At 40.0% G+C, this 114,018-nt stretch carries 90 protein-coding genes, 1 tRNA gene, 2 pseudogenes and 1 riboswitch (1 of these 94 cut by a window edge); of the genes and pseudogenes, 45 read left to right on the forward strand and 48 right to left on the reverse strand.

Annotation, left to right across the window (positions count from 1 at the left end; translation table 11 throughout):
* The 4 genes from thrC to xerD all read right to left on the reverse strand — a co-directional run.
* A protein-coding gene (gene thrC / locus AC1M9H_RS07390) for a threonine synthase (protein WP_092767330.1) crosses the window boundary here: on the reverse strand, positions 1 to 1,039 show its 5' portion. It extends 101 nt beyond the left edge of the window; the window shows 1,039 of its 1,140 coding nt (coding positions 1-1,039); the start codon lies at positions 1,037 to 1,039; its stop codon lies off the left edge, out of view.
* Positions 1,040 to 1,099: 60 nt separating this feature from the next.
* Positions 1,100 to 2,404, reverse strand: a complete 1,305-nt coding sequence (locus AC1M9H_RS07395; RefSeq protein WP_481596100.1) for a homoserine dehydrogenase — start codon at positions 2,402 to 2,404, stop codon at positions 1,100 to 1,102.
* A 124-nt stretch (positions 2,405 to 2,528) separates the two neighbouring features.
* On the reverse strand, positions 2,529 to 3,344 hold the full coding sequence (locus AC1M9H_RS07400; RefSeq protein ID WP_481613090.1) for a DsbC family protein: 816 nt from the start codon (positions 3,342 to 3,344) through the stop codon (positions 2,529 to 2,531).
* Positions 3,345 to 3,453: 109 nt separating this feature from the next.
* Positions 3,454 to 4,371, reverse strand: a complete 918-nt coding sequence (xerD, locus tag AC1M9H_RS07405; protein ID WP_481591489.1) for a site-specific tyrosine recombinase XerD — start codon at positions 4,369 to 4,371, stop codon at positions 3,454 to 3,456.
* 170 nt (positions 4,372 to 4,541) lie between these two features.
* Here xerD and AC1M9H_RS07410 point away from each other — a divergent pair, with 170 nt between their 5' ends.
* From AC1M9H_RS07410 to ftsW, 5 genes are all read left to right on the forward strand, one after another.
* The gene (locus AC1M9H_RS07410; protein WP_481613122.1) at positions 4,542 to 4,793 is read left to right on the forward strand and encodes a FeoA family protein; all 252 of its coding nucleotides are present in this window, start codon (positions 4,542 to 4,544) and stop codon (positions 4,791 to 4,793) included.
* Entirely contained in the window at positions 4,790 to 6,646 is a 1,857-nt protein-coding gene (gene feoB / locus AC1M9H_RS07415; RefSeq protein WP_481613091.1) for a ferrous iron transporter B, read from the forward strand. Before AC1M9H_RS07410 ends, feoB begins: the two co-directional genes overlap by 4 nt.
* 24 nt (positions 6,647 to 6,670) lie before the next feature.
* Positions 6,671 to 6,919 carry a DUF6587 family protein gene (locus tag AC1M9H_RS07420; RefSeq protein ID WP_035263913.1) on the forward strand — a complete coding sequence of 83 codons (249 nt, stop codon included), beginning with the start codon at positions 6,671 to 6,673 and terminating at the stop codon, positions 6,917 to 6,919.
* A 150-nt stretch (positions 6,920 to 7,069) separates the two neighbouring features.
* Entirely contained in the window at positions 7,070 to 8,425 is a 1,356-nt protein-coding gene (murD, locus tag AC1M9H_RS07425) for a UDP-N-acetylmuramoyl-L-alanine--D-glutamate ligase (protein ID WP_481596104.1), read from the forward strand.
* A gap of 10 nt (positions 8,426 to 8,435) precedes the next feature.
* Positions 8,436 to 9,632, forward strand: coding sequence for a putative lipid II flippase FtsW (gene ftsW / locus AC1M9H_RS07430; RefSeq protein WP_035263915.1), 1,197 nt, complete (start codon positions 8,436 to 8,438; stop codon positions 9,630 to 9,632).
* 16 nt (positions 9,633 to 9,648) lie between these two features.
* Here ftsW and AC1M9H_RS07435 read toward each other — a convergent pair whose 3' ends face one another.
* The 7 genes from AC1M9H_RS07435 to AC1M9H_RS07465 form a co-directional block, all read right to left on the reverse strand.
* On the reverse strand, positions 9,649 to 9,903 hold the full coding sequence (locus AC1M9H_RS07435; RefSeq protein WP_481589171.1) for a zinc-ribbon domain-containing protein: 255 nt from the start codon (positions 9,901 to 9,903) through the stop codon (positions 9,649 to 9,651).
* Between the two features lie 79 nt (positions 9,904 to 9,982).
* Positions 9,983 to 10,846 carry a tRNA glutamyl-Q(34) synthetase GluQRS gene (gene gluQRS, locus AC1M9H_RS07440; protein ID WP_481594777.1) on the reverse strand — a complete coding sequence of 288 codons (864 nt, stop codon included), beginning with the start codon at positions 10,844 to 10,846 and terminating at the stop codon, positions 9,983 to 9,985.
* A 59-nt stretch (positions 10,847 to 10,905) separates the two neighbouring features.
* A complete protein-coding gene (gene dksA / locus AC1M9H_RS07445) occupies positions 10,906 to 11,427 on the reverse strand; it encodes an RNA polymerase-binding protein DksA (protein ID WP_035263919.1) in 522 nt (173 codons plus the stop codon).
* Between the two features lie 206 nt (positions 11,428 to 11,633).
* The gene (gene cpdA / locus AC1M9H_RS07450; RefSeq protein ID WP_481591485.1) at positions 11,634 to 12,440 is read right to left on the reverse strand and encodes a 3',5'-cyclic-AMP phosphodiesterase; all 807 of its coding nucleotides are present in this window, start codon (positions 12,438 to 12,440) and stop codon (positions 11,634 to 11,636) included.
* 3 nt (positions 12,441 to 12,443) lie between these two features.
* Positions 12,444 to 13,070: an NUDIX domain-containing protein gene (locus AC1M9H_RS07455; protein WP_481591484.1), complete on the reverse strand. Its 627-nt coding sequence runs from the start codon at positions 13,068 to 13,070 to the stop codon at positions 12,444 to 12,446.
* 73 nt (positions 13,071 to 13,143) lie between these two features.
* Entirely contained in the window at positions 13,144 to 15,039 is a 1,896-nt protein-coding gene (gene thiC / locus AC1M9H_RS07460) for a phosphomethylpyrimidine synthase ThiC (protein ID WP_481613092.1), read from the reverse strand.
* 87 nt (positions 15,040 to 15,126) lie between these two features.
* A riboswitch (TPP riboswitch) is annotated at positions 15,127 to 15,246 on the reverse strand.
* Positions 15,247 to 15,286: 40 nt separating this feature from the next.
* The gene (locus AC1M9H_RS07465) at positions 15,287 to 16,339 is read right to left on the reverse strand and encodes a hypothetical protein (protein ID WP_481591482.1); all 1,053 of its coding nucleotides are present in this window, start codon (positions 16,337 to 16,339) and stop codon (positions 15,287 to 15,289) included.
* A 279-nt stretch (positions 16,340 to 16,618) separates the two neighbouring features.
* Between AC1M9H_RS07465 and abuO the strand changes: the two genes are divergently transcribed.
* The gene (gene abuO / locus AC1M9H_RS07470; RefSeq protein ID WP_481590435.1) at positions 16,619 to 17,959 is read left to right on the forward strand and encodes a multidrug efflux outer membrane protein AbuO; all 1,341 of its coding nucleotides are present in this window, start codon (positions 16,619 to 16,621) and stop codon (positions 17,957 to 17,959) included.
* Positions 17,960 to 18,055: 96 nt separating this feature from the next.
* On the forward strand, positions 18,056 to 18,781 hold the full coding sequence (gene phoU / locus AC1M9H_RS07475; RefSeq protein ID WP_035263928.1) for a phosphate signaling complex protein PhoU: 726 nt from the start codon (positions 18,056 to 18,058) through the stop codon (positions 18,779 to 18,781).
* A 398-nt stretch (positions 18,782 to 19,179) separates the two neighbouring features.
* Here phoU and AC1M9H_RS07480 read toward each other — a convergent pair whose 3' ends face one another.
* The 3 genes from AC1M9H_RS07480 to ompR form a co-directional block, all read right to left on the reverse strand.
* Positions 19,180 to 20,697 (reverse strand): acetyl-CoA hydrolase/transferase family protein, encoded by a 1,518-nt coding sequence (locus AC1M9H_RS07480; protein WP_092767310.1) that lies wholly within the window; start codon positions 20,695 to 20,697, stop codon positions 19,180 to 19,182.
* Between the two features lie 208 nt (positions 20,698 to 20,905).
* Entirely contained in the window at positions 20,906 to 22,366 is a 1,461-nt protein-coding gene (locus AC1M9H_RS07485) for an ATP-binding protein (protein WP_092767308.1), read from the reverse strand.
* Positions 22,367 to 22,473: 107 nt separating this feature from the next.
* Positions 22,474 to 23,238, reverse strand: coding sequence for an osmolarity response regulator transcription factor OmpR (ompR, locus tag AC1M9H_RS07490; RefSeq protein ID WP_035263934.1), 765 nt, complete (start codon positions 23,236 to 23,238; stop codon positions 22,474 to 22,476).
* 482 nt (positions 23,239 to 23,720) lie between these two features.
* Here ompR and AC1M9H_RS07495 point away from each other — a divergent pair, with 482 nt between their 5' ends.
* Together AC1M9H_RS07495 and AC1M9H_RS07500 are read left to right on the forward strand one after the other, a co-directional pair.
* The gene (locus tag AC1M9H_RS07495) at positions 23,721 to 26,087 is read left to right on the forward strand and encodes a Tex family protein (RefSeq protein WP_481590433.1); all 2,367 of its coding nucleotides are present in this window, start codon (positions 23,721 to 23,723) and stop codon (positions 26,085 to 26,087) included.
* A gap of 195 nt (positions 26,088 to 26,282) precedes the next feature.
* Positions 26,283 to 28,478, forward strand: a complete 2,196-nt coding sequence (locus AC1M9H_RS07500) for a bifunctional SulP family inorganic anion transporter/carbonic anhydrase (RefSeq protein ID WP_481607868.1) — start codon at positions 26,283 to 26,285, stop codon at positions 28,476 to 28,478.
* A 58-nt stretch (positions 28,479 to 28,536) separates the two neighbouring features.
* Here AC1M9H_RS07500 and AC1M9H_RS07505 read toward each other — a convergent pair whose 3' ends face one another.
* The 4 genes from AC1M9H_RS07505 to AC1M9H_RS07520 all read right to left on the reverse strand — a co-directional run bounded on the left by AC1M9H_RS07505 (position 28,537) and on the right by AC1M9H_RS07520 (position 31,791).
* Positions 28,537 to 28,854, reverse strand: a complete 318-nt coding sequence (locus tag AC1M9H_RS07505; RefSeq protein ID WP_481613093.1) for a hypothetical protein — start codon at positions 28,852 to 28,854, stop codon at positions 28,537 to 28,539.
* A gap of 113 nt (positions 28,855 to 28,967) precedes the next feature.
* The gene (locus AC1M9H_RS07510) at positions 28,968 to 29,267 is read right to left on the reverse strand and encodes a hypothetical protein (protein ID WP_481613094.1); all 300 of its coding nucleotides are present in this window, start codon (positions 29,265 to 29,267) and stop codon (positions 28,968 to 28,970) included.
* A 116-nt stretch (positions 29,268 to 29,383) separates the two neighbouring features.
* Positions 29,384 to 30,271, reverse strand: a complete 888-nt coding sequence (locus AC1M9H_RS07515) for an SDR family NAD(P)-dependent oxidoreductase (protein ID WP_481613095.1) — start codon at positions 30,269 to 30,271, stop codon at positions 29,384 to 29,386.
* Positions 30,272 to 30,513: 242 nt separating this feature from the next.
* Positions 30,514 to 31,791, reverse strand: coding sequence for an O-acetylhomoserine aminocarboxypropyltransferase/cysteine synthase family protein (locus AC1M9H_RS07520; protein WP_481613096.1), 1,278 nt, complete (start codon positions 31,789 to 31,791; stop codon positions 30,514 to 30,516).
* Between the two features lie 298 nt (positions 31,792 to 32,089).
* On the opposite strand from AC1M9H_RS07520, the gene ettA reads away from it, so the two are divergent.
* On the forward strand, positions 32,090 to 33,751 hold the full coding sequence (gene ettA / locus AC1M9H_RS07525) for an energy-dependent translational throttle protein EttA (protein ID WP_035263944.1): 1,662 nt from the start codon (positions 32,090 to 32,092) through the stop codon (positions 33,749 to 33,751).
* 51 nt (positions 33,752 to 33,802) lie between these two features.
* Here ettA and AC1M9H_RS07530 read toward each other — a convergent pair whose 3' ends face one another.
* From AC1M9H_RS07530 to AC1M9H_RS07550, 5 genes are all read right to left on the reverse strand, one after another.
* On the reverse strand, positions 33,803 to 34,003 hold the full coding sequence (locus tag AC1M9H_RS07530) for a hypothetical protein (protein ID WP_481613097.1): 201 nt from the start codon (positions 34,001 to 34,003) through the stop codon (positions 33,803 to 33,805).
* 263 nt (positions 34,004 to 34,266) lie between these two features.
* Positions 34,267 to 34,608 (reverse strand): zinc-ribbon domain-containing protein, encoded by a 342-nt coding sequence (locus AC1M9H_RS07535; RefSeq protein WP_035263946.1) that lies wholly within the window; start codon positions 34,606 to 34,608, stop codon positions 34,267 to 34,269.
* 105 nt (positions 34,609 to 34,713) lie between these two features.
* A tRNA-Glu gene (locus tag AC1M9H_RS07540) sits at positions 34,714 to 34,789 on the reverse strand.
* A 114-nt stretch (positions 34,790 to 34,903) separates the two neighbouring features.
* On the reverse strand, positions 34,904 to 36,412 hold the full coding sequence (gene gltX / locus AC1M9H_RS07545) for a glutamate--tRNA ligase (protein WP_481613098.1): 1,509 nt from the start codon (positions 36,410 to 36,412) through the stop codon (positions 34,904 to 34,906).
* Positions 36,413 to 36,539: 127 nt separating this feature from the next.
* On the reverse strand, positions 36,540 to 36,854 hold the full coding sequence (locus tag AC1M9H_RS07550) for a hypothetical protein (RefSeq protein WP_092767291.1): 315 nt from the start codon (positions 36,852 to 36,854) through the stop codon (positions 36,540 to 36,542).
* Positions 36,855 to 37,259: 405 nt separating this feature from the next.
* On the opposite strand from AC1M9H_RS07550, the gene AC1M9H_RS07555 reads away from it, so the two are divergent.
* The 9 genes from AC1M9H_RS07555 to AC1M9H_RS07595 all read left to right on the forward strand — a co-directional run bounded on the left by AC1M9H_RS07555 (position 37,260) and on the right by AC1M9H_RS07595 (position 47,695).
* The gene (locus tag AC1M9H_RS07555) at positions 37,260 to 38,234 is read left to right on the forward strand and encodes a sulfate ABC transporter substrate-binding protein (RefSeq protein ID WP_481608954.1); all 975 of its coding nucleotides are present in this window, start codon (positions 37,260 to 37,262) and stop codon (positions 38,232 to 38,234) included.
* Positions 38,235 to 38,473: 239 nt separating this feature from the next.
* A complete protein-coding gene (locus AC1M9H_RS07560; protein ID WP_481589159.1) occupies positions 38,474 to 39,490 on the forward strand; it encodes a sulfate ABC transporter substrate-binding protein in 1,017 nt (338 codons plus the stop codon).
* Between the two features lie 184 nt (positions 39,491 to 39,674).
* Entirely contained in the window at positions 39,675 to 40,598 is a 924-nt protein-coding gene (gene rsmH, locus AC1M9H_RS07565) for a 16S rRNA (cytosine(1402)-N(4))-methyltransferase RsmH (protein WP_092767287.1), read from the forward strand.
* Positions 40,598 to 40,942: a cell division protein FtsL gene (gene ftsL / locus AC1M9H_RS07570; protein ID WP_481608940.1), complete on the forward strand. Its 345-nt coding sequence runs from the start codon at positions 40,598 to 40,600 to the stop codon at positions 40,940 to 40,942. Before rsmH ends, ftsL begins: the two co-directional genes overlap by 1 nt.
* A 9-nt stretch (positions 40,943 to 40,951) precedes the next feature.
* Entirely contained in the window at positions 40,952 to 42,781 is a 1,830-nt protein-coding gene (gene ftsI / locus AC1M9H_RS07575) for a penicillin-binding protein PBP3 (RefSeq protein ID WP_481613099.1), read from the forward strand.
* A gap of 7 nt (positions 42,782 to 42,788) precedes the next feature.
* On the forward strand, positions 42,789 to 44,285 hold the full coding sequence (locus AC1M9H_RS07580) for a UDP-N-acetylmuramoyl-L-alanyl-D-glutamate--2,6-diaminopimelate ligase (RefSeq protein WP_481613100.1): 1,497 nt from the start codon (positions 42,789 to 42,791) through the stop codon (positions 44,283 to 44,285).
* A 9-nt stretch (positions 44,286 to 44,294) separates the two neighbouring features.
* A complete protein-coding gene (locus tag AC1M9H_RS07585) occupies positions 44,295 to 45,698 on the forward strand; it encodes a UDP-N-acetylmuramoyl-tripeptide--D-alanyl-D-alanine ligase (RefSeq protein WP_481613101.1) in 1,404 nt (467 codons plus the stop codon).
* Positions 45,699 to 46,817, forward strand: coding sequence for a phospho-N-acetylmuramoyl-pentapeptide-transferase (gene mraY, locus AC1M9H_RS07590; protein WP_092767279.1), 1,119 nt, complete (start codon positions 45,699 to 45,701; stop codon positions 46,815 to 46,817).
* Between the two features lie 71 nt (positions 46,818 to 46,888).
* Entirely contained in the window at positions 46,889 to 47,695 is an 807-nt protein-coding gene (locus tag AC1M9H_RS07595; RefSeq protein ID WP_481613123.1) for a putative RNA methyltransferase, read from the forward strand.
* 32 nt (positions 47,696 to 47,727) lie between these two features.
* Here AC1M9H_RS07595 and ponA read toward each other — a convergent pair whose 3' ends face one another.
* Positions 47,728 to 50,253 (reverse strand): penicillin-binding protein PBP1a, encoded by a 2,526-nt coding sequence (gene ponA, locus AC1M9H_RS07600; protein ID WP_481613102.1) that lies wholly within the window; start codon positions 50,251 to 50,253, stop codon positions 47,728 to 47,730.
* A gap of 168 nt (positions 50,254 to 50,421) precedes the next feature.
* Between ponA and AC1M9H_RS07605 the strand changes: the two genes are divergently transcribed.
* From AC1M9H_RS07605 to AC1M9H_RS07660, 12 genes and pseudogenes are all read left to right on the forward strand, one after another.
* Positions 50,422 to 51,480, forward strand: a complete 1,059-nt coding sequence (locus AC1M9H_RS07605; protein ID WP_035263966.1) for a pilus assembly protein PilM — start codon at positions 50,422 to 50,424, stop codon at positions 51,478 to 51,480.
* On the forward strand, positions 51,480 to 52,106 hold the full coding sequence (locus tag AC1M9H_RS07610) for a PilN domain-containing protein (protein WP_035263969.1): 627 nt from the start codon (positions 51,480 to 51,482) through the stop codon (positions 52,104 to 52,106). Before AC1M9H_RS07605 ends, AC1M9H_RS07610 begins: the two co-directional genes overlap by 1 nt.
* Positions 52,103 to 52,831, forward strand: a complete 729-nt coding sequence (locus AC1M9H_RS07615) for a type IV pilus inner membrane component PilO (protein ID WP_481613103.1) — start codon at positions 52,103 to 52,105, stop codon at positions 52,829 to 52,831. The genes AC1M9H_RS07610 and AC1M9H_RS07615 overlap by 4 nt, the downstream gene beginning before the upstream one ends.
* Positions 52,831 to 53,358, forward strand: coding sequence for a pilus assembly protein PilP (locus AC1M9H_RS07620; protein ID WP_481589152.1), 528 nt, complete (start codon positions 52,831 to 52,833; stop codon positions 53,356 to 53,358). Before AC1M9H_RS07615 ends, AC1M9H_RS07620 begins: the two co-directional genes overlap by 1 nt.
* Before the next feature lie 196 nt (positions 53,359 to 53,554).
* Positions 53,555 to 53,776 (forward strand): annotated as a pseudogene (locus tag AC1M9H_RS07625) (AMIN domain-containing protein); the annotation flags it as partial.
* Positions 53,777 to 54,136: 360 nt separating this feature from the next.
* Positions 54,137 to 55,867 (forward strand): annotated as a pseudogene (locus AC1M9H_RS07630) (type IV pilus secretin PilQ); the annotation flags it as partial.
* Between the two features lie 36 nt (positions 55,868 to 55,903).
* Positions 55,904 to 56,446: a shikimate kinase AroK gene (gene aroK / locus AC1M9H_RS07635; RefSeq protein ID WP_035263975.1), complete on the forward strand. Its 543-nt coding sequence runs from the start codon at positions 55,904 to 55,906 to the stop codon at positions 56,444 to 56,446.
* 25 nt (positions 56,447 to 56,471) lie between these two features.
* Complete coding sequence (gene aroB / locus AC1M9H_RS07640) at positions 56,472 to 57,551, forward strand: 3-dehydroquinate synthase (RefSeq protein WP_481597470.1); 1,080 nt, start codon at positions 56,472 to 56,474, stop codon at positions 57,549 to 57,551.
* Positions 57,552 to 57,565: 14 nt separating this feature from the next.
* Positions 57,566 to 58,411, forward strand: a complete 846-nt coding sequence (locus AC1M9H_RS07645; protein WP_481613104.1) for a hypothetical protein — start codon at positions 57,566 to 57,568, stop codon at positions 58,409 to 58,411.
* Positions 58,412 to 58,825: 414 nt separating this feature from the next.
* Positions 58,826 to 63,301, forward strand: coding sequence for a glutamate synthase large subunit (gene gltB / locus AC1M9H_RS07650; protein WP_171076729.1), 4,476 nt, complete (start codon positions 58,826 to 58,828; stop codon positions 63,299 to 63,301).
* Positions 63,302 to 63,373: 72 nt separating this feature from the next.
* Complete coding sequence (locus tag AC1M9H_RS07655; RefSeq protein WP_035263992.1) at positions 63,374 to 64,795, forward strand: FAD-dependent oxidoreductase; 1,422 nt, start codon at positions 63,374 to 63,376, stop codon at positions 64,793 to 64,795.
* A 281-nt stretch (positions 64,796 to 65,076) separates the two neighbouring features.
* Positions 65,077 to 65,967, forward strand: a complete 891-nt coding sequence (locus tag AC1M9H_RS07660; RefSeq protein WP_481589148.1) for a metal-dependent hydrolase — start codon at positions 65,077 to 65,079, stop codon at positions 65,965 to 65,967.
* Between the two features lie 33 nt (positions 65,968 to 66,000).
* Here AC1M9H_RS07660 and AC1M9H_RS07665 read toward each other — a convergent pair whose 3' ends face one another.
* From AC1M9H_RS07665 to AC1M9H_RS07730, 14 genes are all read right to left on the reverse strand, one after another.
* Positions 66,001 to 66,393, reverse strand: coding sequence for a Na+/H+ antiporter subunit G (locus AC1M9H_RS07665; RefSeq protein WP_481596121.1), 393 nt, complete (start codon positions 66,391 to 66,393; stop codon positions 66,001 to 66,003).
* A 9-nt stretch (positions 66,394 to 66,402) separates the two neighbouring features.
* Entirely contained in the window at positions 66,403 to 66,678 is a 276-nt protein-coding gene (locus AC1M9H_RS07670) for a monovalent cation/H+ antiporter subunit F (RefSeq protein WP_481596122.1), read from the reverse strand.
* Positions 66,675 to 67,199, reverse strand: coding sequence for a Na+/H+ antiporter subunit E (locus tag AC1M9H_RS07675; RefSeq protein ID WP_481613105.1), 525 nt, complete (start codon positions 67,197 to 67,199; stop codon positions 66,675 to 66,677). The genes AC1M9H_RS07670 and AC1M9H_RS07675 overlap by 4 nt, the downstream gene beginning before the upstream one ends.
* On the reverse strand, positions 67,200 to 69,011 hold the full coding sequence (locus AC1M9H_RS07680) for a monovalent cation/H+ antiporter subunit D (protein WP_481613106.1): 1,812 nt from the start codon (positions 69,009 to 69,011) through the stop codon (positions 67,200 to 67,202).
* A complete protein-coding gene (locus AC1M9H_RS07685) occupies positions 69,011 to 69,376 on the reverse strand; it encodes a Na+/H+ antiporter subunit C (RefSeq protein ID WP_092767259.1) in 366 nt (121 codons plus the stop codon). The genes AC1M9H_RS07680 and AC1M9H_RS07685 overlap by 1 nt, the downstream gene beginning before the upstream one ends.
* A gap of 3 nt (positions 69,377 to 69,379) precedes the next feature.
* On the reverse strand, positions 69,380 to 72,217 hold the full coding sequence (locus tag AC1M9H_RS07690) for a monovalent cation/H+ antiporter subunit A (RefSeq protein ID WP_481613107.1): 2,838 nt from the start codon (positions 72,215 to 72,217) through the stop codon (positions 69,380 to 69,382).
* Positions 72,218 to 72,531: 314 nt separating this feature from the next.
* On the reverse strand, positions 72,532 to 73,899 hold the full coding sequence (locus AC1M9H_RS07695; RefSeq protein ID WP_481613108.1) for an AAA family ATPase: 1,368 nt from the start codon (positions 73,897 to 73,899) through the stop codon (positions 72,532 to 72,534).
* Positions 73,900 to 73,926: 27 nt separating this feature from the next.
* A complete protein-coding gene (locus AC1M9H_RS07700) occupies positions 73,927 to 75,420 on the reverse strand; it encodes a UvrD-helicase domain-containing protein (protein WP_481596127.1) in 1,494 nt (497 codons plus the stop codon).
* A 164-nt stretch (positions 75,421 to 75,584) separates the two neighbouring features.
* Positions 75,585 to 76,367 carry a bifunctional phosphoribosyl-AMP cyclohydrolase/phosphoribosyl-ATP diphosphatase HisIE gene (hisIE, locus tag AC1M9H_RS07705; protein ID WP_092767251.1) on the reverse strand — a complete coding sequence of 261 codons (783 nt, stop codon included), beginning with the start codon at positions 76,365 to 76,367 and terminating at the stop codon, positions 75,585 to 75,587.
* Between the two features lie 91 nt (positions 76,368 to 76,458).
* Positions 76,459 to 77,544, reverse strand: coding sequence for a patatin-like phospholipase domain-containing protein (locus tag AC1M9H_RS07710; RefSeq protein ID WP_481613109.1), 1,086 nt, complete (start codon positions 77,542 to 77,544; stop codon positions 76,459 to 76,461).
* A gap of 58 nt (positions 77,545 to 77,602) precedes the next feature.
* Positions 77,603 to 79,222: an ABC1 kinase family protein gene (locus AC1M9H_RS07715; protein WP_481597476.1), complete on the reverse strand. Its 1,620-nt coding sequence runs from the start codon at positions 79,220 to 79,222 to the stop codon at positions 77,603 to 77,605.
* A 19-nt stretch (positions 79,223 to 79,241) separates the two neighbouring features.
* Entirely contained in the window at positions 79,242 to 79,898 is a 657-nt protein-coding gene (locus AC1M9H_RS07720; RefSeq protein WP_481613110.1) for a ubiquinone biosynthesis accessory factor UbiJ, read from the reverse strand.
* A 19-nt stretch (positions 79,899 to 79,917) separates the two neighbouring features.
* Positions 79,918 to 80,862: a bifunctional demethylmenaquinone methyltransferase/2-methoxy-6-polyprenyl-1,4-benzoquinol methylase UbiE gene (ubiE, locus tag AC1M9H_RS07725; protein WP_481613111.1), complete on the reverse strand. Its 945-nt coding sequence runs from the start codon at positions 80,860 to 80,862 to the stop codon at positions 79,918 to 79,920.
* 224 nt (positions 80,863 to 81,086) lie between these two features.
* Positions 81,087 to 81,797 (reverse strand): DUF8198 family protein, encoded by a 711-nt coding sequence (locus tag AC1M9H_RS07730; RefSeq protein WP_481597479.1) that lies wholly within the window; start codon positions 81,795 to 81,797, stop codon positions 81,087 to 81,089.
* Between the two features lie 195 nt (positions 81,798 to 81,992).
* Between AC1M9H_RS07730 and pap the strand changes: the two genes are divergently transcribed.
* Positions 81,993 to 83,447, forward strand: coding sequence for a polyphosphate:AMP phosphotransferase (gene pap, locus AC1M9H_RS07735; protein ID WP_481613112.1), 1,455 nt, complete (start codon positions 81,993 to 81,995; stop codon positions 83,445 to 83,447).
* Positions 83,448 to 83,512: 65 nt separating this feature from the next.
* Here the strand turns inward: pap and AC1M9H_RS07740 are convergent, their stop codons facing one another.
* Complete coding sequence (locus tag AC1M9H_RS07740; protein WP_092767239.1) at positions 83,513 to 84,025, reverse strand: hypothetical protein; 513 nt, start codon at positions 84,023 to 84,025, stop codon at positions 83,513 to 83,515.
* A gap of 187 nt (positions 84,026 to 84,212) precedes the next feature.
* On the opposite strand from AC1M9H_RS07740, the gene AC1M9H_RS07745 reads away from it, so the two are divergent.
* The 5 genes from AC1M9H_RS07745 to AC1M9H_RS07765 all read left to right on the forward strand — a co-directional run bounded on the left by AC1M9H_RS07745 (position 84,213) and on the right by AC1M9H_RS07765 (position 95,852).
* Positions 84,213 to 87,881 (forward strand): exodeoxyribonuclease V subunit gamma, encoded by a 3,669-nt coding sequence (locus AC1M9H_RS07745; protein ID WP_481613113.1) that lies wholly within the window; start codon positions 84,213 to 84,215, stop codon positions 87,879 to 87,881.
* Positions 87,878 to 91,597: a UvrD-helicase domain-containing protein gene (locus AC1M9H_RS07750; protein ID WP_481613114.1), complete on the forward strand. Its 3,720-nt coding sequence runs from the start codon at positions 87,878 to 87,880 to the stop codon at positions 91,595 to 91,597. Before AC1M9H_RS07745 ends, AC1M9H_RS07750 begins: the two co-directional genes overlap by 4 nt.
* An 87-nt stretch (positions 91,598 to 91,684) precedes the next feature.
* The gene (gene recD / locus AC1M9H_RS07755) at positions 91,685 to 93,454 is read left to right on the forward strand and encodes an exodeoxyribonuclease V subunit alpha (RefSeq protein WP_481613115.1); all 1,770 of its coding nucleotides are present in this window, start codon (positions 91,685 to 91,687) and stop codon (positions 93,452 to 93,454) included.
* A gap of 606 nt (positions 93,455 to 94,060) precedes the next feature.
* Positions 94,061 to 94,348, forward strand: a complete 288-nt coding sequence (locus AC1M9H_RS07760) for a hypothetical protein (protein WP_035264045.1) — start codon at positions 94,061 to 94,063, stop codon at positions 94,346 to 94,348.
* Positions 94,349 to 94,391: 43 nt separating this feature from the next.
* On the forward strand, positions 94,392 to 95,852 hold the full coding sequence (locus AC1M9H_RS07765) for a S8 family peptidase (RefSeq protein ID WP_481613116.1): 1,461 nt from the start codon (positions 94,392 to 94,394) through the stop codon (positions 95,850 to 95,852).
* 64 nt (positions 95,853 to 95,916) lie between these two features.
* Here AC1M9H_RS07765 and AC1M9H_RS07770 read toward each other — a convergent pair whose 3' ends face one another.
* Positions 95,917 to 97,212 (reverse strand): serine hydrolase domain-containing protein, encoded by a 1,296-nt coding sequence (locus AC1M9H_RS07770; RefSeq protein WP_092767411.1) that lies wholly within the window; start codon positions 97,210 to 97,212, stop codon positions 95,917 to 95,919.
* Between the two features lie 249 nt (positions 97,213 to 97,461).
* Between AC1M9H_RS07770 and rpsO the strand changes: the two genes are divergently transcribed.
* The 3 genes from rpsO to AC1M9H_RS07785 all read left to right on the forward strand — a co-directional run bounded on the left by rpsO (position 97,462) and on the right by AC1M9H_RS07785 (position 101,400).
* Positions 97,462 to 97,731: a 30S ribosomal protein S15 gene (gene rpsO / locus AC1M9H_RS07775; protein ID WP_035264047.1), complete on the forward strand. Its 270-nt coding sequence runs from the start codon at positions 97,462 to 97,464 to the stop codon at positions 97,729 to 97,731.
* 242 nt (positions 97,732 to 97,973) lie between these two features.
* Positions 97,974 to 100,061, forward strand: coding sequence for a polyribonucleotide nucleotidyltransferase (gene pnp, locus AC1M9H_RS07780; RefSeq protein WP_481589200.1), 2,088 nt, complete (start codon positions 97,974 to 97,976; stop codon positions 100,059 to 100,061).
* Between the two features lie 106 nt (positions 100,062 to 100,167).
* Positions 100,168 to 101,400, forward strand: coding sequence for a magnesium transporter CorA family protein (locus AC1M9H_RS07785; protein ID WP_481613117.1), 1,233 nt, complete (start codon positions 100,168 to 100,170; stop codon positions 101,398 to 101,400).
* An 82-nt stretch (positions 101,401 to 101,482) separates the two neighbouring features.
* Here the strand turns inward: AC1M9H_RS07785 and AC1M9H_RS07790 are convergent, their stop codons facing one another.
* The 6 genes from AC1M9H_RS07790 to AC1M9H_RS07815 form a co-directional block, all read right to left on the reverse strand.
* Positions 101,483 to 101,746 carry an HP1242/YdcH family protein gene (locus tag AC1M9H_RS07790; protein WP_481586754.1) on the reverse strand — a complete coding sequence of 88 codons (264 nt, stop codon included), beginning with the start codon at positions 101,744 to 101,746 and terminating at the stop codon, positions 101,483 to 101,485.
* A 76-nt stretch (positions 101,747 to 101,822) separates the two neighbouring features.
* A complete protein-coding gene (locus AC1M9H_RS07795) occupies positions 101,823 to 102,149 on the reverse strand; it encodes a chaperone modulator CbpM (protein ID WP_035264056.1) in 327 nt (108 codons plus the stop codon).
* The gene (locus AC1M9H_RS07800; RefSeq protein WP_481593266.1) at positions 102,146 to 103,069 is read right to left on the reverse strand and encodes a DnaJ C-terminal domain-containing protein; all 924 of its coding nucleotides are present in this window, start codon (positions 103,067 to 103,069) and stop codon (positions 102,146 to 102,148) included. Before AC1M9H_RS07800 ends, AC1M9H_RS07795 begins: the two co-directional genes overlap by 4 nt.
* 154 nt (positions 103,070 to 103,223) lie before the next feature.
* Positions 103,224 to 104,099 carry an Hsp33 family molecular chaperone HslO gene (gene hslO / locus AC1M9H_RS07805; RefSeq protein WP_092767221.1) on the reverse strand — a complete coding sequence of 292 codons (876 nt, stop codon included), beginning with the start codon at positions 104,097 to 104,099 and terminating at the stop codon, positions 103,224 to 103,226.
* A 50-nt stretch (positions 104,100 to 104,149) separates the two neighbouring features.
* Positions 104,150 to 106,030 carry a monovalent cation:proton antiporter-2 (CPA2) family protein gene (locus tag AC1M9H_RS07810; protein ID WP_481613118.1) on the reverse strand — a complete coding sequence of 627 codons (1,881 nt, stop codon included), beginning with the start codon at positions 106,028 to 106,030 and terminating at the stop codon, positions 104,150 to 104,152.
* A gap of 110 nt (positions 106,031 to 106,140) precedes the next feature.
* Complete coding sequence (locus tag AC1M9H_RS07815; RefSeq protein WP_481613119.1) at positions 106,141 to 108,363, reverse strand: primosomal protein N'; 2,223 nt, start codon at positions 108,361 to 108,363, stop codon at positions 106,141 to 106,143.
* A 152-nt stretch (positions 108,364 to 108,515) separates the two neighbouring features.
* Here AC1M9H_RS07815 and gspF point away from each other — a divergent pair, with 152 nt between their 5' ends.
* From gspF to AC1M9H_RS07830, 3 genes are all read left to right on the forward strand, one after another.
* A complete protein-coding gene (gspF, locus tag AC1M9H_RS07820) occupies positions 108,516 to 109,721 on the forward strand; it encodes a type II secretion system inner membrane protein GspF (RefSeq protein ID WP_035264068.1) in 1,206 nt (401 codons plus the stop codon).
* Positions 109,722 to 109,779: 58 nt separating this feature from the next.
* Positions 109,780 to 110,205, forward strand: a complete 426-nt coding sequence (gspG, locus tag AC1M9H_RS07825) for a type II secretion system major pseudopilin GspG (protein ID WP_481613120.1) — start codon at positions 109,780 to 109,782, stop codon at positions 110,203 to 110,205.
* Between the two features lie 281 nt (positions 110,206 to 110,486).
* Positions 110,487 to 110,819, forward strand: a complete 333-nt coding sequence (locus AC1M9H_RS07830) for a hypothetical protein (protein WP_481613124.1) — start codon at positions 110,487 to 110,489, stop codon at positions 110,817 to 110,819.
* A gap of 63 nt (positions 110,820 to 110,882) precedes the next feature.
* Here the strand turns inward: AC1M9H_RS07830 and lnt are convergent, their stop codons facing one another.
* Together lnt and AC1M9H_RS07840 are read right to left on the reverse strand one after the other, a co-directional pair.
* On the reverse strand, positions 110,883 to 112,442 hold the full coding sequence (gene lnt, locus AC1M9H_RS07835; protein ID WP_481613121.1) for an apolipoprotein N-acyltransferase: 1,560 nt from the start codon (positions 112,440 to 112,442) through the stop codon (positions 110,883 to 110,885).
* On the reverse strand, positions 112,439 to 113,278 hold the full coding sequence (locus AC1M9H_RS07840) for an HlyC/CorC family transporter (protein ID WP_092767211.1): 840 nt from the start codon (positions 113,276 to 113,278) through the stop codon (positions 112,439 to 112,441). The genes lnt and AC1M9H_RS07840 overlap by 4 nt, the downstream gene beginning before the upstream one ends.
* Before the next feature lie 200 nt (positions 113,279 to 113,478).
* Between AC1M9H_RS07840 and tusA the strand changes: the two genes are divergently transcribed.
* Together tusA and AC1M9H_RS07850 are read left to right on the forward strand one after the other, a co-directional pair.
* Complete coding sequence (gene tusA, locus AC1M9H_RS07845) at positions 113,479 to 113,736, forward strand: sulfurtransferase TusA (RefSeq protein WP_035264077.1); 258 nt, start codon at positions 113,479 to 113,481, stop codon at positions 113,734 to 113,736.
* 107 nt (positions 113,737 to 113,843) lie between these two features.
* Positions 113,844 to 114,018: hypothetical protein (locus AC1M9H_RS07850; protein ID WP_481613125.1), on the forward strand; the 175-nt coding region annotated here is incomplete at its 3' end.

Genomic DNA, 114,018 nt, shown 5'->3' on the forward strand with positions numbered 1-114,018 from the left:
TAAGACCATTACCTGTTACAGTACAAACAATGACTGAACCTTCAGCAATTTTGCCCGCTTTAATATCGCGGATTGCACCACCAATCGAAGCTGCAGAAGCAGGCTCAACAAATACACCTTCATACATAGAAAGCAAACGTTGAGCTTCTAAGATTTCAGCATCTGTTAATTCATCAAACCAACCTTGAGAGTCACGTACTACCGCTTTCGCATGGTTCCAGCTTTGTGGGTTACCAATACGGATTGCTGTTGCAACAGTTTCAGGGTTTTGAACAGGTGCACCACGTAAGAATGGTGCTGCACCAGAAGCTTGATAGCCAACCATCGTCGGTAAACCTTCAGGTTTAGGACCTGTGAATTGATCAGTTTCAGCATCATAAATTACTTGCTCAAATTGATCCGCAGGTTGGTTTGCAACAGCTTCTGTATAACCCATCCAGTGTGCAGTGATGTTACCTGCGTTCCCTACTGGTAAGCAGTGATAGTCAGGTGCACGACCTAATTCATCAACGATTTCGTATGCAATCGTTTTTTGGCCTTGCAAACGGTAAGGGTTGATTGAGTTTACGATAGTTACAGGGGCTTGGTCAGCAACTTCTTTAACAAGGCGCATACCGTCATCGAAGTTACCACGAATTTGCATTGTGATCGCACCATACATCATTGCTTGAGCCATTTTACCCATTGCAATTTTGCCTTCTGGAATTAAAACGAATGCTTTAATACCAGCGCGAGCAGCATAAGCGGCAGCGGCAGCAGAGGTATTACCTGTAGATGCACAGATAATCGCTTTAGAGCCTTCTTCAACCGCTTTAGTGACTGCCATGGTCATACCACGGTCTTTAAATGAACCAGTCGGGTTTAAGCCTTCGTACTTCACATAAATTTCAACATTTTTGCCAATTAAACGTGGAATATTCGCAAGCTTAATCAGTGGTGTATTACCTTCGCCTAGGGAGATTGCACGAGTAGTTGCAGACACTGGTAAACGGTCGCGATAACGGTCAACTAAACCAGTGTAACGATTGGCATTAGACATGATGATGTTCCAATTGTGTGTAGAGCTGGAGAGGGCAGCAGTACCCTCTACCCGAGATGATTAATTATCAAGCGATTCTAAACGAATTCGTACAATTTCGCCATGGATGACGGGTAATGCTTGAATTTGTGAAAGCGCTTCATCCATTTTTGATTCAACAATAGGATCTGTCAGAATCACGATAGGAATAAGGTCTTTTAAGCGAGGTTGCTGCATAATGGCATCAATACTGATTCCTGCACGACTCAAGATCGTAGTAACTTCAGCAAGTACACCTGTTTGATCTTCAGCATTAATGCGGATGTAGTAACCCGTTGTCATTTCTTCACGACTTAGAATTGGTAAGTCTGTGAGTGCTTCAAATGCTAATTGTGGAATAGTTCCTGCACCGTCTTCAGTATAAGAAATGTCACGAACGATATCGACAACGTCAGCGACTACGGCAGAAGCAGTTGGACCAGCACCAGCACCAGCACCATAATATAGAGTTGGGCCGACTGCGTTCGCTTGTACGAGAACAGCATTTTTAACGCCGTTTACATTTGCGATCAACTGATCATCTGGAATGAGCGTTGGGTGAACACGTAGTTCAATGCCTTTTTCTGTACGACGTGCAATACCTAAATGCTTAATACGGAAGCCAAGATCTTCAGCATACTTCACATCTTGAGCAGTAACTTTACCAATTCCTTCAGTAAAAACTTTATCAAATTGAAGTGGAATACCAAATGCACAAGATGCAAGAATGGTTAACTTGTGAGCAGCATCAATCCCTTCTACATCAAAGGTTGGATCTGCTTCAGCATAGCCAAGTTCTTGCGCTTCTTTCAAAACGTCCGCAAAAGCACGTCCTTTTTCACGCATTTCACTTAGGATAAAGTTGCCTGTACCATTAATGATGCCTGCAAGCCAATCGATTTTATTGGCAGCTAAGCCTTCACGAATTACTTTGATAATTGGAATACCGCCGGCAACAGCTGCTTCATAGGCGATCTGCACAGCATTGTCTTCAGCAAGTTTAAATAATTCGTTACCATGTTCAGCTAAAAGCGCCTTATTGGCAGTGACAACTTGTTTGCCATGAACAATTGCTTCTTTGATGACTTCATAAGCAGGGTGAATACCACCCATGACTTCAACAACAACATCAACATCAGGTTGACGAACGATATCAAGAAGGTCGGCACTTTGTTTAACTGAGTCTGGAAGATTTAAATCTGGGCGAGGGCGACGAGTACCCACATAAGTAATTTGAATTTCACGACCGGTGCGACGTCTAATTTCAGCAGCGTTTTCTTGTAATAGTTTAAGGGCACCACCACCTACGGTTCCTAGACCGAGTATTGCCAGACGAACTGGTTTCACGTCACACTCCAAAAAATATGTAAAATTTTATTGAACCTAGATCATAGCTAAAAAAAGAGGCAGACTCTAGGGTCAATCGAGTTAAATATTGATGTATAAAAAGCAGTAATTTATCTCATAAATATTAGTTATTTAAGCTACGTAGTATTTCATCTACTGTCATGTATCCACCAAGATAAACACCTTCTGAACTGTAAATTGCAGGCGTTCCATTTACACCCATTTTTAAGCCCATTTGGTATTGATCTTTAACAGGATTTTCACAGTTGGCATTGTCCAATTGTTGACCTGCAATAGCTTGATCAAATGCGGTTCTACGATCTTTACTACACCAGACACTTTCCATTGCTGGGAAATATTGTTCTCCACGTGGCCACGCGATATAACGAACTTCAATTCCTTTAGAATTGATTTCATCCATATGTTCATGCAATTTATGGCAGTAAGGGCAGCTGATATCTGTAAAAACGTAAACGATATGTTTGGTTTTAGATTTAGCTGGATAAATAATGAGATCTTCAGCTTTTAACTGGCTTAGTAACCCTTTACTCAATGCCGACTGGAAGGATTGTCCAATATCTTCAACTTTTTTATTACCTAAACGTAGTAAATCACCTTGGAAAATATATTGACCATCTGCAGTAGTGTATACCGCAGTCATACCCTCTAAATTGACCCAGTAAAGATTTGGTACTTCGGTTGGTTTAATGTCTATAACTTTGGCATTGATATTTGCGGTTTTAAAATTTTTCTCTAACTTTTGAATCAAGCGTTGTTGCGCATTTCGCTCAGTTAAATTTGATGCTTGGCCGGTTGCTGGAGCAGTTGCCGTTAAAGTACCATCTGATTTTTGTGTGTCTTCAGACTTGGAGCATGCATACATAAAAAGCGTCGTTGCAAGGGTAGAAACGAATAAAATTTTCGAACGGGTAAATAACATAAACAACCCTTTTAAAGTTTTCAGCATTATTTTTACTGCGCTAAGCATAACAAAAAATATTCTCAAATCCTAAATTATAGCTCAGTGCTACAAAATTCAGATCGATGACTTAGCCACGGGGATGATGCTGAGCATGAAGTTGTTGCATGCGAATTTGTGCAACATGCGTATAAATTTGGGTTGTCGATAAATCACTATGCCCTAAGAGCATTTGTACCACTCGGAGATCTGCACCATGATTGAGCAGGTGAGTTGCAAAAGCATGTCTTAATGTATGGGGGGATAGCTCTGTAGGTATACCTGCTTGGAGGGCATAACGTTTGATGGCATACCAAAAGTTTTGACGGCTCATAATCCCGCCATGTTGGGTCAGGAATAAGTAATCTGTAGCACTTTTATGGAGTTGGGGGCGAGCTTCTGCTAAGTATTTTTCAATCCATTCCACAGCAATTTGCCCCAAAGGAACTAAACGCTCTTTATTTCCTTTGCCCAAAATTCGCAAAAAACCCTGATTGAGATTGATGTGATCTATTCTTAAATTAATCAGTTCGCTCACGCGTAAACCACAAGCATACAGGACTTCAAACATCGTGCGATCACGCAAGCCTAACGCTGTGTTTGTATCTGGTGCTTGAATGAGTGATTCAACATCTTGCTCAGATAAATCTTTAGGTAACGCTCGTCCTAACTTGGGTGTTTTGTGCGCTGCTATAGGATTATCTGTTCTTAAATTTTGCTCTCTTAAAAATTTATAAAAAGACCGAAGTGCCGATAAAGTGCGAGCAATTGATCGAGGACTTTTCCCTTGTTTGGTGAGCTCAATCAGTACATCTGAAATATCATCATGTGACCATAAGGTCATGGGGCTGGTTAACAGAGTACTGCATTGGACTAAATCTGTGAGATAAGCATTTCGGGTGTGCGGACTAACAGACTGAGCGATTAAATAATCCCGAAATCCGTATAAGAACGAAAGTTGTTCTGGAATTTGAATGGGGGTAGGAATTCGAGGTTTCTTATTAATCATATGGATATTCGATTGAGAAATTCGATTGATTTAATTGAGATTATCTAATGTAGTGTAATTTTCTATGCATGTCGATGTGTTATAAGAAGATGCGAATCATTCTTGATGAGAGTGCGGTAATAATTCTCATTTGTATGTATACTGTTCAAAATTTTTTAGGGTTAGGTACGGTGCGTTTATCTGATTTGAAAGTCAAACAATCTGCCATCATTAAGCAAGTGCATCGCACTGTAGATGGTACTTCTACAGATATGGTGGCAAGTCGTTTAGAAACGCTAGGATTTGTTGCCGGAACTAAAGTACAAGTCGTTACGAAAGGACTGTTTGGTGGCGAACCAATTCTCATTCAAGTGGGTTTTACTCGCTTTGCCTTAAGAAAAAATGAAGCAGAAAAAATTGAAATAGAAGGAGTGTCGGCATGAGCGATGCGTTGCGTGTTGCCCTTGTTGGTAATCCTAACTGTGGTAAAACTTCATTATTCAATCATTTGACTGGAACACGCCAAAAAGTAGGTAACTATGCAGGTGTAACCGTTGAGCGAAAAATTGGTCATTTCACGCTAAACTCGGGTAAAGCGGTTCGTGTTTTAGACTTGCCAGGAACGTATAGTTTAGACGCAACTAGTCCAGATGAAGAAATCACCCGTGATGTTGTTTATGGGAAAATTGCGGAAGAAGGTCGTCAAGATGCATTTTTATGCGTTGTAGATGCAACCAATCTTAAGTTGCACCTTGGTTTAGTTTTGGAGTTGATCCAATTGGGTCGTCCAATGCTACTCGTGCTTAACATGATGGATGAAGCTCGTCGTCGTGGAATGCAAATCAATACCCAGAAGCTTTCTGAGCGCTTAGGCATTCCAGTTGTAGAAACAGTTGCTGTACGTCGCTCAGGTATTGAAAACCTGATGAATGCGCTAGATCATGGCAAATATGCTGTTCCTCAAACTGAGCTGACAGGTTTGAAAGGATCTGATCACGACAAAGTTGAAGCGATTGTCAAAGATGCCGTTCAATTTGTTGAATTTGATGATAAACGTTCAGTTTTTCTCGATAAAATCTTTCTGCACCCTGTATTTGGTCTATTCAGTTTAGCGGTGATGATGTTCGTCATTTTCCAAGCAGTTTTTGCTTGGGCGGCACCCTTCATGGATGGTATTGAGACGTTCTTTGGCTGGTTGGGTGAAGTTGTTGGCGAGAATATTGCCCATCCATTACTCAATAGTTTAGTGGTTGATGGAATTATCGCGGGTGCTGGTGGTGTAGTTGTCTTTTTGCCTCAGATTCTCATCTTATTCTTTTTTATCTTGGTGCTTGAAGAATCAGGTTATTTACCCCGAGCGGCATTCTTACTTGATAAGTTGATGTATAAAGCAGGTCTTTCGGGACGTGCATTTATTCCATTACTGTCAAGTTTTGCCTGTGCAATTCCTGGAATCATGGCATCACGGACTATTAGTGATCCAAGAGACCGTTTGACCACGATCTTTGTTGCACCATTGATGACTTGTTCAGCTCGTTTACCCGTCTATGCGTTGTTGATTGCGGCTTTTGTTCCTTCTCAAATGGTTTGGGGACTATTTAACCTTCAAGGTTTAGTGCTGTTCGGTCTATATATGGCAGGGATTGTGAGTGCACTGATCGTATCGTTTGTGTTGAAGTTTTTCCAAAAAGATAAATCTCAACATATGCTATTGATGGAACTTCCAAGCTATCGTTTTCCAGATTTGAAAAATGTGTGGATTGGTTTGCTTGATCGAGCAAAAATCTTTTTAAAGCGAGTCGGTGGAATCATCTTTGCGCTTTCTATTTTATTATGGTTCTTGTGCACATTCCCACAACCACCTGAGGGTGCAACATTACCTGCGATTGATTATTCATTTGCGGGGATGTTAGGTCATTTGATGCAACCAATCTTTGCGCCATTAGGCTTTAATTGGCAGATTTGTATTGCCTTAATTCCAGCCATGGCTGCGCGTGAAGTTGTCGTTGCTGCTTTAGGCACGGTGTATGCTTTGTCTGCTGTTGATGAGGATGCGATGTCGGAAGGCTTGGCATCACTGATTAGTAGTGGTGGGGATTTGGGCTGGTCTTTAGCAACAGGATTATCACTTTTGGTCTGGTTCATTTATGCACCACATTGTTTGGCGACATTAGCGACAGTGAGACGCGAAACAGGTTCTTGGAAGACAGTTGGCTTTATGACCGTCTATTTATTTGGTTTAGCGTACTTTATGTCGTTCTTGACCTATCAAGTCGCGACCAGCGTGTTAGCTTAAATCTGAAGAGTTGAGGAGACTGAGATGATTGAAATTCTAATTATTACGGCATTGGTCCTTTGGAGTGCATTGGTCGTATTCAAAAAGGTTTTTCCACAGACGTCAAATTCAGTCTTTATGAAACTGTCAGATGCTACGGAAAGAAAAGGGTGGAAGGCACTATCAAAGTGGCTTAAACCCAAAATGACTGCTGGATGTGGCGGAAATTGCGCTTGTCCTGTTTCAGACAAGGAAACACCCAAGTTAAACCCTCAAGCTGTGAAATGGAAGTAGTTTACTTCAATAAAAAAACCGCCTAAATTGGCGGTTTTTTTACGCATGGACACAAAATAATGTCAAGATTATGAAATCAAAAAAAGCATTCAAAGCAGCAAAGTGCTAACATTTCGGCAGTTTCTAATTAGACTAAAATATGGGGCAGAAATGTTAATACAGCGTGGTGGATTAAAAGTTGTCGCAGGACTCGGAATTTCGGGTGTTGCTGCGGTAAATTTTCTACATGAAAAAGGCTATCACGTTGCAGTAACAGATTCGAGGACCTCTCCACCTGGACATGATCAAATTCCACCTGAAGTCCAAACTAGCTTTGGGAAATTTGACGAAGAAATGTTGTTGTCTGCTGAGGAAATTATTATCAGTCCAGGGCTTGATCTTAAACTGCCAGTGATTCAAACAGCACTTGCACAAGGCATTCCTGTTGTCAGTGAAATTCAAATTTTACGACGTGCGACTGAAAAGCCTATTGTTGCAATAACAGGTTCTAATGCAAAAAGTACAGTGACCACCTTGATCGGCTTAATGGCGAAATATGCAGGCAAAAAAGTCGCTGTAGGGGGGAATTTAGGACGTCCAGCCTTAGATTTAACCAAAGATGATCCAGAGCTATATATCTTAGAACTATCCAGTTTCCAATTAGAAACTACATCGAACTTAAATGCTGAAGTTGCTGTCGTCTTAAATATGAGCGAAGACCATCTCGATCGTCATGGCGATATGATGGGATATCACACTGCCAAACATCGTATTTTTCAAGGTGTCAAGAAAGTGGTCTTCAATCGGGATGACTCTTTGACACGTCCTTTAGTACCTGATGCAACGCCAATGCAGAGTTTTGGGCTCAATGCACCAGATATGAATCAGTATGGTGTACTCAGAGATACTGATGGCACGATGTGGTTAGCAAGGGGGCGTGAACGTTTATTGAAAAGTTCTGAGATGTATATTCAAGGGACACACAATGTCGCAAATGCACTTGCGTGTTTAGCTTTAGGTGAAGCGATAGGTCTACCATTAGAGGTCATGCTGGAAACTTTGAAAACCTTCAAGGGGTTGGAACATCGCTGCGAATTTGTCAAAGAAGTGCAAGGTGTTCGTTATTATAACGACTCAAAAGGTACAAATATTGGGGCAACCTTAGCAGCATTAGACGGCTTAGGTGCGGCGATCGCAGTACAGAAAGCTAAAGTTGCCATCATTTTAGGTGGTCAAGGTAAAGGGCAAGATTTTACTGCTTTAAGAAAATCATTAACGGAATTTGCAAAACTCGCGGTACTCATTGGTGAAGATGCGCCAGTGATTGAACAAGCAATTCAAGGCACAACCACAATTCTTCACGCTACATCATTAGAAGAAGCAGTAAAATTATGCCAAGCAAATACACAGCAACATGATGTGGTATTGCTTTCGCCGGCATGTGCAAGTTTTGATATGTTTACTGGCTATCCACAACGCGGACATCAATTTGTTGCTTGTGTGAATGCGCTGCACGAAGAACAATAAGGACGAAGATATGGCTGAGTCAGCTCAGACAACGATTGATAAAGTGAATAAAATTTACCAACGTTGGTTACCACGTATTCCAAGTGAAATTACATCAAGGAATGTTCTAATTTTTTGTGTGATTGCACTGCTCTGTATTGGAACGGTGATGGTTGGTTCAGCTTCTATGCCTTACGCAGAAAGATTGCATGAAAATCCATTCCACTATGTCATCCGCCATGCCATATCCATCGTGGTTGCGTTTGTCGCAGCAATTTTGGTTTATCGTGTTTCGTTAAATACCTGGTTTAATAACACATTTCCGTTATGGATGATGACTATGGCATTGCTTGTCGCGGTGTTATTAGTCGGTTCGGAAGTGAACGGTTCGACGCGTTGGATTCGAATCGCAGGATTTACCTTCCAGCCTACTGAAGCTGCGAAAGTGATGATGGCTATTTTTACTGCAGATTATGTTGTCCGTCGGGCAGAAGAAGTGCGGAATAATGTGAAAGGGCTGGCACGATTAGCAACAGTAATGCTATGTACAGTTGGTTTGATTATTGCTGAACCTGACTTAGGTGCAACGGTAGTGGTTGCCTTAACGATGTTAGGGGTGTTCTTTCTTGCAGGTGCGCCACTAATCCAGTTTGGTATTGCATTGGGTGCCATTATCATGGCATTTGTAGTGCTGGTTGTGTTCGAGCCTTATCGTTTCGAGCGTTTAATGTCTTTTACCAATCCATGGGCAGATCCTTTAGGTTCTGGTTATCAGCTTTCAAATGCGCTTATGGCCTTTGGGCGTGGTGAATGGTTAGGGGTAGGCTTAGGCCATAGTATTCAAAAAATGTCTTATCTCCCTGAGGCGCATACGGACTTTATGTTGGCTATTTTGGCAGAAGAGTTCGGTTTCATGGGCATTACGGTTGTTCTCGCACTGTCATTTCTTATGGTGGGTGCGTGTATTCGAATTGGGCATCGTGCCATTCAACATCAATTCTTGAGAGCGGGTTATTTGGCTTACGGGATTAGCATTATTTTTGTTCTGCAAATTATGGTAAATGCTGGCATGAATATGGGGCTGCTCCCAACAAAAGGTTTAACTTTACCATTTATTAGTTATGGTGGTTCATCTCTGATTATGTGTGCTGTCATGGTCAGTTTAATGCTGAAAATTGAAGCAACAACCCAAGAAAAGAATCAGGCTAAGGAAGTATCTAGCTTTTAAAATACACGATTGTATCTTAAGCATTCAAATCTGATGATGGTGGAGTACTATTTTGCTGCAACACCATTGTTGGCATATGTGTGCCACAGTTTAAACAGGTGACTTGACCAGATTTGGGTTTTGATAGTGGAATCAATGGAATAAAAAATAAAGAAAAATAATTGCGTTGTTGTTTAATTTCATAATTGCTATGTGTACGACAGACTGGGCATAGAAATTGCCCCTTTTCCGTTTTGATGGTTTTAGGTCCTACCCCAAAAATAAAAAACATAATGAACTCCTGATTAATCTATTTAAATGGAATTCAAAAACATTTTCAGCTGAATAACAAGCATGATTCTGTATGGACACTATTCAAAAACACCTTGTATGGTGGTGCCAACTGGAATTTTCTTACGATCCCATTGTTGAATTGCCTGTAGAAGCATGCGATTTGGTTGATCTAGATCAACTGGATCTTGTCCTAATGCATGAATAGCTTTGTTCAAGAGTTGGGGGGCTTGGGTGAGATCAAGTGCTACAGCTAAATTTTGCTTAGAAAGCTTTGTACCATCTTTATTCATTGCTAGGGGCAAATGCATATACTGAAGTTCAGGGTAGCCCAATAATCGCCCTAACCAAATTTGTCGTTCAGTGTTATCCAGCAAATCAGCACCACGCACAACATGAGTCATTCCTTGTAGATAATCATCCACAACCACGGCGAGCTGATAATTAATAATACCGTCGCGACGTTTAAGAACAAAATCTCCTAATTCATTGGTCAAATTAGAGCAATGCTGACCTTGTAAAAGATCCTCAAAACAAATCAACTCGTCTGATGTTTTAACCCGTATGGCTTGTTGATCGTGTGGTAGTTTTAAATCGCGGCAAGTACCGCTATAGATATGATTAGAGCCTAAGATTTTGCGTGTACATTGGCAGGCATAGGTGAGGTCACGTTGCTGAAGATCATTTAAGACAGATTCATAGATGTTTAAACGGTCTTTTTGAAAGATAATTTCGTCATCAAACTCGAAACCGAAAGCTTCAATACATGACAAGATATGTTCTTCACTACCAGGATATATGCGAGGGATGTCTGTATCTTCAATTCGTACAACCCATTTGCCTGCATGAGATCTTGCTTCACAATAGCTTGCAACAGCTGTAATGAGTGATCCAAAATGAAGAGGGCCGGTTGGCGATGGCGCAAACCGACCCACATAAGCCATCCTGTTGTCCCCCTCCTTTATCAAAGGAGGGGTTAGGGAAGGATTATTAAATAACATGATTAACCGTTATTTTGTTTCTCTTTAATTTCAGCTAAAGTTTTGCAATCAATGCAAAGCGTCGCTGTTGGACGAGCCTCTAAACGACGTAAGCCAATTTCGATCCCACAGGTTTCACAGAAACCATAGTCATCATTTTTGATTGCTTCGATAGATTGTTCAATTTTGCGAATTAACTTGCGTTCACGGTCACGAGTACGAAGCTCAATCGCAAACTCTTCTTCTTGCGTTGCACGGTCATTTACATCAGGCAATGCAGTATTTTCATCTTGCATTGTATTTAATGTTCGATCCACTTCTGACATTAACTCGTCTTTCCATGCCAATAAAATTTGACGGAAATGCTCAAGTTGACCTTCAGACATGTATTCTTCATTTTTTTTCGGCTGATAAGGCTCGATGCCAAATAGACTCGCTGTAGTACCGCCTTCGGAAGTCTTTGGCTTGGTCTTACGCACGCGTTTTACTTTTTCAGCAACTACGTTGTTTTCTTCCAAGACTTGATTTTGGTTGTCATTCGCCATAAAGGGCATTCCTCATCATATGCGTGTTTGCGTACGCAAAAAATATGGTGATATGCAAGTGTTTTTATCGCTTCCGATAGATTGTTGCTATCGGGGGCGTCATCATATAGATTTTTTATCAAAGATGAAAGCTATGAATATCTGTTTTGGACTGTTCAGATTCCATTCGGACAGATAACTTAATCCAAAACACTTTAAAAGAAAAGCTAATAACCTGAAATTTCTTTATTAATATTTTGCGCAAAATTTTGTAGGCGATGAACACGTGTTTCAAAGCTACCATCAGCTTTCAATAGCAGGCTGCGATAGCCTGGTGCAAGGTCATCAAAGGCAAAATCTTCAGTCTTTGGTTTAAACTGAACAGAGGTGGAAGGCGTTGATAAAAATTGAATATTTTTCCAGACATTCAACGAATCTTGGTGCACATGTCCAAAGATCACTGCTTGAATCTGTTGATACTCTGCCATGATCTGTGTCAATTGATCTGAATTTTTTAAGATGTGTCGATCAATCCACTTGGAATTCATTTCAAGTGGGTGATGATGACACGCCAAAATGACTGGGTGCTGCTGTGTTTCCTGAAGAATCATTGATAAATGATTCAATTGTTCTGCTTTAATCCAACCATCTACTTTGTGGGGCACAGCACTATTTAATAGGACGATTTTCCACGTTTCGAAAGTTAACACGGCCGGTATAGGATCAGGCGCTGCAAAAGGAAAATATTCGGCATCATCATGATTCCCTGGAATTTGATAAAACGGAATATTCAAATTTTTCATGAAGCTCAAATATCGCTGATAAGTTGCCTCATGTGGTACCTGTGCCAAGTCACCTGTATGAATAATCGCATCAATGTCTTGATAGCGATTTAAAATATCATTGATCACTGCATGAAAACTTTGTTCAGGATTTATCTGAACAAACGGCGTGTCAGGATGATCCATGAGATGAGTATCGGTAATTTGGATAATGAGCTGATCATTTTTATTCTGTTTGATTAAAGGCGTCATAAATTACCTCAGCGCTATAGAGGTAGTGGCAATGTGCTGTTTGAGCCATTGCAGAGCCATGATGACAGGTGCATTACACAATCGTTTGGATGCCAATAATGGTTCAAGATCTGAATAAGCTAAGATATGCAGTTGGATATTCTCACCTTCATCTGGCATACCATGAATACCGCCTAGCTCAGGAAGATCTGCTTCTGCAACATACAAATGAAAAACTTCATCGCACGCACCAGCAGAAGGGTAGAAGGTAAATAAATGTTCCAGATTACGAATTTCACAACCAGATTCTTCTAAACTCTCACGCTGAATGCATGTTTCAGGTGATTCATCGCCATCTAATACGCCTGCAATGATTTCTAGTTGCCATGGGGAGATAGGATCATCGATTGCACCAATTCGGAATTGTTCAATCAGTGCAAAGCGCTTGAGTGCATCATTGTAGATGAGTACACCAGCAGCTTCTTTTCGATGCACTAATTCACGATGAATTGTTGGGGTATAAGTATTCTCACCAAATAAACGATGTGTGATGCTCACTTTCTCTATACGAATGAATCCTTGATAAAGGGATTCGCGAGAATGGACCTTAAAATCTTTATTATTGTAAGTAGCTTTTTCAAGAATTTTCATTCGTATACGTTAGGACAAAAATTTATTTCATCCTAACTGAGATTGCATTAAAGAAAAACAGATTTTTTAATTTTTACAGCTTCTGATACAACTTTTGTCCTTGCTTATGATACTCATTTTTCATGGCGTTGAGACCTGATTCAATCTCTTGATTTAACTTGAGATCTAGGTTGTCAGACTGCTGATTTTGAGCGTATTCACGCACATTTTGGGTAATCTTCATTGAGCAAAATTTAGGTCCACACATCGAACAGAAATGCGCTGATTTATGTGCCTCTTTCGGCATGGTTTCATCATGCATACTACGTGCCGTATCAGGATCTAAACTTAAATTAAATTGATCTTCCCAACGAAACTCAAAACGTGCTTTTGAAAGCGCATTATCACGGACTTGAGCACCTGGGTGTCCTTTGGCGAGGTCTGCAGCATGTGCTGCAATTTTATAGGTGATAATGCCATCTTTGACGTCCTTTTTATTGGGTAGACCTAAATGCTCTTTAGGTGTTACGTAACAAAGCATCGCTGTTCCATACCAACCGATCATGGCTGCACCAATTGCTGAAGTAATATGATCATAACCAGGTGCAATATCTGTTGTTAATGGTCCTAATGTATAAAAAGGTGCTTCTTTGCAAACCTCAAGTTGTAAATCCATATTTTCTTTAATCATATGCATAGGAACATGACCAGGACCTTCAATCATGACTTGCACATCGTGTTCCCAAGCTCGATGGGTTAATTCTCCTAATGTACGCAGTTCGGAAAATTGGGCTTCGTCATTGGCATCTTGAATGCACCCAGGGCGTAAACCATCACCTAAGCTGAATGAGACATCATAGGCTTTCATGATCTCGCAGATTTCATCAAAATGGGTGTATAAGAAATTTTCTTTATGATGTGCAAGACACCACTGTGCCATGATTGAACCGCCGCGTGAAACGATGCCCGTTAAGCGATTGGCTGTGAGAGGAACATAGCGTAATAAAACACCAGCATGAATCGTGAAGTAATCAACCCCTTGCTCAGCTTGTTCGATTAAAGTGTCTTTAAAAATTTCCCATGTAAGATCTTCTGCTATTCCATCCACCTTTTCTAATGCTTGATAAATCGGAACAGTTCCAATAGGTACAGGGGAGTTTCGAATAATCCACTCGCGTGTTTCGTGAATATTTTTACCCGTAGATAAATCCATGATGGTGTCAGCACCCCAACGTGTTGCCCATGTCATTTTTGCCACTTCTTCATCAATGGATGAACCCAGTGCTGAGTTGCCAATATTGGCATTGATTTTCACTAGGAAATTTCGTCCGATAATCATCGGTTCGAGTTCAGGATGATTGATATTGGCAGGAATAATGGCACGACCTGCAGCGACTTCTTGGCGTACAAATTCGGGTGTAATTTCTAATAAATTTTTTGCACCAAAGTTTTGACCAACATGTTGGCGAGTATCCACACCTTCGCGCTGTTTTTGGTTTTCTCGAATCGCAATGTATTCCATTTCAGGCGTGATAATACCCTGCTTAGCATAATGCATTTGCGTAACGTTATGTCCTGGTTTAGCTCGACGAGGTTTCTGGATATATGCGAAACGAATGCCAGCTGTACGAATATCTTGAAGACGTTCTCGCCCAAATTTTGAGCTTAATGTCGCGAGTTGTTCTGTATCTGCGCGCTCTTCAAGCCATGTATCTCTGAGGTTTGGTAGGCCTCGATTTAAATCAATTTGAATCTCAGGGTCGGTATAAACACCTGAAGTGTCATACACCAAAATGGCAGGATTATACTCACCGCCTAAGCCCGTTGGTGTATCGGAGAGTGCAATTTCACGCATGGGTACGCGAATATCTGGACGAGAACCCTGAACATAGACTTTTTTTGACGCTGGTAAAATGCGGGTGAGATCTTGAGCATCTTGCTCATGTTGAGCAGAGAGATCTGTATTTGAAAGATTCGTTAATTGGTTCATTGCAATGATCCTTATGAATGACATCAACGAATCAAGCACGACCAAAAACGGTGGCGGAATTATCCTGAATGAATAACCTAGAACAAAGTTTTTAGATGGCTTGATTCCTACGCAGGTATTAACCTGATCAGGTTCAACGGTACTCACCATCAAAACAATGTTTTAGGTGATCTCAGCGAGTTATTACTCGCGCTCCGTCAAGCGATGCCAAAATATTAACATATAAAGTCCGATTAAAGTCATCAGACTATGATGCATAACAAATTGCGTCTTTAAAGCAATTACGACGATTTTCAAGATCAACAGTTTTTAAGTTTAAATAGTGACTTAGCTGTATAAGAACTTGCGGATTTTGATCAGTCTGATTTGAAGTTAATTTACTTTTTTGTTGTGAATCCAGTTCGATAAATTTTAAGAAAAGTCTCGCTTGATCTGCTAAACGACTATTTTTCATATTTGCGAGTTGTTCGATTTCAGCTAAAGCATCGGGTGCAATTTCAACACGTCCTTCAAAATCATGAGAAACAGGATCATGGTTGAGACCTTTAAATAATAGATTTGAATAAAAATGATAAAGGTACTCTGCATCTAAACGGAAACTGCTTTGAGGATATTTTTTTAGATAATTTTCCCAATACTGGGCACGTCTAGAAATCTCTTTTGCTTCAAGATGAAAATGAGGATCTTCAAATTGTGCTTGCTGATTTTGTTCAGCAAGTTCTTGCATAAATGCTTGTTCTGCCTCAGGGAAATAGGGGGCAAATACTCGTGCTAAATAATATGGGTTTCTTTGATAGGTTGCTTGGTGGTTAATATCGACGAGATCAATATACGCTTGACCTTTATGCCGAAGTAAATATTGATCTCGTGGATGTAATTTTTCAATTTGTGATTGTTGAATCGTCGGAAATTGCGACTGGTCATGAGCATATAAATCAAAAGCTTTTTGCTGATCAGCTGATCGATCTATACTTAAGAAATTTCTATACATGATGTCTGCCAAACCGATCAATTCTTTCTGTTCCTGAAAGGGCATTAAGGGAAGACAAAGTCGAATATCTTGATTGATTTGCTCAATGGCGAATGTAGTCCGTTGAGCAGTTATCCCGAGCATTTCTTTTTTGAGTTTTTGACAAATAAGGTTGAGATCAGGTGTGGTGTTCTGGTTTTGGGTTGGGTTTGGAGATTCAGTAGGTATTTCTTCGGAAATCGGTTTTTGACACGCAGTTAAGCCAAGACTTACGACCATAAGAGTCAATAATTGACGAATAGGCTTAAACGTGTGCAAAAATGACTTCATTGAGATATCAAAATACAGTTAAAGTGTGAAATGAGGCGCAAATAGATTTTCACTTATTTTAAAACCGTACAGTGAAATTTATTGTAGTTGCTTCGCAATCAAGCGTTAAAATAATGTATGAAAAACATACATCAATGTGCATAATTCAAAATAATTCTCCGGATTAAATGAAAAAATAATAAAATTGATACGTAAAAAGCTCGATTAAAGATTATATTTGCAACATCCTATTCTAATTACTTGTTATTCAAATGCTTAAGGTGCTGTGAAGTCATTATCATGAAAAAAACTCTACTTGCAGTCAGTTTAATTGCACTTAGCCCGATGAGCTTTGCATTGAACCTCGTTGAAGCCTATGAGCGAGCAAAGCAAACCGATCCAAATTGGCAAGCCAACGTGTTGCAGTATGAGGCTGATCAGTTAAATATAGGTTTAGCAAAAGGTAATTTGCTGCCGACAGTAACCGTTTCAGGAAATGTGACGCGTAAAAACCAAGATGTAAATCGTTCAAGTACAGAATCGAATCCTTTTTTTAATAGTTCTGACCTGTTGGCATCGACATCGACCACTCGTCAAATTGCGATTACTGCACGACAACCCATTTTCAGAATGGATGCTTGGCAGGGATATAAACAGGTAAAAACCTCAGTTCAACTGAGTGAAGTCACTTTAAAACAGCAACAGCAACAACATATATTAAATGTCTCTGAAGCTTATTTTAATGTACTACGTCAACAGGCTTTAACGCTCACTAACGCTCAAGAAGAAAAAGCATTATTCGAGCAGCTCAATATGATGAATGCCAAACTCAAAGAAGGTTTAGTTGCTGAAAGCGATGTGAGCGAAGCGAATGCACAATATCAAAATGCGCGAGCAAATCGAATTGCGACAGGTGTTCAATTAATCTTGGCACAAGAGCAACTTGCTCAGTTGATTGGACCTTACCAAGAAAAGCTCGCTGTTTTAAGTGATGATTTCGAGTATCAAAAGCCTGTACCGAATATCATGAGTGAATGGACTAAATTAGCTCAAGAACAGAATCTTGAAATTCTACAAGCGCGTTTGCAACGTCAATATGCCAATGATCAGCGACGTGTAGAGCAAGCGGCGCTTTATCCTCAAGTCGAAGCCGTAGCCACTTATGGATATAGTGAACAGTCACCACAAACAGCTATATCGAGTGATGGACAGTTCGATCAGGTGGGTGTAGAAATGAACTGGAATGCCTATACCGGTGGGCGAACTAAAATTAATATTGATAAAGCGACAAAAAATGTTGAAAAGTCGGAACGCCAATTAGAAGCTGCGATACGTAAAGCAACCACAGATGCTAAAAAATCTTACCTACAAATTGATATGGATAGTGCTACATTGCAAGCGCGCAAAGCTGCCATGGATTCTTCAGCATTAGTCGCGAAAGCATCCCAAGCTCAGTATGATGAAGGGCTTAAAAGTATGGTTGATGTGTTGCTTGCGCAAAGAAATGCTTTTGCAACGCGATTAGATTTTGTGAATGCTCAATATGATTATGTGTTGAATGTGTTGAGGTTGAAGGCTTCTGTGGGTCAATTGAATGAAAATGAGCTTCGTCAAATGAATGCATGGTTAGTTGAAAAATAGAATAAATTGATTGTTTTGTCATCAAATATTCACAATTGATATGCTTTAATATGGCAAAAATTTCAATCCATTCACGCTGTGTGGAGTAATAAGACTTTGAGCTCTAATAATCCTGTACTTAGCCACCATATTTCTTCTCAATTTAACGAAGATTTGCAAGATGTCCATACCAAATTTATGGCGATGGGTGGTTTGGTTGAGCAACAAGTTGCTAATGCCATTCATGCTCTTTTAGACACCAATGTGAATTTAGCTGTAGATGTCCAATTTCAGGATAATACGGTAAATCGCTATGAGCGTGAAATTGATGAAGGTTTGACTTTGATTTTAGTGCGTCGCCATCCTGCTGCAAGTGATCTGCGTATGGTGATTGCAATGAGCAAGGCCAATACCGATTTAGAACGTATTGGTGATGAAGCAGCTAAAATTGCACGTATAGCCCAAAATCTATGTGAAGAAGGTGAATCACCTCGTGGTTATATGGAAACACGTCATATCGGTAATCAAGTACGAGTAATGATTCATGATGCGTTGGATGCATTTGCACGCGTTGATGCAGAACAAGCACTGAAAGTATTGTTGGCTGATGCAGATATCGATCGAGAATATCAATCTGCTACACGTACATTAATGACCTACATGATTGAGGATCCTCGTCATATTTCTCGCGTTCTGAATGTCATGTGGGTGCTGCGATCTCTAGAGCGTATTGGTGACCATGCGCGTAATATTTCTGAACAAGTGATTTATATGGCTAAAGGCTACGATGTTCGTCACACTAGTGTGGAAGAGATTGAGGAAAAAGTTCAAGGTAATCATTAAAATAGAATTCGTTTCAAACACAAAAACCTCGAATATCGAGGTTTTTTTATGCGGACACTAAACTTGAGTTCTGTAAAACATATAGACAAAAAAATTCCTAGATTTTGGGGGAAATCTAGGAAGGAAAACTGATGAAACAGTACGCTGTTATTATTATTTGTTCACTCATAATCTTGCTATGAAATAATAATATTCAAATTATGTGTAAAGTTCAGCTACAAAAGCGTGATTTTGTGTAATTTAATATTAATAAAATGTAAACTGGTTCACATTTAAGTGTCTTATTCAATCCTGCCTATTTTATTGGTTTATGTCAATTATCATGATGATTTAAAAGTATTTTAGAATCGTTGAAATAAAAAAAGCCCTGAATATCAGGGCTTTTTTCAAATTCATACTTATGCAGATTTTGCTTCAGCAGGTGCAGATAACATATGACCTGTTTCTTCAAAATTAGAATGCCAAGAGAGCGCTTCTGTAAGTAGGTGAGGGGTTTGTCCACCTTTAGCACATGCACGATCGAAATAGTCGTTTAATGCATCTTTATACAATGGGTGAACACAGTTATCGATGATTGCACGTGCACGTTCACGCGGTGCAAGACCACGTAAATCAGCAAGACCTTGTTCAGTAACAAGAACGTCTACGTCATGACCTGTGTGATCTACGTGAGATGCCATCGGCACTACAGATGAAATGTCACCGCCTTTAGCGATTGATTTAGTCACGAAGATTGCGATATGCGCATTACGTGCGAAGTCACCTGAACCACCAATACCATTCATCATTTTTGAACCACATACGTGCGTAGAGTTCACATTGCCGTAGATGTCAAATTCAAGCGCAGTATTGATCCCGATAATCCCTAAACGGCGTACCAATTCTGGGTGGTTTGAAATTTCTTGAGGGCGTAATACAAGTTTGTCTTTGTATTGCTCAAGATTATTGAATACTTTTTCACCATAACGTGCAGAAAGTGTAATTGATGAGCCAGAAGCGAATTTCATTTTACCAGCATCAATTAATTCAAAAGTACAGTCTTGAAGTACTTCTGAGTACATGATGAGATCTTCAAAATTCGATTCTTTAAGACCCGTTAATACCGCATTGGCAATTGAACCAATACCTGCTTGTAATGGACCTAAATTTTTAGGAAGACGTTCTTCAGCGACTTCTTTTTCAAAGAATTCGATTAAGTGGTTTGCAATTGCTTGGGTCTCATCATCTGGTGCAGTCACTGTTGATGGAGAATCATGGAATTCGCTGTTAAATACGATGCCAACAATTTTAGCAGGATCGATATTAATTGCGTGTGTACCAATACGCTCATCGACTTGAGTGAGTGGAATCGGCTGACGTGTCGGACGATAAGATGGGATATAAATATCGTGCAAGCCTTCGAATGCTGGGCTTAAATTTGTGTTAATTTCAACAATTACTTTTTCTGCAAAGATTGCAAAGCTTGCTGAGTTACCTACTGAAGTCGTTGGAATGATGCCACCATCTTCAGTAATTGCTACAGCTTCGATTACAGCAATATCAGGCTTTTTCAATTGTTTATTACGCATTTGTTCAACAGTTTCTGACAAATGCTGATCAATAAACATTACTTCGCCTTTATTGATCGCCTTACGCAAAGTATTATCGACTTGGAAAGGTAGACGACGAGCCAATACGCCAGCTTCAGTTAACTGTTTATCTAAGTCATTACCCAAAGACGCACCAGTGATTAAAGTGATCTTTAAAGGGTTTGTATGAGCGCGTTTTACCAATGCCAATGGAACTGCTTTAGCTTCACCAGCACGCGTGAAACCACTCATACCTACGGTCATGCCATCTTCAATAAACGTTGAAGCTTGTTCAGCTGAAATGACTTTTTCATGAAGTGACTCTAAACGAATGCGATCTAAAGACATGGTTTACTCTTCTCTTGATATTCTGGATCTGGCACCGATTGTACCGATCAAGCGAGCCATTTTGCATACCTGTTAGGCTAAGGTCTAATTTTTTCAAAAAATGCGGATATAAAGATATATTATGGTTTGTAAGATATTGTTTTTTATTTTTAATTTTCATTGTGGTGAATAATTAAACCAATTCAACCGTTCAACTATTCACCATTCATCAAAATCGTTCGGTGATGGTTTGCCTGATTTTATCTAAGGTGCTATTGGTTGAAATATCAGCAACTTGAGGTGTTGAAAGGGGCAGTAGAATGATAGCTTCAAGACCTCCTTCAGGACGATTATGAATTTTTAATTCACCTTCATGAATATCGACAATTCGTTTTACAATGGCTAAACCAAGACCACTCCCTTGGATGGTACGTGCTTCATTGCCACGTACAAAAGGTTGCATAAGGTCTGCAATTTGATCTTCTGGGATTCCATCACCGTGATCAGCAACACAAATTTTTAGATGATCTCCCTCGACTTTCGCACTTAGCTCAATGGGTTCAGCACCATAACGCTTAGAATTATTAATTAAGTTACCAATTAAGCGCTTGAGGGAAAGCGAACGAGCAGTAATCAGTGGGAGTTCTTCTGGTTCAAAGCGAATATCCAGGGGTTTAAACTGAATAACCAATTCTTGCAAAAGGGTATTGATATTGGTTTCTTTTAGGTCTTCATCTGAACCATCACGCATGTAAGAAATAAACTGATTAAGAATGGCATCCATATCATCCACATCAAAGATTAAGCCTTCTTTCAAGAAGTCATCATCTGACATCATTTCAGCACTCAGTCGAATTCGAGTGAGCGGGGTTCTTAAATCATGTGAAATACCAGCCAACATAATTTGACGATCACGTTCAGTGAGCTCCAATGTATAAATCATATGATTAAAGGCTTGGTTGACTTGGCGGATTTCCAAAGGTCCGTGGTTCGTCTCAAGATAGGGGGCTTTTCCAGTTTTACTGTAGCTATTTGCTGCATTTTGCAGTCGGCGTAGTGGGCGATTGAGCTGTCTCACTAAAGTTAAGATAATCATGGCTGAAATCAGCGGTACGCCAAGAAACCATGCCAAAATCAATTCGGGGCTATAATTTGCATAAGTTTTTAACGGTTCTTGAACCCAATTCCCGTTCATTTCTGGGGTTTGAATCCAAATACGTGGGCTAGGTTTAAATTGGAAATAGACGGTGACCTCAGGCACGTCGAGCTCTTTGGCCAAACGTTTTTCAACTTGGTTCGTAAAGAATTCAGCAATGACTTTATCGCGCTGGTTGGGGAACGCAGCAGGGTCTGTAACGTATTCAATTCCAACACGCTGTTTTAACCATGTGTCAACATCAAGTTCAGTGTCACCATGAAAAATTCGAAGGTCGGGGTTGTTGATAATTTCGAGTTCAACCGCAAGGTAGCGTGCATGCTGTTGAATCTCTGGTAAATAGAGGGTTTTCCAAAAAAACCAAAGTGACATAAACAGACTAAAGAACACCACAAAAACAACCAAAACTGTTGTTCGCATTGCAGCGGAGCGCGGCTTGATTTTGTCAAGAAAGCGTTCCCATTTCGTTCGTTTTCGCTCTGAATACGCAACAAATTCATTAAATTTTTGTGGGTCAATAGGATCAAGTTTCACGGTCTAACCTGAGAGTTTGGGCTGAAAAAGAATAAGTGCATGTAATTGTTTAATACATAAAATAAAGACCCCGACATCATTGATGGCGGAGTCCATTGTTTAAAAAATTATTCTGCACCATCTGGTACGAATACGTATCCCACACCCCACACCGTTTGAATATAGCGTGCACGAGCCGGATTTTCCTCGATTAAACGACGTAAACGAGAAACTTGAACATCAATAGAGCGTTCCATTGCTCCCCATTCACGACCACGTGCCAAATTCATTAATTTATCACGTGTCAACGGTTCACGAGGATGTTGCACCAATGCTTTGAGTACTGCGAATTCACCAGTAGTTAAGGTCACCACTTGACCCTCACGAGTCAATGTTCGAGTCGATAGATCGAGTGACCAAGGACCAAATGAAACCACTTCAACATTCTGGCTTGGTGCCCCAGGAACCTCACGCACTTGTCGACGTAGTACAGCTCGGATACGAGCTAACAATTCATTTGGGTTGAATGGTTTTGGTAGATAGTCATCAGCACCTGCTTCAAGCCCTGCAATACGATCAGAGTCGCTACCACGTGCAGTGAGCATAATAATAGGCGTGTCAATGTTAGACTGCCTTAAACGACGACAAATGCTCAAACCATCTTCTACAGGAAGCATAAAATCTAAAACGATGAGCGAGAAAAGTTCACGTTGTAATAACCGATCCATTTGCGTGGCATCATGTGCGGTTTTAACCACAAAACCTTTATCTTCTAAAAACCGTTGTAAAAGGGTACGAAGACGCACATCATCGTCGACGACCAGAATGCGTTCAACTCTGTCAGTGTCATTGTGTACTACATCAGTATTTTCAGCAGGTACAACTAAACTCATGATGCACTCCCTTAAAAGTTGTATTTATAAATAGTCATTTGTCTCAGTATAATGCCTAAGTTCTTGTTAAGACTATGTATCAAATTGCTCAAAATTACAATTTTAAGTGTGTTCTGAAACCAAATCACAACATGTATTGACCTGTTTTTAAGCAAATAATTTAAAATAAAATCGCTATTCAATATGAAGCTAATTTGAAGTGCTATTGAAAGCAAAAAATTGACATCAAAATCAGAAAAATAAAGTGATTATAAAGAGTTAAATGTTTTAGTTCATTGTCAAAGTGATGACACAATGAGGCATTACACTCAAATAATTGATCAGAGACTTCACCAGAAGCTTTTTCTTTGGGAGATAAAACTAGAAAAATTGAGACTTTTATTTAAAATTTCATTGCAAATATTCAAAACAATTGTGGATTTTATAGTCTCGGTCTTTATAATCACTAACTTTTAGTCCTTATCCTTGTGGAATTTAACACGATGACTGACTTAGTTCAGCAGTTGGCAAGTGAACTTGCCGTACGTCCAAACCAAGTAGAAGCTGCCATTAAGCTGATTGATGAAGGTTCTAGTGTTCCATTTATTGCACGTTACCGTAAAGAAGTAACTCAAGGCTTAGACGATACGCAGTTACGTCAACTGGATACCCGATTAACTTACCTTCGTGATTTATTTGAACGCCGTGAAAAGGTCATTGAATCACTGAAAGAACAAAATAAACTCACGGATGATTTGTTAGCTCGCGTCAATGCCGTTGAAACAAAAAATGCATTAGAAGAAATTTACGCACCGTATCGTCCAAAACGTACGAGTAAATCATTTAAAGCAAAAGAGGCTGGTTTAGGCCCAATCGCTGAAAAAATCTATAATGAAAATGTTGAACCTGCAGAAGCTTTAGCAGGATTTAATCATGAAGATTATCCTGATTTAGAGAGTCAATTAGACGCTGTTCAGCATATTCTCATTGATGACTGGGCACAAAATATTGCACTCACGACAGAGCTTAAAGCGATGTTTGCAAAAACAGCAGTGTTAAAAAGCTTAGTTGCTAGTGAAGAGAAAAAAGAAGTTGGTAAAAAATTCCGTGACTACTTCGATTTTTCTGAAAACTTAAACAAAGTTCCATCACATCGCTTATTGGCAATGTTACGTGGACGTCAAGAGAATGTACTCGGTCTAAAAGTTGATGGTGAAAATGATGCTCCTTTGGCGCGCATTGAAACTGAATACAATCTTGATCAAGTTCAACCTCAAGCCCGTCAAGATTTTCTGAAGCAAACTGCAAAATTATTCTGGCTCGGCAAAGTCCGGCCTACAATTGAGCATTCACTTCTGACAGAAAAGCGTTTGGCTGCTGAAGCAGAAGCAATGCAAGTATTTGCAGAAAATTTACGTCATTTACTTTTATCTGCACCAGCAGGTTCACGTACTACTTTAGGTGTGGATCCTGGTATCCGTACAGGTGTGAAATTGGCTGTCGTGAATGCATCTGGAGATGTACTGGCACACAGCACGATTTATCCATTCGCACCTAAAGAAGATAAAGAAGGCTCAATCAATGAATTGGCACGTTTATGTCGTGAATTCAATGTTGAGCTAATTGCTATTGGTAACGGTACCGCGAGTCGTGAAACAGAAGCTGTTGTTGTGGAAATGATGGCTGCTCATGCTGATCTTAAATTAACGCGCGTGTCTGTATCTGAAGCAGGTGCTTCAGTATATTCAGCATCTGAATTGGCTTCACAAGAATTACCAGATTTAGACGTATCGATTCGTGGTGCAGTATCTATTGCGCGTCGTTTACAAGATCCATTGGCTGAACTTGTGAAGATTGATCCTAAATCAATTGGTGTAGGTCAATATCAACATGATGTGAATCAAACAGGCTTGGCAAAAACGCTTGAAGCTGTAGTGGAAGACTGTGTGAACTCAGTTGGTGTAGATGTGAATACAGCATCTTCAGCGATTTTGGGTTACATCGCAGGATTAAACAAATCTATAGCACAGCAAATTGTAGACTACCGTAAAGAGAATGGTCGTTTTGATAATCGTCAAGATTTGAAAAAAGTACCACGCTTAGGTGAGCGTACTTTTGAGCAAGCTGCAGGTTTCTTACGTATTCAAGACGGTTCAGAGCCATTGGATGCTTCAGCAGTTCATCCTGAGTCTTATGGTTTAGTCAACAAGATTGTTGAAGCGAAAGCGACCACTGTAAAAGATATTATTGGCAATACTGAAATCATTCGTCAGGTTAAACCTGAAGAGTTTGTTGATGACAAATTTGGTTTACCAACGATCCAAGATGTTTTGGCGGAGCTTGAAAAACCAGGTCGTGATCCACGTCCAGAGTTCCGTACAGCGAAGTTTCGTGATGACATTACTGAGGTTTCACAACTGACTGAAGGCTTAGAGCTTGAAGGTGTAGTGACCAATGTAACGAACTTTGGTGCATTTGTTGATGTTGGTGTTCATCAAGATGGTTTAGTTCATATTTCAGAACTAGCGAATGAATTTATTTCTGATCCACATAAGTTTGTGAAACCAGGGCAAATTGTTCAAGTGCGTGTGTTACAAGTTGATGTGGAACGTAATCGTGTTAATTTATCGATGCGCCCTGCAGGATCTGAAGCACCTGCGAAGGCACCGCGCCAGCCACGTCGTGAAACTCATGGCCAGCAAGAGCAACGTGGTGAGCGTAAACCACACGCGAAGCGTCCTCAGCAAGCACGTCCACAGGGTGATCGCCCACAACATGCGAAAAAACCTCAGCAGCAGAAACCACAAGAACAGAAGATTGGTGGTTTAGGTGCATTATTATTACAAGCAGGGGTTAAAGGTTCGAAGTAATCTTTAATCAGGTAAAAAACCTCCCATATGGGAGGTTTTTTTATGCTTATGTTTTTAAATAAATGAAGAACATCAAGGTGATTTATTTTAAATGTAAACTTTAAGATGGTATAAAACAACAAGAAAAACTTAATAATCAATTCACTTCAAAATTATTTTTAACTTTATAAGTCATATAATTAAGAGAAATTAAACATGAGTATATCTCAAAATAACGAGCTGAAACCTCGATTTTATAATCGTGATTTGCTCTCAGGTCTGGTTGTTTTCCTTGTTGCACTTCCGCTTTGTTTGGGCATAGCTCATGCATCAGGTGCACCACTCATTTCAGGCATTATTGCTGGCGTGATTGGTGGAATCGTTGTTGGTTTTTTTAGTGGCTCACATATCAGTGTATCTGGTCCCGCTGCAGGCTTAGTGGCGATTGTATTGACCCAAATTGAATTACTACAAGGTAATTATCAAGCCTTTTTGTTCACATTGTTTTTAGCTGGAATTTTACAAATATTATTTGGTATTTTTAGGTTAGGTGTTTTCTCAAATTTCGTACCCACCAATGTGATTTTGGGATTGCTTGCCGCGATTGGTCTGTTACTGATTATCAGTCAATTACCTAAATTGATTGGTTTGGATGTCAAAGGCTTTGTTTTGATTGATCAATGGTCAATTCAATCTGTACTGAGTCATATTGATATTGGCTCAGGATTAATTGGTCTAAGTTGTATTGCGTTAATCCTACTGTGGGATAGTAGTAAATTAAAAAAACTGCCACTGCCTTCAGCCTTGATTGCGGTGATATTTGCTGGACTTCTTAACTTTATCATGTTGAAAATCGGCTCTCCATATGCAGTAAACCCTCAACAATTGATTAATCTTCCGAATATCTTTTCTGGTTCAGAAACGATTTTCCAGTTTCCAGATTTTTCGTATTGGAATAATAGTTTAATTTATACGGGTGCAATTACATTAGCGGTGGTAGCTTCTCTTGAAACACTATTGAATTTAGAAGCTGCCGATAAGATGGATCCACAAAAGCGCTCATCACCACCGAATCGTGAATTATTTGCACAGGGTGTTGGAAACTCTATGTCAGGATTGATCGGTGGTATGCCGATTACCTCAGTCATTGTTCGTAGTTCAGTGAATGCAACCAGTGGAGCTAAAACCAAATTTTCTGCAATCTTTCATGGTTTTTTACTGATTGTTGCAGTGGTGGCGCTCACCCCATTAATCAATGCGATACCGCTATCTTCATTGGCAGCAATCTTAATCTTGACTGGATTTAAATTGGCAACACCAAGCCTATTTAAACGGATTTATGCGCAAGGTTGGAAACAATTTTTACCTTTTATTGTCACGGTAGTTGCAATCATTGCAACTGATTTACTGAAAGGCATCATGATTGGTCTAGTGATCAGTTTATTGATTATCTTACAGAGTCATTTACACCGTGGTGTACGTGTGATCCATGAAAAACACTTGCATGGTTCACTTACCCGTATTGAATTAGCACCGAATTTAAGTTTTTTAAATCGTGCCGCACTCGTCACCGCTTTAGAAAAAGTTAAACCGCATGAAAATGTGCTAATCGATGCATCCAATACCTATTATATTGATCCAGATATCTATCAAATTATTAAGGACTTTCAAAGTGAAGTGGCGGTAAAGCAGGGGATAAAAGTTAATTTACAAGGTTTTAAAGCACATTATCCTGAAATAAAAGAGGACGAGCTCGATCTTGATGTGAGTACGCAAGAACTCCAAAAACAGCTCAGTCCTGATCAAGTTTTACAGATGCTAAAAGACGGGAACTTGCGTTTTATTAATCATCAGCGTTTACACCATAATATTGCTCGCCAAATTCAAGTTACGTCAAATGCAGGGCAACATCCTATTGCTGCAGTGTTGGGTTGTATGGATTCTAGAGCACCGACAGAGCGCATTTTTGATGTAGGAATCGGTGATTTATTCAGTTTGCGTATTGCTGGAAATATTGCTGGTCAAAAAGTCGTGGGCTCTTTAGAGTTTGCATGTAAAACCAAAGGTTCAAAACTGATCGTGGTATTGGGGCATACGGACTGTGGTGCGGTAGGATCTGCTTGTCATTTATTTGAGCAAAAAGTGGATTTGAGTCAACTAAAAGATACACCGAACGTTCAGCATTTTTTGAAGCCGATTATGCAGGCGGCGGAAACAGTCAAAAATGATATGAGTAATTATCAACTTACAACCAATTTTATTGATGCTGTAACTGTGCTAAATGTGCGAAATAATATTAATTATATTATTAAAAATAGTGACACGCTAAGAGACATGATTGAGCGTAAAGAGATTGGGATTGTTGGCGCAATCTATGATGTGAAATCTGGTCAAGTCAACTTTTTATCTTAAATGATCTCATTTCATCAGTAAGTGATATTAAAAACCTCCCAAATGGGAGGTTTTTAATTTATCCATTAATCATGGGGACAATCCAGCTGGTTAAGATCAGTAAAATCCCGAGATGACCTAATTTTCGTGAAATTTTTACGAATTTTGGAACTGATAGTTCGATCTTTTGTGCATAGTCTTGTAGGTTGGTAGCTTTAGTTTGGCGGCTATGCCACAAGAATACGGCAAGATCGATACAGATGAGAATAGTGCCCACATCAGCAACAACGTCTAAAACTTTAAATTCTTGAGTATAAAAACCGAGACTAACTTGATAAATGAGGAATATCGCAAATGCGATGGCTGCACATTGCAGCACTAAAGCTAAACCACGCATAAGTACAAAGCATAAAATCAATAAGATGCAAGGTTTATAACATAACTCTACCGCCTAACGAATGATCTCAAAATTTTTTTTACGCCTATATTTGAACTCAATCATGATTAGCACTAAATAAGATTCGGCAAGATCAAGCTGAATGCGATAGTGCCTAAACCTATTTTTGACAAATGGTATGCATAAGACTTTGGTGCTTTGGCATCATTCATCTGCTGTTGATCCAATTCAGTTTTATTTTGAGCATCGGCTGGTTTTATGTTGAATCCCAGCTCAAGCAAAATTAAAAATAAACCTAGTTGTAATAAGGTGTCGAATGAGTAATGTTGCTGAATAATCATGCTCATGATTTGAGTAAAAATCAAAACAGCAACTGCTAGAAAAAATAATCTAAAAAAATAAATTTGAGCCATGACAAACTCCTATTTTATGCTTTGATCATGGCGTTTAATTCTTAAAGAATAATTAAAATCACACAGTGAAAATGTAACAAGATCATTTCACAAAGTATTTAAATTAACTTGTTCTATCACCAATGTTCACCAGGAAATAGTCGTGCATATGCACGCTGTACAATGTTTAATTTCTCTTGGCGACCGACAGAAGCAGTAGAGCTTGGAAATAAATTAAATCCAATCGACATCAATTTATTATTAATATCAGGTGCAATCGCATAAGTAATTGATGCAAGTTTTCCAAGACCAGTCGCTACCTTTTTTGGACGGTTCACAATAGCACCAGCGATTAAATCTGCAGCTTGATTCGGTGAAAGTGCTGGCACGTATTTATATATTTTAGTTGGAGCGATCATCGGCGTTCTGACCAAAGGCATGTAGACCGAGGTGATAGCGATATTATGCGCATGTACTTCAGCTGATAGGCAACGGCTAAATGCATCCAATGCAGCTTTTGAAGCGACATATGCAGAGAAGCGTGTAGCATTGGCTAATACACCAATTGAACTAATATTAATAATATGTCCACGTTCACGGTCTATCATATGTGGAAGGACATTTAAAATGAGGCGAACAGCACCAAAATAGTTGAGTTGCATCGTGCGTTCAAAATCATGAAAACGGTCGATGGACTCATGGACTGCACGGCGAATCGAACGACCTGCGTTATTAATTAGAATATCAATATGTGTGATGCTATTGAAGATTTGTTGCGTTACAGCATCGATTGAACTCATATCATTCAAATCACAAGGAAAAATGTCAGCTTTTCCCCCTTTTTGCTCAATCTCATATTTTACTTGTTGTAAAGTTTCCTCAGTTCGTGCCACCAATAATACATGCGCACCTGCCGCAGCCAATTGATGTGCAACAGTTAAACCGATACCACTGGACGCGCCTGTAATCAGAATATTTTTTCCATGGACACGTTTTTTAAAACGCTGTTCTAATTTTTTATTCACTTCATTCTCCCTGTAAATGCAATGAATTGTGCAACACGTATTTTCTAACGTGTCATACAAATCAGCATAGTGGAAAAATGAAAATAAACCATGGCATAAGTTTATGAATTTATTGTAAAATTTAGAGTAAATGCTCTAATTTTTTGTTGTGGTAATAGGAGTAAAAAAAACTGAAAAAGATGATATGGTAAATGAGGATAAAGCCCCAGTCATGAGGCTTTATTTCTAATGTATTACCAAGATTAAACTTGAGCGAGCGCTTGTTCTAGGTCGGCAATTAAATCGTCCGCATGTTCGATTCCAATGGATAAGCGAACCATATCCGTAGAAACGCCAGCAGCTTTTAACTCTTCTTCATTCAGTTGGCGATGCGTTGTAGTTGCTGGGTGACATGCTAAGCTTTTTGCATCACCGATATTCACCAATCGTGTGAATAATTGTAGGGCATCTATAAAGCGAGTTCCGCCTGCTAAGCCATCCTGTACACCAAATGAAAGAATTGCTGAAGGTTTGCCCTTAACGTATTTCTGAGCTAAAGCATGTTGCGGGTGATCAGGTAGTCCTGCGTAATTTACCCATTTTACTTTTGGATGAGCTTGTAAATATTGAGCAACTTTTAAAGCATTTTCAGTATGACGTTCCATACGTAAACTTAATGTTTCTAAACCTTGCAGGATTAAGAAAACATTTTGTGGGCTAATCGCTGCACCTGTGTTGCGTAATGGCACGACACGAGCACGTGCAATATAAGCTGCTTCACCAAGCGCTTCGACATAGTTCACGCCGTGATAGCTTGGATCGGGCGTATTTAACGCTTTAAAACGATCTGGATATTTACCCCAAGGGAATTTACCGCTGTCAACAATGATACCGCCGATCGAATTACCATGTCCGCCGATGTACTTGGTTAGAGAGTGAACAACAATATCTGCACCAAATTCAAAAGATTTTTGAAGCACTGGTGTAGCAACTGTATTGTCCACAATTACAGGAATGCCAAGTTCATGTGCAAGCTTAGAAATCGCTTCTAAATCAATAATATTGCCGAGTGGATTACCAATAGACTCAACGAAGACTAATTTAGTTTTTTCATCAACAAGTGCTCGCAAACTTTCTGGATTTTGATAATCGAAGAAGCGCACTTCGATCCCTTGTTTTGGTAGCGTATGTGCAAATAAATTATATGTACCACCATAAAGTGTAGATACAGAAGCGATATTGTCCCCAGCTTCAGCAATGGTTTGAATGGCATAGGTAATGGCTGCCATACCTGATGCAAGTGCTAATGCGCCGATCCCACCTTCGAGTGCTGCAATACGTTGTTCAAGCACAGCATTCGTTGGGTTCATAATCCGTGTATAAATATTCCCAGAGACCTTTAAATCGAATAGGTCTGCGCCATGTTGCGTATTATCAAATGAGTAAGACGTCGTTTGATAAATGGGTACCGCAACTGCTTTAGTCGTTGGTTCAGGTGAGTATCCAGCATGGATGGCGAGGGTTTCGTCCTTATATGTCATTTTGAGATCTTCTTGTGGTTTAAAAATTGTTCAATGAGAATATAGCACCCTAATCATATTATAAAATTTATAAAATATTGAAAAAGTTATCTAAAATTCTCATATGTTGCTCATTTAAAAGCCATATTCTTGTGCACTTTGAATGGTAAGTTTGATGAAAAAATAAACTTGTAACATTCCTTGCAAGTTCGGGCGTATGGCTTATGTTTTTATCGTATTCATCGTATAATGCTCCCTAATTATTTGTCCGCGATTTGTGTTTACAGCGGATTTTGTTTTTTTTATAGAGGAGTCCTACGTGGCCCAATATATTTACACGATGAACCGTGTGTCTAAGATGGTTCCGCCTAAGCGCGAAATCCTTAAAGACATCTCTTTATCATTTTTCCCGGGCGCTAAAATTGGTGTTCTTGGTTTAAACGGTGCAGGTAAATCTACCTTGCTTCGTATTATGGCTGGCGTAGATAAAGATTTCTCTGGTGAAGCTCGTGCACAACCAGGTATCAAGATCGGCTACCTTGAGCAAGAGCCGCCATTAGATGAAACAAAAGACGTTCGTGGCAACGTTGAAGATGGCGTTCGTGAAGCACTTGATGCATTAGCTCGTCTTGATGAAGTTTTCGCTGAATATGCAGCTGAAGATGCCGACTTTGATGCACTTGCAAAAGAGCAAGAAAAGCTTGAAGCAATTATTCAAACTTGGGATGCGCATAACTTAAATAACCAGCTTGAACAAGCAGCGGCAGCGTTAAACTTGCCAGCTTGGGATGCTGATGTCACTAAATTGTCAGGTGGTGAGCGCCGTCGTGTGGCACTTTGCCGTTTGCTCTTGTCTAAACCAGACATGTTGCTTCTTGACGAACCGACGAACCATTTGGATGCATCATCTGTTTCATGGTTGGAACGTTTCTTAAAAGATTTCCCTGGTACAATCGTTGCGATTACGCATGACCGTTATTTCTTGGATAACGTTGCAGAGTGGATTCTTGAGCTTGACCGTGGTATGGGTATCCCTTATCAAGGTAATTATTCTTCTTGGTTAGAGCAGAAAAATGCCCGCTTAGAGCAAGAACAGAAGCAAGAAGAATCTTTTGCTAAAGCATTGAAAAAAGAACTTGAATGGGTTCGTTCTAATGCAAAAGGTCAGCAAAAGAAAAATAAAGCACGTATGGAACGCTTTGAAGAGCTTAACTCTCGTGAATTCCAACAACGTAACGAAACGTCTGAAATCTACATTCCACCTGGTCCACGTCTAGGGAACAAGGTTGTGGAAGTTGAAGGTATCAGCAAATCGTTTGGTGATCGTACACTTTACAAAGATTTATCTTTTGTTGTTCCACCTTGTGCGATCGTGGGTATCGTGGGTGAGAACGGTGCGGGTAAAACCACACTATTCCGTATGATGACAGGTGAATTACAACCTGATACAGGTACGGTAACGCTAGGTGAGTCAGTTAAAGTGGCTTACGTGGGGCAGATTCGTGACACCTTAGATAACAATAAAACGGTTTGGGAAGAAGTTTCTGGCGGTTTAGATATCTTACGTATTGGTGAATATGAAATCGCATCACGTGCATATATTGGTCGTTTTAACTTTAAAGGCCAAGATCAGCAGAAGCGTGTAGGTCAATTGTCAGGTGGTGAGCGTAACCGTTTACAACTTGCGAAAATTCTACAAATGGGCGCAAACGTTATCCTTCTCGATGAACCATCGAACGACTTGGATATCGAAACTTTACGTGCGCTTGAGGATGCAATTTTAGTATTCCCAGGTACTGTAATGGTCATCTCGCATGACCGTTGGTTCCTAGACCGTATTGCAACGCACATCTTGTCATTCGAAGGTGAAACTCCAGAATTCTTCACAGGAAACTATGCTGAGTTCGAAGAATACCGTCGTAAACGCGATGGCGATGATCTAGTGGCTAAGCGCCAAAAATATCGCAAAATTGGTGGTTAATTCCATCTAATAAAAAAACCAGCCTTCAGGCTGGTTTTTTATGAATTAATTTTATGAAAATGCTAAAAGACTATAAGCTTGAAGTAGAGTTCTTTTTGCATTTTCATTTCCAGCATTCGCTGATTGGTTTAGCCATTTTTCAGCAATTTGAGAATTTCGATCCAAACCTAGTTCACCATTTAAGTAACTCAGACCTAATTGATATTGTGCTTCAGCATTCCCACGTAATGCATCACGTAGGTATAACCACATTTGATTTCGAGGGTCTAAGGATGTGGATGGCTCGAGATTGGATAAATTAGCCGTTCGAGTGCATTTTAGATCAAAGAATAGTGATTGAAATAGTTTTATTATCATTATGGTTCTCCTTGCTTATCCATGCAAAAATGAGATCTATTTCATTAAATTATGCTCTTTTGAAGGTTTTGTCTATTACTCATATATAAAATTTAAATTTATTTAATTCTAAGTCCTTAAAGCCCAAATGAGCTTTTAGGACTGATGAAAATAAACAATTAATTTTCCCATTCGTGATTACATTCACGGCATTTCCATTTCTTTTGAGATTGCATGAAGGCTTGCATCGAAATTTTGAAATCTGGTAAATCTTTCCAGAACATCACACCTGCAATCACTGCAATTAAAAATACGATCACAGTTGCAATTTGAAGTGTCTCGCCAGCACCATTGCTAAAAATCATCAGTACAACGCTAATAATGACCAATAATAGGAGTAAAAATAGAGTGGGTACGAGGATAATTAAGCTTTTAGGAACATTTGGTCGTACAGCAGGTGCATTGGCACTTGCTAAAGGAAGAATTTTACGACTTTGACATTTAGGGCATTGGTACTGCATGAGTGCTCCGTATTTCTTTTGCTTAATTCTATAACATCGAAACTAAAATCAAAAATGTATAGATGAAAAAAAACCACTGATCGAGGTCAGTGGTTTTTTAGAATTTGGCGTCCCTACGGGGATTCGAACCCCGGTTACCGCCGTGAAAGGGCGATGTCCTAGGCCTCTAGACGATAGGGACTTATGAGGCAACACAGTCAATGCTATAAAAGCAATCTAGGTATCAAGCTAAGTGCTCAATCTGTGTGAGCGCTATATTAGGGATATAACACTCATGCGTCAATAAAAAAATTAATTAAGCTTCATCAACTGCGTCATTTTTCGGCAATTTTAAGCTTTCATTCAATTTTTCCCACACTTTAAGCTCTTTTTTACTTGGACCGCCAACGATTTCGAGTGCATGACGCAAGCGAGCAAAAGTCAAGTCAGGACCAATGGTCACCATGGTTTGCATCACTGGTGTTGAAGCAGTAGAACCCGCAATGGCAATAAAGAACGCAGGCATAAAGTCACGTAATTTAATTTCCATTTCTGCAGCTAAATCCATTAGCGTTTGGCTAACAGTGTCATTATTCCAAGTAAATAAGCTTTCTAAGCGCCAAATTGCAAATTGTAGGCTTTGACGAACTTGCTCTTCAGATAACTTTTTACTTTCGAATTGTGCTTTAGACAGTGTAGGGAAGTGATTAAAATAATGTGCTGACCAATTCACAGCTTCAGACAATAGGTTAATACGTGGTTGGATTGCAGCCGCAATTTCTTCTAACTTGGCACGATCTGCCTTCCACGCCAATAAAGTGTCTAAAAGCTCAGCAGGGCTAAGTGCTTTGATCCATTGACCGTTTAACCAATTGAGTTTTTCTACATCGAAAATTGGACCCCCAAGCGATACACGTTGGATGTCAAAATTCTTGATCATCTCAGCCAAATTGAACTTTTCGCGTTCATCTGGCATTGACCAACCCATACGACCCAAATAGTTTAATAATGCTTCTGGTAATACACCGATATCTTTGTAGTAATTGATTGAAGTTGGGTTTTTACGTTTAGATAGTTTTGACTTATCAGGGTTACGTAAAAGTGGCATGTGGCAAAGCACTGGCATTTCCCAACCAAAATATTGATAAAGCAATTGGTGTTTAGGAGCAGATGGAATCCATTCTTCACCACGAATCACGTGAGTGATTTCCATTAAATGGTCATCAACAACGTTTGCTAAGTGGTAAGTTGGTAGGCCATCGGTTTTCAGCAGAATTTGCATGTCGACTTGTGCCCATGGGATTTCTACTTCACCACGCAGTAAGTCATTAAATTTACAAATCCCTTCTTCAGGTACTTTCATGCGAATAACATGCGGTTCGCCAGCCGCTAAACGTCTTTCAACTTCTTCTGGTGTATGTTTTAGACCACGACCATCATAACGAGGAGATTCACCACGTGCTTGTTGTTCTGCACGCATTTGATCTAATTCTTCAGCAGTGGCAAAACAATAGAATGCATGACCTTTTGCAACCAGTTCTAACGCATATTTTTTATAAATATCCATACGTTCAGATTGACGATATGGCGCATGAGGGCCACCCACATCTGGACCTTCTGACCAATTTAAACCTAACCAGCGCAATGAATCGAGAATCATTTTTTCTGATTCAGGTGTTGAACGGAGTTGGTCTGTATCTTCAATACGTAAGATAAATTCACCGCCATGCTGTTGAGCAAAGCATAGGTTAAATAATGCGATATAAGCAGTACCTACATGGGGGAAACCTGTAGGAGATGGTGCAATACGAGTACGAACTGTCATAGCCAGAAAAAGTTATCAAATAAAAATTGGTTTTATTATAGCAAAAAGCCCAGTGGCTTAATGATTAATTCATTAAATCGGACTGGGCTAAATTTGGCTCAATTGGGGAGATTGAGAAAAATGGTGCTTAAGATGTGTGCTGAGGAAATAAACTTTGTAAAAAACGCGAAAACTGTTGGTGTTGCGATGCTAGGAAGTTTTGCGTTGGAGCATTCTTAATAGAGGTGATCACTTTAATCTGATCCATCTCTGAAGAAGGTTTGTTCTCAGCACGTTCACGTTTTTGTTGAGTCAATGCGCGTTCGATAGGTGTTAAAGACTTTTCAGCAACACTAGAGTTTTGTAGTGATTTGGCAGGGTTTTGTAACGCTGCTGCATGTGTCTGGCTCATACCAAAAACACATAAAGTTAAGCTTAACGCTTGTAAATAGCACAAATTCATTTCAATTTTCCCCTATTTTGAATTTATTGTAAGAGTAATTAGGTTTACATTTTAAACATAAAATTCACAAAAGTACAAATGCATCACACTTTCTTACAATTTGTTATTCAACAATCCTTAAGTTACTCAACCTGTAGCTGAAATAAATTTTGCCTCTTTTTATCAATAAAATATGGAGATTTGGTGAAGATATGATGTTATGCGGTAAATTTTAAAGAGAGTATAAGTGATAAAAATGCAATTCATATGAAGAAAATGTATATAAAATTTAGATATTTACAATGATTTAATTCGTCTATTGAATACATTGTGACTGAAGTAAATAAAAAATATAGTGCAATTCATAAATGTAATAAAAAAGAGATTTTAATGAATAAGCACTTTTTCAATAAATTATTGGGCACAATGAGTATTGGGGCATTGTTGTTCAGTATGACTGCACAGGCGAATACATCATTTTTAAATGTTTCTTATGATCCAACTCGCGAATTTTATCAAGAATATAACCAAAGTTTCGGTGAGTTTTGGAAAAAACGTACTGGTCAAGACGTGCAATTTAAGCAATCTCATGGTGGATCTGGGAAACAAGCACGTGCTGTAGCAACAGGATTACAAGCAGATGTTGTGACCTTGGCACTTGCAAATGATATTGAAGAAATTGTAAAAGCAGGTTATATCAATAAAAATTGGCAAAAAGAATTTCCCAATAATTCAGCACCCTATACATCTACCATTGTTTTTTTAGTAAAAAAGGGCAATCCAAAAAATATCAAAGACTGGAATGATTTAGTCAAACCAGGTGTTGAGATCATTACCCCGAACCCAAAAACAGGTGGTGCGCCACGATGGATTTATTTATCTGCATGGGGCTATGCACTTAAACAGCCTGCCGGAAATGATGCCAAAGCTCGTGAGTTAGTCAAACGATTATACAAAAATGTCAAAGTGTTAGATTCAGGAGCCCGTGGATCACTCACGACTTTTGCTGAACGTGGAATTGGTGATGTTTTACTGTCTTGGGAAAATGAAGCGCTCTTAGCGACGCAAGGTTTGGGGCAAGATAAATTTGAAATTATTTATCCATCCATTTCAATTCTAGCTGAGCCTTCTGTTGCCATCGTAGATAAAACCGTAGATAGAAATGGGAATCGTAATCTCGCAAAAGGATATCTTAACTATCTGTATTCACCTTTGGGGCAGGAATTAGCTGCTAAACATAATTTTCGAGCACGTAATGAAAAAATCGCAGCTAAATACAGTACTAAATTTCCAAAGGTACAATTATTTACCATCGATAAAGTATTTGGTGGTTGGGCGAAAGCGCAGCAAACGCACTTTGTAAATGGCGCTATTTATGACCAAATTTCAGCAGAAAAATAATCTATTTTTAGAACTTATGTGAATGGATAGCGATATGCTATCCATTTTTAATTATAAGAAATCCATAAAATACTATATATTTGAATATAGACTGTATTTAAGATGATTTATGAATTAATTCATAATCTTGAAAGAAAAATGGTAGCAATATAACGTAAATCACATGTCTAAATTAAATTGATGAATATGATTTTATTTCATATATTTAGATTAATTATGTATATCTAGATTTTTTGACTATGAAAACTCAATTTAAAGCCTTGCTTACAGCGGGCTTACTCGCAACAGGTTTATCGTTCAGCGTATCTTCTCAAGCAGCACAACGTGATTTCCTGAATGTATCTTATGATGCGACTCGTGAATTTTATGATGAGTTTAATCAGTCATTTGGTCAATATTGGCAGTCAAGAACTGGAGTGAAAGTCAACTTTAAACAATCTCATGGTGGCTCAGGTAAACAAGCACGCTCTGTGGTTGATGGCTTGAAAGGCGACGTTGTCACTTTGGCTTTGGCAAATGATATTGAAGAGATCGTGAAATCGGGTCAAATCAATAAAGGATGGCAAAAAGAGTTCCCTTATAACTCTGCACCTTATACATCAACCATTGTTTTTATGGTGCGTAAAGGTAACCCTAAAAAAATTCAGGATTGGCAAGATCTTGTTAAGCCGGGTGTAGAAATCATCACACCAAACCCTAAAACAGGTGGACTACCACGCTGGGTATATTTATCAGCTTGGGGTTATGCACTCAAACAACCAGGTGGTAATGAAGCGAAAGCAAAAGACTTTGTTGGCAAGATGTACCATAACGTCAAAGTGATGGACTCTGCGGCGCGCGCTTCTATGACGACATTTGCTGAGCGTAAAATTGGCGATGTGTTGCTCACTTGGGAAAATGAAGCACTGGTCACTCAAAAAGCCTTGGGCAAAGATCAGTTTGATATTGTTTATCCATCTATTTCTATTTTGACAGAGCCTTCTGTTGCCATCGTTGATCGTACTGTAGATAAAAATGGCAATAAATGGTTGGCAACTGGCTATATCAACTATTTATATTCACCATTAGGTCAGGAGATGGCTGCTAAGCATTTCTATCGTCCGCGTAATGCTGAAGTGTTAGCAAAATACTCAAAACAATTTCCTAAGTTAAAAACATTCACCATTGATGAGGTTTTCGGTGGTTGGGCAAAAGCACAACAAGCACATTTTGTGAATGGTGCGATTTTTGATCAGATTTATAACAGTCGTCGTTAATATACTGAAGTAATTGAAAATTAATAAAAAAGCCTCCAAGTGAGGCTTTTTTATTTGAACATTCCAGTGAATGAAACGGTTTTGCCTATAGAAAGTAAAATTTACCTACAAAAAGTCGTTTGGAGCTTTATTAAAACAAGGTAATAATGTGCAGTTAAATTTTTAGATGTTCTGAAACGTTATTATGTCGCATATTTCTGTATTACTTCATGAAACTGTAGATGCCCTATTGGGTGGGCGTAATACAGGGATTTATGTAGATGGCACCTTTGGTCGAGGAGGTCATACTCGACTTCTCTTGTCCAAATTAGATGAACATTCTCGTGTCTATGCCTTTGATAAAGATCCGCAGGCTTTGGCTGTGGCTGCTCAGTTAGAACAAGAAGATCCAAGATTTACCATTATTCATGCAAGTTTTGCAGATATTAAAACAGCCTTAAATCAACGTGGTGTTGAAACTGTGGATGGTGTTATGGCAGATTTGGGTGTTTCATCGCCACAACTTGATCAGGCCGAACGTGGTTTCAGCTTTATGAAAGACGGTCCATTGGATATGCGAATGGACAACTCTCAAGGCCTAACTGCAGCGCAATGGTTGGTTGAAGTTGATGAAGAGCATTTAGCGAATATTATTTTTCAATATGGTGAAGAAAGATATAGCCGCCGCATTGCGAAAGCGATTAAAGCAGCAGGTTATATTGAGAGTACAAGTCAATTGGCTGAAATTGTAAAAGTTGCCCATCCGAAATGGGAAAAGAATAAGCATGCTGCGACACGTACATTCCAAGCAATTCGAATTGAAATCAATAAAGAATTAGAAGATGTGCATGCTTTTTTACCTGAAGCACTGGATATGCTTCATAATGGAGGTCGATTAGCGGTCATCAGTTTCCATTCCTTAGAAGATCGAATTATTAAACAATTTATTCAAAAAGAGTCGACTTTAGCTGAGGATGATGGTTGGGGCTTACCTCAGAAACCTAAAGAAACTCGTCGTTTGAAAAAAATTGATCGCGTACGTGCGAGTGAAGAAGAAGTGAAACAAAATCCGCGTTCTAGAAGTGCTTGGTTGCGAGTTGCAGAGCGAATAAATTTTAAAGGCGAATAATGAAAAAGGAAAAAGACGTAGAACAACAGGAACCTGTAGCAACGCCCTTGGTGCGAAAAAAAATACTGATCTATAGCATTTTAACCGCTATGGTCATGGTGAGCGCATTTATGGTGGTCTATCAGGTCTATTCTTATCGTCAAGATTTTCGTGAATTTAATACGCATATGCGTGAGCTTGAAGACATTAATGCTGAATGGGGTCGTCTACTTATTGAGCAACAGACATTTGGAGCGACTGCACAGATTGGGACACGTGCAGTGACACAATTACGTATGTATTCACCACCAACATCACAGACTGTGGTGGTTTCACTTCCTGCTGAAACCGCGAAAAATCAATAGGCACGCTGAATGGTTGATAAAAGCAAAACAAAACAAACACGTAAAAAACAGCAGCCAATTACACAGAAAAGAACCGTTGCTGTAGATATGTGGCGTTTCTATTTAATGTGGGGCTTAGTCCTGACATTTTTTGTGGTATTGGTTGCACGTGCCTTTTATGTTCAAATTGTGAATAAAGACTTTTTGCAAAATAAAGCTAACGCAAAAATTTTACGTACTGAAAAATTAAGTGCGATGCGAGGGGTTATTAGCGACCGTAATGGCGTTCCCTTGGCAATTAGTACACCAATTATGAAGGTGGTGATTGATCCTCAACATTATTTTGAAACTAAAGCAACTTTTGATGAAATTACTGAAGAGTTAAAAAAGAATCCAACCAGTCGAAAATTAAAAAATCAGTTACCACAGGAAAACCTGAATTTAGATGAGCTAGCAGATGCAGTTGGGCTGGATCGAGCTGACCTCAAAAAGCGTGTTCAAGATCGAGCTCGTTCACGTTATTTAGTATTGAAAAAAGAAGTACCACCTGCTCAAGCGGCTCTGTTAGCACAACGCAATTTTGCTGGCGTATATTCTGAAAAATCATATAAACGTTATTACCCACAACCACAACCCAACTCTCAAATCATTGGTTTAACCAATACCGAGGGAACAGGGATTGAAGGTTTGGAGATGCAGCTGAATAAGCGGCTTGCAGGGGTCAATGGCGAACAGAAAATTGTACGTGATAAGCATGGTAACCGTGTTCAAGTTCCAGAAGTTATTAAAGAAGTTGAAGCTGGGGAAAATATTACACTGAGTATTGACTCTCGACTGCAATACATTATGTATCGAGAGCTTACCGCGGTGGGTGTGGCAAATAATGCACGTTCTGCTACAGCAATTGCGGTCGATGTCAAAACCGGTGAAATTCTAGCGATGACCAGTTGGCCGTCGTATAACCCGAATGATAAAAAAAGTTTATCCAATAAAGATGCAATGCGAAATCGCGGTGCAGTTGACTCGTTTGAACCAGGTTCGACGATGAAACCATTAACGGTGGCGATGGCGCTTGAAAGTGGTAAGTACACTGCAAACTCAGTCGTTAATACCACGCCAGGGTCGATGCGTGTCGGTAATCATACAATTCGTGATACGCATAATTATGGAGCGCTTACTTTAGGTGGCATTATTCAAAAATCCTCCAACGTAGGTGTAGCGAAAATTGCCTTATCTTTGCCTTATCCGACTTTACCAACGTTCTATAAGCGTCTTGGTTTTGGACAGCGTTCGGCTGTTAAATTCCCTGGTGAAAGCCCAGGTCTGATCTTACCGTCAAGTAAATGGAATATTTCAGAAGTTGCAACCATGTCCTATGGATATGGTCTCAATGCCACGGTACTGCAATTGGCAGACGCTTATGCCATGCTGGCAAATAAAGGGAAGAAAGTCCCTTTAAGTTTGTACAAGTTGGATGAGGCTCCTCAAGGTGAACAAATGATTGATCCTAAAATTGCGGATCAAGTCTTGTTAATGATGGAGACAGCAACATTGCCAGGCGGTACAGCGACTCGTGCTCAAATACCAGGTTATCGCGTTGCAGGTAAAACGGGTACAGCACACAAATTACGTGCTGACCGTAAAGGTTATTCGACCAATGAATATCGAGCTTTATTTGCAGGTGTTGCACCTGTAAGTGATCCACGTTTGGCGATGGTCGTCGTGGTCGAAAATCCAAAAGGCACATATTACGGTGGTACTGTATCAGCACCTGTTTTCGCAAAAGTAATGCAGGAGTCGCTGAGACTGTTAAACGTACCATTGGATAAACCCTTAGATACTCCAAAATCCATTCCATAGGTGATGAATGTCGATTACATTTCAACAAATCTACGCTGTAGATCATCCAGCAGAATGGATGCAACAAGCATTTAATGGCTTCCAATTAGATAGTCGTAAAGTTGAAGCGGGACAAGTGTTTATTGCTTTGACTAGTCTTTCTCAACCTGAAAAAACTGCAGAGTATGCACAGAAGGCACTAGATCTTGGTGCTTTGGCTATTATTTCAGAACAAGATTTAGGTTTAACGCAAAGTTTGATCGTTCCGAATGTGCGTATGCTCATGGGACAATGGCAGAAAGATTATTTGCAACAGACAGAGCCAGTGAATCCACTTCGAGTCTTGGCTGTCACGGGAACCAATGGTAAAACGACCATTTCAAGGCTTGTTGCAGAGCTATTGGTGTTAAGCAAACATCCATGCGCAGTGATGGGGACGACGGGGAATGGGATTTTACCTCACCTTGAAGCATCTACACATACTACGTTGGATGCATTGCATATGCAAAATCAATTGCATGCTTATGCTCAGCAGGGGGCTAAGTTTGCTGCTATTGAAGCAAGCTCCCATGGTCTTGAACAGGGGCGTCTCAATGGAACGCCAATTGAAGTTGCTGCTTACAGTAATTTAAGTCGCGATCATTTGGATTATCACAAGACTTTAGAGGCCTATGCTGAGGCAAAATCACGCTTATTTCAGTTTGAGAGTCTTAAAGTTGCAATTATCAATATCGATGATGCTTACGCAAATATCATGCTCAAAGCGGCGGAGCAAAATCCAGCAAAACCTAAAATTTTGACTTATTCCACCACTCGACCCGCGGATTACCGTGTTGAAGAGATTCAATATAGTTTAGACGGTGTTCATTTTAAATTGGTGACCAAGACCCAAAGCTATTTAGTGAATAGTCCGTTATTAGGTCACTTTAATATTGAAAATGTTGTTGCGAGCTTAATCTCTGTTGAACAGGCGGGTTTAGATTTATCTCAGTTAGTCGCTTTAGTTCCTCAGTTAAAAGGCGCACCAGGGCGTATGCAAGTGTTGCGTGATCGAGATCGTTTGTTTGTCGTAGATTATGCCCACACTCCTGATGCATTAATTCAGGTTCTTCAAACATTAAAACGACATGTTTCACAACAATTATGGGCCGTGTTTGGGTGTGGTGGTGATCGTGATCGCGGTAAACGACCTTTAATGACACAGGCTGCTTTAGATCATGCAGATGTTGTATTGCTCACCTCAGATAATCCACGTACTGAAAACCCAGAACAAATTTTTGCTGACATGAAGGCTGGAATTGAATTTTTGGACAGAGAGGTTCATGAAATTCATGATCGTCGTGAAGCGATTAAGTTTGTAGTGAAAACAGCAAAAGCAGGTGACATTGTTGTGATTGCAGGTAAAGGCCACGAAAATTATCAAGAGATTGATGGTGTTCGTCATTGGTTTGATGATGTGGTAGAAGTCCAAGCAGCCATTAAGGGTCAGCATGCGACTGAGCCAGCATCTTATCCAGCAGACTAAGGAATCATTATGCACACATCTACTATAAGTACTGCGACACTTGTCCCATGGACTTTGTCTGATCTTGTTGCTGCTACTCAAGGGTATTGGTTGAATGATAAAAAACCGACTGGAGAAGTAAAGCGTATTTTGACAGACTCACGTCATGCGGAGTCGGGGGATGCTTTTTTAGCCCTGAAAGGTGAGCGTTTTGATGCGCATGAGTTTGTTCAACAAGTGGCTGAAAGAGGCTGTCAGATCGCGATTGTTGAGCGGCCTTTAGATATCGATATTTGTCAGTTGGTGGTAAAAGATACGAGATTAGCATTAGGTATGCTTGGTGCATTTCGTCGCGCTCAACATGCGCAATTAAAAGTTATTGCACTGACTGGTAGTAGCGGCAAAACCACCACTAAAGAAATGCTTGGAAGTATTCTTGCTCGCAAAGCACCGACATTGATCACGCGAGGTAATCTCAATAATGATCTGGGTGTGCCTATGATGCTATTGGAGCTTCGACCAGATCATGAATATGTAGTGATGGAGCTCGGAGCAAGTCATCAAGGAGAAATTGACTATACCTCGAAGCTCGTTCAACCTCATGTTGCGGGTATTATTAATATTGGTACGGCTCATCTTGGTGAGTTCGGTGGGCGTGATGGAATTTGTAAAGCAAAATCTGAAATCTACGGTCACGTTTCAGAAACTTCAATCGTGCCAGCAGCTGATGATTATGTAGATCAGATCCGTCAAAGTGTGAAAACAACAAAAACTTTAAGTTTTGGAGAAGGTGGTGATGTCTATGCTTCAGATATTCAGCTGAATCCACAAAGTGCACAATTTAAATTACATACGCCTGTAGGTGTCCAACCCGTGGATTTACCTTTTGCTGGTGAGCATAATGTTCAAAATGCTTTGGCTGCGGCTGCATTTGCATTGTCATTAAATATCAGCTTGGGTGATATTGTCACGGGTTTAGAACAAGCTGTGGGTGCAAAGGGGCGTTTGAATTTTATTCAAAAAAATGATTTTTTATTTATCGATGATACATACAATGCCAATCCGACGTCGATGCGTGCAGCGGGTGAAGTGCTTGCACAGCAAGAAGGTATTCGTGTCATGGTGATTGGGGATATTGGTGAGTTAGGTCCGACTGCTGCTCAACAACATTATTTACTCGGGCGAGATTTGGTTTCGATTCGCGGACTCAACTTTGTCGTTGCTGTTGGTGAGTTTGCACCAGCAACACAGGAAGGCGCACGTAGTACTCAGTACGGGAAAAAGTTACAAGCTTTCCTCAATCAAGAGCAAGCTCTACCATTTTTAATTAGTCTAATCGAAACACATCAACCGCAAAAAATGAGTTTCTTATTCAAAGGTTCTCGTTATACCCATATGGAAACGTTGATGGCAGATTTGATGGAGAAACTCTAAATGCTGTTATGGTTATTTGAACAACTTTCCGGCTATCACAGCTCGTTCCAAGTGGTTCGTTATTTAACATTACGTGCGCTGCTCAGTGTCTTGACAGCACTCACGATAGGCCTAGTTCTTGGTCCTGTTATGATCCGTAAGTTACAAGCTTTAAAATATGGCCAAGCGGTAAGTTCTTTCGCTCCGGAAAACCATGCCAAAAAAATGGGAACACCAACCATGGGTGGTCTCCTTATTTTGCTTTCTATTGGGATTTCAACTTTACTTTGGGCAGATCTTTCAAACCCTTATGTTTGGATTGTGCTTGGCGTGATGGTGATATTTGGCGCCGTAGGTTGGGCGGATGACTGGATTAAAATCCGTTATAAAGACAATGCAGGTTTGCCAGCGCGTAAGAAGTTTTTTTGGACATCTGTCGCTTCTTTGGGTGCAGGGATATCACTCTACGTAATTGCGACTCAGCAAACTAATCCTGTACACACTGCGAATATGTTGGATTTGCTGATCCCTTTCTTTAAAGATCTTACAATTCCTTTATCGGTAATACCTTTAGGGATCGGTTTTATCATATTCACTTATTTAGTGATTAACGGTGCGTCGAATGCTGTTAACCTGACTGACGGTTTAGATGGTCTTGCAATTATGCCAATTGTATTGGTTGCGGCGGGCCTAGGGGTGTTTGCTTATTTGGCGGGTGATGTTCGTTTTGCAAATTATTTACATATTCCCTATGTGAAATATTCATCTGAACTCGTTGTTATCTGTGCTGCAATGATAGGTGCAGGTTTAGCATTCCTTTGGTATAACGCGCATCCTGCACAAGTATTTATGGGTGATGTTGGTGCCTTGTCGCTTGGAGCGATGCTGGGAACTATTGCGGTGATGGTACGTCAGGAAATTGTATTTGCAATTATGGCGGGTGTATTTGTAGTCGAAGCAGTCTCTGTATTCTTACAAATCGGTTCGCTTCGTATGCGAAATAAACGTGTTTTCCTTATGGCGCCGTTACATCATCACTATGAAAAGAAAGGATGGCGTGAAACACAGGTGGTCATCCGTTTCTGGATTATCACAATTATGCTAGTAGTTTTAGGTCTAATGACCTTAAAATTGCGCTAAGCAAGAATCAAATGAGATCAAGTCGGCTTATGCCGACTTTTTTTCATCGCTAAAATTTTTTGGAGAAAATGATGAATCTGTTGATGTGTCCTGTTTGTCGCGAGGCATTGGCGCTTGAGGGGAAAACATGGCGCTGCAAGAGTAATCATAGTTACGATATTGCAAAGCAAGGTTATGTGAATTTGCATGTCGTACAGCATAAACATAGTAAAAATCCAGGGGATACCCCTGAGTCTGTTCAAGCTAGACGGTCGTTTTTATCAGCGGGATTTTATGCGCCATTACAGCAAGCTGTCGTTGCTAAAATCCGAGAATTACGTATTGAAAATCTTTTAGATATTGGTTGCGGTGAAGGATATTACACCAATGCAATGGAAGCTGAAGCGATACAAGTTGTGGGGGTGGATATTGCTAAAACTGCAGTTCAGGTAGCAGCAAAATTAAATCAAAATGTCACTTGGGTTGTGGGTACGGGGGCTGTGTTGCCTGTTTTAAGCGAGACCATCGATTTATGTACCAGTTTATTTAGTCCTATTCCCGAGGCGGAAATATTACGTGTATTAAAACCATCGGGGTATTTAATGGTTGTTACCCCAGGTCCACAACATTTATATAAAATGCGGGAAGCACTATTTGAAGAAGTTAAGGCACATGAGCCACATAAATTTGTAGCACAGTTGAGCGAGCACTTTGAGTTAATTGATGAAAGCTTAATTCAGGCACCATTGGTGTTGAACCAAAATGACCTAAAGTGTCTTATCGCAATGACGCCATATGCTTATAAGGCCAAACCTGAACGGCGTGAGCAATTAGAGCAAGTTGAAAAATTTGAACTGAGTGCAGAGTTTCAGATCTATATTTTAAAAAAGAAAAGTTAAAAGAAGCCCTCTTTTAGAGGGCTTTATTTTGGTTATTGAACTTGATCAATCAAATTTTCTATTGAATCTCGTTTAACTTGTGGTGTTGAATTCATATCCGGTGGTGTCGACGACGTCGGCGTTAACGGTTGATCGGTATCTGGTAGATCATCAAAATCGCGATCATTCGTTGGTGCTACCACTGGAGCAGGGCGATAAATCGGACGCGCTAAAGGTGGAGTTTTATCTTTTTGCTCATGGTTTAATGTATGTACACGACCACGTTGTTCTCGAGTTAAAGGAGCTTTTGCATTTTTATCTAAACTTACCCAAGCATATGGTGTATTGGCAAGAGACTTCTCCATAAAGTCACTCCAAATTGGAAGAGCAGCGATACCCCCATATTCACGACGACCTAGTGTAGTTGGTTGGTCGAAACCTACCCATGAAACTGCGACTAAATTGCCGTTAAAGCCAGCGAACCAAGCATCTTTTGCATCATTAGTTGTTCCTGTTTTACCTCCTAAATCACCACGACCAATTTTTAATGCTGCGCGACCAGTACCATGCTGAATTACGTCTCGTAAAATATTCGCCATATCAAATGCTGAGCTGGATTTTAAAATTCGATGTGCTTGACGATATTGGCTACGCTCTTCATCGGTTAAAGTGGGTTGCTTATCCTCTAAAGACTGATTGGTAACTTCAATAATTTCGTCGTCTGGTGTTGTTGCTTCAGCAGAGGTTGTATCTTGCTTCTGAGATTTAATACATGAAATACATGCGTATTCTGGATTGGCTTGATAAATCACTTTGCCGTAAGCATCCTCAATACGGCTAATGAAGTGAGGTTGCACGCGGAAACCGCCATTGGCAATTGCGGCATAGCCTGTTGCCATTTGCACAGGGAGTACTTGAGGTGTTCCTAATGCAATCGTGTAGTTACGTGGAATCTGATCTTCCTGCAAACCAAAATCCATAAACAATTGGCGAGTACGTTCTAGACCGACTGTTTGTAAAAGGCGAACAGAGACAGTATTACGTGACAAATATAAAGCCCGACGTAATGGAATCATCCCCAGATAGCGCCCATCAGAATTGCGTGGTGACCATTTACCAATGGTAATGGGATTATCACTAACCATGGTATGCGGCGTCATACCTCGTTCAAGTGCAAGCGAGTAGACAAATGGTTTGATAATAGAGCCAGGTTGACGCCAACCTTGCAGTGCACGGTTAAATTTCGATTGATAAAAATTATATCCACCAACGATCGCGACAATGGAACCATCATTTGGGTTAAGTGCAATTAACTGACCTTGTACACGAGGCACCTGTACCAAGGACCACATACTACGATTTTGATTTGGACGTAGACGAACAATATCTTTGACTTTTACAATTTGTGAGGCATTGCTCGGTGCACCACCCACACTATTGGCATTGCGATAGCGTCTCGCCCAAGACATGCCAGACCAAGGAACAGTGACTGATGAACCATCTTGTAAAGTTGCTTCAAAAGAATTACTTAAAACTTTAGTGACTTCAGCAGGATAGGTGTTTGCAAATGGTACAAAGTCTTTTAAGGGTTTGTCATGGGCTTCTGGGCCACGCCATCCATGACGACGGTCATAACTTTCTAAACCAACACGAACTGCTTCTTCGGCAAAGGCTTGACGATTGTAATCAATAGTGGTGTAAACCTTATATCCTGAATCGATCGCGAGATCGCCAAATTTTTTGACGAGTTCAGAACGAACCATTTCACCGACATAAGGGAATTTATTGTTAATACCGCGATCAGGCATGTCCAAAGCGATAGGCTCTGATACTGCATCTTCATATTCAATTTGACTAATATGACCCAACTGTAGCATACGACCTAAAATCCAATTGCGACGTTCTAACGCACGTTCAGGATTGGCCACAGGATTATACTTAGAGGGTGCTTTAGGTAATCCTGCAATCATTGCCATTTGGGCAATTGAAAGATCGTCTAAATTCTTGTTGTAATAAATTTTTGCTGCTGCGGCGATGCCATAAGCATTTTTACCGAGGAAAATTTTATTGACGTAGAGAGTAAGAATTTCTTCTTTTGATAATTTTTGTTCAATTTTACGTGCTAAGAAAATTTCGGTGAGTTTGCGCTTGAGAGTTCGTTCTGGGGTTAAATAATAGTTTTTTGCCACCTGCATGGTAATTGTAGAACCACCAGTTTGAATGTCAGAACCCGTGATCGATTCACTGACTGCACGTCCTAAACTTTTAAAACTAATACCGCTATGCTCAAAAAAAGAAGAGTCTTCTGCAGCTAAAAAAGCATGAATAAAATCTTGTGGGATTTGCTCATATTCAACTGGAACAGAAAGTTTGCCACCATATTCTGCGATTAATTGGTTATCTGCTGTATAAACTTGCAGCGGTTTTAATAATGGAGCCTTCTTAAAAGCAGTCATCTCTGGCAAAGATGGTGCAATATAGAGATACATTCCATAAAAGCCCATTGGAATTGTGACTAAGATAATGATAATCAGCAAAAAAAAAGGGTGAATCTGTCCACAACAAGATAGCTTTTTCATAACAAGTAAGTTTTAATAGGTGCTAAAGGCAAACTAATAGAAGGTCAGTATAGCTTCTCATTTAACAGAATGTTAGTTGAGTTATTATATCCGCAAAAAAATTAGACCAAGTGTAGTTAGTTTGTATTGTGCTGTTGTTGGGGACAAAAAAATAATAGGAATTGCATTGTGCTTAGACTATATCGTAAGCCAAATAAGGGGTTAGTGGGGGTAGATGTTAGTTCGACCTCTGTTAAGCTATTAGAGCTATCAGTTAAAAACGGTCGCTATTGGGTTGAAAGTTACGGGTTAAGTCCATTGGTTGATGGGAGTGTTGTTGAAAAAAACATCCTCAATCAGGATAACGTGGCTGATGCTTTAGAGCGCGCGATTAATATTGCAAATCCGCAATCGACGAATGCTGCTTTTGCGGTACCTACATCTATGGTGATTCACAAGGTCATCGAGATGGATGCCGACATGAGCGATGATGAGCGTGAAGTTCAGATTCGTATGGATGCTGAGCAATATATCCCATTCCCACTTGACGAAGTCAGTTTAGACTTTGAAGTGCTTCCTGAGCGATTAAACAATCCAAACAGAGTGAACGTTCTACTCGTTGCGACACGTACTGAAAACGTGGACTCTCGTATTGAAGTATTGGATTTGGTCGGCCTTACCCCAAAAGTTGCCGATGTTGAAAGCTATGCACTGGAACGTAGTTTTGAAGTCTTTGCAGATACATTGCCGATTGGTGCAAATCTTGTTGGCGTTCTTGATATTGGTCATACCATGACGACTTTATCAGTCATGCAAAATGGCAAAATTATTTACACGCGCGAACAAGTGTTTGGCGGTAAGCAATTGACTCAAGACGTGCAAAATCGTTATGGCTTATCTTATGATGAAGCTGGGCGTGCTAAAAAAGACAACACCTTACCAGATGACTTTGAAACAGAAGTTTTAATGCCATTCCTTGATGCAGTGATTCAACAAGCAGCGCGTTCATTACAGTTCTTTTTCTCTTCTTCTCAATTTAACGAGATTGATCATATTTTATTGGCGGGTGGTAATGCCAATATCCCAGGTCTTGCAAAAATGATGCAACAAAAATTGGGATATCGTGTCACTATTGCTAATCCATTTTTACAAATGGGCTTTTCTCCTCAAATCGACCTGAAAAAAATAGAAAATGATGCACCATCATTATTGGTGGCGTGTGGCTTGGCATTGAGGAGTTTTGATTAATGGCTAAAATTAATTTACTCCCTTGGCGCGAAGAGCTAAGAGAACAGCGAAAAAAGCAATTTGTTTATATCTGTATCGCAGTGGTATTACTTGCGATTTTATCGGTTTTAGCAGCTTGGTTCTTCTTGAATCATAAATTGCAAGACCAAGAACAAGCAAACCAACTTATTGTAAGCACCAATCAAAGTTTAGACGTTCAATTAAAATCCTTGGAAGGATTGCAAGAACGTCGAAATGCAGTGATTGAGCGGATGAAACTGATTCAAGGTCTTGAAGGTCAACGACCTGTTACTGTGCGTTTAGTAGATGAATTGGTACGTGTTGTTCCTGAAACGGTGTATCTGACGAAATTTACCCGTACTGGTAATAAATTTACCATCGAAGGTAAAGCAGAAAGTCCGAATGCGGTAGCAGAGTTATTACGTGGTTTAGAAGCTTCCCAGTGGTACCGAAATGCATTTATGAATTCATTCTTGGCTGCGCCAGAAGTGAAGGAAAAAGCACCAAGTTCGGTAATCCCTCGAGTTGAAGAGTCATACGGTACATTTATCGTGACTGTCGACTTGGGTGCAATTGCTCAACCGACATCAGAGATGGACGCGAATAATGTGGGAGGTGCACCATGAGTCGTAATGATTTAAATGATTTTGATTCAGATGTCACTGTACCTAAAAAGAAGTCCATGACTGTTGAAAAGTTCTTTCAGCAATTTAATACTTTGGACTCCAATAACTACGGTAGTTGGCCACTGTCTGTAAAAATTACCTGTTGGATTTTTATTTTCCTATTTGTTTGTGTTATTGGTTACTTTTTGGTGATTAAACCAAAACTTGAATCCATTGATCTTGCTAAAGCACAAGAGGCAAATTTACTGACAGAGTTTAAAGAAAAGGATTCTAAGCTCCGTAATTTGCAGCAATACCAAGCACAGTTGCAACAAATGGAAATGAATTTCAATGAGCAATTACAACAATTGCCAAAAGAAACAGAAATTCCAAGTTTAGTTGAGGACATCAACTTAACAGGTGTGAATTCAGGGCTCAAATTTAAAAATATCCGTCTCGAAAATGAAGTGGCTCAAGAATTCTTCATTGAGCAGCCAATTTCGATAGAAACGACAGGTGATTATCATTCATTTGGGCGTTTTGTGAGTGGAATTGCGTCTTTACCGCGTATCGTGACCTTACATGATTTTGTGATTACAGCGACGCCAAGTACAGATAAAAAATCTGATATTCCACTGATCAATTATTCATTAAAAGCCAAAACATATCGTTATGTTGCATCGACTGAAGATACGGTAGGTTCAGCGGTTGTTCCACCAGCTGATATGCCAGCAGGAGGACAATAATGAAATCATTTAAGCTTTTGTGCGGATTAATTATTGCAACGACTTTGGTGGGATGTGATTCGCGTATTGATGCGGTCAATCAAGAAATGGCGAATATTCGTAGCCAGCCGCCTTTACCCATAGAACCGGCACCTGTATTTAATCCAGTTCCAAATTTTCTTTACTCGGCACATCAACTTCGAAGTCCATTCTTGCCAAACTCATTGGCAACAGAGCTAAGAATCATGTCGGGTAAACGTGTTTATCCTAATTTTAATCGTCAACCACAGCCTTTAGAAAGCTATGCATTGGAAACGTTAAACTTCAAAGGAAGTTTAAAACGTAACAATGGCCAGATTCTCGCTTTGATTCAAACCCCTGATGGTGAGATTGAGCGTGTGCAACGTGGTAATTACATGGGGATGAACCAAGGGCGCATCGTGAAGATAACGCCGACTCAAATCGATCTGATTGAAATTGTTTCAGATGGTCGAGATGGTTATATCGAAAGACCGAGAAGCTTAGTGTTGCTTGGGCCTGTTGGTTAAGACGAGTTAAGGAATAACAATGAAAAAGAGTATGCAAAATTTTTGGGGTGGGGATCGACAGTATATGAACCGTTTTCTTCGTCAATTCGCTATGACCACTGTTTCTATAGCTGTTATGCAGGCAGCGGCGGCTAAAACTACGATGACCAATATTGTGCCTTTGCAGGTGCCAGGTCAAGGAACAGAAATCCGTGTCATGTTTAACGGATTACCTCCACAGCCACAGTCGTATCAATTGGAAAATCCATCTCGACTCGTTTTGGATTTTATGCAGGCAGGTCAAACACTGGCGAATACTAAAATACCTGTGTCGACCACTGAAGCAAACTCAGTGGAAGTCATTTCTAATGATCAGCGTTCACGGTTAACTGTCAATTTAACGCAGAAGGGGAGCTACACGACACGTGTTGAAGGCAATACCTTTATTTTAAAAATAAATAATCCAAACTCTGCGAAAGTGGCAACACCAGCGGCGCCAGAGGTTACACAAGCCAAAGCAGCAGAACCAGCGCCTAAAACAAGTGTTTTAAAGCCAGTCATACGTCCTAATCTGACGAATAGCGTTACACCTGTTGCGGCTACAACTGTGGCAACGACACCTGTAACGCCAACACCTGTGATTCCTGTTGCAGCACAGCAGGTATTGAAACCAACTGCACCAACGCCTACGGTTTTAAGACCTGCCGCTCCACCTGCACCAGTGGTTCGTCAGCAAGTTGCAGCACCTGTACCACCTCCAGTAGCTCCTGTTTATCAGCAGCCTGTTGCGTATACACCGCCAGCACCTGTCGCTTATCAAGCAGTACAACAAGGACTGCAAGATATTGGTTTTGAGCGCGGTAGTGCAGGTGAGGGACAAGTTGTACTGAATTTAAAAACAGCAGATACACCAGTAGATGTACAACAGCAAGGTAGCAAAGTTGTGGTGCGTTTCCTCGGTAACAAAATTCCATCGCATTTGGTGCGCCGTTTAAACGTTAATGATTTTGCGACGCCTGTCTCTACAGTAGACGCTTATAATGATAAGTCGAATGGTGTAATTTCCATTCAGTCGAGTGGTAGCTTCGAATATATGGCTTATCAAACAGATGGTAAGTTAACGATCAGTCTAAAACGCCCAGAAGAGAAAAAAGGCTTAAGCAGCCAAAATCGTACACCTAAATATACAGGTAATAAGATTTCTCTCGACTTCCAAGACATTGAAGTGCGCCGCGTATTACAATTGTTGGCTGATTTTACCGGCATTAATATGGTGACTTCGGATTCAGTTCAAGGGAATATTACATTACGCTTAAAAGATGTGCCTTGGGATCAAGCGCTTGATATTGTAATGAAAACCAAGAACTTGGATAAGCGTCGCAACGGAAACGTGATTTGGATTGCACCTGTTCCAGAATTGATTAAAGCCGAAGAAGAAGAGGCGAAAGCCATTGCACAAAGTGTGAAGTTGGCACCATTGCAAACCGAATATATTCAATTGAGCTATGCCAAAGTTGAAGATATTGAAAAGTTGATTACTGAAGGTCGTAACAGCCGTTCATCTAATGGTAATAATACAAATTCAACAACTGACCCATTGGGGGACAGTGTCGGGTCATTATTAAGTCCACGTGGTACAGTTTCAATTGATCCACGTACCAATACATTGATCATTAACGATACAGTTCAAAAAATTGATCAAATTCGCAAGATGATTGATTTATTGGATGTTTCTGTAAAACAAGTCATGATCGAAGCTCGTATTGTACGCGCGACAACAGATTTCACTAAAGAAATGGGTGTGAAATGGGGGGTAGTATCGAAAGGTGTTGCAACCAATAATGATCTTTTGGTTGGTGGTAGTGATCAAACGCTGTGGGATTTAAAATCACCAAGTGAGGATGGTCGTTATAATATTCAACGTCCTGATAACTTAAATGTGGATTTAGGTGTGGCTGGGGCTGCAGGTAAAATTGCATTTGGTTTAATCAATATGTCTGATTTTATGCTGGACCTTGAGTTATCGGCACTACAAGCTGATGGCTACGGTGAAGTTATTTCTACCCCAAAAGTTCTCACTGCTGATAAGCAACAAGCGAAAGTTGCTTCAGGTCAGGAAATCCCTTACCAAACCACTGAAACTGCAGGTGGTGCTGCAACGGCGACGACTTCCTTTAAAGAAGCGTTGTTAAGCTTAGAGGTAACACCAAGTATTACGCCTGATGGTAAAATTCAAATGAAATTGAACATTACCAGCGATTCACCAGCAGGTTACGCACAGAATGGTGAAATCATTTTGAATAAAAATCAAATTGATACCAATGTGCTTGTGAACAACGGTGAAACTGTGGTGCTAGGTGGTATTTTCGAGCAAGAAACGATTTTTAACCAAACCAAGGTACCTTTCTTTGGTGATATTCCTGCTGTTGGTCGTCTATTCCGTAAAGACAGTAAAACAGAGAATAAGCGTGAGTTATTAATCTTTGTGACACCAAGAATTGTTAATGACAGGCAAACTAGAAACAATTAATATAGTTTCAATGAAAGCAATTCAATAGGTGACTCCTTGCCAAGCAAAGAGTTTGAAACCCTACCGAATATTTATTTGGTAGGGCCCATGGGAGCTGGTAAAACAACCGTTGGTCGACATCTTGCAGATTTACTTCATCGAGAGTTTCTTGATAGTGATCATGAGATAGAAAGAAAAACTGGGGCGACCATCCCATGGATTTTTGAGAAAGAGGGTGAACAGGGATTCAGACATCGTGAATCACTGGTAATTGATGATTTAACATCAAAACAAAATTTAGTTGTTGCGACGGGTGGCGGTGCAGTTACTCAGTCGATTAATCGATCTTATCTAAAAGATCGAGGTATTGTGATTTATCTTTATACTCCCGTAGAAATACAACTTCAAAGAACCTACCGTGATAAAAATCGACCTTTATTACAAGTCGAAAATCCTGAACAGAAATTACGTGAATTATTGAATATTCGTGATCCGCTGTATCGTGAAGTTGCACATCATATTATTGAAACGAATCAAGGCGCAGCGCGTGATTTGGCACAACGTATTCTTAATGTGATTGTCGCAAAAGAATTGAATTAAATTTGTTTTATTGGCTTATAACATCATGCAAACCTTATTCGTTGAACTCGGTGAACGCCGTTATCCTATTTTCATTGGTAGTGATTTAGATCCGCAACAATTACTTGAACCCTATATTCATGGGCAACAGGTCATGATTGTCACCAATGAAACGGTTAAACCGTTGTATTTAGATCACTATGTATCAGCTGTGAAAGGTTTAGGTAAAAAAGTTGGGACATGTGTTCTACCTGATGGTGAATGTTATAAAAATATTGAACATTTGAATTTAATTTTTGATGCCTTGCTTGAGGCAGGATTTAACCGAGATTGTACAGTGCTTGCCTTGGGTGGAGGGGTGATTGGTGACATGGCTGGATTTGCATCAGCTTGTTTCCAACGCGGAGTGTATTTTATTCAAGTCCCGACCACGCTGCTATCGCAAGTCGATTCGAGCGTTGGCGGTAAAACTGGAATCAACCACTCATTAGGCAAAAACATGATTGGCGCATTCCAGCAGCCACAGGTCGTACTTGCGGATATGGCGCAACTTAAAACATTGCCTGAGCGTGAGTTATCAGCAGGTTTGGCTGAAGTCATTAAGTATGCCCTATTAGGAGATGTTGATTTTCTTGCATGGCTTGAGGAAAACATGGATGGTCTCGTTGCCCAACATCCAGAATTACTTGCTGAAGCAGTCTACCGCTCTTGTGCACACAAAGCGCGAATTGTGGCCAATGATGAGAAAGAACAGGGTGAGCGTGCATTACTGAATTTAGGTCATACCTTTGGACATGCAATTGAATCTTATCTGGGATATGGTGAGTGGTTACATGGTGAGGCTGTGGCGACGGGAATGGTGATGGCGGCAGATTTATCTTATTTAATGGGGTGGATCACAGAAGCTGACCTTGAACGTACAAAAATTATCATTCAACGTGCGAAATTACCGATAAAATGTCCTCAAATTCCACTTGATGAATTTTTGGCATATATGTCTCATGACAAAAAAGTCCTGAATGGTCAATTACGTTTAGTGCTCTTGAAGTCACTAGGGCAAGCAGTAATTACCAAAGAGTTTGATGTGGAATTAATGAAACAAGCGATTTTACGTAATCAAGCATAATCTTAGGTTTTCTCATGACGGTACGCCACTCATCCCCACGCACAGCGCAACAATATATTTGGTTGATCGGTGGCATACTGTTTTTAGTCGCATCTTTTGTATTCTGGATTTTGACTGATAGCAAAGAGTTGGTTACTCAGTCTAAGCAAATTGAAGAAACTCAAGTCCAAATTCAACCTGAAAAGGTGGCAGCAACAAATTATTTGGGCGGGCTGACTGATCAAGTGCGACCTTTGGAATTAACTGCGCGTAAAGTGGCTTCAGGAAACCATTTGCCTGAATTTAGAGGCACAAAGTTTATTCAAGACAATAAAAATAATTATTATATCGAACTATTTCGCGTTACTAATGAAGATGTAATTAAAAGTTTTCTTAATAAGCAAACTGATCGTAAACCATACATTTATTTTCGTTTGAGTGGTGAAGATCAAGTTGAACAGTACATTTTGGGTTATGGGCTGTTTATGGGGGAAGGTGCTGCCAAGACAACTTTAAATGGATTGGATTTAAAGTTACCACCTTCTGTATCGCCTAAAGTTGCTGGCTTTAATCAGTTTGTGGGTAAAGTTAATGACATGGGTTCTGAAGAACTAACAACTGCAAAATTATACGAAATTAAATTACGACCTGCAGCTGTACCATTGATTGATGAGTCCTTGCTGGTTCGTCCTAAGCCAACCCCTATGGTTGATCCTGCTAAGGCAACAACCAATGTGACTATTACAAGAAAAGATCAGTCAGGAAATGTGGTTGATGTGAGACGTTCGCAATCGAATGTTGACCCTATTTCGAGCGATAACTCAAAGAATAATACGGATAAGCGGAATCAAGAGGCTCAAATTAGTGATCCATTTAATTAAAATGGTATAAAATGGCGCAAAATTAAACGAAAGCATAATAAATTTGCACATCATTGGTGCGATAAAGTGGTTCTAATTTGGTGCCTTTTCGGTTAATAATGACAAAATAATTGAAATAAAACGCTTGCACGGAATAAATAAATATTGGCATAGATTTTGCTTTTATTGGTGCGCTGATTAAGTAAATTGTCCCTATTTTGGAGCGAAGACCTTAATTTAGTGTGCGATTTAGTCAAATTGATCTGCTTTAAATGGGTGCAAATCGTCTCGTACATTTGTGAAATTAAATCAGAAAAGACGTTCAATAACGAAAGACATACAGAATCATGTCTTTGTTTTATAAAGAAATCGTATTTGAAGAATAGATAAGTTTTGCCCAATGAGGGCCATGTTGAAGAAGGGTACGCTATGCACATGCCATCGCCTAATACTGTAGCTCCCGCTAAAGGTCTATACCAACCGGATGAGTTTAAAGATAACTGTGGTTTCGGATTAATCGCCCATATGCAAGGTGATGCAAGTCATGACTTGGTCAAGACCGCGATTCATAGTTTAAGTTGTATGACGCACCGCGGTGGTATTGCTGCAGATGGTAAGACGGGTGATGGATGTGGTCTACTGTTGGCTATGCCTAAGCAATTCTTCCGTGAAGAAGCAAAACGTTTAAGTGATATTACACTCAGTGAAATTTTTGCAGTAGGTACAGTTTTTCTTAGCCTAGATCCTGCAATTGCTGCACATGCAAAACAAGTGCTGACTAAAGAAATCGAATCAGAAGGTTTGCGTGTAATTGCATGGCGCTTAGTGCCAACCAATAATGAAGCATTAGGCTCAATTGCGATGCAGTCTTTGCCAGCTTTTGAACAAGTAATTGTTAACTGTCCAATGGGTGTTGAAGAAGTTGAGTTTAACCGTAAGTTATTCTTGGCTCGACGTCGTGCTGAACAAAAATTAAGTCAAGATAGTTCATTCTACGTTACAACACTTTGTTCAACTGTGATCTCTTATAAAGGCTTAATGATGCCTGAAGCGATTGCAGATTTTTATACAGATTTAGCTGATCCACGTTTGGAATCTCACATTGTGGTGTTCCATCAGCGTTTCTCAACCAATACATTACCGCGTTGGCCATTGGCACAACCTTTCCGTTACTTAGCGCACAATGGTGAAATTAATACCATTACAGCAAACCGTAACTGGGCGATGGCACGTACACCAAAGTTTGAAAACCCGCTCTTGCCAGGTTTAACCGAGCTTAACCCAATCGTAAACCGTACTGGCTCTGACTCTTCAAGTTTAGATAACATGCTCGAGATCTTGGTTGGTGGAGGTATGGATTTATTCCGTGCACTACGCATGCTCGTTCCACCAGCATGGCAAAACGTTGAAACTTTAGATGCTGATTTGCGTGCATTCTATGAGTTTAACTCTAAACATATGGAAGCATGGGATGGGCCAGCAGGTCTTGTGATTCAAGATGGTCGCCATGCGATTTGTATGCTGGATCGTAATGGTTTACGTCCTGCACGTTGGGTAATTACTAAGAATGGTTACATCACACTTGCATCAGAAATTGGTGTCTGGGGTTATGAACCAGAAGATGTGGTCTCTAAAGGTCGTGTTGGACCAGGTCAGATCTTAGTCATTGACACTTTCACTGGTAAATTGCTGGATACTAAAGACGTCAGTAATCATCTGAAAAAAATGCGTCCTTATCGTCAATGGTTGCGTGAAAATTCAGTGCGTATCCAAGGCAGCCCAGAGCTAGAAGAATATCTATGTGATCAAGGCTTAAAAGGCGATGCTTTAAAAGCAGCACAAAAAATGTTTATGGTGACATTTGAAGAGCGAGATCAGTTATTACGTCCAATCGCTGAAAGTGGTCAAGAAGCGGTAGGTTCGATGGGCGATGATACGCCGATGGCAGTATTGTCTCGTCAAGTACGCCATGTAACAGATTACTTCCGTCAACAATTTGCTCAGGTAACTAACCCACCAATCGATCCATTACGTGAATCGATCGTAATGTCTTTAGAAACATGTTTGGGTCGTGAACAAAATGTATTTGAACAAGGTCCAGAGCATGCGGATCGATTAATTATTTCAAGTCCTGTACTGTCAAACTCTAAAATGCATCAAATTCGCACTTTAGGTCGTAAGGGCTACGAGATTGCAGATATTGATCTAAACTATGCAGAGACTGAAGGTCTAGAAGCCGCGATTACACGTATTTGTGAAGAAGCAGCGCAAGCAATTCGTGATGGCAAAACCCTATTGGTGATTTCTGATAAGAAAATCCGTGAAGGGTTCTTACCAGCTAATGCAGCGATGGTAACGGGTGCTATCCACCATTACCTCATCCATGCAGGTTTACGTACAGATGCAAACATTATTGTTGAAACAGCTTTAGCGCGTGATCCACACCAATTTGCCGTAATGCTTGGCTTTGGCGCAACAGCAATTTACCCATATCTTGCATATGACGTCATTAATGATTTAATTGCGAAAGGTGAGTTGTTAGGTGATCCGATTCATGCACAAGCGAATTTCCGTAAAGGGATCGAAAAAGGATTGCTGAAAGTCCTTTCAAAAATGGGTATTTCGACTGTTGCTTCATATCGTGGTGGACAATTATTTGAAGCTGTCGGTTTATCTGAAGAAGTTGTTAATAAATGCTTCACAGGTGTTCCAAGCCGTATTAAAGGTGCAACTTTTGTTGATCTTGAAAATGATTTGAAAAAATTAGCAGAAACCGCTTGGAAATCACGTAAGCCAATTGAGCAAGGTGGTTTGCTGAAATTTGTATTTGATAAGGAATATCACGCTTTTAATCCTGATGTAATTAATGCTCTACATAAATCTGTACGTTCTGGGAAATATGAAGATTTCAAAGAATATGCTGAGCTTGTAAATAATCGTCCAGTGGCAACCATTCGTGATTTATTTAAACTCAAAACAGAAAATTCAATTCCACTGGATCAAGTTGAATCTGTAGAAGCGATTCTTCCGCGTTTTGACTCTGCAGGGATGTCTTTAGGGGCATTATCACCAGAAGCACATGAAGCGATTGCCATTGCAATGAATACAATTGGTGGTCGTTCGAACTCAGGTGAGGGTGGTGAAGATCCAGCGCGTTACGGCACAATCCGGAACTCAAAAATCAAACAAATCGCATCAGGTCGTTTTGGTGTAACGCCTGCTTACTTAACTTCTGCAGAAGTACTGCAAATTAAAGTGGCACAAGGTGCAAAACCGGGTGAAGGTGGTCAGTTGCCAGGTGGTAAAGTGAATGGCTTAATTGCACGTTTACGCTACTCTGTACCGGGTGTGACATTAATTTCTCCACCACCGCACCACGATATTTATTCAATCGAAGATTTATCGCAGTTAATTTTTGATTTAAAACAAGTTAACCCTCAAGCGATGGTCTCTGTAAAACTGGTATCTGAGCCAGGTGTGGGGACGATTGCTGCGGGTGTTGCAAAAGCCTATGCTGACTTTATTACCATCTCTGGTTATGACGGTGGTACAGCAGCATCGCCATTGTCTTCGATTCATCATGCGGGTTCGCCATGGGAGCTTGGTCTTTCTGAAGCGCATCAAGCCCTTCGTGTAAATGATTTGCGTGGTAAAGTTCGCGTTCAAACGGATGGTGGTTTAAAAACGGGTCTAGATGTCGTGAAAGCAGCTATTTTAGGTGCGGAAAGCTTCGGTTTTGGTTCTACACCAATGATTGCGTTGGGTTGTAAATACCTCCGTATCTGCCACTTAAATAACTGTGCGACTGGTGTAGCGACTCAGCAAGATCATTTGCGTCAAGAGCACTATATCGGCGAACCACAAATGCTCATTAACTTCTTCACCTTTATTGCAGAAGAAACACGTGAGTGGTTGGCTGCATTAGGTGTATCAAGTTTGAAAGACTTGATTGGTCGTACCGACTTACTAGAAATGCTACCTGGTGAAACAGATAAGCACGCTCACCTAGATTTAAGTGCTTTACTTGAATCACATCCAGCTGCTGAAGGCAAAGCTCAATATTGCGAAGTCGAAGGAAATGCACCATTTGATAAAGGTGTTTTGGCTGAGTCTATGATTGCAGAAATATTGCCTGCGATTGAAGCTGGTACAGGTGGTGAATACAGTTTTAGCATTGGTAACTGTGACCGTTCTATTGGGGCACGTGTTTCAGGCGAGATCGCTCGTCGCTATGGTAACTTAAGTATGGAAGCACACCCTGTTAAAGTGAATTTGACAGGTACTGCTGGACAATCACTTGGTGTATGGAATGCGGGTGGTCTGCATATCAAGCTTGAAGGTGATGCGAATGACTATGTGGGTAAAGGTATGGCGGGTGGTCGTATCTCAATTTTCCCACCGAAGGGTTCTCCATTTCAAACACAAGAAACAGCGATCATTGGTAACACATGTTTATATGGTGCAACAGGCGGTAAATTATTTGCTGCAGGTACAGCTGGTGAACGTTTTGCTGTTCGTAACTCAGGTGCGTTTGCGGTGATTGAGGGTGCTGGAGATCACTGTTGTGAATATATGACAGGTGGTATTGTGACGGTACTGGGTAAAGTTGGTCATAACTTCGGTGCAGGTATGACAGGTGGTTTTGCTTATGTACTTGATTTAGATAATGACTTTGTTGATCATTATAACCACGAGTTGATCGAGCTTAATCGTATTTCGACCGAATCAATGGAAGAACATAAAGAGTTCTTAAGCCGCATTTTAGATGAGCATATTAAGGAAACTGGTAGTGCTTGGGCGTACAAGATCCGTAACGAGTTTGATTTCTACAGCCGTAAATTCTGGTTGGTGAAACCAAAAGCTGCAAACTTGCAGACTTTATTAAAAACAACTCAAGCTGATCCTCAATAATTCCACTACTGCAGATATATAGGCAGATGCAGCTGAACTAACAATAGACTGCATCTACCCACGGAGAGAGATATGGCAGAACGCCTTAATAATGACTTTCAATTCCTGGATGTCGCACGCCAAGATCCAGAGAAAAAAGATCTCAACGTCCGCAAAGCTGAGTTTGTGGAAATTTATAAACCCTTTACAGCTGAAGTTGCGAAAAACCAAACACATCGCTGTTTAGGTTGTGGTAACCCTTACTGTGAATGGAAATGTCCAGTACATAACTATATTCCAAACTGGTTAAAACTGATTGCTGAAGGTCGTATTTTTCAAGCAGCAGAGCTTTGCCACCAAACCAATACTCTACCGGAGGTGTGTGGTCGAGTTTGTCCTCAAGACCGTTTGTGTGAAGGTGCATGTACACTAAATGATGGGTTTGGTGCGGTGACCATTGGAAATGCTGAAAAGTATATTAATGATACGGCATTTGCATTGGGCTGGCGTCCTGACATGTCTCATGTCAAATGGACAGATAAAAAAGTCGCGATTATTGGTGCAGGTCCTGCAGGTCTAGGTTGTGCGGACATTTTGGTGCGCAATGGTGTTAAACCTGTCGTATTTGATAAGCGCCCAGAAATTGGTGGTTTGCTGACCTTTGGTATTCCTGAATTTAAGATGGAAAAGGACGTGATGAAACGTCGTCGTGAAATCTTTACAGGCATGGGGATTGAATTCCGTTTAAATACAGAAATTGGCACAGACATCACTATTGATCAATTGCTTGCTGATTATGACGCTGTCTTCATGGGTATGGGAACATACACATACATGAAAGGTGGTTTCGCAGGTGAAGATTTGGAAGGTGTTTATGATGCGCTTGATTTCTTAATTGCCAATGTGAATCGTTGCCAAGGTTGGGAGAAAGATCCTTCAGAATTTATCAGTGTGGAAGGTAAGAAAGTTATTGTACTCGGTGGCGGTGATACTGCTATGGACTGTAACCGTACTTCAATCCGCCAAGGTGCAACATCTGTCACTTGTGCATACCGCCGCGATGAAGAAAACATGCCAGGTTCACGCCGTGAAGTTAAAAATGCGCGAGAAGAAGGTGTTGAATTTCAGTTCAATCGTCAGCCGATCGAAATCGTGGGTGAGAATGGAAAGGTCACAGGTGTTAAATTTGTGACGACTCAACTCAGTGAGCCTGATAGTCGTGGTCGTCGCAGTCCTGAACCGATCCCAGGTTCAGAGGAAATCTTACCTGCTGATGCAGTGCTGTTGGCCTTTGGTTTCCGTACAAGCCCTGCAGAATGGTTTAATGATGTAAGTATTAATTTAGATGGTTCAGGTCGTGTCGTTGCTCCTGAGCATCAACAATACAAGTTCCAAACTTCTAATCCGAAAATCTTTGCCGGTGGAGATATGGTGCGTGGTTCTGACTTGGTCGTAACTGCGATTTGGGAAGGACGTCAGGCTGCTGAAGGTATTTTAGATTATCTTGATGTTTAAACGAAAACATGCCTTACAAAAAATCCTACTTCGGTAGGATTTTTCATTTATATGCATGACTTGTTTGACAATCTCTTGTTGAATATTCAAAAGTATCCAATTCAAGAACTATCTTAAGAATCATGTAATTAAATTAAAAAAGAGAATGGAGTTGTAATTTAATTTGCGACTTTATTGGCAAAAAATATAATTTATTTGTCTGTGTGGTTATTTTTGCAATATTAAATCTGATTTATTCTGACAGTATGAATAAGAAATGCTATATCCATATAGGCTCTAAAATGACAACTACACAAATCGCCAAAGATAAATCTTATTTAAATCGTCCAAAAGCGATTGGGATTACCGTACGACGTTTAAATTATAATCCTAAAGCCATACGACGCCATTTTTTCGCGAATTCTCCTGTCATGTCACACTTGTTGACGGCACTTTCTTCTACCTTTCCAATTGGTGAACAATTCTTTGTTCATAGTGTTCGTAATGTACGAGATAAAGTGAAAGATGAAAAATTACAAGCGCAGATTGCAGCATTTATTGGTCAAGAAGCGATGCATTCAAAAGCACATGCGGAATTTAATGACGCTTGGCGCCGTGATGATTATCAACTTGACAACTTTCAAGCATGGTTAGCGCGACGCGATGAATTTATTCGTACTACCCATCCAAAATTGCAGTTAGCAATTACCTGTGCTTTTGAGCATTTTACAGCGTTATTGGGTGGTTATATTCTTCGTCATCCTGAAGTCCTGTCAACCTTAGATGAAGATGCAACTAAGCTTTGGGTGTGGCATGCTATTGAAGAAATTGAACATCGAGCAGTTGCATTTGATGTCTATCAAGCGGTATACAAAGATACCAAAGTGCGCCGCAATATTATGCGTAGCGTAACCACAGGTTTCGCGAGTCTTACATTTTATTCAGCGACTCGATTATTTTGGCAAGATCGTCGAAAAAGCTTACCTAAGGTCAGTGGAAACTTATATGGTATTTACCTGATTTCTAAAATGATGATCGAGCTAATTCCAGAATATTTATCATATTACAAAGAAGATTTTCATCCTTCTGAAATTGACTATACGGATATCGTGAATCATTGGAAGGCAAAATTAGCTGAAGAATATCAAGTGGAAGGCTTCCAAGAGCATCCCCAACCTGTACTATATAGCTAACAAAAAAAACCTAGCGAAAGCTAGGTTTTTTTATTACTTAGATGAGTCTTGATTAAACTGACGCATTCTTCTTTGGCGCTGCCAAGGGAGAGGGCGGTCTAGTGCTTCGGGGACATCGCCTGATGTAGAGCGTAAACGTAAATGTAATGCAGCTTGTGCAATTAAATTTGCCGATACAGGCGCCGTAATAAAGGCAAGTAATGTAATCAGTAGTTCAGCAAACCCAAAGCGACTATGAAAAGCTGAATAAATCATAGCTGCTATTAAAAAACTACCTAAGCCTAGTGTGCTCGACTTTGTAGGGGCATGCAGACGCATGAACAGATCGGGTAACTTTACGATTCCAATTCCACCTACAAGGGTAAAGAAGGCACCGGTAAGAAGGAAGAATGAAACTAAGATTTCCATGATGAGCTGAGTATTCATATTGTTCTCCTAGTCCACCACATGGCCTGTCGTAAAATAACGAGCCAATGCTGCTGTGGATACGAATCCAAGCATTGCCACCAACAATGCACCTTCGAACAATGAAGTACTTGCCCAAAAAATTCCAAGTACCACGACCAAGCAGGTTGCATTCAGAAATAAAGTATCTAGTGCGAGTAGTCGATCTACCATAGAAGGACCAATGACTAAACGTATTAAGCAGAGCAGCATTGAAATCGTAATTCCAATCAAACTAATTCCCAATGCATAAAGTAAGATCGTCATGCTGAATCTCCTTGTTTCACATGGAAAATCGCCATAAGTGGTGCTTCATAGCGTTGTTTGATTTCCAAAATATCAGCTTCGGGATCATCTGAGTTAATTGAATGAACCAAAATGTCACCGCGTTCTTGGTCGATTCCAGCACTTACTGTGCCAGGTGTAGTCGTAATGATCATTGCCAATAAGCTGTTGACCTGATCATGATCAGTATCTAATGGAACACGATACCACTTGGGATGAAGACGGTCAGTTGGTCCAAGCACTTGCTTAGCGACACGGATATTACTGATGATAATGTCCCAAAGTACGACCAAAATTAATTTGCACGCTAAATCCCAATGAATATTGGGTGTGCGAACGATAAAAGGTTGTACCAATTTTGGGATGACTAAACCAATCACAATGGCAACTAAAATATCAAAAAACTGAGCGCTTTGTGCCAGCATTAGCCAACTTATTCCCACAATCACAGAAACAAAAGGATGCGGTAAAACTCGATCGAGTAGAGAACTTTGTTGTTTCATTTATTGCTCCATCGGTTGAAGTTTAGATTGAACTTCTTCAGGCTGAAGCTGATTCAATTCTTGCTCTTTAATTTGACGTTGCTTGTACTCAGAGATATGTTCTCCTTCGAGTGCCTTCTCGCTTACGATATGTGGAATATAATGCGCATTTTGGTCTGCAAACTCTCCGCCGTATTTTGTTTCTGGAAGATAATTGGGATCAAATGGTTGTACACTAATTACTTCACCACGTTCATCCATTTTTAAAACAGCAGTAATATATTGTTCTGAATCATTTAACTGATTTGCAGTTTGTTGAATATACTGTGTGACTGGATGAGCAAATATCACATAAGCGATTAAACTTATAATAAAGACAAAAATTGTGGTGTCATTACGTGGAGGTGCCTTGCTTGGTAACTTTTGATATTCATGATAAGACTCTTGATTAGGGTCATTTTCTGGTACAGTTGAACGCCATAAAATAACGAATCCTAAACGAGTGAAAGCTATGATACTAAGCAAGCTCACAATCAGAATGACAATAATAATGAGCAATTGATAGCTAGATACAGAGGCCGCTTGAAGGATAAATACTTTTCCAAAGAATCCACTGAAGGGTGGAAGCCCTGCCATCATGAGTGCAATAATGAAGAAGCAAATCGAAACTAGCGTCTGCTGTTTCATGATTGGTGCGATTTTTAGATGATCTTTGAATGCACCACGCTGCGAAGTAATCCAACCGCATAGCAAGTAGAATGCAGCGGCAATAATCGTACTATGCACGAGGTAATATAGCGCTGCAGCCCAAGCATCTGCAGTCATCAGAGAAAGGGCGATTGCAATCGTTCCTATAGACGATAGGATCATGAAACCAACAAAACGACGCATTCGCTCTGCACCAATCGCACCAATTACACCATAAATAGTCGTAATTAAACCAATTGGAAGCAGCCAAGTGCTGAGAATTTCTCGCGAAAGCTCATCGGTGAATACGGTTCCATTCACACGTAAAATGGCATAGATACCCACTTTGGTCATGATGGTGAATAATGCGGCTACAGGGGTCGTGGCGACGGCATAAGTTTTAGGTAGCCATAGTCCGACAGGGAGGATTGCAGCCTTGATACCAAAGACTACAAACAGCATTAATCCGCCTGCAACTGCCATATTGTACTGATCACCTTCAAGTGTACGTACAATTCGACCCACATCAGCCATATTCAGGCTACCAGTATTACCATAAATCATCCCTAAGCCAATCAAAAAGAATGCAGACGCTAATAGGTTGATCGTTACATAGTGAATACCAAGTTGGAAACGTGCTTTGCCTTGACCATGTAGAAGCAATACATATGAAGCCATCAACAGCACTTCAAAGAAAACAAACAAGTTAAATAAGTCGCCTGTTAGAAATGCACCACATAATCCCATGAGTAAAAAATGGCTCATTGCATGGAAATAGCGTCCACGTTCATCCCATTCTTTACTTGCAAACCAAATAATTGGTGTCGCAAGAGCATAGGTGAGCACGAGCATAAAGGCTGCCAAACGATCTAGTACAAGTACAATGCCAAAAGGAGCTGACCACTCGCTTAAACTATACACATAGATCTGACCAGAGTTCGCCTGAATTAAGTAAATGATTGCAGTCGCTAAACCAAGAAAAACCGATGTTAAACTGATTCCACGACGCCAAGGTTGACGCCAGTCATGCGCTAAAGATCCTGAACCTGGATTACCCAATAGCACTAAAATAAATGCAGTAAATGTCGGAATTAAAATACTTAAAATTGGCGAGTGGGTGAGCCATAAATCATAAAAATTCATCATTAAGGCTCATCCTCTCTTGGGTCTGTATTGATTATTTCTTCTTTAGAGTCAACATGATCAGTACCCGATTCATAACGACTTCTCAATGCTAGTTGCACGATAAAAGCAGTTGTGGCAAAACCGATTACAATTGCGGTCAAAACTAATGCTTGAGGTAATGGATCTGTAACTTGAGTGGCATTGGTTAAAATCGCAGGTGAATTTAATTGAATCCGCCCCATTGCGAAGAGAAATAAATTGACTGCATACCCTATCATGGCCAAGCCTAGTACCACAGGGAAAGTGCGGGCACGTAAAATCAGATAAATACCAGTGGCAACCAATAATCCAATAGCGGAGGCGAGTAAAAATTCTAAACTAATCATTCTTTACTCCTTCGGTACAGGGCCGGTGATGCTTGAGTTGCGTGAGTCGCCTAAAACGGAAATCATGAGCATTGTTGCACCAACGACTGTGACATAGACACCAACATCAAATGCTGCAGCAGATGGCAAATGCATTTTTCCGAGAATGATCGGCTCTACATAAATATGAGCACTGGTCAGGAATGGTCGACCCCAGAACCACGCAGCGACCCCAGTCAGACCAGCAATAGTTAAGCCAGTACCAATCCAAATTTCATAAAGACGCCCAGACTTTGCTCGTAAGAGTTGTTCAGTGTGATCTTGACCTAGTGCAATGTACTGAATCACAAGCGCCATTGATGTAATGAGACCTGCGATAAAGCCACCCCCTGGAAGATTATGTCCGCGTAAGAAAATATATAAGCTGACGACTAAGGCAATCGGAAGGACCCAAGATGCGGTCATTCGGAACATCAACGGTGATGGATTAAAGCGATAGGTTAAGCCTTGTGTAATGGTCGTACCATGAGCACGCATTCCATCCATTAAACACAGTGTCCCAATCGCAGCAATACCCAGTACTGTGATTTCACCAAAGGTATCAAATCCACGGAAATCGACTAAAATTACGTTCACAATATTTGAACCACCACCGAGCGGTAGAGATTGTTGAACAAAGAACCATGAGATTGAATTGTGATCACGCGTCAGAATCATCCAAGTGATCCACCCGATTCCTAGACCTCCGATGATTGCAATCACCGCATCTTTCCAACGACGAGTGCGTGAAGATTCATAAGGTGTGAGTTGCGGTAAGAGGGATAGACTCATAAGAAGTAAAACAGTTGTGACAACATCGACTGTGATTTGTGTAAGTGCCAGGTCTGGTGCTGACATCGTAACAAAGACCATCGTTACGACAAGACCAATGGCTCCACTGATGAGAACGGCTTTAATGCGTTCATGGTGAAACCAAAGCATCATCCAGCACGCTGAAAACAGTAATAACCAAAGCACGATTGCAACCAATGGTGCATGCGTCAGTTCGCGTGTACCTGCATAAATACCTTGACCAATGAGAGGCATGGAGACTAAAGCAACAGCAAAAATTAATATCCACAATAAATAGTTTTGTAGAGAACCTGTTTCTGTTGCTCTTTTTAATTTTCGCGAATTTAAGAGCAAATGTTTGAGAAAGAGATCAAACAGGACTTTACCTTGAAGTTTGCCAAGTATTGGATCAAGGTCAATGTCACGAATTCTACTGTTCTTCGCAAGACTAAAATAAAAAATAATACCGCCAATCAATGCAATCGCACTCATCAATAAAGGCACGTTAAAGCCATGCCAGATTGCTAGATGTACGCCTTCAAAAGCTGGAAGGTTGGTGCTTGCTCGTGCACCAGCATTGACGATATCGCCTACTAAGAGCGCTGGTAATAGACCAACTGCAATACATAATGTAGCTAATAAAATTGCAGGTGCACGCATACCAATTGGTGGTTCATGCGCATCTTTATTTGGAAGCGCTTTGCCTAAATCACCATCAAAAAATACGCCATGAACTAAACGAACAGAATACGCGACAGCAAACAGACCCGCGAGTGTTGCAATAATTGCTGCGAAGACACCTATACCACCTGAGAGATTCGCTAATAGTTCAGTAAAGAACATTTCTTTAGATAAGAATCCATTGGTCAGTGGTACACCAGCCATTGAGGCTGCTGTGATCATGGTTAAAGTCGCTGTAAATGGAAGTAACTGCCATACCCCACTGAGTTTTCTTAAATCACGGGTACCTGTTTCATGGTCGATAATGCCGGCGATCATGAATAATGCTGCTTTAAAGGTCGCATGGTTAATGATATGAAAAATAGCTGCAGCCACAGCGAGTGGTGAACCAATCCCAAGTAAGCAAACGATCAAGCCTAAATGACTAATGGTGGAGTAGGCAAGCAAACCTTTCAGATCTTCCTTAAAAATGGCAAAGAACGCGGCCATACATAAGGTAAATAAACCAATGAATGTGACGAGGTTATGATACAAAGCAGAACCAACAAAGATCGGCATTAAGCGCGCCAGTAAGAAAATTCCGGCTTTCACCATTGTCGCTGAATGCAAATAAGCTGACACGGGTGTTGGAGCAGCCATTGCATTTGGCAACCAAAAATGGAAAGGGAATTGAGCACTTTTGGTGAATGCACCTAAAAGAATAAGGAGCAAGGCTGGCACAAATAAATGACTCGATTGAATCTGCGCCGTCATATTGAGGATTTGATCAATTTGATATGTGCCAGTGATTTGACCTAAGAGAATAAAACCACCGAGCATGGCTAAACCACCCATACCCGTGATGGTTAAGGCCATTCTTGAGCCACGCTGTGCTGCTTCGTAGTTACTCCAATAACCCACTAAAAGAAATGACGAAATACTGGTCATTTCCCAAAAGACAAGAAGAATAAGTAAATTATTAGAAAGTGAAATGCCGAGCATGGCGGCCATGAACAGCATCAGTAAGAAATATAGCTTACTTAGAGAGTTTTTATGATTTAAATAATAATAAGCATAAATATAAATGAGCGTCCCAATCCCTGTAATAAGGAGGGAGAAGATCAAGCCTAATGCATCAAGTCTAAAGCTTAAGTCGATACCAAACTGTGGTAACCATGACCAATGTTCAGAGAGGACTTGACCTTGAAAGACGTCTTTGGCTTGAGTCAGCAACAAGATAAAACTTGTTAAGCTGACTCCAATTGCCCCTAATGCTGTCGCCCCGCGAGAGATTTTTTGCAGCCAGAGGACAAGAAAAGTGCCAAGTATTAATGGTAACAATATAATAATCGGTAGCACACTCGTATCCATAGAGTTGTAGGTCGGAACCTATGATGAGTTTTATCTTTCAAAAGCTTGAGGATGGCAAAGAGTCATCCAACTACTAAAACTTTGAAAGCCGAACGAATTTTAAAAACAAAAACAAGTTGTGTTGCGCAACTTGGAAAGCTAATGCAAAGAAATAGACATTTTTTGATTAAAAAATGAATGAGTAGATTTTATTACATGTATAAAATTACATCAAACTTTTTAGCTACACAATTCAGAATTATAGCGAAAAAAAGCTTAAATTTCTGTTTAAATTGAGTGAGTCATACCCGATTAATTCATCTAATTCCAATCAATTAGGGTGATGAAATACTCGATAAATCTCCAGCTTGGAGATACTCAATAAAGCGCTGTTTTTCTGACAATGATAAATTTTTGAAGTATTCAAACAAACGCAAGCCATCAAGCGTATCAGTAGATCGACTCACTTCAGTGATTTGATCATCTTGTAAATCATTAGCCATGAGTTGAGCAAATAGTTCATCATATTGTTCCCTGATGTGGTTTTGTTCTACTTCAACAATTTTTCGATTTTCTAACTTAAAATGTTGTACATCTACTTCATTGTTTAAAATCAATTCAGAGCATGCAGATGCGATAATTTGAATTTGTGGGAATGCTTCATGCAAACGGCTGAGTACGTTTTGCACAAAATCTTCATCTAGTTGAGCATCAATATTGTCAATTAATAGAATGCCTTCACCATCAAGGCATGGGTCAATACTATGAGGATTCAGGAGACAAAGTCGTCTGACAATATCACCTACTAAACACAACCATTGACGATACGAATTAGATAATTGCGAAAAAGGAATTTCTTGACCATTTTGCACCAGCATCAATTGGATCTTGGGCGTGTATTCAATATAAATGTCACTGATCGATGGGAATAATGTATGGATGGCTTTCTTGAGTGCTTTGAGTGATGGTAGTTGCATCTCTGCTTCAAGATTTAATAATTTTGCAACTAAATCCTCTTGGTCATGATGAGAAGATAATTTTTGTTTGGTTTGAATTTTTTGAAAAACTTGTGCTAATCGTGCATTTTCAATGTCACTAATTTCACGAAACCATTCGAAGAACCGAGCAAAGGTTGTATAAGGGAGTGCAGCAAGTTCATAGGCTGCGTGCGTTTGTAATACAGCAGGATTATTTTTGCTTAGCAAATTCACTTCGTTGATAAAACGATCAGAAGGATAGTAGGCCACCATAGGCATGCCTTGAGCAGGATCTTGTTTTATCGCTTGTTGATAAAGATGAACGAGTGCTTCTAATTGAGTCGTTAGTGCTTTACTATGACCTACACCTTTACTGGTTAATGTTTTATAGAGTTGCCATTCGCACAAACCCTCTTCATTATGTTGCACAGTCGCAGCCTGTTCAATAGATCCAATATCAGTGGGATATTGAACACAAATATCTATTTTGGCTTGAATGTGTTTGTGCTTAATATCAGAATCAAGCATAACTACACCAGCAGTTCTTAAATCTTTGGCACGTGCAGCAAACCACGTTAAAGCTTGATAAATATTTTTAATAATCGCAGTTTTACCAGAGGCCTGATCACCTAAAATAATAGATATTGGACGTTGAGTTGGATCAAATTTAATTTTTATATCTGAAAAATGATAACAGTGACGTAACTGAATAGATTGAACTTTCATATTTTGCCTGCAACTTATCGTAGGGGATTATGCTGTTGCTTTCGTTTTAATCGTGGATTTAAGTTTGAGTTGTTGTATTAAATCATAAATATGATGAATATTTAAGCTGCTTTTTGCTCGTGTACATGCAACATAAAGTAAACGTAATTCTTCATCGCTAATTTTATGTTCTAGTCCATTAATTTTAAATTGGTAATCATCTTCTAAATGCACGCGATTCCACTCTAAACCTTTGGCTTTATGAGCGGTTGAGATTACATAGTCCGCTTGTTCAATGGGTGTGATTTTGGCAAGAGCTCGTTTGAGTGGATCTGTACCATGTTCATCAACCAATTTAACCAAAGGCTTGATGTCACTACCATCATTTGTTTCACAATATTCATGCACATCATGCCAAGAGTTGAACCAAGCTAACTCTGGAACGTCCGTTACTCTTTTACCTTGTTTAAGTAAGCTTGCAGCATCAACAAAGCGATTTAATTTCGCATGATCGGCTTGTAGGCTCACTTTGTCTCCTTGAACTAACCCTGAGAGTAAAAGTTCCATCGCGCGTGCGTTAGTACGGCACAAAATCGCATCTCGCATTTTGGTATGAGGCTTGTTGACGACTTTTGATTGGAGTTCGGGGTTGCCAATCAATGGAACAGTCTCATTGAGTGCGCCTAATAAGTGATTAGCAACTTCAGCAATATCATTACCAAAACGGAAGGAAGTGGTTAGGCGCGATTCGGGTAAAGGCATTTGTTGCATCGCATTGACTGCCCCACGCCATGCATAAATTTGTTGATGTGCATCGCCGACATAGATGACTTGCGTACTTTTTTGTTTGAGTAAAATCCCCAGCATTAGGGGGTCAGCATCCTGTGCTTCATCAAACAATACATAGTCTGCGGGTATAAAAGGATCTGATAAAGCCCATAATTTGAGATAGATATCATGCCCAATGCCAGCCTGATGATTAGGGTCGATTGATTCTAACCAACGACGTTCGACTGCAGGATAAAGGTGTTGCTGTAATACCGCAATATCGTCAGCATGTAGCCAACTTGGTGCTTGAATGTGGCGGGGTGCAGGATATTGCGAGCTTGTTGAACAGAAATAACTGACAGCATTTGCAACTAAGCCCGCCAAACGACTAGGCATGAGCGCATATTTTTCGTAACGCCCCCCCATGAGTCGGCGTAATGTGATGGGTTGCAAACGGTATTCTTTGGCAATAAAGCTCGGGCTCAAGCGCGGGAGTCTAAGTTTATCTGTCACTCCACGTGGAACGCTTCGAAATGCTAAAGAGTGGAATGTACGACAATCCACGCGCTGATGAAATTTTTGTTGAGCCTCGCTGGCAATCGCTTTGTTAAAGGCAAGATACATACCGCGACGCTGTTGCATCGCATCACTGACTAATTTAAGCGTTGTTGTTTTACCTGTACCTGCATAGGCAATCACTTTGAAGGATTGACCAGATTGCGCTTGTTGAATCGCAATTTCTTGTTCTAAGGTAGGTTTGACAATGACAGACACAGGTTAATAAATCTTCAATGGTTTTAAAAATGATCAGTGAGTATAGCAAGAATTTACAAAGGGGAGAGTTCTATCTTCTTCTTTTTGGATGGGGAGTCTTCGGCGACTTAAAAAGCCGAATTAAATAAAAAAGCCATGTTTGAACATGGCTTTATAAGAGTAAATTAATGCGTGCGATTCGCTTTTTCAACAAGTCCTGATAGACCCTGACGTCGTGCAAGCTCATTTAAAACGAGTTGAATATCAAGATCGAAGTAACCCAGCATGACTATGGTATGGAACCAAACATCAGCAACTTCATAAATTAAATCATTTTGGTGATCCAGCGTCGCTTCTTGTTTGAAATCTTTAGCAGCAATTACCGTTTCAAAACTTTCTTCACCAATTTTTTCTAATATTTTATTGAGACCTTTATGATAAAGCTTTGCCACATAAGAAGAGTCAGGATCTGCAGATTTACGTTCTGCCATCATTTGACCAAGATAATGTAATACATCGACTTGCTCAGCTTGAGCTGTTGATGCATTCATCACTTTACTATGCGCATTCTCAGACTTTTCGCCATAAATTTGGTTCGGATCTTTCAATTGAGCGTCTACAATTTCCCAACCGTTTGATGTTAAGCGGCGATAAAAACATGATTCACGTCCCGTATGGCAAGCAATGCCACCATGTTGCTCAATTTGAAGAACGATCACATCAGCATCACAATCTAAACGAATTTCATGCACAGTTTGGAAGTGACCTGATTCTTCGCCTTTATGCCACAATTTGCTGCGTGAACGAGAGTAGTAAACAGCTTGATTTTTTTCTGCTGTAAGTGCCAAAGACTCACGATTCATCCAAGCCACCATCAACACTCGACCTGTTTGATGATGCTGAGCAATGGCAGGGATTAAACCTTGTTCGTTAAATTTTACTTCATCGAGCCATTGCGTATTGTTCATAAGGATTTCACCAGAATTAAATGAGACACTACAAAATTGTAGGTCATTAGTTTAAGCGAATAAATCTTTGTAGGGGAGAGTAGAAATTAATTTATTTAAGATCTTGCATGTATTCTTCAAAGTTTTGCTTATGGATCATTTCTAGGAATGCATCCCCTAATCGTTGACTTTCAGCTACAGACTGTTTCCAAAGCTCGATTCGTTTTTTTTGATCAAGCCCTTTCAGTGTGAAATCTTTGCGATCAGGAAGACGTCCTAAAGGAAGTGATCTTAAATAAGACTCAGAGGGTGAAATCAATACGGTTCGTGCTTGATATTCAGCATTAGATCTACGTTTTTTGAGGAACTTATCGAACCAACCTGGTGTTATTTGATCTGTAAAATGAGGGTAGAGGACAATCCCATGACTCGGTAAAGGTAGATCAATATGATAATCGATTAGCCCGCCATCACGATAAGCAGCGACATCTGCACCTTCGATATTTCTGACCGCCGGCATCACAAATGGAATGGATGCAGATGCCATTAACCAATCTTCTAAATTTTTTTCAGTCAACGCATAATCAAGATGTTCGAATTCATTTTTGATGAGTGAAAGTCGTGAAGCGTTGTGTGGTTGGGCAATTGTACGTTGCATGAAGTGCCCAATTTTAGCTCTCGAAAAAGTATTGAGACCGATAATGCCAGCAACTGCACGGGCAAGCATAAGAGGATGATCACTTTGAAATTTTTTCGATGACTTTACTGACAAAATAGCCAAATGGTAGTCGGGATGATCAATAATTTGATTGGTTTTACCTTGAAGGAGGGCTTTAAGCATGCCGCGACAGACGTCTCCAACTTCAAGAATATTCATCTTAGGTTGAAATTCAAGATGGGTATATAAGTCTGCTAATTTGGATGTGCCTGCTTGTGCACCATGCGCTGCAATACTTGCAAAACGCCAACTCCCAATGGATGAGCCTATTAAAGTTCGCTTTTTCGGTGCTTGAGCAAAGAACTCACCAAAAACAGCTAGGTCCAATCCTTGAATTCCAATACCTTTGGGACCACCTGCTGCTCCAGGAACAAAATCAACCGCACTGGCTTGTAGACCTTGTTCTTGAATGATCTGTTTTGCTTTATAACCTACATGAATATTCAAGCAAGGTTGAGTGGTCTTGAGGATATGTGTCATAAGCAATTCAGCGACTAAAACCTATTGAGGTAGCAAGTTTTGACATGAGATAGTGAACTTATTTCACCATACGCCAAATGGCAATAAAGGATGCCAATACAATTAAAATCATGGAAATAAACCATGGTGCGATCACAGCGATTGAGAGCAGAATTGCGATTACACTTCCGAAAATCCAACTACGCTTTTGCTGATGCTCCATTTGCAAGCGCAGCGTTTGAAGTTCATTCAATTGTTTAGCATGCCATGCAGACTGATTTTTTAAACCGTTAAGACTGTCAATCAGTAAAGTCGGTAAATCCTGAGCGCCCAATAACAAGTCTGGGATTTTTTGTCCTAATTCTTTAATATTTTTTTGAGGATTCATTTGGGCTTTAACCCAATCCGTTAGAATTGGCTTTGCTAACTTCCAAATATCTAATTCAGGATAAAGGTCTGTACCTAAGCCTTCAACATGTACTAAGGTTTTAAGCAATAACATCAGTTGTGGTGGAATTTCTAGATGAAAACGTCGAGCGATGTCCATCACTTGGATCAATATGCCTGCGAAATCTAACTCATGCATCGGTTTCGAAACCATAGGTCCTACTGTACGACGCATTTCACGTGCTAAAGCATCTTGATCCGTGCCTGGTGGAATCCAACCTGCTTGATGCACAATCTGAATCAATTGCATGAAATCACTGTTCATGACTGCCAGCAACATACGTGCTATTGTCATTTGATCATGCTTGGAAAGCTCGCCCATGATGGCGCAATCGAGCGCAATAAATCTTGGATTTTGCGGATTAATCGTTTCTACGAAAACATTACCCGGATGCATATCTGCATGGAAAAAATTATCGCGAAACACTTGAGTAAAGAAGATTGTTAAGCCTTTTTCTGCTAAGTCTGCACGATTCATTCCTAAACGATCAAAGGTCGCAGTATCTGATATAGGCACACCGGTGATGCGCTCTGCCACCATCACATCCAGACTATCCATATACACTTCAGGCACATACATCATGCTTGAGCCAGTAAAATAATGGCGCATACGTCGTGTATTTTCGGCTTCAAGAGTCAAGTCGAGTTCATTTAAAATGATTTGACGATAATCTTGAATAATTTCTGATAGATGTAAAGCACGGGCAGCTTCTAGCCTTTTTTCTAAATAGTGACCAAGCCATTCTAAAATTTCAAAATCTTGAATAATTTGAGCACGTATATTCGGGCGAGTTACTTTCACGACAACTTCACGACCATTGTGAAGAGCAGCGGTATGTACTTGAGCAATTGAAGCAGCAGCTAGCGGCTTATCATCGAAGCGCGCAAATAATGTGGAAACATCTGCTTTAAGCGAATCTTGAATTCTTTGCTTAGCCACTCCAAGATCGAAAGGTTTAACACGATCTTGTAATAACACCAATTGTTGTAATATTTCTGGTGGAATTAGATCGCGACGCGTAGAGAGGAGCTGCCCTAATTTAATTGCGAGTGGCCCCATTTCTTCTAAAGCTTCTTTAAGCTTTAAAGGATTTTTACGTTCTCGACTAGAAAGTGCAGCAGGATGCAAACGTATAAGATTCAGCAGGGGGCGAACCTTTGCAGGAATATCTTCCGCAGGTACCAACGTGTCGAGTCTATAGTGCGCAGCTATACGCCAAAGTTCGATTAAACGTCTAATGTGCGGAATCATATATGCAATTACCTGAAATCTACGAAGGGTTAAATTTTGATTTTAAAAGCTGAATTTTTGCTTCTAGTCGATCAATATCTTGATTAAGCTGGCGAGTTCCGTGGAGAAGATCGTCCATTTGCCAACGTGGTGCGAATAGTCCAGTATCTTCTTTTAAAAAGTCTTCCGCAAAAAAAAGATGAGATTGAAGTGACTTAATTAAATGTTGTGGTGCTAATTGAACTTTGCCGATTTGACTTGCAAGATTAGGTCCGATCCAATCACTCAATTGCGAAGCGAGGTCTGGCTCAGCATTTTGTATAAGTTTTTGAATGTCTTGCAGAAGGCGATAGTCACCTTGAACGGGGATATTGCCAATGTCATCTGCTAGAAATAGTTTGCACAAGTCGACCACATTATTAACATGCAATGTGGAGTCTGCTTCAGTAATCGTGTGAGCTTGCTCCCAAGGCCGCTGTTCGAAAATAGAGGGTTGAGTGCTATGACCTGTTACTGTTGGTTCTAAACGAACTTTATTTTCATCAAAAAACACATCAACGGAAAGCTGTGGCGCATCGATCACAACACGAAGCATTTTCCCTTGTAATTGGTTAAATTGGATACGAGTAATCGCATCCAAATTAATCCAATGATGTATGGTTTTTTCAACTGCACCCAGTGCTAAGATTGACCACATGACGAAGTGCTACCTGCGGTTAGAGTTTAAAACCACGGTGAACTGCAACAATACCACCTGTTAAATTGTGATAATCGCAGTTTTGGAAGCCCGCATTTTCCATCATGCTTTTCAATGTGCGTTGGTCTGGGTGCATACGAATTGATTCAGCAAGATATTTATAGCTTTCAGCATCATTTGCCACAATTTTACCCATGATTGGTAAAGCAGTGAATGAGTACAAATCATAGAGTTTTGAGAAAGGCTCAAAGACTGGTTTTGAAAACTCTAATACAAGTAAGCGACCACCTGGTTTAAGTACACGATACATTGCTGCAAGTGCTGCATCTTTGTCTGTTACATTACGTAGACCAAAACTGATGGTGAGTAAATCAAAACTGTTGTCTTCGAAAGGCTCGAGGGTTTCAGCATTCGCCAGTACAAAATCAACGTTGGTACAACCCGCGTCGATCAGACGGTCGCGACCTACATTCAGCATGGATTCATTAATATCAGATAATACAACATGCCCAGTAGCACCAACTTCACGGCTAAATACTTTCGCTAAATCACCAGTACCACCAGCGATATCTAAAACGCGTTGCCCACGGCGAACGCCAGACATATTAATGGCAAAACGTTTCCACAAACGATGAATACCAAATGACATTAAGTCATTCATAATGTCGTATTTTGCGGCAACTGAATGGAAAACTTCAGCGACTTTTTGCGCTTTCTCTTCAGAATTTACGGTTTTATAACCGAAGTGTGTCGTTGGTCCAACGTTTCCAGTATTCGCACCACGTGGCAAATTATATTTCGGTACTGAAGAATGTACTGGCGTATCTGTCAGTTGCTCTTGTAGTGATTGTTGCTGACCTTGAGGTGCGCCAGTTGGTAATGGATCTGTTAAAAAAGGACTCACGTTGTCTTTATTATTTGCCGGCTCAACCTGAGCATGAGGCTGTTGATTTTCATTAGACATTCGAGTCACTCCTGAACACAAATAATATTAAATCTGAATTAAACTGCATAATGACAGATTCTTCAGTTTTTTTCAGTCTAGATTATGCAATTGATATGAATAATATACAGAATTAAAGCGAAGTTTCATCCATGAAATGAGAAGATGTTCTTTTATTTTCGATATTCTGACCAGACGCTTTTACGCTTTTTCGGCTGATCAGAATCTTGGCTGATGAATTTTAATTAAGCGATTTGGAAGGGATTTTCTTTCCCTGTGTGGACATTATTCACGATGATTCGCTCTTTTTCTGTAAAACTCCGAATGAAGGTCGCAGCCGATTTCATTGGTTTCATAGCGACAAAGCCTTCACCAATAAAGTCATACATCAGTTCAAAATTATATTTGCTTGCTGCACCTTTACACATTTTAAACGCTGTGTGCATGATGAATGAACGCATGTATTTGTCCAGACTCAGACCGAGCTCATCCAACAGATTGAGTTGTTCATGGCGCGCTTGCTCTTGATCTAAAGCCACTAGAGTTTCACGCATCATTTCATCAGTAATGGGTTGGTCTTTTGGATAATGTTGGAGTAAATACTGTGCAACTTGTTCATCCAGTTGCATCGCCAAGACCGCCAGTCCTACAGATTTTAACCCAGTTTTAATGGCATTTTCTGGAATGATTTTTTCAGCTTTGTGTGCGTATTTTAGTAAACGTTCGATTTGCAATGCTAGGTCATCAAATTCAGGGCCACCATAAAGACGGTTAATAAAATATTGAGCCATCAGCTTATTTTTGTCTTCAGCGAATAACTCAGCATGTGTGTGAAGTATGCGCTGTTTTAGCCAATTTTGAGCATCATTTAACCTTTGTTTAAGTGCCGGATCCTGATGATAATTGAGTTGTTTGTATTGTTCTAAAAGTTGATCTAATGCAGCAAGTTTGGACATGTTCTAGCTCAATTAAAAGGACTGAAAAAAGCATAATAGGTTGGATTGCGCTCGACTATGACTGTTGAAATCTAAAATAAAACCTTTCAGGTCAGTCATGGATGAAAAGACAATTGCAATAAATTGTACCTGAAGATTTAAGTTGATACTGTTCCTTGCGTATACTGTCGAAAATACAATAATTTTGAGTGGGCTATGTCTGAACCAAAACAACAATTTGATAAAAATACTGATCAACCCGAAGATAAGAACAAAATATTTGATGCAGATCAGATCAATTTAGACTTAATTGAAGCGCAATATGCTCTCAAAGATACACGTGGTAAGAAAAATGCCAAAAGCTTAGTGGTGTTGGTAAGTGGCATTGAGTTAGCAGGTAAAGGAGAATCGGTTAAGCAATTAAGAGAATGGGTTGATCCACGATATTTGAAAGTCAAAGCTGACCCTCCTCACCTTATTCAGCCGAATATCCCATATTGGCAACCTTATGCACGTTATATTCCTGCTGAAGGACAAATGATCGTCATGTTTGGAAATTGGTATAGTGATCTTTTAGCCACATCCTTACATGTTTCAAAACCATTTGATGAAACCATGTTCGAAAATTATTTGCAGCAAATGCAAAGCTTTGAGCAGGATTTAAAAAATAATCATGTTGATGTCGTGAAAGTTTGGTTTGATTTATCGTGGAAATCATTACAGAAGCGTTTAGATAAAATTGAACCTTCGGAGCAGCGTTGGCATAAATTGCATGGGCTGGATTGGCGCAATAAAAAACAATATGAAAATGTACAACGATTGCGTCAAAAATTTACCCAAGACTGGGTCATTATCGATTGTGAAGATGAAGTATGTCGTGATCAGAAATTCGCAGAAGTTGTATTAGCGCGACTGAAAGATTTGCCAAATCATCCTCAAAAAATGCGCCAAAAATGGCATCAAGCGGATATCCCAGAAATTTTAACGTCCCCCAATGAAGCAGTACTTGAAAAAGATCAGTATAAGGCTGAACTCAAGAAACTGACCAAGAAGGTCGCTGAAGCATTACGCGCAGAAGGACAAAAAACGGTGATCGTTTTTGAGGGGATGGATGCCGCAGGTAAAGGTGGTGCGATCAAGCGTATTGTGAAAAAGCTCGATCCAAGAGAATATGGAATTTATAACATTTCTGCGCCCGAAAAGTATGAATTGGCGCGGCCTTATCTCTGGCGTTTTTGGAATAAACTGCTTGAAGATGAAAAAATCTCGATTTTCGATCGCTCTTGGTACGGTCGTGTATTGGTGGAAAGAGTTGAAGGTTTTGCAACGGATGTAGAGTGGAAACGTGCATATGATGAGATTAATCGCTTTGAAAAAGATCTAGTAGATACGCAAACAGTAGTCATTAAGTTTTGGTTGGCCATCAGTCAAGAAGAGCAAGCCAATCGTTTCAAAGCACGAGAGGAAACACCGCATAAGCGTTTTAAAATTACGGCTGAAGACTGGCGTAATCGCAAACGTTGGGATGATTATTTATTGGCTGCAGCAGACATGCTCAATCGAACCAATACCGAAGATGCGCCGTGGTATATCATTGCTACCAATGATAAATATACTGCACGCCTTGAGATTTTGAAGGCAATTTTGAAACAATTAAAAGTAGACGCCTAGAACTGGTGAGAGATATAAATAAAGCCCTGTAAGGGCTTTATTTATACGTCTAAGGATTTTATTTGTTAAGCGTATTTCACAACATTTGCTTGTTGTTTTTGTTGAATGCTTTTGGCAAGTTTATAGCTTTCTTCAACATGAGCCTCAGCCACTTTTTTCATGACAATATAACCCAAGCTAGCTGCAATAATTGAACCGCCCAATGGAATAAACTTAGTCACTTGCTTGGTCAACACTTTGGCTGCCATATTGTTCAGCGAAGCTTTAGCGGCAGTACGAGCCACGACTAGACCAGAAAACTCGAAACCGCGTTTGCGTAGTTCGTTCCAATGGATTTTTTTGGTTTGAGGATCAAAAACGCTGATCTGTTCAGGAGCTAAGCCAAAGCGAGCATTAATTTCTGGAATTAAAATTGACAACATACCTACGTCAATCACAACATCTAAAAAGGGCACAGGAATGACAGCAACACCTGCTGAAACATAAGAGCGTTTTTTGACGAGATCAAGACATTCATCTCGAATTTGTTCTAAATTTAAATTTGGGTCGATTGTTTCTGGAATTTTATCAATTTTCATTTATTTATCACCTAATCAAAGTCTATGGTTCTCGATCCATCACATGATGAACATAGCGCGAGATGAAAGTTTTATTAAAGTCATAAAGTAAAAGTGACATAGTCAGATTAAGATGTATAGTAATTTATGTTTATGATTTTGTTCACACAACTTCATAACGTGTACGTTGTATGGTGAAAGGGACCTTATGGGAATTCATGTAATTCAAAGTCAGCGCATTGAAGTTTTGGTACAAGGCATCATCACGACTCAAAAGCGTCCCACGAACAACCCATTTGCAGTCCTACAGCAACAACATTTTGTGGTGCCTTCTGCGGCAATGCAAGAGTGGTTAACCCAACGGTTATCTGAGCACCAAGGCATCAGTGCAAATACATTTTTCCATCAACGTATTCGTGGCTTTCAATGGTATGCCTACCAGCAAATTTTGAGTGACAAAGATAAAGTACGTAAAGCGAATATTCCACGTCTGATTATGAAGTGGCGTATTTTCCAAGCGCTCAAACCTTTTATACAGCGTGCGCATAATCAGCTTGAGGTTGAACATCCTTTATTCCCATTAATCACACGTATCTATGACAGCGCAGCACGTATTGAACAGTCAAATGAACAATATCGAAAAAAAATGAGCATGTTGTATTGGGTGTCTGATCAAGTGTCAAAATTGTTCAGCAATTACATGATTTATCGAGCAGATTGTCGCCGAGCATGTGAATATGATTGTCGTTGTCCTGAAAATTGGATTCAGGTATGGGGGCGTAATGAAGCACTCAATATTGAACAACAATTACAATATCTAAACGATCAAGATTCCAGTTTTAAATTTTCGCAGGCACAACAATTAGAGGCTTGGCAACGTTGGTTATGGCTCAATATTTTTCATGAAGACTTTGTTGAAATGGAAAGTATTGATCATGATTTTTGGGGTGTACTTCGTGATGAACAGCAACAGAAAATAGCCCTCAAAAAACTACCACAGCAACTGATCGTTTTTACACTCTTGGATTTACCACCAAGTCAATTACAGTTTTTGCGCCGTTTGGGTCAGTACATTGATGTGTTGATTTTGCATTACAATCCCTCACAAGAATATTGGGCGGATAGTGTCGATCCGAATTGGAAAAAACAATATGACTTAAAGCTCAAAGAGCGATATATCGAAAAGTTTCAGCAAAAGCATCAAAGAAAACCAGCTGATAATGAAGTTGAGCAGTTTTTTGAGAATTTTAGTCTGAGCTTTAATGGGCTGGCACGTGAGTCCAGACATCCCTTATTAACACGAATGGGCAAGCAGGCACGTGATCACTTTTCTCTGTTGTCTAACCTTTCCTCTGGTGATGAGGGGCAATGGATAGATGCTTTTGTGGATGAGGCACCGCAACATTTACTGAGCCAATTGCAATCAGATATTTTACATTTGGTTGAACCTCAAGCTCAAAGTTATGTATTAGATCCAGCAGACGATTCAATCCACATTCATGTTTGTCATTCCGCTGTACGACAGCTTGAAGTCTTAAAAGATCAATTGACCCGATGGCTTGCTCAGTCAACAGCAGAAGCACCACGCCGTCCGAGTGATATTTTAGTTCTTGCGCCTGATCTGAAGCAAATTGAGCCTTTGATACGGAGTGTGTTTCCGCAAAAAAATACTGCAACAGGTGTTTATCTGCCAGTAAAGCTAGCTGGTATCACGCAGTTAGATACAGTATTGGCATGGCGTTCAGTGTTAGGGCGAATTGAACTGATACAAAGTCGATTTACCATTGATGATTTTGCTGATTGGTTGAACTTAGCAGCGACCCAGGTGAGATATTGCTTAGACATTAACGGGGCTGAGCGCATCTTATCGTTGTTGAGACAAGCGGGATTTCGACGAGGTTTGGATGAGCAACATTTGCAAAAAACATTGGCGGAGTATGATCAAGACTATCGGTTCAGTTTTAAGTATGCCTTAGATCGTTTGGCGCTGGGTGTGGCTGTTCCAGTTCATGCGATGTTTCAGGAGACCTTAAGTTCTCATGTAGTGGACTCGGGTGATTTTCACTTAATTGCCACGCTCATTGAAATATATAAGCACTTTGTAGAGCGTCGAGATTGGCTCACGACGATTGAAATCGAAAATGATCAAGAGACGTCAGAGCATGTTGAATTTTGGCTCAATCGTTTAATTTTAGAAGTTAATGAGTTTGAAAGCGCTGGTGTAAGCTCGTTAGAGATGATTAAAGAGATTATTCAAAAGCAAATAAGAATGCTAACGCTGGCAAATTTCTATGAAGAACATGATCAAGCCATTCTTAAAAACATACGTTTGCCTTTGAGCTATATTCTGACTGAAATCCAAAGCACCCTTGAATCGCAACTTGATTATGCATTGCCAACTGGACAAATTACATTTAGTCAAATTGGTTTGATTCGGCCAATACCGTATAAGTTAATTGTCATGATGAATTTAGATGGCGGGAAGTTTCCAAATCGGGAGAGCCATTTACCTTTTGATTTAATGGATTTACTCAAGCCAATGATTGGTGATCGATCACGTTTAGATGATGATCAAGGTGCTTTTTTAGACGCTTTGTTATTGGCCAAAGATAATCTCTGGCTATTCTATAATGGTTTTGATGTAGCCGATGGTGAAGTGCGAGATCCATCAAGTAGTGTTCAGGAATTGCTCCAACATCTCGCGTGGATCATAAAAACATCAGATCAATCTTCCTCGAATCCTCTCATTGATATAGATGGCATTCAAGTTCATCAAAATTTGAGCACACTCTATACGGTGCATCCTTTGCAACCCTTTGATCCTGATGGTTTTCAGCAACAGCATCAGCGCTATGACGATGAATGGTATGCCGTGGCTTCTAACCTCAATCGTCAGGATCAACGTGGTCATAGAGCGGCTTGGATTAATACCTCGCTTGAATTGAATCAGGACATTATGGTCTTGGACGCTGAACAATGGATCAAAGATATTTGTTTTCCTGCGCGTCTTTATTTAAAAACCGTAGGCGTATCTAATTTAAAGGATCAGGATTTACCTGAGGTGAATGAGCCGCTGTTATTAGATGGATTAGCACGATACTCTATTCGTGACTTTTTACAACAGCAGCCTAATGTTTCGAAGCTTCAGACTGAATTACTCAGTGACCAGCTTCCTGTCGGTAAATTACAAGAAGTCAGTTTGAAAATGAGTCTGTTAGAACATCAGCAGTTATTAAAAAGGCAAAAGTACTATATTGATGAGCCGACCAAAATCACTCAGCGCGTCATAGCAATAGATGATATACATCTTCAAGTGACCGTTCCTCAAGGGGATGAGACGAGTTGGGTGAGTGTTTCAACATCCAGTGCACGCGCACAACGACGAGCACATGTGTGGTTAGAATACTTACTTTGGTTAAGTTATCGAGACTTACCAGATCACCTTGCAACTGAAATGCAGCGCATCCAAATCTTTAGCGATAAAACCATCATGTGTACTGGCCTGACGACGAAACAAGCTCAGGATATGCTTTCCCAATGGATTCATGCATATAAACAAGCTCAGATAGAGCCTCTCGTTTTACCTGCAGCATTGCTGATGAAACTTGCGGTAGATGGAAAAGCATTAGAATGGGTCACTGATGAAGAGGGTCATCAGCAGTTAAACAACTTCGATAAGCTATTAAATGAGTGGAATAAAAGCGATGCCTTTCTGAGTTATAGTTTAAATGGCAGCGAAGAAAGTCATTTGCACCGAGATTGGCAGTATATTTTACAAGATTTAGATGCTGAACACCTATTAAAACAAGCGTGTGATCAGTTTGCTTATGTCTTATATCAGCCGATATATATGTATCAATCGGAGGCTGAAATATGAGTCAAAAGCCTATAGTCTCATATCAGCCAATTGTGGATATGCATTTCACTGGATTGCATTGGATTGAGGCTTCTGCGGGGACTGGAAAAACGTATACGCTCTCCAGCCTCATGGTCAGAATTTTATTAGAAGAATATTTACCAAAGCAGATTATTGCGACGACATTTACACGCAAAGCAGCGGCTGAATTGAAAAGTCGAATTCGTGCACGTTTAATCGAGGTACTTGGACTTTTAGAGTCATGTCGTGAGCTAACTCAAGATCAAGTTCAGGCGCGTGCAAAATTAGAATCAGATATTTTATATCAAGTGATTTTAAATCAATTTTCTGGCTTGATTGCACATGCATGTGCACGTTTAAAATTGGTGATAGATCAGCTTGAAGAACTCTTTGTTGGGACCTTGGATAGCTTTAGCCAAAAGCTTCTTCGTGAATTTGCATTTGAGAGCGGTAAAATTGAACGAATGCAAATCACCAATGATGCAAAACAATATACGGTTCAGTTAATTCATGATGAATTACGGGCATGGATTCAACAGCAGCCTCAATCAACTGTAGATTATTTGCTGCTTAAGAAAAAAATTAAGTCACAAGATGCTTATATCGATTTAATTGAAACGAGTTTGAATTTTTCCTCTGCTTATTTCAAAGCAGTGCCAGCGCCGACCATAGATGTAGACGCTTTCAGAACTCATGCAGAGCGCTTCATACAGATCGAGCTTGAAACGCTAGATTCATTAACAGACTTTTATGATCCTGAAGGGCAGTATTATGCTGTAGTCGCAAAGAAGTGGCGCGATCAAGATAAATTAAAAATGACACTCACGCAGTTGTTGCCTGAATTCCTTGATCAAGTTAAATCCCAAGGCATTGAAGTCATTTTTGCGTCGCATCTCAGCACTCATCTTAGTCAGTTGAATGAATTAAGAAAAAAAGTTCTCAACAAATGTCCCGTCGATGTTTTGGCGGCATTTGAGCAACATCCTATTATTGTTGAACTTGCTGAGTTTTTTAAACAGTTTGACAAGCTCAACCAACAACTCGAGCATTTGGAGAGTTATTTACAATATTATTTAGCACAACAAGTAAAACAACGTTTGCCAGAGTTGTTACAGCAAAAATCAGAAACCACATTTTCACAGCAAATTCGAACTTTGGCCGAAGCACTGCAGGGAGCGCAAGGTCAGGAGTTTGCAAAGTACGTTCACGCGCGTTACCCACTTATTTTAGTGGATGAGTTTCAGGATACCAACCAAGATCAAGATGATATGTTGGCGCAGATTTGGAGACATCCAAGTCGTGTGAAGCAGGGTTGTATGATTATGGTGGGAGACCGTAAGCAAGCGATCTACGGTTTCCGCGGTGGAGACATGCTCACGTTCCTAAAAGCATATCAAGATGTTGAAACTAAAGCAGGGCGTTTTTACCAACTTGTGCATAATCATCGCTCAGTGAAACCATTGGTCGAAGTCGTCGATGCATTGTTTCAACAACAAATGGATTTTGGTGAACAAGTTGAATATACGCCTGTTACAGCAGGTACTCGATCGCATCCATTATTGATCCAATCCGGTTTAGAAAATTATGCTCCGCTTCGTTGGGTTCAAGTAAATGATAAGGAACACGAGTTAGAGCAGGTTGCTTGGAAGATACTGGATCTGCTCAATCAGGCTGCCCAAAGTCAGCTATATTTCGAAAAGCAGGGGCAACGTATTGAGCTTCAGGCAGATGATATCGCTGTTTTGTCTCGTAACAATCCTGATTTAGATAAAGTTCATCATCACTTATTGATGTTAGGCATTCCTGTAAATCGACCTTCACGAAAAAGTGTCTTCAAAAGTGGAATTGCTCGAGATGTTGGTGCAATTTTGACAGCCATCATGAATCCATTTGATGAAGCTAAATTAAAGAGAGCTTTACTTACACGATTGATGGGTTTTAATTTACATCGTTTTTTGCAACTTCAAATTCAAGCAGATGGCTTAAGTTTATTTATCACGAAATTTGAAGAAATTCGTGAAATGTGGATGGGCCAAGGCTTTTTAACAGCATGGCAAAGTTTCCTCACAGAATTCAAAGTTTGGACAAACTTGGTTGAGCAATTCAGCTATGACAATGAACGCGAAGTGGTCAATCTACGACACATTTCAGAGTTGTTGAGCCAAAACAGTGATGAGTTAAGAGGTATGCATACCCTTTATCATTGGTATATGCGGCAGCTTTCAAATCCGATGGAAAGAGAGTGGGAAATTGAAAGACAGTTGAGTAATCAAGCGGGCGTTCACCTTTTAACTATTCACCAATCTAAAGGATTGGAGTTTAAGATTGTATTCTTGCTTGGCGCAGATCGTAAACTGTCAGATCGAAGCGAACTTAACTTTTCAATTCGTGAAGTGCAGGATCATGGAACTGGAAAGTCCGTCGCACAACGTGTCGTGGCGTTAAAGCGTGAAGAATTATTGGAACCATTAGAGGTTGAGCAACATGACCAACGTGCTTTGGCAGAGCATCGACGATTATGGTATGTGGCCTTAACTCGAGCACAACACCGCGTTTATTCAATGATGAGTGATCAAAAAGGGCAATCTATTTATGGTTTGGCGTTTTGGCGTGGTCATGGTGCGAACCAATTTCAGCATGCTTTCAGTTTAGATGAGCCATGTTTAGAGCAATGCCCTGAGAAAGTAATCGCAAAAAAAGAACATCATACTGTTCAAATGATTGCGCAGAAATATCCTCAAGTTCATTTTTATCCTAGAGCCAAAACCAGTTTTAGTTATCTCGCACAACATTTGAGTCATCAACAAATTAAAGATCGTATGGCGGCTCAAGATATGATTGAACATCATGCGAGTGATGAGGTCAATGCTGTGACGCTCGTGACTCCATATCAATTTGAGGATTTGGATCATCAACAACCTTTGAGTTGGATTCGTGCTCATTTTCCGATGGGAACATTAGCTGGAAATTTCCTACATGAAATTTTTGAACATATCGATTTTCAAGATCGCCGAGATTGGACATTAGAAATTCGCCGCCGTTTTAAAAATGCCTATTCGAGTTTATGGGAGCAATTATTCGCTAAATTTCAATCAGATTTTCCTCAACATCATGATGCCGAGCAACATCTGTTAGAAATGATGGCTGAATGGTTAGCAGAGGTTTTAGAGACACCTATTCAACCTGAATTTCGACTCAAACAATTAGTACCTGAAGCACATTTGGCTGAATTTCCATTCTATTTGGCTTTAGCAGACCGAATATTTGGTATTCAGCGTATTCAGCAATTATTTTTAGAGTTTGGGCTTAATATGCCCGAATTCAATGCTGCAAATTCAGCACGTTACCTCAATGGTTCAATTGACTTGGTTTATTATGATGGGAAGCGCTATCACATTGCCGACTATAAGAGTAATTATCTCGGAAATCATGTGGAAGACTATTCAGCTCAAGCTATTCAGCTGAGCATGACGCATGCAAGTTATTGGCTACAAGCAGCCCTATATTTGGTGGCATTACATCGCTATTTAAGTATTCATATTGATGACTACAACATCGATCGAGATCTTGGTGGTGCCAGTTATTTATATTTACGTGGGATGAATGGCACTGACCAATATGGATTTAATTATTGGCGTCCTAGTTCAGAATTTATTCTAAGATTAGATGCAATATTGGGCTATTTTGCTGAGGATAAAAACAGCAAAATAGCATGAATATTTAAATGAATTTATTATTAATCATTAATTTATCTTGTGGATAATATTGATGATAAATGTGTAGATAACTATGAGGATAACTGTGTGGAAATTAATCAGAATGAAAAAGTTGATGTTCCTCAATGGGTAACAACTTGGGCTGAATATATCCTAAATCAGTATCTTTCATCAGATGATTTAAATGAACAATCCATTAACACCATTGAACAAGTTCTGATGGCATCTACTGTCGGCGATAGTTGTATTGATTTGAAAGGGGAGGTTATCCAAGATCTGAGTAAGTTGCTCGTGAGCGCAGAGCTTGCAGAACAACAGGTCGCGCCTTTTGTTTATGATCAGAACTATTTGTATTTATATCGCTATTGGCAATTAGAGCAGCGTTTAGCTCAACAAGTTTATCGTTTAAAGCAACAAACGATAGTGCCTGTAGATTGCACAAAATATGAAAAATTATTAACCGATCCATTTCAAAAGCAAGCCTTAGAAATAGTATCAAGGCAAGCGCTGAGTATGATTACAGGTGGTCCGGGTACAGGGAAAACGTATACTCTAGCGCGTATTATTGCCGTATTAAATGAGTCGAATCATCAGTTAAGAATCGCAATGGCTGCACCGACAGGGAAAGCTGCACAGCGAATGAAAGAAGCATTGCAAAACTCATTAAATGACGATGCAATGCTCAATATGGGTTTGGATATTGCCCACTTAAAGCAGCAAAATACGTTAACGATTCACCGTCTTCTGGGTTTAGGGCATAGCGCTCAACCTAAATACAGTCTGAAAAAGCCATTACCCTATGATGTGGTGGTGATTGATGAAGCCTCAATGCTCGATCTCAATCTCGCGACGATGCTTTTTGAAGCAATTCCAGACCAATGTCGTTTGATCTTGTTAGGGGATGCACAGCAGTTGGCCTCGGTTGATGTGGGGATGGTATTGGCGGATTTACAACAAGTAAAAGCGCTTAATGACCATCACGTCAATTTAGTGACCAGTCGAAGATTCAAAGCAGGTGCAAAAATCGGTGATTTGGCAAGGTTCATCCAGTCACATCAATGCTCACCACAAAGCTCGAAAGTTGAGGTATTGGCTAAATTTGAGAAGGAGATTTGTAGAGCATCTGAAATCCAACAGATTAATTTAGCTGAGCTTCAAGAGGATCTTGTTCAACTAGAGTATTTGAATAAAGAATATTCAGATCAAGATTTAAAAGCCTATTACCTTAAATTAAGCTCGGGGTTTACGGATTACTTTAAAGCACTCAACCTTTATGTCAGAAATGGATATCAGCAGCAGGATGTGGCTGAAATTATCCAAAAATTTGATGATTATAGGATCTTAGCTGCAGTGAGACATGGACATTTGGGATTGAATCGTTTGAATGATGAAATTGAAAGGGAGCTATTTCAGCACATGCGGATATCACGACACGACCTTTGGTATATTGGTCGCCCTGTCATGATGACATATAACGATTATCAACTCGGGCTTTCTAATGGTGATATTGGGATATGTCTCAGACATCGCCAGTTTGCTGATCAATTTGAAGTATATTTTCCAAGTCTTGCCCAATGGTTTCCAGCATCACGTTTACCAAAGTCAATGCAAACCTGTTATGCGCTGAGCATTCATAAGTCGCAAGGTTCTGAATTTAAACACACTGCAGTTGTATTAGATGAGTTTGCGTCACGTCTATTGAGCCAAGAATTATTGTATACCGCGATTACGAGGGCAAAAAAAGCAGTCAGTTTATTGGTGGATACTGATGCTTTATTTGAGGCAATAAACATTAAAACAATAAGAAAAACAGGTTTATTGAATAAATTAAACACTTTATTTATATCTAATATTTAACGATTGGTTGAAAATAGAAAACCTTTGTAGGAAATATCTTACAAGGATTCGAGAAATTGGCGCATAGAGCTTCGTACAATTTTTTGCGATGATTGCTTGCATAAAAGGTTCAACACGGAAAGTTGAGCAATATCGCATAATTACAATAATTTATAGTCGAGAGACTGCGAACTTACAATGATGTAAGTGATAAAAGAGGAAACTTACAGCCGCTAAGCCTTGTAGTTTTGGGAGAGACTACAGGGCTTTTTTATATACATATAAGATTAAATTGATTACATAATGTACGCAATTTCTTACATAAAGATCAGAAAACTGCGACTTGTGTTGCATAATGAATCTGGCAAAATAGTCATATAAGGAAATGAAACCTTCAGAACAAGGACCGTATTAATAATAAATGTGTGTGCAGCACTTACAATAAAAATATAAATAACAGAATCATAACTAAAATATAAGAATCTACAGCGCAAAAAAGGCCCTATGACTTGTCATAGGGCCTTTTTTAACCGTTTATCTCAATCTTAATTTTTAGGCATCTTTATACTTGTTTTGACTTAACGATTCTATTAAAGTGCGTAAAAATTATCACTTTACAAAAAAACCATGAAAAAATTCATAATTTTAATCATTTTGGTGAGTGTTGTTCTGTTTGGGTTGTATAAATGTTTTAAGCCTGCAGATCAAAACACTTCCTCAGTCGCTCAGATTGATTCTCTATCTGCTCCTGAGAGTGGACAGCAAACGCCAATATCGCCTAACGAAGATCAAGTCGAAGATTTAAATGAGTCTGAGAAGATGCCTGTTACTGATTCTCCAGATTTAGTAGATCCGAAGAGCGATTTTTCGATTAAGCCTATTGATCCAGAAACTGATCCAGCCAATCAAGTGTAATTTTTTACCCTGCGCACTAAAAACATAACAACGGAGAATAATTATGTTTAAAACTTTATCATTAAGCGCATGTCTGAGTGTTTTGATGGTCGGAACTGCGATGGCTCAGATGAGTCCTGTAGCAGCTAACGCTCAATTGAACAATCAGGCAAAACAAAAAGTGTCGAAAGGTGGTATTAATCTGTCGGCATTACTGAACAACAGTTCAAATGATTTAATCGTTGAATATCATGTTGACACTAATCATTTAGAAAATAATCGCACTCAACTTCGTGAACATCTTGCTCAAAAGAAGCAATCGATTCAATCGCGGTTTATACGTTTAGGTGGTATTCAATTACTACGTGATTATAATGCTTTACCATATAGCTTTCATCGCGTTCAAAAGCGTGACACGCTCGTAAGCTTATTGAATGACCCGAATGTAAAAGCAGTTTATCCAAATAATGTTTCTTATACGACAGCATCTCAAAGTCTACCATTAATTGGTCAAGTACCTGCGGCTGCGCAAGGCTATACTGGTGAGGGGACAACAATTGCTATCTTAGATACAGGTATTAATTACCGACATTCAGATTTTGGTAATTGTACAGCGCCAGGTGTACCATCATCAACTTGTAAAGTTTTAGAAACTGTCGAGGTTGCTCGAGAAGACTATCAGTTAGATGTTAATGGACATGGAACTAACGTTGCAGCAATTGCTTCTAAAGTTGCACCAGGTGCAAAAATTGTCATGCTTGATGTCTTCACTGGTAGTACCTCTAGAGATGGGGGGCCGGCATACGATTATGATCTAGTGGCTGCCTTGAATTGGGTGGCGAACCACTCCCAAAGCAAAAACATTAAATCTGTAAACTTAAGCATTGGTAATGGACGTAGTTATTCCTCAACTTGTACTAGTTCCGTACTTACAGATTCTTTTTCGAAGTTGAGAGGCTATGGGGTATTACCAGTTGTTGCATCTGGTAATGATAGCCATCTGAGTGGTATATCCTATCCAGCATGTACTGCGGGTGCGGTCAGTGTAGGAGCGGTTTATGATGCTAATGTAGGTTCAATTGGATTTAAAAATTGCTCTGACAGTGCAACTTATAGCGACAAAGTAACGTGTTTCAGTAACTCGAGTCGTAATTTAACTTTATTGGCGCCTGGTTCACGTATTACCGCTGGCGGATATACAATGGATGGTACTTCAATGGCTGCACCTCACGTCGCTGGGGCTGTTGCTGTGTTACGTGCGAATAATGCTTTCCCGAATGAATCATTGGATCAAATTGTTGCACGTATGACGTCTACGGGAACTTTGGTTACGGATCATCGTAACTCAATTCGCACACCTCGTTTGAATTTAATTGCTGCGTTAAATGGTGCTCCATCTACTCCAGCACCACAACCCCCTGTTGTTGAGCCACCTGTAGTGACGCCAACTCCTACGCCAACACCAACTCCAGCACCACAACGTAACTGTCGTACTTTCTTATTTGTGACAATCTGTAGTGGTTAATTGATGGCTAATAGATGAAAACTTTAAAAAAAGGCATCTAAATGATGCCTTTTTTACATTGATATTAAACACGTTCAGTTTCAGATTGATCAGTTCCAAATAACGCGCGTCTTTTTTCCTTAGGAATACTTGGGCATTGGTTGGATATTTGATATAGCACTTTTGCTAAAGCGGCTAAATGTGTGCCTAACACAGATTTCCCTGTATTTAAGAACGATACACTGATATCCCGTTGAGGATCTGCCCAACATAAAATATTCGAGAAACCTAGATGACCAAAAGCTTGTCCAGTATTTGGGCCAAATACACCGATTGGATTACTGCCTAACATCGGACCAAGTGCATAACGCATAGGTGCTAAAAGGTTACGGTCTATTGTTGTATTGGATGTAGGGAGTGTTGCTCTGAAGACCGTTTCTGAATTGATAATTTGCTGATCTTGATAACGACCACCATTAAGTAACATTTCAAAAAAACGATTGGCTTGTTCAGCACTGGTATAAATATTTCCTGCAGGGCAGACGGTATCCATAAAACGGGGATCATTGGTGACATCCACTGCCAGTTGCAGTCCTCCGCCTAATACACGATTGAGATATAGGTCAGTCCCCAAAACAGGGTGAATCCCAGTTGGATAATTTTTTGCAACTAAATGACGTAGTTCTGGTTTTAAACCATAGTTGAAGAAAGGTAAATTCATTGGTTTTTCAATATGTTCGTGCAAGTAATCACGAATATCTTGTCCTGTTACACGTTCAACCAATTCTCCTAAAATATATCCAGCAGTTACAGCATGATAAGAGAGTTGCGAGCCTACGGGTGCAATCGGTTTTGCTGCATAAAGATGCTCCAGGATCCCTTGACGATCAAATAAAAGCTCTGGAGTGACCTCAGTTTCAATTTTAGGAATACCGCCACGGTGTGATAACAAATGAAATATGGTGGCGCGTCGTTTACCGTTAACACCAAACTCTGGAATATAGCGACTCACTGGATCAAGTAAGTTAATTTTCCCTTGTTGATCTAACAAATGCACTAACATGGCATTAACGATTTTAGAGGCAGAAAACATACAGACCGGTGTTTCTGGTGTCGCAACTTTAGAAGGGTCTGTTTGATAGTTTGGACCAAGTTCTGTGTAACCAATACTGCGATTAATTAATATCTGACCCTTGCGACGTAAACACATACTGATCATTGGATGATTGCCAGTACGATAAAGTGCTTCAACACTGTGCCAAATTTTATCAATTTGCTGTTGCGTCATTCCCCCAAGTTCTGGCGCAACTTCGTCTTTATGACGAGTGATCGTAGTTAAGTCTTTTGGTGCTATGCACGTATTTGTAGAGAGTAATTTCACGTTCATTCCATGTTTCATTGTTTTTATAACAGGCAAGTTTGCCCTGCCAAAAAACAAAAGTCAGTATCTTTAACGACATGAATTGATGATTGTTTCTGCCAGAAGTTATTGAGCGGATAATTTTGCTTTTTGAGGGGGGTTCCTTTAAAATAGCACGCTGCTGTAGTGATGCACGGCAGTCAATTCCGCTTTGAAGAGCGTCATTGATTTGTATCAAATACTTTTAAATAAGCATCTCGGAGAAATCGAATGGCTTTAACAAACGCAGATCGCGCAGAGATCATTGCTAAATTTGCTCGCGCTGAAAACGACACTGGTTCACCAGAAGTTCAAGTAGCTCTTTTATCTGCTCAAATCAATGACTTACAAGGTCACTTCAAAGAGCACAAACACGACCACCATAGCCGTCGCGGTCTTATCCGTATGGTTAACCAACGTCGTAAGCTTCTTGACTACCTTAAAGGTAAAGATGCTACTCGTTACAGCGATTTGATTGCTGCTTTAGGTTTACGTCGTTAATTCGATTTAAACTTTATTTTCGGATTATTGCATGTTGAATGCTGTATTGCTGAAAACTAAAGGCGATCTAGTTTCGACTAGATCATGGGGAAGGGGCGAATAGTTTCGCTCCTTCTTTGTGTTTAAAAATAGTGTTTCTAGTGAGGTCGGCTTCTAAGCTTTGTCATTTAAAACCTGTGTTGTGAATGCCAAACCTTAGGGGTCTCCACTAGAATAAAATCAGGAAAAAATAGAACATGTCGATGTTTAATATTATTCGTAAAGAATTCCAATTCGGTCAGCACCAAGTTGTGCTTGAAACAGGCCGTGTGGCGCGTCAAGCAAATACAGTAGTGATTACCATGGGTGGTGTGACTGTATTGGTTGCTGTTGTTGCTCAACCGACTGCGAAAGCAGGTCAAGACTTTTTCCCATTGACTGTTAACTACCAAGAAAAACAATATGCTGCAGGTCGTATCCCAGGTGGTTATGGTAAGCGTGAAGGCCGTGCATCTGAAGCTGAAACTTTAATTTCACGTTTGATCGACCGCCCAATTCGTCCGTTGTTCCCAGAAGGTTATTACAACGAAATCCAAGTGACTGCAACAGTTGTATCATCTGACAAAACTATGGAAGCTGATATTGCTGCAATGTTAGGTACCTCTGCTGCACTCGCAATTGCAGGTACACCATTCCGTGGTCCAATTGGTGCTGCACGCGTTGGTTTAATTAACGGTGAATACGTTCTTAACCCAAGTCATGAACAACTTGCTCAATCTGACCTTGACCTTGTGGTTGCAGGTACAGAAGCTGCTGTTCTTATGGTTGAATCTGAAGCGAAAGAACTTTCAGAAGACCAAATGCTTGGTGCTGTATTGTTCGGTCACGACGAAATGCAAATTGCAATTCAAGCGATCAAAGAATTTGCTGCAGCTGCTGGCGCGAAGGAATCTGACTGGGTTGCTCCAGCGAAAAACGAAGACCTTCGTAGTCAATTGAAAGCAGCTTTTGAAGCGAAAATCTCTGAAGCATACACGATTGCGGTTAAGCAAGACCGTTATGCAGCACTTGATGCACTTCATGCTGAAGCAATTGCGCAATTCGTTCCTGAAAATGATGAAACAGGTATTGCTGATGAAGTGAACGAATTATTTGAAGACCTTAAATATCGTACAGTTCGTGACAATATCTTGTCTGGTAAACCACGTATTGATGGTCGTGATACTAAAACTGTTCGTGCAATCGACGTACAAGTTGGCGTGTTAGATCGTGCGCACGGTTCTGCATTGTTCACACGTGGTGAAACTCAAGCGTTAGTAACGACGACTTTAGGTAATACACGTGATGCCTTGATGGTAGATACCTTAGCGGGTACAAAAACTGATAACTTCATGCTTCACTACAACTTCCCTGCATACTCTGTAGGTGAAACTGGTCGTGAATCTGGTCCTAAACGTCGTGAAATTGGTCATGGTCGTTTGGCACGTCGTGGTGTTCAAGCAGTTCTTCCACCAGCTGATCGCTTCCCGTACGTGATTCGTATCGTATCTGACATCACTGAATCGAATGGTTCGTCTTCAATGGCGTCTGTGTGTGGTGCTTCTTTATCACTTATGGATGCAGGTGTTCCACTTAAAGCGCCAGTTGCAGGTATTGCAATGGGTCTAGTGAAAGAAGGTGAACGTTTCGCAGTTCTTTCAGACATTCTAGGCGACGAGGATCACCTTGGCGACATGGACTTTAAAGTAGCAGGTTCTGCAAACGGTATTACTGCACTTCAAATGGACATCAAGATCGAAGGTATTACTGAAGAGATCATGGAAGTTGCATTGAATCAAGCGTATGCAGGTCGTATGCATATCTTGAATGAGATGAATCAAGTGATTTCACGTGCTCGTCCTGAAATCTCAATGCACGCACCAACATTCCAAGTGATCAGCATCAATCCTGATAAGATCCGTGACGTGATTGGTAAAGGCGGCGCAACTATTCGTCAAATCACTGAAGAAACCAAAGCAGCGATCGATATCGAAGATAACGGTACAGTACGTGTATTTGGTGAAACTAAAGCAGCGGCAATGGCTGCAGTAGCGAAAATCCAAGCGCTTACAGCAGAAATTGAACCAGGTACAATTTACACAGGTAAAGTCATTCGTATCGTTGAATTCGGTGCGTTCGTCAATATCCTTCCTGGTACTGATGGCTTGCTTCACATTTCACAAATCTCGAACGAGCGTATTGCGAATGTGACAGACGTTCTTACTGAAGGTCAAGAAGTTAAGGTACAAGTTGCGGATGTTGATAACCGTGGTCGTATCAAACTTACAATGAAAGACATTGAACAAGCTTAATCATTTAAGCTAATTCTAAGCCTTGTGTGGTGCTTCGTTTAAACGAGTGTTACACAAGGCTTTTTTTATGGCATGATCAAAATGTTCTCATTTAAAAATAACTAAAATGCAAAAGTTTAATTATTATTATCATCAAGGTGACGGGTATATTTATCTGAGTGAAGAATTATCGACTGTTGTTGATGCAGAATTTATATGGTTGAGTTTTGAACGCCACGAATTGATTCAAAATACAGAGACGTGGCAACGATATATTTTTGAGAACACTGGAATTCTGTTGAACGAATTTCATCTTAAAGATATTCAAAACATTGAGCATCCTTGCGTATTTGATGCATTGGATGATTATGATTTATTGATATTTAAAAAATTAATCACCCCAGATGACCACATTCAAATTCAGAATGGTCATTCAGCTGAACAACAAACTGCGGACATTGTTACAACGCCGGTAAGTTTTGTCATGACATCAAATGTTTTAATCACAGTGCATGAACGAGGTAATCGCGTATTTGAAACATATCTTGAAAGAGTGCAGGCGATTCAAACACGACCTATAGAGCAACAAAATATTCCACGAAAATTAGCACAGAGCCCTGTAGATATTGTGCTTAGATTACTGAATATGATGGTGGATGGCTATTTAGGTTTACGTGTGCCACTAACCAAACGTGTGGAATTTTGGCAAAGAGAACTATTACAAGGAAATCAAAAATTTAATCGATGGAATCAACTGCTGCAAGAGATCACGGCTTTTCAACAAGTTGAAAATTTGTGTGAAGAACAGGTTGAATGCCTACAAGAATTAAGAGATGAAGTTGTCGAAAATTATCATCATATTAAAGCTAAACGTAAGGCAGAGAAGCAAAATTTAATGCTCGTCCGAATGGATGATTTAATTAGCCATATTGAAAGAATACAAAAGCACAGTGTTCGGTTAAACCATGCAGTACAAGCCGCTATCGATTTGCACTTTTCAGCAGTGGCCAATCAAACCAATGAAAATATGAGAATTTTAGCAATTATCACCGCTGTATTTGCACCACTGACTCTTCTTACAGGTATTTACGGAATGAATTTTGAATTTATTCCAGGATTAAACTCACCGCATGGCTTTTGGTATATGCTCACAGCCATGTGTGTGACAACACTTTTGTTAATTTGGTATTTTTATCGTAGACAAATGGTCGGACGCGGTGAAAAAAGTGTGATGGAATTGTTGGCTCAACAAAACCAGCAGCAACAACTCGGTTTGTTTGCATTTTTGGAGTATGAACCGATTCAAAAAACATTGAAAGGTACGCTCCGAGAAATGGGACGTTGGACTCGATTAAAATAGTCAACGTCACATAAGGCACTTATGCTTTAAGTCAGAATGATAAGTGCCAGATTCACCGTTATTTTATAATATTAAATTGAAATTACTGGGTAAGATTCATCTGCGCTTGTTTGAGCAAACGATACATTTCATCTTTTAATTTAAGTTTTTTTCGCTTTAGAAACTCAATATCATCATTAATTACATTAACTGGATTTAGTTCCAAATGCGTAATTTCATGATCTAGCGTTTCATGTTCCTCGAAAATTTTAGCGAAGTGAGGGTTTTCTTCTCTTAAAGGCTGAATAAGTTCACGGAACTCAGGGAAAAGGTTTTTCAGCTTTTTATTGCATTCTTTAACTTTCATTGATGGTTTAATCCTTTCATTCTAATCAATAAAAAATAAATGCATGTAACAGTACATGCATTTATGTGGGCTTGCTTTATTTGAAGTATTTCACTTGCTTGCGCAATTGTTGTACTTCATCTATCAGATCCATCATCATGGCGACGGCAGGGAGACTTGCTTCAAAATCCCGTTGCAAGCGATAAGCTCTCCGTGCTCGAGTAAGTTCTTCACCAAAAAATTGATGGATTTTTTGCTCAGAACGAGCAGGTAGAATCTCATATTCAAGTAATTGTAAAACCCATTCAGGACTTTGTCCGCATGCTTGGGCAAAATGCTTTAAATCAAAAATACATTGGTCATCAATGATTTCAGCCTCTAAATATCCATTTTTGTACACTTCTCGGTACTGAATCGTTGTCATGATTCACCTCCTTCATCACGAGGGTTGAAATGTGTAAATGCTTGAGCAAATTGCTCATATGCCTGTTTTTGCTGCGGGGATTCTGCTCTTGGATAAACAATATTCAGGATTAGATAAAGGTGTCCCGGGGGTGAAGAGGGAATCCCTTTTTCTTTAATACGGAGTTGTTTACCATAAATTGTATGTTGAGGAATGCTGACTTTGATCTTTCCAGAGGGGGTTTTTAGCTCGATGTCTTGGCCTAAAGCAGCTTCCCAAGGACTAATATTAATGTGATAGTAAATGTCTGCCTGATCGACATATATGCTGTCAGTGGTTTGATAATGGATCTGTATATAAAGATCTCCATTTTCACCGCCCGATAAACCAGCTTGTCCTTGACCTTTGAGTCGAATTTGTTGACCGTTTTTCATCCCTTTCGGGATTCTAATTTCAAGGGTTTTTCGCTGAACTTCAGGTTGTCCATATGCATTAAAAGTGGGTATACGCAATTGGATGGATTGAGTGACACCTTCAAAAGCGACTTGTAAGGGCACTTCTATACTGGCATGTTGATCTTCACCACGAATCGGCTGGGATTTATATTGGTGTGAGCGCTGTGCATAACCTCCACCAAAACCTGTTCCAAAACGCCCAAACAAATCTTCAAAGCCAGAAAATTCATGATTTGTATGGTTTTCACTATCCGAGAAAGGAGACTGACTATTCAACTGATCGAGTTGTTGATCGTACTCTTGTTTCTTTAAAGGATCACTTAATGTGTCATAAGCCGTATTAATCGCCTGCATTTTTTTTTCGGCATCAGGTGCTTGACTGATATCGGGATGGTATTTCCGAGCCAGTTTTCGATATGATTTTTTTATTTCCTCAGGACTCGCATCGCGATCTAGTCCGAGTTCCTCATAATAATTATTTGCCATTAAGCAAAAATAACCGTTGATTAACTTTTAATCATTATGAGCAGACTTTCGAAGACTACAATATGTTCAGATGGTGAATAATTGTTTCAATTTCTTACAACAAAAAAAAATCAGCAAGTAAAACTTGCTGATTTTCGAAGAGAACTGTTTAGGATTAACTGAGGTGCTCGCCGAATAGACCAAGAGCTTCTTCAGCAGTAAATCTGTATTGAGTGTTACAGAATTGACAGTCCATGGTAATAGGGTTCTGTTGTTCTAAAATTTCACGCACAGATTCAGCACCCACCTGAATTAATGCTGTAGAGCAACGCTCTTTAGAACATGTACAGCCAAATTGAAGTTGTTCAGCTTCAGGTAGTCTGACTTCTTCTTCATTATATAAGCGATACAAAATTTCTTGCGCATCCAGCTCAGTAAGTTCATCTGTTTTTAAAGTTTCAGTGAGCATGGTTAGACGAGGCCAGATATCTTCATCAACCTTTTGCTGCTCTTCATCATTGTTACGCGGTAACAATTGAATCAAAAGACCACCAGCGCGTTGAGCAGTACTAGCTAAAACGATCTTGGTTGGGATTTGGGCAGATAAATCATAATACTGCATGAGGCATTTAGCTAAATTCGGCTGATCTAAAGGCACGATACCCTGATAGCGTTCGCCAAATTCAGGTTCAATATTAATAAATAAAACTGGACTGACCAAAGTTTTCAGAACGATGCTGCTGTCTGATGCTTCTTCAAAACGTGGATCAGCTTCATATTCAGCTAATCCGCGTACTTCACCGAGGTGATTACATTCAGCCATAGCCCATTTTAAGGTGCCAGAAGCTTGAATTTGGAGGCTAATACGTCCCTTAATTTTAAGTGTGCTGGCCAACAATGCAGTCGCACTGAGCATTTCGCCCAATAAAATTTGAATCGCAGGTGCATAGGCGCGTTGCGCTAAAATTGTTTTAAGCGCATCTTCAAGATGTACGACTTCACCACGAACAGGGCTGTTATCAATAAAAAAACGTTGACGTAAATCAGACATAAAATTCTCCAAATCCCTGTCTAGATGGTGACGATATTGTAAATCACAAGTTAAAATTCTTCATCTCGACAAACATTAATTTGGTTTTGCGAGTGCTTAGCGCGTCGTTCTATAGAACTTACTTCAGAATCAATGGTTTCATCTAAACTTTCTGAAAGTGGTTGATGTTGTTGAGCATCATTTTCAAAAATTTGTTCGAGTTCCGCTAAGAAATTTCGATAGCTTTCAAAGACTTTTTGATCATCCGTATAGATGCGTTGTTGCTCAGCTAATAGACGCTCATCATAGTCTCTAAATATTTCAATACTATGTTGAGCATGTTCTTGACTTAAACCTAACGCGGTTAAGGTGCGAAATGCCATACCGAGTGAAGATAGAAAAGTTTCACGCCAAATATGCTCAATGCCTAAGTCTTTAAGTAAATGCATATGATGTCGATCACGGGCACGGACGATGAGTTTGAGCGTTGGATAATTCAAACGTAAATGGCGAGCAATATTCATCGACATTTCCACATCGTCTACAGCAAGTACAAATGCCTTAGCATGCTCGATGCCTGCAGATCTCAATAAATCAGGGGAGGAGGCGTCTCCATAATAAATTTTACCACCGTACTTTCTCACAAAATCAATTTTTTCTAAATTATTATCAATGGCTGTAAAGCTGACATGATTGAGATAAGCAACGCGCGCCACTATTTGTCCGACGCGTCCAAAACCTGCAATGATTAATGTTGAATGAGTGTCTGGTAATGGGACATCTTCAGCGCTATCAGTCTTTCGATCAAGATATGGAATGAGCCATCGTTGCGCAAGCCAGAAAATGACAGGGGTGAGTGCCATCGAAATTGCAATGATCAGAATCGTAGGGGATAACACTGCTTGAGTAATTAAACCTTCGGTATTCGCAACAGCTAAGATCACATAAGCAAATTCTCCTCCTTGAGCAAGACAAATGGCAATCAATACACTGGTTTTGCATTGAAATTTAAAATATCGCGCGATTGCAACCATGCTTAATATTTTTATGATGATCAGCACGAATGCCCCACCAAAAATGAATAGCGGCTGATCTACGAGGAGATCAATCGGTGTCATCATGCCTACGCTCATAAAGAATAAACCGAGTAATAACCCTTTGAAGGGTTGAATGCTCGATTCCAGTTCATGGCGAAACTCAGAATCCGCGAGTAATACACCTGTCAGAAAAGCACCGAGCGTGGTGCTTAATCCGAGCATATCCATAAACAGAACAACCGCTAAAACAATAAAGAGTCCAGCAGCCGTAATGAGTTCCGTTGCACCACTCTGTACAATGAATCTAAAAAATGGTCGCATCACATAGCGACTAAATAAAAATAAGCCAGTAAACGTTGCAACAACAGCGGCAAAATAAGCAATACCATGATGTGTAGACTGATTTCCCGCGAGTAGGGGAATCAGGGCGAGTAAAGGAATAGCGGCAATATCTTGAAACAGTAAAATAGAGAAAGATTGCTGACCATGCGCGGTATTCAGCTGCTGCTTTTCTGCAAGTAATTGCATGACAAATGCTGTAGATGATAAAGCAAGGGCAAGACCAATTACGACACTAGCAGCAAGATGCTGTTGGAAGAACAGCCAAATGGTTGCGACAAGAATTATACCTGTGATCAAGACTTGAGCACTTCCAATCACAAATATAGAGTGACGCATATTCCACAAGCGCTGAGGGCGTAATTCTAGGCCGATTAAGAACATCAAAAAAATCACGCCGTACTCAGCTAATTTCATTAATGTTTCGGCATCATTGGTCACATTCAATGCACTTGGACCAAGTAATATTCCTGTAAACAAATAACCTAAGACTGTCGCAATACCAATTTTTTTTCCGAGCGGAACAAAAATTAATGCGGCAGCTAGAAAAATTGTGATTTGTAACAACAATGGCATTGGCCTTCCCTAAAGTGGAATGTTGGACTGATGAAATTGTAATCGTGTCTGCTTTAGCTGTGTAAATTTAATTCAGGTCTTCGACTTTGATAATTTAACTCTATTCATGATTAGCTTAGCTCTTGAGGATCTATATCAATACTGAGCTTCATCGTTGAAGGTTTTTGTTGAAGCACGAATGGCCACCATTCTCGTATATAGAAATGCATTTTTGCACGATCTGATGACAATAAAACCACATGTGCCTGATAACGCCCAGCCTTTCGCTCCATTGGCGCAGGAATTGGACCCCAAATCTCAATCAGCTCACCAGTATGTTGTTGGAGCGATTGTGTCATATTGGTTAAAAAATTGAGATTTTCTTCCTGACTACGCGATTCACAACGTATTAATGCTGCATAGCGCATTGGAGGGAGTAAAGCAGCTTGACGATCATGAAGTGTTTCACGAGCAAAAGCACGATAGTCTTTATTAATGAGCGTGTTGAGTAGAGGGTGATCAGGTCGTAAAGTTTGTAGATAAACCTCACCTTTTTTTTCACCTCGTCCTGCACGACCTGCAACTTGAACAATCAATTGGGCTGTTCGTTCCGTTGCTCTGAAATCAACACTGAGTAGGCCACTATCAATATCTAAGATTGCAACTAAGGTTACATACGGAAAGTGATGACCTTTGGCCAACATTTGCGTACCAAGTAAAATCATCGGTTTACTTTGATGAATTTGCTCGTAAATTTTTTGCCAACTCCCGACACGGCTCGTGGAATCACGATCTACCCTGACCACAGGAAAGTCTGGAAATAAAAGTTGTAAATTCTCTTCAACTTTTGCCGTGCCCATTCCAATAGGCTTCAAGGTGTGTTGCTGACAAGAGGGGCATTGATCAGGCAGTCGATTAATTGTCCCACAGTGATGGCAATGCAGGTGCTCATATGGTTTTTTATGAAGCGTAAAATGTGCATCACAATGGGGACAATTGGCTTGCCATCCACAGCTTTCGCAGATCAGGACAGGTGCATAACCACGTCTGTTTAAAAAGATCAGTACCTGTTCTTCTTGATTGAGTCTTTTTTGAATTTCTTTAATGAGTTGTTCGCTTATACCATGCTGTTTTTGAGCAATCTTTAGATCAATTAAATGAATTTTAGGTAAGCTTGCACCTGCGGCACGTTCATCGAGTTTCAGAATCGTTAATTTTTTTTGCTCCACCAAATGATATGAGTCAATACTTGGTGTTGCTGAGCCAAGGACAATGGGGCATTGCTCTAAATAAGCGCGATAGAGAGCAACATCACGTGCATGGTAGCGAAAACCTTCTTGTTGTTTGAATGACAGGTCATGCTCCTCATCTAAGATAATGAGCCCTAAATTTGGCATGGGGGTGTAAATCGCAGAGCGTGTACCAAGAATAATGGAGGCCTTCCCTGTTTGAGCATATTGCCAAGCTTGGAGGCGCTTTGTGTCATTCAGTCCGGAATGCAACAAGACAATATTGCAGTGAAAGCGAGATTGAAATCGACTGATAGTTTGAGGGGTTAAGCCAATTTCTGGTACCAGTACCAATACTTGCTGACCTTTTTGTAAAACCTCTTGCATGACTTGCAAATAAACTTCAGTTTTTCCGCTTCCAGTTAAACCATCGAGTAAAAATGCTTGATAGCGATTTTGGGCTTTTAAAATGGATTGAATTGCTTTTTTTTGATCATCATTTGCAGTCAATGGCATTTGAGCCAGCTGTACAGGTTCAGGACTAAAGTCCTGCTGAATCAATTTGCATTCGACGATTTCTTTCTTTTCAAGCGCTTTTAATGTTGCTGTTTCCACACCACTCAAATTCAGTATCGTCTCGGCAGTCCCTTGAGGGTGTAGCTTTAAAATTTTATAAGCCTCTTGTTGTTTTAAAGATCGAGCCACTTTTTTTTCAGCGTCTAACTTTAAAACTTTCCAAGAGTGAGCTAATAAATTATAGGGTTTACCCTGCCTTAAAAATGTCGGCAAAGTGGTATGCATGACTTCCCCAATGGGAAATTGATAATATTGAGCAGACCACTGCGCGAGCTGAATGATCGTAGCATTGAGTATGGGTTGTAGATCCAAGATTTCAGTGATGGATTTCAGTTTGATTTTCGGATCTAATGGCGTTTCCGGTGCGATCTTTTCAAGTACGATTCCGACTAAGTTTTGACGACCAAACGAAACAAGAACACGGCAACCTATGTGTATAGTTTGGTATTGTTCTGCAGAAACTTCATAATCAAAACAATCATATAGATAAACTGGCACCGCGATGCGCACTCGATAAACAATTTGGCTTAATTCTGAAATATTTGTCATATATAGTCGTCAATCAATATGGTGAAAACTTATCGTGGATAACCAATGCTTGTGATAGAGTGTTCAAGTTGTTGCAAGTGATCAATATGAATGAAGAGAACGGTCTAAGGCAACTCTTAAGACATCATAATTAGGAAAATTAGAGCATTATCATGCCCGCATATCAATATACTGCCATCGATGCTTCAGGAAAGCAGCAAAAGGGTGTGCTAGAAGGTGATTCAGCCCGACAGATTCGACAACAGCTTCGGGATAAACAATGGATTCCAGTACAAGTTGATGCTGTAGAACAAAAAGACAAGCATCGAACTGGTGGTTTTTTTCAAAAAAAATTTACAGCTTATGACTTAGCTTTGATGACTCGCCAATTATCTGTATTAGTTGCAGCGGGGATCCCACTTGAGGAAGCATTAAGAGCAGTTGCCAAACAAAGCGAAAAAGCTCACGTGCAAAATTTGATGTTATCTGTACGATCAAAGGTTTTAGAAGGTCATTCATTGGCTCAAGGGATGCAACAATCTGGCAGATTCCCTGAACTTTATATTGCAACGATTGCTGCTGGTGAGCGATCAGGACACTTAGATCTTATTCTCGATCAATTGGCTGATTACACTGAAAATCGCTTCGCGATGCAAAAGAAGATTCAAGGTGCAATGATTTATCCTATTATTTTGATGTTGATGTCTTTTGGTATCGTGATGGGACTCATGACCTATGTAGTACCAGACATCGTTAAAACCTTTGACCAAAGTAAAGATGCGCTACCTTGGATTACGGTTGCTTTAATGAAAGCCAGTGATTTTATACGTCAAGCTTGGCCATTTGTATTGGTCGCGTCGGCGTTGGGATTCTTTCTATTGGTACGCTTTTTAAGGACTGCCGCAGGGCATTATGCTTTTGATCGTCTCACGTTGAAGTTGCCATTATTTGGAAAACTATCACGAGGTATTAATGCCGCCCGCTTTTCAAGTACCTTATCTATCTTAACGCAATCTGGTGTTCCTCTGGTCGACGCGTTGAAAATTGGTGCAGCAGTAAGTAGCAATTGGGTTATTCGAGATGCAGTCAATGTCGCGGCTGAAAAGGTCACAGAGGGTGGAAATTTGGCGACGCAACTTGAACGCTGTGGTTATTTTCCACCGATGATGGTGCAAATGATCAAAAGTGGTGAAGCCTCAGGCGAGTTGGATCGAATGTTAGAAAGAGCTTCGACGATGCAAGATCGAGAAGTTACCACATTAATCTCGACATTATTGGCGTTGTTGGAACCACTAATGTTGGTGTTAATGGCTGCGATTGTATTGGTGATCGTGATTGCTGTCATGTTGCCAATCGTCAACATGAACAATATGATTTAAACAGATTCAATAAATTCTAATAATGAATGAAATAGCGAGTGAAAATATGCGAAACAAGATGAAAATGCGAAAACAATCTGGTTTTACCCTGATCGAAGTGATGGTGGTGATTGTGATTTTAGGTGTGCTTGCAGCACTGATTGTGCCTAATGTCATGGGTCGTGGTGAGAAAGCTAAGGTTGATACCACAATCATTACGCTGAAAGGTGTTGCAGGTGCATTAGATCAATACAAATTAGACAATAACCAATATCCATCGATGCAAGATGGTGGCTTGGATGCCTTAGTCAATCAACCAACTTCAGCAAAAAATTGGTTACCTGGTGGTTATGTGAAGGGTGGTTATCCTAAAGATAGTTGGGATAATGATTTGCAATATGTGATCCCTGGTTCGGAAGGTCGTGCATATGATCTTTATTCATTCGGCGCAGATGGAAAGCAGGGTGGTGAAGGAAATGATGCTGATATCTTTTACACACCATAAATGAAAATCATTATTAAAAACCATTCATGGTATTAATCACTTCACTTAATCGAATTAATAAATATTGAGTGAAGTGATAATCTTTATTATTTGTAAATATTAACCCAAATCATTGATAATTATAATGTTTATAAATAATTGGTTTTTGAGATTTATAATAAGAATTATTCCCATATTTAATGGTTACAAGAAACAGAAAATATGAAGAAAATTAGGCTTTTTATTTTAATTTTTCCCTGCATAATGGAGCCAACTGATTAGCTTGATAATAAGGGGGAATGATGAAAGCATTAATATTGTCAGATGAAATCAATTTATTTCATTGGACTGTGCTCAAGTCTGCACTGCTTATTTTGAGCTTATTGCCTATTAGTCATCTATTTATTGATCTTTGGTCAAATGCAGATGCAAGCAGTCAAATCATGATCGGATTTATGGCGATTAGTGTATTTAGTGCGATTACGATTTTAAGTTTTTATAGTGCACTTAAAGCATCTGTTTTGACGCTGTCTGATGTATCTTCAACATTTGAAGCGCTGCTCATTAAAATGTATCGATCTATTCCGATGTTGAGTTTGATGGCAATGCTGTCTTACCTCACAACACAAATTTAAAAAAACCGAGCATATTTGCTCGGTTTTTTTGATATAGAACGTATATTTGATTTGAACCAAGTGTTATCGACGAGATTTAAAACTGACATCGACAACACGTGGTCTAAAGAACCAACCCATCACCAATAAAATCAATGACAATCCCAATATTGGCCAATCACTGAATCTCGTATACCAAGTTTGCCCTTCCATTGCAGGTAGATCACCACGAAGAACCGCTTTTTGATCAATTGGGGCTTGGCTGACGATTTCCCCTTTGTGGTTGATAAAAGCAGTCACACCTGTATTGGTTGCACGAATAAACCAGCGTCCATTTTCTTTTGCTCGCATTTGTACCATTTGTAAATGTTGCCACGGACCAGCCGTACCCGTAAACCACGCATCATTTGAAACGGTGACGAGGAAATCACTATTTAGTGCATTGCGTCGGGTTAGGTTCGGATAGGCAACCTCATAACAAATCGCAGCAGCTAATTTGTGGTTGTGAATTGAAAAAGGAGCTTGATCCTGCGGACCACGTGAAAAACCGCTCATTGAAGGATCATTTTGAAGCGCAGGTAACACCCAACTTAACAGGCCAGACAGCGGAATATATTCACCAAAAGGAACGAGACGCTGTTTTTTATATAAGCCTGTAGCTTCATCGCCAGATGCCATCATGGAGTTGTAATAACGCGGATAACCCAATGCCTTAGATTCATTTAAATCCCAATAAGGAATGCCTGTTACCCAAGCTGTGTTGGTACTTTTGGCTTGCTGATCCATTGCATCTAAAAAGGGTTCAATATCTGATTGAAACATTGGGATAGATGATTCAGGCCAAACCACCAAGTCACGTCCCCATTCTGATCGCGTTAATTGTGCATAGATTTCAAGTGTCTTTACTTGATACTCAGTTAACCATTTTAAATCTTGAGGAATATTACCTTGGATTAAAGAAACGCTCAGCGGTGTTGATTTTTTTTCTTCAACAAAAGTTAAATAGGATGCGCCCCATGCACCTAGTAATACAATTGAAACTGGAATAGCCCAAAAGTAGCGTTTTCGTAGGAGTTCAACAAGTGCAGATGCAATGAGAATGACCACGAAAGAAACGGCAAATACACCAAATAAAGGTGCATAGCTATCTAAGAAGCGCTCGGTAAAAGCATAACCTGCAAATAACCAAGGGAAACCAGTAAATACCCAAGTTTTTGCCCATTCAAAGAATACCCATAAAGGGGCAAAAGTAAGTGGTGTTTCTGGAAAGAATCGACGATATATCCAAGTTTGTATTGCTGTAAATAGCCCCATCACCAAGGCCATAATCGCAATCATGATGACACTTAAAAACGCAGATGTATCACCATACACATGGATAGAAGTGTATAACCAGAATGCACCAACAAACCATAAACCAAAACCGTAAGTCCAACCGATGAGGAATGCTTGTTTAGGATTTCGCTTACTGAGTGTGGCATATAGCAATGCTGGCGATAATATTGCCAGCCACCACCAATAAAAAGGTGCAAGTGCGAGACTAAAAGTCGCACCTGCTGTTAAAGCAATAAGGAGTGGATAAATGAAAGGTAATGATTTTTGTTTTTCTGAAGGACTCAATAATTTTTGAAAATAGGCTCTCATTTACGCACAGCTCGAATCAGATGAATAGTACGGACATCTGCTTCCACAATGGTAAATTCCCAATCTCCCAATTCAATCACTTGGCCTTGAAGATCGCTGACTAAACCAATTTCTTGCAGTAATAGTCCACCCACAGTTTCCACTTCATCATCGGAAAATTCAGCATTTAAAACATTGTTAAAATGTTCAATTGGTGTAAGTGCTTGAACTAACCACGTGTTACTGCTGTTGCTGGTTTGATCTGGAACAATGAAATTGGCTTCTTCATCGACATTGTCATGTTCATCTTCAATTTCACCCACAATTTCTTCAAGAATATCCTCAAGTGTCACTAAACCCGAAGTAGAACCGTACTCATCAATCACAATCGCAATATGTGTTTGAGTGTTTTTTAGCATTCGGAGCACTTGATCAGAACGCGCGCTTTCAGGCACAAAGATCGGTTGGCGCATCAGCGAATGTACATTTACTTTCGAATCACGATCTTTTAAGAAAGGTAAGAGGTCCTTTGCCAAAAGGATACCAATGACGTTATCAGGTTGATCTGTTGAAAATACAGGGAAACGTGAGTGTGCTGACTCGATGAGAACATCAAGAATATCCAATAACTCATCATCTTCTTGTAAGCTGACCATTGAAGTTCGTGGCGTCATGACTTCACGAATTTTAGTCGCTGGAAGGTCAAAGATTCCCTCGAGCATCGCTACTGTATCTGGTTCGAGTAGTCGACGTGAATCTTGTACAATTTTTAACAGTTCATCTCGGGTTTCTGGGGCTGTGCCTAACCATTTGCGTAAGCCACGCATACCCCACGATGTACCTGATTCCTCTTGCATGATCTTTCCTAAAGACTCTTCAATTGAAAAAATAAGTTTTAATCATACCGAAGAAAATACGCTTGTCTATTGGTAAAATTTTGATTCCTAATGATCTATTTGATCATAGACCACTGTATTTGGAGTCTTTTTCTGAATTTGGGAGTGAAAAGATTGAATTATGATAAAATAATCGCCCAATCTTTTAAGGGCGATATTGAATGTCTGATTCTCAAGTTCAACCTCAAATCCAGTTGAATACACGTGGTTTACGTTGTCCAGAACCGGTGATGATGTTACATCAAGCCATTCGTAAATCTAAGTCTGGTGATGTGGTGGAAGTATTTGCAACAGATAATTCAACTTCTTGGGATATTCCTAAATTCTGTATGCATCTTGGTCATGAATTGCTGTTGCAAGAAGAACGTTTAGATGACAATGGGAACAAAGAATTTCATTATTTGGTAAAAAAAGGTTAGCCCGTCGTGAATTAACGGTTGAAACAATTCATATCGTTTAAAATTGATTTTTTCGTGTACAATTTGGGTTAAGAATATCTAAATAATAATGATTAACTCATTTTGACATGAAGAATTTCATCAATAATATTCAGCGTACGATTGAACAGCTCGGTCTAACTGCCCAAAACAGAGCCCTCCACATCCAATTTAGTCATTCACAGCTGAATAGCCAAGTCTTCCTACAACGCATCGATGGCAGCCATGCCCTTAACGAAGGCGTGCAAGCAGAACTCATCTGTC

The sequence above is a fragment of the Acinetobacter sp. ANC_7512 genome (genome assembly GCF_056779935.1).

Excerpts from the sequence above, each read along its gene's own strand:
- AC1M9H_RS07400 (WP_481613090.1), bottom strand. The coding sequence starts at position 3,344 with ATGTTATTTACCCGTTCGAAAATTTTATTCGTTTCTACCCTTGCAACG.
- xerD (WP_481591489.1), bottom strand. The coding sequence starts at position 4,371 with ATGATTAATAAGAAACCTCGAATTCCTACCCCCATTCAAATTCCAGAA.
- feoB (WP_481613091.1), top strand. The coding sequence starts at position 4,790 with ATGAGCGATGCGTTGCGTGTTGCCCTTGTTGGTAATCCTAACTGTGGT.
- AC1M9H_RS07420 (WP_035263913.1), top strand. The coding sequence starts at position 6,671 with ATGATTGAAATTCTAATTATTACGGCATTGGTCCTTTGGAGTGCATTG.
- murD (WP_481596104.1), top strand. The coding sequence starts at position 7,070 with ATGTTAATACAGCGTGGTGGATTAAAAGTTGTCGCAGGACTCGGAATT.
- ftsW (WP_035263915.1), top strand. The coding sequence starts at position 8,436 with ATGGCTGAGTCAGCTCAGACAACGATTGATAAAGTGAATAAAATTTAC.
- AC1M9H_RS07435 (WP_481589171.1), bottom strand. The coding sequence starts at position 9,903 with ATGTTTTTTATTTTTGGGGTAGGACCTAAAACCATCAAAACGGAAAAG.
- gluQRS (WP_481594777.1), bottom strand. The coding sequence starts at position 10,846 with ATGGCTTATGTGGGTCGGTTTGCGCCATCGCCAACCGGCCCTCTTCAT.
- dksA (WP_035263919.1), bottom strand. The coding sequence starts at position 11,427 with ATGGCGAATGACAACCAAAATCAAGTCTTGGAAGAAAACAACGTAGTT.
- cpdA (WP_481591485.1), bottom strand. The coding sequence starts at position 12,440 with ATGACGCCTTTAATCAAACAGAATAAAAATGATCAGCTCATTATCCAA.
- AC1M9H_RS07455 (WP_481591484.1), bottom strand. The coding sequence starts at position 13,070 with ATGAAAATTCTTGAAAAAGCTACTTACAATAATAAAGATTTTAAGGTC.
- thiC (WP_481613092.1), bottom strand. The coding sequence starts at position 15,039 with ATGAACCAATTAACGAATCTTTCAAATACAGATCTCTCTGCTCAACAT.
- AC1M9H_RS07465 (WP_481591482.1), bottom strand. The coding sequence starts at position 16,339 with ATGAAGTCATTTTTGCACACGTTTAAGCCTATTCGTCAATTATTGACT.
- abuO (WP_481590435.1), top strand. The coding sequence starts at position 16,619 with ATGAAAAAAACTCTACTTGCAGTCAGTTTAATTGCACTTAGCCCGATG.
- AC1M9H_RS07480 (WP_092767310.1), bottom strand. The coding sequence starts at position 20,697 with ATGTCTTTAGATCGCATTCGTTTAGAGTCACTTCATGAAAAAGTCATT.
- ompR (WP_035263934.1), bottom strand. The coding sequence starts at position 23,238 with ATGAGTTTAGTTGTACCTGCTGAAAATACTGATGTAGTACACAATGAC.
- AC1M9H_RS07495 (WP_481590433.1), top strand. The coding sequence starts at position 23,721 with ATGACTGACTTAGTTCAGCAGTTGGCAAGTGAACTTGCCGTACGTCCA.
- AC1M9H_RS07500 (WP_481607868.1), top strand. The coding sequence starts at position 26,283 with ATGAGTATATCTCAAAATAACGAGCTGAAACCTCGATTTTATAATCGT.
- AC1M9H_RS07505 (WP_481613093.1), bottom strand. The coding sequence starts at position 28,854 with ATGCGTGGTTTAGCTTTAGTGCTGCAATGTGCAGCCATCGCATTTGCG.
- AC1M9H_RS07510 (WP_481613094.1), bottom strand. The coding sequence starts at position 29,267 with ATGGCTCAAATTTATTTTTTTAGATTATTTTTTCTAGCAGTTGCTGTT.
- AC1M9H_RS07520 (WP_481613096.1), bottom strand. The coding sequence starts at position 31,791 with ATGACATATAAGGACGAAACCCTCGCCATCCATGCTGGATACTCACCT.
- AC1M9H_RS07530 (WP_481613097.1), bottom strand. The coding sequence starts at position 34,003 with ATGTGGTTATACCTACGTGATGCATTACGTGGGAATGCTGAAGCACAA.
- AC1M9H_RS07535 (WP_035263946.1), bottom strand. The coding sequence starts at position 34,608 with ATGCAGTACCAATGCCCTAAATGTCAAAGTCGTAAAATTCTTCCTTTA.
- gltX (WP_481613098.1), bottom strand. The coding sequence starts at position 36,412 with ATGACAGTTCGTACTCGTATTGCACCATCTCCTACAGGTTTCCCCCAT.
- AC1M9H_RS07550 (WP_092767291.1), bottom strand. The coding sequence starts at position 36,854 with ATGAATTTGTGCTATTTACAAGCGTTAAGCTTAACTTTATGTGTTTTT.
- AC1M9H_RS07555 (WP_481608954.1), top strand. The coding sequence starts at position 37,260 with ATGAGTATTGGGGCATTGTTGTTCAGTATGACTGCACAGGCGAATACA.
- AC1M9H_RS07560 (WP_481589159.1), top strand. The coding sequence starts at position 38,474 with ATGAAAACTCAATTTAAAGCCTTGCTTACAGCGGGCTTACTCGCAACA.
- rsmH (WP_092767287.1), top strand. The coding sequence starts at position 39,675 with ATGTCGCATATTTCTGTATTACTTCATGAAACTGTAGATGCCCTATTG.
- ftsL (WP_481608940.1), top strand. The coding sequence starts at position 40,598 with ATGAAAAAGGAAAAAGACGTAGAACAACAGGAACCTGTAGCAACGCCC.
- ftsI (WP_481613099.1), top strand. The coding sequence starts at position 40,952 with ATGGTTGATAAAAGCAAAACAAAACAAACACGTAAAAAACAGCAGCCA.
- AC1M9H_RS07580 (WP_481613100.1), top strand. The coding sequence starts at position 42,789 with ATGTCGATTACATTTCAACAAATCTACGCTGTAGATCATCCAGCAGAA.
- AC1M9H_RS07585 (WP_481613101.1), top strand. The coding sequence starts at position 44,295 with ATGCACACATCTACTATAAGTACTGCGACACTTGTCCCATGGACTTTG.
- mraY (WP_092767279.1), top strand. The coding sequence starts at position 45,699 with ATGCTGTTATGGTTATTTGAACAACTTTCCGGCTATCACAGCTCGTTC.
- AC1M9H_RS07595 (WP_481613123.1), top strand. The coding sequence starts at position 46,889 with ATGAATCTGTTGATGTGTCCTGTTTGTCGCGAGGCATTGGCGCTTGAG.
- ponA (WP_481613102.1), bottom strand. The coding sequence starts at position 50,253 with ATGAAAAAGCTATCTTGTTGTGGACAGATTCACCCTTTTTTTTTGCTG.
- AC1M9H_RS07610 (WP_035263969.1), top strand. The coding sequence starts at position 51,480 with ATGGCTAAAATTAATTTACTCCCTTGGCGCGAAGAGCTAAGAGAACAG.
- AC1M9H_RS07615 (WP_481613103.1), top strand. The coding sequence starts at position 52,103 with ATGAGTCGTAATGATTTAAATGATTTTGATTCAGATGTCACTGTACCT.
- AC1M9H_RS07620 (WP_481589152.1), top strand. The coding sequence starts at position 52,831 with ATGAAATCATTTAAGCTTTTGTGCGGATTAATTATTGCAACGACTTTG.
- aroB (WP_481597470.1), top strand. The coding sequence starts at position 56,472 with ATGCAAACCTTATTCGTTGAACTCGGTGAACGCCGTTATCCTATTTTC.
- AC1M9H_RS07645 (WP_481613104.1), top strand. The coding sequence starts at position 57,566 with ATGACGGTACGCCACTCATCCCCACGCACAGCGCAACAATATATTTGG.
- gltB (WP_171076729.1), top strand. The coding sequence starts at position 58,826 with ATGCCATCGCCTAATACTGTAGCTCCCGCTAAAGGTCTATACCAACCG.
- AC1M9H_RS07655 (WP_035263992.1), top strand. The coding sequence starts at position 63,374 with ATGGCAGAACGCCTTAATAATGACTTTCAATTCCTGGATGTCGCACGC.
- AC1M9H_RS07660 (WP_481589148.1), top strand. The coding sequence starts at position 65,077 with ATGACAACTACACAAATCGCCAAAGATAAATCTTATTTAAATCGTCCA.
- AC1M9H_RS07665 (WP_481596121.1), bottom strand. The coding sequence starts at position 66,393 with ATGAATACTCAGCTCATCATGGAAATCTTAGTTTCATTCTTCCTTCTT.
- AC1M9H_RS07670 (WP_481596122.1), bottom strand. The coding sequence starts at position 66,678 with ATGACGATCTTACTTTATGCATTGGGAATTAGTTTGATTGGAATTACG.
- AC1M9H_RS07675 (WP_481613105.1), bottom strand. The coding sequence starts at position 67,199 with ATGAAACAACAAAGTTCTCTACTCGATCGAGTTTTACCGCATCCTTTT.
- AC1M9H_RS07680 (WP_481613106.1), bottom strand. The coding sequence starts at position 69,011 with ATGATGAATTTTTATGATTTATGGCTCACCCACTCGCCAATTTTAAGT.
- AC1M9H_RS07685 (WP_092767259.1), bottom strand. The coding sequence starts at position 69,376 with ATGATTAGTTTAGAATTTTTACTCGCCTCCGCTATTGGATTATTGGTT.
- AC1M9H_RS07690 (WP_481613107.1), bottom strand. The coding sequence starts at position 72,217 with ATGGATACGAGTGTGCTACCGATTATTATATTGTTACCATTAATACTT.
- AC1M9H_RS07695 (WP_481613108.1), bottom strand. The coding sequence starts at position 73,899 with ATGAAAGTTCAATCTATTCAGTTACGTCACTGTTATCATTTTTCAGAT.
- hisIE (WP_092767251.1), bottom strand. The coding sequence starts at position 76,367 with ATGAACAATACGCAATGGCTCGATGAAGTAAAATTTAACGAACAAGGT.
- AC1M9H_RS07710 (WP_481613109.1), bottom strand. The coding sequence starts at position 77,544 with ATGACACATATCCTCAAGACCACTCAACCTTGCTTGAATATTCATGTA.
- AC1M9H_RS07715 (WP_481597476.1), bottom strand. The coding sequence starts at position 79,222 with ATGATTCCGCACATTAGACGTTTAATCGAACTTTGGCGTATAGCTGCG.
- AC1M9H_RS07720 (WP_481613110.1), bottom strand. The coding sequence starts at position 79,898 with ATGTGGTCAATCTTAGCACTGGGTGCAGTTGAAAAAACCATACATCAT.
- ubiE (WP_481613111.1), bottom strand. The coding sequence starts at position 80,862 with ATGTCTAATGAAAATCAACAGCCTCATGCTCAGGTTGAGCCGGCAAAT.
- AC1M9H_RS07730 (WP_481597479.1), bottom strand. The coding sequence starts at position 81,797 with ATGTCCAAACTTGCTGCATTAGATCAACTTTTAGAACAATACAAACAA.
- pap (WP_481613112.1), top strand. The coding sequence starts at position 81,993 with ATGTCTGAACCAAAACAACAATTTGATAAAAATACTGATCAACCCGAA.
- AC1M9H_RS07740 (WP_092767239.1), bottom strand. The coding sequence starts at position 84,025 with ATGAAAATTGATAAAATTCCAGAAACAATCGACCCAAATTTAAATTTA.
- AC1M9H_RS07745 (WP_481613113.1), top strand. The coding sequence starts at position 84,213 with ATGGGAATTCATGTAATTCAAAGTCAGCGCATTGAAGTTTTGGTACAA.
- AC1M9H_RS07750 (WP_481613114.1), top strand. The coding sequence starts at position 87,878 with ATGAGTCAAAAGCCTATAGTCTCATATCAGCCAATTGTGGATATGCAT.
- AC1M9H_RS07760 (WP_035264045.1), top strand. The coding sequence starts at position 94,061 with ATGAAAAAATTCATAATTTTAATCATTTTGGTGAGTGTTGTTCTGTTT.
- AC1M9H_RS07765 (WP_481613116.1), top strand. The coding sequence starts at position 94,392 with ATGTTTAAAACTTTATCATTAAGCGCATGTCTGAGTGTTTTGATGGTC.
- rpsO (WP_035264047.1), top strand. The coding sequence starts at position 97,462 with ATGGCTTTAACAAACGCAGATCGCGCAGAGATCATTGCTAAATTTGCT.
- pnp (WP_481589200.1), top strand. The coding sequence starts at position 97,974 with ATGTTTAATATTATTCGTAAAGAATTCCAATTCGGTCAGCACCAAGTT.
- AC1M9H_RS07785 (WP_481613117.1), top strand. The coding sequence starts at position 100,168 with ATGCAAAAGTTTAATTATTATTATCATCAAGGTGACGGGTATATTTAT.
- AC1M9H_RS07790 (WP_481586754.1), bottom strand. The coding sequence starts at position 101,746 with ATGAAAGTTAAAGAATGCAATAAAAAGCTGAAAAACCTTTTCCCTGAG.
- AC1M9H_RS07795 (WP_035264056.1), bottom strand. The coding sequence starts at position 102,149 with ATGACAACGATTCAGTACCGAGAAGTGTACAAAAATGGATATTTAGAG.
- AC1M9H_RS07800 (WP_481593266.1), bottom strand. The coding sequence starts at position 103,069 with ATGGCAAATAATTATTATGAGGAACTCGGACTAGATCGCGATGCGAGT.
- hslO (WP_092767221.1), bottom strand. The coding sequence starts at position 104,099 with ATGTCTGATTTACGTCAACGTTTTTTTATTGATAACAGCCCTGTTCGT.
- AC1M9H_RS07810 (WP_481613118.1), bottom strand. The coding sequence starts at position 106,030 with ATGCCATTGTTGTTACAAATCACAATTTTTCTAGCTGCCGCATTAATT.
- AC1M9H_RS07815 (WP_481613119.1), bottom strand. The coding sequence starts at position 108,363 with ATGACAAATATTTCAGAATTAAGCCAAATTGTTTATCGAGTGCGCATC.
- gspF (WP_035264068.1), top strand. The coding sequence starts at position 108,516 with ATGCCCGCATATCAATATACTGCCATCGATGCTTCAGGAAAGCAGCAA.
- gspG (WP_481613120.1), top strand. The coding sequence starts at position 109,780 with ATGAAAATGCGAAAACAATCTGGTTTTACCCTGATCGAAGTGATGGTG.
- AC1M9H_RS07830 (WP_481613124.1), top strand. The coding sequence starts at position 110,487 with ATGAAAGCATTAATATTGTCAGATGAAATCAATTTATTTCATTGGACT.
- lnt (WP_481613121.1), bottom strand. The coding sequence starts at position 112,442 with ATGAGAGCCTATTTTCAAAAATTATTGAGTCCTTCAGAAAAACAAAAA.
- AC1M9H_RS07840 (WP_092767211.1), bottom strand. The coding sequence starts at position 113,278 with ATGCAAGAGGAATCAGGTACATCGTGGGGTATGCGTGGCTTACGCAAA.
- tusA (WP_035264077.1), top strand. The coding sequence starts at position 113,479 with ATGTCTGATTCTCAAGTTCAACCTCAAATCCAGTTGAATACACGTGGT.